The sequence below is a fragment of the Streptomyces sp. NPDC001135 genome (assembly GCF_053598395.1).
This window is the reverse complement of the sequence record NZ_JBSFKD010000023.1, coordinates 57,672-155,985: the sequence shown is the minus strand read 5'-3', so window position 1 is coordinate 155,985 and position 98,314 is coordinate 57,672. Positions and strand designations below refer to the sequence as shown.

At 72.6% G+C, this 98,314-nt stretch carries 54 protein-coding genes (1 of these 54 running past the window's edge); 17 read left to right on the top strand and 37 right to left on the bottom strand.

The annotated features are described in order from the left end of the window. Window positions 1-346 precede the first annotated feature (346 nt). A complete protein-coding gene (locus tag ACWC94_RS26385; protein WP_450799528.1) occupies window positions 347-3,142 on the bottom strand; it encodes an aconitate hydratase in 2,796 nt (931 codons plus the stop codon). Between the two features lie 222 nt (window positions 3,143-3,364). After that, window positions 3,365-4,066, bottom strand: a complete 702-nt coding sequence (locus ACWC94_RS26380; protein WP_450799527.1) for a hypothetical protein — start codon at window positions 4,064-4,066, stop codon at window positions 3,365-3,367. A 219-nt stretch (window positions 4,067-4,285) separates the two neighbouring features. On the opposite strand from ACWC94_RS26380, the gene ACWC94_RS26375 reads away from it, so the two are divergent. Beyond that, entirely contained in the window at window positions 4,286-5,815 is a 1,530-nt protein-coding gene (locus ACWC94_RS26375) for a helix-turn-helix domain-containing protein (protein WP_450799526.1), read from the top strand. Between the two features lie 157 nt (window positions 5,816-5,972). Further along, window positions 5,973-6,878 carry a CPBP family glutamic-type intramembrane protease gene (locus ACWC94_RS26370; protein WP_450799525.1) on the top strand — a complete coding sequence of 302 codons (906 nt, stop codon included), beginning with the start codon at window positions 5,973-5,975 and terminating at the stop codon, window positions 6,876-6,878. Between the two features lie 10 nt (window positions 6,879-6,888). On the opposite strand, the gene ACWC94_RS26365 is transcribed toward ACWC94_RS26370, so the two are convergent. From ACWC94_RS26365 to ACWC94_RS26285, 17 genes are all read right to left on the bottom strand, one after another. Continuing rightward, window positions 6,889-7,116 (bottom strand): MbtH family protein, encoded by a 228-nt coding sequence (locus ACWC94_RS26365; RefSeq protein WP_450799524.1) that lies wholly within the window; start codon window positions 7,114-7,116, stop codon window positions 6,889-6,891. Between the two features lie 468 nt (window positions 7,117-7,584). Continuing rightward, complete coding sequence (locus tag ACWC94_RS26360; RefSeq protein ID WP_450799523.1) at window positions 7,585-9,480, bottom strand: HAD-IIIC family phosphatase; 1,896 nt, start codon at window positions 9,478-9,480, stop codon at window positions 7,585-7,587. Then, entirely contained in the window at window positions 9,477-10,634 is a 1,158-nt protein-coding gene (locus tag ACWC94_RS26355; protein ID WP_450799522.1) for an acyl-CoA dehydrogenase family protein, read from the bottom strand. The genes ACWC94_RS26360 and ACWC94_RS26355 overlap by 4 nt, the downstream gene beginning before the upstream one ends. Beyond that, a complete protein-coding gene (locus ACWC94_RS26350) occupies window positions 10,631-10,912 on the bottom strand; it encodes an acyl carrier protein (RefSeq protein WP_450799521.1) in 282 nt (93 codons plus the stop codon). The genes ACWC94_RS26355 and ACWC94_RS26350 overlap by 4 nt, the downstream gene beginning before the upstream one ends. Further along, on the bottom strand, window positions 10,909-11,913 hold the full coding sequence (locus ACWC94_RS26345) for a 3-oxoacyl-ACP synthase (RefSeq protein WP_450799520.1): 1,005 nt from the start codon (window positions 11,911-11,913) through the stop codon (window positions 10,909-10,911). Before ACWC94_RS26345 ends, ACWC94_RS26350 begins: the two co-directional genes overlap by 4 nt. A gap of 1 nt (window position 11,914) precedes the next feature. Further along, the gene (locus ACWC94_RS26340) at window positions 11,915-18,943 is read right to left on the bottom strand and encodes an amino acid adenylation domain-containing protein (RefSeq protein ID WP_450799519.1); all 7,029 of its coding nucleotides are present in this window, start codon (window positions 18,941-18,943) and stop codon (window positions 11,915-11,917) included. Between the two features lie 14 nt (window positions 18,944-18,957). Beyond that, window positions 18,958-27,060: an amino acid adenylation domain-containing protein gene (locus ACWC94_RS26335; protein WP_450799518.1), complete on the bottom strand. Its 8,103-nt coding sequence runs from the start codon at window positions 27,058-27,060 to the stop codon at window positions 18,958-18,960. Window positions 27,061-27,257: 197 nt separating this feature from the next. Continuing rightward, window positions 27,258-28,118, bottom strand: coding sequence for a dimethylargininase (ddaH, locus tag ACWC94_RS26330; protein ID WP_450799517.1), 861 nt, complete (start codon window positions 28,116-28,118; stop codon window positions 27,258-27,260). Window positions 28,119-28,424: 306 nt separating this feature from the next. Beyond that, entirely contained in the window at window positions 28,425-28,790 is a 366-nt protein-coding gene (locus tag ACWC94_RS26325) for a hypothetical protein (protein WP_450799516.1), read from the bottom strand. A 177-nt stretch (window positions 28,791-28,967) separates the two neighbouring features. Next, the gene (locus tag ACWC94_RS26320; protein ID WP_450799515.1) at window positions 28,968-29,981 is read right to left on the bottom strand and encodes a TauD/TfdA family dioxygenase; all 1,014 of its coding nucleotides are present in this window, start codon (window positions 29,979-29,981) and stop codon (window positions 28,968-28,970) included. A 98-nt stretch (window positions 29,982-30,079) separates the two neighbouring features. Beyond that, window positions 30,080-30,925, bottom strand: coding sequence for a dimethylargininase (gene ddaH / locus ACWC94_RS26315; RefSeq protein ID WP_450799514.1), 846 nt, complete (start codon window positions 30,923-30,925; stop codon window positions 30,080-30,082). An 80-nt stretch (window positions 30,926-31,005) separates the two neighbouring features. After that, on the bottom strand, window positions 31,006-35,598 hold the full coding sequence (locus ACWC94_RS26310; RefSeq protein WP_450799513.1) for an amino acid adenylation domain-containing protein: 4,593 nt from the start codon (window positions 35,596-35,598) through the stop codon (window positions 31,006-31,008). Window positions 35,599-35,601: 3 nt separating this feature from the next. Continuing rightward, window positions 35,602-48,093 carry an amino acid adenylation domain-containing protein gene (locus ACWC94_RS26305; protein ID WP_450799512.1) on the bottom strand — a complete coding sequence of 4,164 codons (12,492 nt, stop codon included), beginning with the start codon at window positions 48,091-48,093 and terminating at the stop codon, window positions 35,602-35,604. 1 nt (window position 48,094) lies between these two features. Next, complete coding sequence (locus tag ACWC94_RS26300; protein ID WP_450799511.1) at window positions 48,095-54,502, bottom strand: amino acid adenylation domain-containing protein; 6,408 nt, start codon at window positions 54,500-54,502, stop codon at window positions 48,095-48,097. A 94-nt stretch (window positions 54,503-54,596) separates the two neighbouring features. Next, a complete protein-coding gene (locus ACWC94_RS26295) occupies window positions 54,597-55,871 on the bottom strand; it encodes a serine hydrolase domain-containing protein (RefSeq protein ID WP_450799510.1) in 1,275 nt (424 codons plus the stop codon). Window positions 55,872-56,193: 322 nt separating this feature from the next. Next, complete coding sequence (locus ACWC94_RS26290; RefSeq protein WP_450799509.1) at window positions 56,194-58,764, bottom strand: FtsX-like permease family protein; 2,571 nt, start codon at window positions 58,762-58,764, stop codon at window positions 56,194-56,196. Between the two features lie 4 nt (window positions 58,765-58,768). Next, window positions 58,769-59,587, bottom strand: coding sequence for an ABC transporter ATP-binding protein (locus ACWC94_RS26285; RefSeq protein WP_450799508.1), 819 nt, complete (start codon window positions 59,585-59,587; stop codon window positions 58,769-58,771). A gap of 280 nt (window positions 59,588-59,867) precedes the next feature. Between ACWC94_RS26285 and ACWC94_RS26280 the strand changes: the two genes are divergently transcribed. Further along, entirely contained in the window at window positions 59,868-61,079 is a 1,212-nt protein-coding gene (locus tag ACWC94_RS26280; protein ID WP_450799507.1) for a sensor histidine kinase, read from the top strand. Continuing rightward, the gene (locus ACWC94_RS26275) at window positions 61,067-61,729 is read left to right on the top strand and encodes a LuxR C-terminal-related transcriptional regulator (protein WP_450799506.1); all 663 of its coding nucleotides are present in this window, start codon (window positions 61,067-61,069) and stop codon (window positions 61,727-61,729) included. The genes ACWC94_RS26280 and ACWC94_RS26275 overlap by 13 nt, the downstream gene beginning before the upstream one ends. A gap of 60 nt (window positions 61,730-61,789) precedes the next feature. Here ACWC94_RS26275 and ACWC94_RS26270 read toward each other — a convergent pair whose 3' ends face one another. The 8 genes from ACWC94_RS26270 to ACWC94_RS26235 form a co-directional block, all read right to left on the bottom strand. Further along, window positions 61,790-63,076: an MFS transporter gene (locus ACWC94_RS26270; protein WP_450799505.1), complete on the bottom strand. Its 1,287-nt coding sequence runs from the start codon at window positions 63,074-63,076 to the stop codon at window positions 61,790-61,792. Continuing rightward, entirely contained in the window at window positions 63,073-64,098 is a 1,026-nt protein-coding gene (locus ACWC94_RS26265; protein ID WP_450799504.1) for a TauD/TfdA family dioxygenase, read from the bottom strand. Before ACWC94_RS26265 ends, ACWC94_RS26270 begins: the two co-directional genes overlap by 4 nt. 81 nt (window positions 64,099-64,179) lie before the next feature. Continuing rightward, the gene (locus ACWC94_RS26260; RefSeq protein ID WP_450799503.1) at window positions 64,180-65,208 is read right to left on the bottom strand and encodes an isocitrate/isopropylmalate dehydrogenase family protein; all 1,029 of its coding nucleotides are present in this window, start codon (window positions 65,206-65,208) and stop codon (window positions 64,180-64,182) included. A 9-nt stretch (window positions 65,209-65,217) separates the two neighbouring features. Beyond that, complete coding sequence (locus ACWC94_RS26255) at window positions 65,218-66,396, bottom strand: pyridoxal phosphate-dependent aminotransferase (protein ID WP_450799502.1); 1,179 nt, start codon at window positions 66,394-66,396, stop codon at window positions 65,218-65,220. Then, a complete protein-coding gene (gene leuD, locus ACWC94_RS26250) occupies window positions 66,393-67,019 on the bottom strand; it encodes a 3-isopropylmalate dehydratase small subunit (RefSeq protein ID WP_450799501.1) in 627 nt (208 codons plus the stop codon). The genes ACWC94_RS26255 and leuD overlap by 4 nt, the downstream gene beginning before the upstream one ends. 9 nt (window positions 67,020-67,028) lie before the next feature. Beyond that, complete coding sequence (gene leuC / locus ACWC94_RS26245; RefSeq protein WP_450799500.1) at window positions 67,029-68,432, bottom strand: 3-isopropylmalate dehydratase large subunit; 1,404 nt, start codon at window positions 68,430-68,432, stop codon at window positions 67,029-67,031. Then, complete coding sequence (locus ACWC94_RS26240) at window positions 68,429-69,616, bottom strand: LeuA family protein (protein ID WP_450799499.1); 1,188 nt, start codon at window positions 69,614-69,616, stop codon at window positions 68,429-68,431. Before ACWC94_RS26240 ends, leuC begins: the two co-directional genes overlap by 4 nt. Window positions 69,617-70,319: 703 nt before the next feature. Beyond that, window positions 70,320-71,210 carry an ArsR/SmtB family transcription factor gene (locus ACWC94_RS26235; RefSeq protein ID WP_450799498.1) on the bottom strand — a complete coding sequence of 297 codons (891 nt, stop codon included), beginning with the start codon at window positions 71,208-71,210 and terminating at the stop codon, window positions 70,320-70,322. A 305-nt stretch (window positions 71,211-71,515) separates the two neighbouring features. Between ACWC94_RS26235 and ACWC94_RS26230 the strand changes: the two genes are divergently transcribed. From ACWC94_RS26230 to sbnA, 8 genes are all read left to right on the top strand, one after another. After that, window positions 71,516-71,941 (top strand): helix-turn-helix domain-containing protein, encoded by a 426-nt coding sequence (locus ACWC94_RS26230; RefSeq protein WP_450799497.1) that lies wholly within the window; start codon window positions 71,516-71,518, stop codon window positions 71,939-71,941. 93 nt (window positions 71,942-72,034) lie between these two features. Further along, entirely contained in the window at window positions 72,035-72,664 is a 630-nt protein-coding gene (locus ACWC94_RS26225; protein WP_450799496.1) for a toxin, read from the top strand. Further along, window positions 72,658-73,836: an MAB_1171c family putative transporter gene (locus tag ACWC94_RS26220; RefSeq protein ID WP_450799495.1), complete on the top strand. Its 1,179-nt coding sequence runs from the start codon at window positions 72,658-72,660 to the stop codon at window positions 73,834-73,836. The genes ACWC94_RS26225 and ACWC94_RS26220 overlap by 7 nt, the downstream gene beginning before the upstream one ends. Window positions 73,837-74,123: 287 nt before the next feature. Beyond that, complete coding sequence (locus tag ACWC94_RS26215; protein WP_450799494.1) at window positions 74,124-76,685, top strand: Pls/PosA family non-ribosomal peptide synthetase; 2,562 nt, start codon at window positions 74,124-74,126, stop codon at window positions 76,683-76,685. A 13-nt stretch (window positions 76,686-76,698) separates the two neighbouring features. Further along, complete coding sequence (locus tag ACWC94_RS26210; protein WP_450799493.1) at window positions 76,699-79,962, top strand: non-ribosomal peptide synthetase; 3,264 nt, start codon at window positions 76,699-76,701, stop codon at window positions 79,960-79,962. A 41-nt stretch (window positions 79,963-80,003) separates the two neighbouring features. Then, on the top strand, window positions 80,004-81,008 hold the full coding sequence (locus ACWC94_RS26205) for a TauD/TfdA family dioxygenase (protein ID WP_450799492.1): 1,005 nt from the start codon (window positions 80,004-80,006) through the stop codon (window positions 81,006-81,008). Beyond that, window positions 81,005-82,075 carry a 2,3-diaminopropionate biosynthesis protein SbnB gene (gene sbnB, locus ACWC94_RS26200; RefSeq protein ID WP_450799491.1) on the top strand — a complete coding sequence of 357 codons (1,071 nt, stop codon included), beginning with the start codon at window positions 81,005-81,007 and terminating at the stop codon, window positions 82,073-82,075. The genes ACWC94_RS26205 and sbnB overlap by 4 nt, the downstream gene beginning before the upstream one ends. 36 nt (window positions 82,076-82,111) lie before the next feature. Then, a complete protein-coding gene (gene sbnA, locus ACWC94_RS26195; protein WP_450799490.1) occupies window positions 82,112-83,149 on the top strand; it encodes a 2,3-diaminopropionate biosynthesis protein SbnA in 1,038 nt (345 codons plus the stop codon). A 34-nt stretch (window positions 83,150-83,183) separates the two neighbouring features. Here sbnA and ACWC94_RS26190 read toward each other — a convergent pair whose 3' ends face one another. The 4 genes from ACWC94_RS26190 to ACWC94_RS26175 all read right to left on the bottom strand — a co-directional run bounded on the left by ACWC94_RS26190 (window position 83,184) and on the right by ACWC94_RS26175 (window position 87,906). Beyond that, window positions 83,184-84,695: a glycoside hydrolase family 3 protein gene (locus ACWC94_RS26190; protein WP_450799489.1), complete on the bottom strand. Its 1,512-nt coding sequence runs from the start codon at window positions 84,693-84,695 to the stop codon at window positions 83,184-83,186. Window positions 84,696-84,703: 8 nt separating this feature from the next. Then, window positions 84,704-85,534, bottom strand: coding sequence for a carbohydrate ABC transporter permease (locus ACWC94_RS26185; RefSeq protein ID WP_450799488.1), 831 nt, complete (start codon window positions 85,532-85,534; stop codon window positions 84,704-84,706). Next, complete coding sequence (locus tag ACWC94_RS26180) at window positions 85,531-86,526, bottom strand: carbohydrate ABC transporter permease (protein WP_450799487.1); 996 nt, start codon at window positions 86,524-86,526, stop codon at window positions 85,531-85,533. Before ACWC94_RS26180 ends, ACWC94_RS26185 begins: the two co-directional genes overlap by 4 nt. 99 nt (window positions 86,527-86,625) lie before the next feature. Continuing rightward, the gene (locus ACWC94_RS26175; RefSeq protein WP_450799486.1) at window positions 86,626-87,906 is read right to left on the bottom strand and encodes an extracellular solute-binding protein; all 1,281 of its coding nucleotides are present in this window, start codon (window positions 87,904-87,906) and stop codon (window positions 86,626-86,628) included. Window positions 87,907-88,199: 293 nt separating this feature from the next. Here ACWC94_RS26175 and ACWC94_RS26170 point away from each other — a divergent pair, with 293 nt between their 5' ends. Continuing rightward, entirely contained in the window at window positions 88,200-88,961 is a 762-nt protein-coding gene (locus ACWC94_RS26170; RefSeq protein ID WP_450799485.1) for a GntR family transcriptional regulator, read from the top strand. A gap of 130 nt (window positions 88,962-89,091) precedes the next feature. On the opposite strand, the gene ACWC94_RS26165 is transcribed toward ACWC94_RS26170, so the two are convergent. After that, window positions 89,092-89,526 (bottom strand): DUF6299 family protein, encoded by a 435-nt coding sequence (locus ACWC94_RS26165; RefSeq protein WP_450799484.1) that lies wholly within the window; start codon window positions 89,524-89,526, stop codon window positions 89,092-89,094. Between the two features lie 233 nt (window positions 89,527-89,759). On the opposite strand from ACWC94_RS26165, the gene ACWC94_RS26160 reads away from it, so the two are divergent. Continuing rightward, window positions 89,760-89,963, top strand: coding sequence for a DUF5999 family protein (locus tag ACWC94_RS26160; protein WP_450799483.1), 204 nt, complete (start codon window positions 89,760-89,762; stop codon window positions 89,961-89,963). Between the two features lie 42 nt (window positions 89,964-90,005). Here the strand turns inward: ACWC94_RS26160 and ACWC94_RS26155 are convergent, their stop codons facing one another. Together ACWC94_RS26155 and ACWC94_RS26150 are read right to left on the bottom strand one after the other, a co-directional pair. Continuing rightward, a complete protein-coding gene (locus ACWC94_RS26155; RefSeq protein WP_450799482.1) occupies window positions 90,006-90,404 on the bottom strand; it encodes a RidA family protein in 399 nt (132 codons plus the stop codon). Next, window positions 90,401-91,534 carry an acyl-CoA dehydrogenase family protein gene (locus ACWC94_RS26150; protein WP_450799481.1) on the bottom strand — a complete coding sequence of 378 codons (1,134 nt, stop codon included), beginning with the start codon at window positions 91,532-91,534 and terminating at the stop codon, window positions 90,401-90,403. The genes ACWC94_RS26155 and ACWC94_RS26150 overlap by 4 nt, the downstream gene beginning before the upstream one ends. 189 nt (window positions 91,535-91,723) lie before the next feature. On the opposite strand from ACWC94_RS26150, the gene ACWC94_RS26145 reads away from it, so the two are divergent. After that, a complete protein-coding gene (locus tag ACWC94_RS26145) occupies window positions 91,724-93,316 on the top strand; it encodes an AMP-binding protein (protein WP_450799480.1) in 1,593 nt (530 codons plus the stop codon). 15 nt (window positions 93,317-93,331) lie between these two features. Next, complete coding sequence (locus tag ACWC94_RS26140; RefSeq protein ID WP_450799479.1) at window positions 93,332-94,144, top strand: PaaX family transcriptional regulator; 813 nt, start codon at window positions 93,332-93,334, stop codon at window positions 94,142-94,144. Between the two features lie 21 nt (window positions 94,145-94,165). Here ACWC94_RS26140 and ACWC94_RS26135 read toward each other — a convergent pair whose 3' ends face one another. Then, window positions 94,166-96,547 carry a bifunctional salicylyl-CoA 5-hydroxylase/oxidoreductase gene (locus ACWC94_RS26135; protein ID WP_450799478.1) on the bottom strand — a complete coding sequence of 794 codons (2,382 nt, stop codon included), beginning with the start codon at window positions 96,545-96,547 and terminating at the stop codon, window positions 94,166-94,168. A gap of 7 nt (window positions 96,548-96,554) precedes the next feature. Then, complete coding sequence (locus tag ACWC94_RS26130) at window positions 96,555-97,382, bottom strand: enoyl-CoA hydratase family protein (RefSeq protein ID WP_450799477.1); 828 nt, start codon at window positions 97,380-97,382, stop codon at window positions 96,555-96,557. Between the two features lie 296 nt (window positions 97,383-97,678). Here ACWC94_RS26130 and ACWC94_RS26125 point away from each other — a divergent pair, with 296 nt between their 5' ends. Next, window positions 97,679-98,134, top strand: coding sequence for an ATP-binding protein (locus ACWC94_RS26125; RefSeq protein WP_450799476.1), 456 nt, complete (start codon window positions 97,679-97,681; stop codon window positions 98,132-98,134). On the opposite strand, the gene ACWC94_RS26120 is transcribed toward ACWC94_RS26125, so the two are convergent. Further along, window positions 98,091-98,314 carry the end of an amino acid permease gene (locus tag ACWC94_RS26120; RefSeq protein WP_450799474.1) on the bottom strand. The gene runs 1,228 nt beyond the window's last position, so 224 of the gene's 1,452 nt are visible here — the last part of the coding sequence; the start codon falls outside the window, past its right edge; its stop codon occupies window positions 98,091-98,093. The two genes, ACWC94_RS26125 and ACWC94_RS26120, sit on opposite strands and share 44 nt — an antisense overlap.

The following is a 98,314-nucleotide window of genomic DNA, read 5'->3' as shown; positions in this document are numbered from 1 at the left end:
GCTCGAAGCTGTTCCGTCGCGGTATAGCCGCGCTCGCCGCACTCCCCCTGCTGACCCTGGCAGCCTGCGGCTACGGGCTCCCGTCGTCGCCCGGAGGGCAGACGGGAGTGTGACGACAGGGCCTAGGGGGTTTCGTGTCGGTCATGTGCGGAGCCGGATGACCGGCGCGGCAGCGGGGGGTGGCCGGGTAGCCGTGGCGCGCCGCGCGGGTGTCCTGATGGGGGTCGGTTGGTTCCCTTGCGGCGTTCGCGCACACGGTGGTTCGGGCCGGCGCGGGTGCCGTCGTACGGCGGAGGGCCGCATCCCCGGTTCCGGGGATGCGGCCCTCGACTGCCTGTGCCGGCGCTTACTTGCGGATCAGGTTGCGCAGCACGTACTGCATGATGCCGCCGTTGCGGTAGTAGTCGGCCTCACCGGGGGTGTCGATGCGGACGACGGCGTCGAACTCGACACCGGTGTCGGTGGTGACCTTGACCGTGCGCGGCGTGGTGCCGTTGTTGAGCTCCTCGACGCCCGCGAAGGAGAAGGTCTCCTCGCCGGTCAGTCCGAGGGACTCGGCCGTGGCACCCTCCGGGAACTGCAGCGGCAGGACGCCCATGCCGATGAGGTTCGAGCGGTGGATGCGCTCGTAGGACTCGGCGATGACGGCCTTGACGCCGAGGAGCGCGGTGCCCTTGGCGGCCCAGTCGCGGGACGAGCCGGAGCCGTACTCCTTGCCGGCCAGGACGACCAGCGGGATGCCGGCGGCCTGGTAGTTCTGCGAGGCGTCGTAGATGAAGGAGACCGGGCCGCCGTCCTGGGTGAAGTCGCGGGTGTAGCCGCCCTCGGTGCCCGGCGCGATCTGGTTGCGCAGGCGGATGTTGGCGAACGTGCCGCGGATCATGACCTCGTGGTTGCCTCGGCGGGAGCCGTAGCTGTTGAAGTCGCGGCGCTCGACGCCGTGCTCGGTGAGGTACTTGCCGGCCGGGGTGTCGGCCTTGATGGCGCCGGCCGGGGAGATGTGGTCGGTGGTGACCGAGTCGCCGAGCTTGGCGAGGACGCGGGCGCCGGTGATGTCCTCGACCGGGGCCGGCTCCATGCCCATGCCCTCGAAGTACGGGGGCTTGCGGACGTAGGTGGACTCGGTGTCCCACTCGAAGGTGTTGCCGGTGGGGACCGGGAGGGACTGCCACTGGGCGTCGCCGGCGAAGACGTCCTGGTAGGACTTGGCGAACATGTCCTCGCCGATGGCGTTGGCGACGACGTCGTTGACCTCGGCCTCGGAGGGCCAGATGTCCTTCAGGTAGACCGGGTTGCCGTCCTGGTCGGTGCCCAGGGCGTCACGGGTGATGTCCACCTTCATGGAGCCCGCGATGGCGTAGGCGACGACCAGCGGCGGGGACGCCAGGTAGTTCATCTTGACGTCGGGGTTGATCCGGCCCTCGAAGTTCCGGTTGCCGGACAGGACCGAGGTGACGGCGAGGTCGTGGTCGTTGACGGCCTTGGAGACCTCCTCCGGCAGCGGGCCGGAGTTGCCGATGCAGGTGGTGCAGCCGTAGCCGACGAGGTTGAAGCCCAGCTTGTCCAGGTACGGGGTGAGGCCGGCCTTCTCGAAGTAGTCGGTGACGACCTTCGAGCCCGGGGCGAGGGTGGACTTGACCCACGGCTTGCGGGTCAGGCCCTTCTCGACGGCCTTCTTGGCGACGAGGGCGGCGCCGATCATGACGTACGGGTTGGAGGTGTTGGTGCAGGAGGTGATGGCCGCGACCGTCACCGCACCGTGGTCCAGCTCGTAGGTCGTGCCGTCGGGGGCGGTGACCTGGACCGGGTTGGACGGTACGGCACCGGTGCCCTGGCCGTGCTGCGGGGCGCCGGCCCCGTTCTCCTCGTGGCCGTAGGCCGGGGCGTCGGAGGCCGGGAAGGACTCGGCGCTGGCCTCGTCGACCACGGACGCGGCGGCGGCCGGGGTCTGGGCGACGGGGGCCTCGACGTAGTTGAGGACGTCCTTGGCGAACTGCTGGGCGGCCTCGGCGAGGACGATGCGGTCCTGCGGGCGCTTGGGGCCGGCGATGGAGGGGACGACCGTGGAGAGGTCCAGCTCGAGCTTCTCGGAGAAGTCCGGCTCGGCCTTCGGGTCCAGCCAGAGGCCCTGCTGCTTGGCGTAGGCCTCGACGAGGGCGACCTGCTGGGCGGAGCGGCCGGTCAGGCGCAGGTAGTTCAGGGTCTCGTCGTCGATCGGGAAGATCGCGGCGGTGGAGCCGAACTCGGGGGACATGTTGCCGATGGTGGCGCGGTTGGCGAGGCTCGTGGCGGCGACGCCCTCGCCGTAGAACTCGACGAACTTGCCGACCACACCGTGCTTGCGGAGCATCTCGGTGATGGTGAGCACGAGGTCGGTGGCGGTGGTGCCGGGCTGCAGCTCGCCGGTGAGCTTGAAGCCGACGACGCGCGGGATGAGCATGGAGACCGGCTGGCCGAGCATGGCGGCCTCGGCCTCGATGCCGCCGACGCCCCAGCCGAGGACGCCGAGGCCGTTGACCATGGTGGTGTGCGAGTCGGTGCCGACCAGGGTGTCCGGGTAGGCCTTGCCGTCGCGGACCATCACGACACGGGCCAGGTGCTCGATGTTCACCTGGTGGACGATGCCGGTGCCCGGGGGGACGACCTTGAACTCGTCGAAGGCGGTCTGGCCCCAGCGCAGGAACTGGTAGCGCTCCTTGTTGCGGCCGTACTCCAGCTCGACGTTCTGCTTGAAGGCGTCGTTGGTGCCGAACTTGTCGGCGATGACGGAGTGGTCGATGACCAGCTCGGCCGGGGCCAGGGGGTTGATCTTGGCGGGGTCGCCGCCGAGCTCCTTCACGGCCTCACGCATGGTCGCGAGGTCCACGACGCAGGGCACGCCGGTGAAGTCCTGCATGATCACGCGGGCCGGCGTGAACTGGATCTCCTGGCTGGGCTGGGCCTGGGAGTCCCAGGTGCCGAGCGCGCGGATGTGGTCGGCGGTGATGTTCGCGCCGTCCTCCGTGCGGAGCAGGTTCTCCAGCAGGACCTTGAGGCTGTACGGCAGGCGGGCCGAGCCCTCCACCTTGTCCAGCCGGAAGATCTCGTACGACTCGTCGCCCACCTGCAGCGTGCTGCGGGCGTCGAAGCTGTTCGCCGACACGACAGTCTCCTTCATTGATGTGCGCGTACCACCGTCAATCGTGCCGCCACGCCAGGTTGGCCGATCCGGTGAGGTCAGGCTAAGTTAGGCAAGCCTTACTGGAGTGGCGGCTACGGTGCGCCTCGGCAGATATCTCGATGTCGAGATAACTCTAGTACATGGGCGCTGGATGGTCATGCCCAACCCGGCCCGGCGCGCACCGCGGGCCGGCTTCAGCGGCGGCTACCAGCTCAGATCGGTGGTCATCTTGGCCGGGGCCAGGGCGGTCACGTGACCGTGGTCGCCGTACACAGACCGACGCCAGTGGGCGAACGCCTTGGCGGCGTTGCGCAGCTCTACGTCCTGCCACACGCCGTAGTCGACCCACACATCGGCCTCCGTGCGACCGCTGTCGTCGGGTGTGCGGACGCAGACCCTTGTGACATGGGCGGCGATGGCGGCGTCCGCCTTCGGGGCGCTCGTCGTCAGGTACGTGCGGAATTCGCGCGCCATCGGGAACCAGCGGTGCGGACCGGCCCCCGGCACGCCCGCGCCGTCCTCCGTGGTGTCGTCCACGGGCGGCCCCTGGTCGTCGCTGGTGGTGTCGGGGAGGTCCTGGCCGCCCTGGTCGTCGGTGGTGGTGTCCGGGAGGTCCTGGCCGCCCTGGTCGTCGGTGGTGGTGTCCGGGAGCCCCTGGTCGTCCTGGTCGTCGGACGTCACGTCGGGCAGCCCCTGGTCGTCGGACGTCGTGTCCGGAAGCCCCTGGTCGTCGTCCGTGGTCTGCGGATCCTGTTCCTCGATGTCACAGGTCCTGTCGGCCACGGTCGCCCGCGGTGCCGGTGAACCGCCCCGCGCCGCGTCCGCGTGCCGCGTACCGCAGGAGACGAGCGAGCAGCAGCCGACGAGCAGCGCGGCGACGAGGCGGCGGCGCATCCTGGTCCTCATGTGTATCCCCATGTGTATCCCCCTTCGCGGACTGAGAGGGACACGCGTGGGCCGGGGTTGCGCGGGTAACCGAGCGTCATGCGACATCGACCGATTTGCCCAGAACTTTCCGGATGGCGGGCTGCCGCCGCGCCAGGCGGCGATGACGGACCGTCACGCGTGTCACCCGAACGGACCCCCCAACAGGCGCCATCTCATATCTGAGATAACCTCAACCCCATGGCAGACGACTACCTCGTACGCATCGGCAAGCTCATCCGTGACGCCCGGCAACACCGAGGCTGGACACAGACGCAGCTGGCGGAGGCGCTCGGCACCAGCCAGAGCGCGGTCAACCGCATCGAGCGCGGGAACCAGAACATCAGCCTTGAGATGATCGCCCGAATCGGTGAAGCCCTGGACAGCGAGATCGTGTCGCTGGGGTACGCGGGTCCGATGCACCTGCGCGTCGTCGGCGGCCGCCGGCTGTCCGGTGCCATCGACGTGAAGACCAGCAAGAACGCCTGTGTGGCGCTGCTGTGCGCCTCGCTGCTCAACAAGGGCCGCACGGTGCTGCGCCGGGTCGCGCGGATCGAGGAGGTGTACCGCCTTCTGGAGGTGCTGAACTCCATCGGTGTGCGCACCCGCTGGATCAACGACGGCGTCGACCTGGAGCTGGTGCCGCCCGCCGAGCTGGAGATGGCGGCGATCGACGCGGACGCCGCCGTGCGCACCCGCTCCATCATCATGTTCCTCGGCCCGCTGCTGCACCGCATGGACCACTTCAAGCTGCCGTACGCGGGCGGCTGCGACCTGGGGACGCGGACCATCGAGCCGCACATGATCGCGCTGCGCCGGTTCGGCCTGGACATCGCGGCCACCGAGGGCCAGTACCACGCCCGGGTCGACCGCACGGTCCGCCCCGACCGCCCGATCGTGCTGACCGAGCGCGGCGACACCGTGACCGAGAACGCGCTGCTGGCCGCCGCCCGGCACGACGGCGTGACGGTCATCCGCAACGCCTCCTCCAACTACATGGTCCAGGACCTGTGCTTCTTCCTGGAGGCCCTCGGTGTCAAGGTCGAGGGCATCGGCACCACCACGCTCACCGTGCACGGCGTGCCGAACATCGACGTCGACGTCGACTACTCCCCCTCCGAGGACCCGGTCGAGGCGATGAGCCTGCTGGCCGCCGCCGTGGTGACCGAGTCGGAGCTGACGGTGCGCCGGGTGCCGATCGAGTTCCTGGAGATCGAGCTGGCGGTCCTGGAGGAGATGGGCCTCGACCACGACCGCAGCCCCGAGTACTTCGCGGACAACGGCCGTACGCGGCTGGTGGACCTGACCGTGCGGCCCTCCAAGCTGGAGGCACCGATCGACAAGATCCACCCGATGCCGTTCCCGGGCCTGAACATCGACAACGTCCCGTTCTTCGCGGCCATCGCGGCGGTCGCGCAGGGCCAGAGCCTCATCCACGACTGGGTCTACGACAACCGCGCCATCTACCTCACGGACCTCAACCGCCTCGGCGGCCGGCTCCAACTCCTCGACCCGCACCGGGTGCTGGTCGAGGGGCCGACCCGCTGGCGTGCGGCCGAGATGATGTGCCCGCCCGCCCTGCGTCCCGCCGTGGTCGTCCTGCTGGCGATGATGGCGGCGGAGGGCACCTCGGTCCTGCGCAACGTGTACGTCATCAACCGGGGTTACGAGGATCTCGCCGAGCGGCTGAACTCGGTCGGGGCGCAGATCGAGACCTTCCGGGACATCTGACCCCCGGATGCCGCCGCCCCCTGTCCGAGGCGAGTGGACGCGGGTCGCGACGGGGTGCGGCGGCATGCGGGCCGGTGCGGGAGTGCAGACCACTCCACCTCCCAAAGGGGAGTGGGCCGGATTCACCCGCGGCCGTGCGGGCCCTAGTGTCGCCGGCATGAGAGCTCATTCCGCGTACGGCCGCCCGGCTCACGGCTCCGGCCCGTTCGTCTTCCTGGCGATCGCCTACGCGGGGATGTGGGCGGCCATGTCCCCGCTGCTGGCCAGAGGCTACGAGCGCAGCGACGGCCGATCCGGACCGGACGGGCTCGCCCAGGCGTGCATCGGCGTCGCCATGTTCGCGCCCGCCCTGGCCGCCGTCCTCGTCATCCGGTACGTCGAGCCTTCCCGCCCGCTGCGGCAGGCCCTGGCCCTGCGTCTGCCGCGCCCCCTGGGCCGGGCACTGCGGGCCTGTCTGACGGCCCTCGCCGTACCGGCGGGGCTGACCCTCGCGGCCCTCGGCCTGGGCACGGTCACCGGGACCTACCCCTTCGGTGAGCTCGACGGGGACCGCTTGGGCGCGTGGGCGGCCCGGGTCACGGTGACCCTGCTCGTCTCCCTCCCCCAGTTCGCCGGCGAGGAACTGGGCTGGCAGGGGTACCTCTTCCCCCGCCTGGCCCGCTCCGGTGAACCCCGGAACCTGGTGAGGGCGTACGCCGCTACCGGCGCCGCCTTCGCGCTCTGGCACGTGCCCACGCTGCTGATGGGCGGGCAGTACCCCGGCCGCCCCTGGTACGTGGCCGTGCCCGCCATGGTGATCAGCTGCGTGCTGGGGGTGCCGGTCTTCGCGTGGCTCCGGATCCGCTCGGGCTCGATCCTGCCATCCGTCCTCGGCCATGCCTTCGTGAGCACGGTCAGCGTGGGCATGGTCGGTGTCCTCGCCGCGCCGGATGCCGAACCGGACCCGCTGACCATGGGCTTGTTCGGCTGGCCGGGGTGGGTGGTCATGGGGGGGTTCGTCGCGTTCCTCGCCGTGACAGGGCGGCTCGGATTCGGGGACCGCCCGGCCGGTGACCGGAAGTGAGACCAGCCCGTCAGGAACGGGCCCGCGGCTGCCCCTCCATCGCCTCCACCAGGCTCCTCGGGCGCATGTCGGTCCAGTGTTCCTCGACGTAGTCGAGACAGCGCTGGTGGGTGTCCTCGGGGTGGGCGACCTGCCAGCCCGCGGGCACCTCCGCGAACGAGGGCCACAGGGAGTGCTGGTTCTCGTCATTGACGAGGACCAGGAAGCGGCCGTCGGGATCGTCGAAGGGGTTCTGCACGAGGGAGTCCTTTCGTTCCGGGGCCGAAACGCGGCAGGGCCGGGCGCCCGCCGCCTCTTGTCCGAGGAGGTCTGACCTCAGACTGCCGTCCGCCGAGGCCGGCCACCATGCCTTTAAGCCGGGGCGAAACAACGCAGGCGGGCCGGAGCCCGGGCCGCCGGGAAGGAGCACCGCGCCCATCGCGGGGGACGCCCGGGGGGCAGTCTTCTGCACCCGAAGACTGCAGTTGGCTCTCCTGCCCCGGGGGACCGGCGGAGTTAGGTTCGCTGGGCGGGCCGCGGGAACGCGTCCGCTCACAGTGGTTCACCTCGCAAGGAACGGGAATCGACATGTCTCAAACCCCCAGCTGGAAGCCTTCGAAGGAGCGCCCCCTGTGGCCCTGGGTGGTCGGCCTCATCATCATCGTGGGCATTTGCATCAACGTGGCACTCACTGTCTGAGCGGCCGGGCGGGAGCGGGAGGCGCCCGTCACCGGACGTAGGAATGGAAGCCACGCCCGCCCTTCCGTCCCACATGGCCTTGCCGTACCAGGTCCGCCAGAAGGGTGCAGGGCGTATACCGTTGGTCCTTCGTGCACTCGAGCAGCACGTGCAGGGAGTCCAGCACGGTGTCGAGTCCGATCAGGTCCGCGGTGCGCAGTGGTCCCATCGCGTGCCCGAAACACTCCTGGAAGACGCGGTCCACCGTCTCGGCGTCCGCCGTGCCCTCCTGAAGGACGGTCGCCGCGTCGTTGATCGTGGCCATCAGGACCCGGTTGGAGACGAAACCGGGTGCGTCCTGCACCACGATCGCCTTCTTGCCCAGGGCGGAGAGCAGGTCCAGGGTCCGGCGGAGGGTGTCCTCGGCGGTCTGCGCGCCCCTGATCACCTCGACCGTGTCCTTGATGTGCGCCGGGTTCATGAAGTGCGTGCCGATGACACGGCCGGGACGGCGGGTGACGGCGGCCAGCCGGGCCACGGGGACGGCGGAGGTGCAGGTGGCGAAGACGGTCCCGGGCGGGCAGATGCCGTCGAGCTCACGGAACAGGGCCTCCTTGACGGGAATGTTCTCCCGTACGCACTCGATGACGACATCGGCGCCGGACAGTTCGTCGAGGGCCTCGCTCCAGCGCACCGGTCCGGGCTCCGGACCGTCCGCCCTGCGGGGGCCGCGCAGCAGGCGGGCCAGGCGGACGCCGTCGCGTATCCGCTGCGGGCCGGCGGTCAGCGCCTGCGGGTCGCGGTCCACGACCACGACGCCGAATCCCGCCTCGGAGGCGCACTGAGCGATCCCGGTGCCCATCGTGCCCGCTCCGACGACGCCCACCGTGAGGCGCCGGGCCTCTTCGACGACGACCCGCACCGGCCCGTCCCCGGCGGCCGGCGGCTCCTGGCCCGCGTAGCGCAGCAGGAGCCGCCCGTCCGTCTGCTCGGCCACCTCGAACCCCCCGAACCGGAGGTTCACCAGCATCACGCGGTTGACGTCGGTGGGGACGAACTCCGCGGCGGGACGGCGCCCGGCGGCGAGCGTCTCACGGACCACATGCCCGAGGAAGGCGGGACCGACCCCGCGTGACATCACCCGGCAGGACAGCAGCAGGAGCTTGAGCACACTGGTGTCCCCCTCGTGCTCCACGAGGGCGAGCCCGATGGTGCCGTAGGAGCCGAAACGATCCTCCAGGTCGGCGACCAGCACCTCGTGCCGGGACGACCCGCACAGGGTCCGCAGTTCCTCCAGGTCGTAGGTGCGCCCGGTGGTGTTGAGCTGGTGCGTGCGGACCGTCAGCTCGCGGGCGCGGTGCAGGTCGGCCTCCGCGGCGCGGCGGACGGTGAGCACGAGGCCCAGGGAGGCCAGGAACGCGGCGGGGGCGCCGGTGTGTTCCTGCTGGGCGCGCCGGCGCAGCCACTCGCTGCGGTACAGCAGACGGCGCTCCCCGGCCTCCCGGGTGGGGAAGGCCACCTGGAACTCCGGCAGTCCGGTGAGCCGGCCGGCGTCCTGCGCCGCGTAGCACCGCACCAGGGGCAGTGCCGCGGCCACCTCCGCCCGTTCGACGGGGTCGTTGTCGATGAACGCCACGGTGTCGAGTGCGATGCCGAGGGTGTCGGCGATGCGGCGCACCGCTTCCGACTTGTCGCCCCAGCCGATGTCGAGGACGGTGAACAGTTCCTCCAGGCCGTGCCGGGCCAGGTGAGCGCGGGCGGTGTCATGGTCACCCCGGCTGGCGACGGCGTGCAGGACGCCCCGCCGGTCCAGGGTGCGCAGGGCCTCAACGGCGGCGGGGCGGGGGTCCGCTCCGTCGCCCTCCAGCACCGTACCGTCCCACAGGGTGTCGTCGAGGTCCCACACCAGGCACTTGACGGTGGGAGCCGGCTGCTCGGCGGTCATCGGGTGTCCTCCTCTGTCTGGTTCCCCGGTGCGGCCCCGGGGCGGAAGCCGTACCGGCGCAGGAGCCTGTCGGCGATGTGCAGTTCGGCCACGTGAGCGGAGCCCTCGATGATCTCCATCACCTTGGCGTCCCGGAAGAACCGCCCGGCGGTGCTGTCCGGGGCGCACCCCGCCGAGCCCAGGGTGCTGACCGCTCCCTGACCGGCCGAGCCCGCGGCCCGCGCCGCCGCGTACTTGGCGACGATGGTGGCGGCCACCGCCTCCGGCGACCGCTCCTCGCGCAACCGGGCGGCGCGCAGGCACAGCTGCCGGGCCGCCTCGGTCTCCACGGCGCAGCGGGCCAGTTGCGCGCGGATCAGCTCGTGCTCGGCGAGGCGTACACCGCCCTGACGGCGTGCGACCGCATGGGTGGCGGTGGTCTCCAGGCAGGTCTCGGCCATGCCGACGCATCCCCAGGCGACGGTGAAGCGCCCGTGGTCGAGGGCGGTGGCCACGACGTGCGACAGGCCGAGCCCGGGGCGGGCGACGACGTTGTCGCGGGGCACCCGGACCCCGTCGAAGCGCAGGTGGGCGATGTGGGCCGCGCGCATGCCCAGTTGCCCGGTCACGGGTTCGCGGGTCAGGCCGGGACGGTCCCCGTCGACCAGCACGGCGGTCGGGCGGCCCCCCGTCGTGCCGAGGACCAGGACGTCGTCCGCGCTCTGCCCGAAGGTGACCCACCTCTTGCGGCCGGTCACGACCACGTGGTCGCCGTCCTCGTCGACGGTCGTGCGCACGTGGCCCAGTTCGGTGCCCGCCTCCTCCTCGGTGGCGGCGAACGCGGCGAACCGCTCGCCGGTGGCCAGCCGGGGCACCCAGCGGTCCCGCTGCTGCCGGGTGCCCCAGCGCAGCAGGGCCGCGGCGACCATGTCCTGGACGGTGAGCAGTCCGCGCAGCGCGCTGCACACGCCGCCGATCCGTGCCGCCACCTCGCCCACGTCCTCGGGGGTGCCGCCGAGGCCGCCGTGGGAGGCGGGGATGCCGACGCCCAGCAGCCCGGTGGCGGCCAGTTCCCCGCGGACGTCCGCGGGAAGGGAGCCCCGTGCGTCCCAGTCGGCCGCCCGGTCGCGCACGGACCGGGCGAACGAGGCGGCGGCCCGGGCGGCGGCCGTCACGCGGTCACCCGCGTTCCCCCCGGCGAGGTCTTGCGCCCGACGTACCCGGCGATGCTCGCGGCGGTCCGGAAATTGTCCAGGTGCAGGTCCTCGACCTCGACGACGACGCCGAACCTCTGCTCGACGAAGGTCACGAGCTCCAGGGCGAAGAGCGAATCCACCAGTCCGCGGGCGAAGTAGTCGTCGTCGGGGCCGACTTCCTCCCCCGTGGCGGAGCCGAGGAATTCCAGTATCTCGTCCGTCACCGTCGTCACGGTCTTCTTCTCCTGTGGGGTCATAGGTAGTCGGTCCCGTCTTCCTCGCCGGCCCGCACCAGCAGCAGGCTCCATGCCGCCACCGGGCTCACATTGATCAGTACGACGTGGTCGCCGTCGGAGATCTCCTTGCTCTCCAGGGCGGAATACAGGTTGAGGAGGATGTCGTTGGGGCCCAGGTGGCCGTACTTCCTGAGGTTCTGCCGGCAGGAGGGCAGGATTTCCAGGTCCAGCGCGTCCTCGATGAAGGCGAATCCGCCGGACGAGAGGTTCTGGCTGGCGAACCCGGCCACGTCCCCGCGTCCCAGCCCGTTGCGTTCCAGGAGCCGGCCCAGCAGGTCCCGCAGCCGGTTCCGGGACTCGACGGCCAGCCGGAACGAGTAGGCGGCCGGGTCCCGGCACTCCTCGCGCCACTGGTCGTCGGGCCGGTCCCGGTAGACGACGTGGAAGAGGTCCCAGTAGGCGCCGTTGGACTCCTGCACCATGTCGACGACCGTGACCGGGCCGGTGCGGGACAGCACCAGGGCCTGGCCGCTGTCCCCGTTGACCGTCACGGGGTGGCGGTAGCGCACCGGTGTGGCCGGTTTGCTGGCGTGCGCCACCAGGACGTGCCGCACGTCCTCGTCGGCGGCGAGCAGCCCACGCGCCGCGAACAGCGCGGGGGACACGGACACGCAGCCCAGCCCGCCCACCCCGAAGGTGAGCGCGTGCCGTACCCCCAGCCGCTCCTGGAGCCTGGTCGTCTCGGAGGCGACGAGTCTGCCGGGAGCCCGGGGCTCCACCACGATCAGCGCGTCGACGTCGTCGGGCCCGAGCCCGGCGCCGTCCAGGGCCGTGTGGGAGGCCGCGACGGCCAGAGAGGTGCCGTCCGACTCGTCGTCGACGCACACCGCCTCCACGCCCAGGCCGAGGAGGGACGCGCGTTGCCCCGGGGAGAGGGCCGCGAGTTCGGGGAGGTCCCGTATGGCGGTCCGGGTCGTGGGCAGATGCCAGGCGGCGGAGCGGACGGCCAGCGGCGCACCCATCTCAGCGCTCCCCCGCGAGTTCGGTGAACGCGTCGACGAGGTGATCGGCCAGCTCCTCCACCCGCTGTGCGGGGGTCGTTCCGTCGTGCACGAGGTGGATCACCAGCTCTTCGCCGATCATCATGCTGGACAGTGCGAACGGCACGTACGCCAGCAGCGAGCGGTGCTGGACGACCAGCGGTTCGGAGCGGATCCACACCGGCCCGTCACCGACCTTCAGGGCGTCGCCTCCGGTCGCCGTGTGCTCGACGAGGACCTGCGGCTCGGGCAGGGCACGCAGCCGGTCGGTGACCGGCCCCGCGGGGCTCAGCCGGCGCAGGATCCCGTAGCCGACGCCGTCGTTGGGCACCGCCCGCAGCCGCAGGGCGGCCTCGGGCAGGACCTCGCCGGCGTGCCGCGCGCCGGCCGGGAGGAGGACAGGGAAGGCGTGGGTGAACCAGCCGACCGAACGCGACCGTGGGGCCGGCCGCAGGGTGTTCGGCGTCCCTTCGCCCACCGTCATCAGGTAGGCGTCGGAGCAGCCGGTCCAGCGGCTCCACGCGCAGGCGGCCGCCGTCAGCGCCGCCTCGCGCCCCTCGGCACCGCTCTCCCGCAGCGCCTGCGCCACCCGGTCCCCGCTGAGGGCCCGGCGCACCAGCAGCGGGCCGCCGGGGCGCGGTGCCGGGGCGCCGGGGCGGGCTTGCGGGCCGCCGGCGGCCCGGCCGCCCTGCAGTACCGCGGTCCAGTACGCGGCCTCGCCCGCCACCTCGTCGGAGTCCGCCACGGCGGTCAGGTGCCGGCTCCACGCCCGCCAGGCGCGGCGGTCGCGGGGGTCGCGGGGGTCGGCGGGCGCCCCGGCCCGCTCGCGGAGCGCGGCGTTGAGGTCCTCCAGGAGGGGGACCGCCGAGATGTGGTCGTAGGCGAAGTGGTGGACGACCAGGGTGAGCAGACCGGTGCGGCCGGGGCCTCGGTCGTAGAACCGGGCCCGCAGCATCGAGCCCCGGAAGGGGTCGATGTCGGCGATGAGTTCCTCCTTGTCGGCCTCCAGCACGGGGAGTTCGGCGCCCTCGTCCAGTACCGGCAGCACCTTGACGTCCAGGGGGGCCGGCAGCGACGTCGCGTCGAGGGACTCGATCCGGCGGCCGATGGCGTTGCGGCGGAACCGGAAGCGCAGGGGTTCGTGCAGCTCCAGCAGGCGGTCGAAGGCGGCCCGCAGCGCTTCAGCGCCGACGGCCGGGTCGGTCTCGAGGACCTCGGCGACGACGAAGTCGCGGGCGCCGTCGCGGGCGTTGTCCAGCAGGCCGTGCATCAGCGGCGTCAGCGGCAGCGGCCCGTCGTCCGCCGCGGCCGGCGGCGCGGGGACGGGCGCGGCGGCGTCGGGGCCGGCGGCCGGGGCGCCGGCCGCCAGGTCGCGCAGCACGGGCCGGCTGATGACGTCGTGGGGGGTCAGGGACAGGCCCGCGGCCTCCGCCCGCGCGGCGACGGCCACGCTCAGCACGGAGTCACCGCCGATCGCGAAGAAGTCGTCGTACGGGCCGACGGCGTCGCGGCGCAGGACGTCCGCCCAGATCCCGGCGAGGATCCGCTCGGCCTGCGCGCTGCTCCCCGCGGGCCCCGCCGCCTTCGAGTGGTCCTCTCCCGCCGGTCCGGTGCGGTTCTGCATGCTCATCATCCCCTTGCGATCGGTCTTTCCGCCGGTTGTCCTCGGGAGCCGTCCGTCGTGGGCGACGACGCGAGCGGGCACCATGGGGGCCGGCAGCCGGGCCGCCGCCCAGGCGGTCACCTCCGCGTCCGCCGGGAGGCGGTCACCCGCGACGTGTGCCGTCAGGCGCACGGTCCCGCCGTCGTGCTCCGGGAGGCCGGGGAGGACGACGGCCTCGCGTACGGCCGGGTGTTCGAGCAGGACGCGTTCGATCTCCGCGGGTTCGACGCGGTGTCCGCGGAGCTCCAGCTGGTCGTCGGCGCGGCCGTGGAACCGGAGCGTCCCGTCCGCGGCCAGGCTCGCGAGGTCGCCGGTGCGGTACATGCGCGCGCCCGGACGGGCCGTGAAGGGGTCCGGCAGGAAGCGTGCCGCGGTCCGGGCCGGCAGGCGGTGGTAGCCACGGCCGACGCCCGCACCGCCCAGGTACAGCTCCCCCACCTCGCCGCGCGCGCAGGGGCGTCCGTCCGGTCCGAGCACGTAGGCGGCGGTGTTGTCGATCGGCACGCCGATGCCGGGCGGGTCGGTGTCCGGTCCCGGCAGCACCTCGGACCAGGTCGCCACCACGGCGCACTCCGTGGGTCCGTAGAGATTGAGGACGCGGAAGGGCACGTGCTCCGGCGGGCGGGTGCGCAGCCGGTCCCCGCCGGTGGCCAGGACCCGCAGCGCCAGGTCCGGTACGACGGGGTACTCGCGCAGCACCACGTCGGTGAGGGCGGTGGGCAGACAGGTCACCGTGATCCGGTGTTCCGCCATCCATCGCAGCAGCGCGGCGGGACTGAGCAGGGCGTCGTGCAGGACATGGAGCGTCGCGCCGTGCAGCAGGGCCGCGAGGGTCTCCAGGACGCTGCCGTCGAAGCTGGGGGGCAGTGTCTGCGCGACCTGGTCGGCGGGGCCCAGCCCGGTTCGGGTGCCGTACCACGTCAGCAGGTTGAGCAGGGAGCGGTGTGTGACCTCGCAGCCGTGCGGCCGGCCCGTGGAGCCGGAGGTGAAGGCGACGTAGGCGGGCTCGTCGGGCCCCGGGTCGGCGGGCGGGTCGGCTCGCCCGGACCGCCCGCCGGGCTCGCGCGGCCCGGTCGGCACCTCCCGGGCGCCCGGGCAGGGGGACGCGAGGCCCTCGCCCAGGACGACGACCGGGCAGTCCAGCGGGCCCAGCATGTCCGCGACCCGCGCCTGCGGCAGTGCGGGGTCCACCGGGACGAAGGCGGCGCCGGCCCTGAGGACGCCCAGCCAGCCCACCAGGAGCTCGGCGCCGCGGGCGGCCTTGACCGGGACCGTGCTCCCGGGCCGGGTGCCGGCGGCGTGGAGCCGCCGGGCGAGCCGGCCGGCCCGGGCGTCGATCTCCGCGTAGGTGTGGGTCTCGCCCGTGAGGTCGTCGACGATCGCGGGTCGGTCGGGATCCTCGGCGGCCCGGCGCGCGACGGCCGCGTGCACGGGCTCCGCCGGCAGCGGCCGTTCGGCTCCCCGCAGCACCGCGGTGGCCGGGGCCGCCGGCGCCGCGGGAGCCAGGTCGGCCACCTTCCGGTCGGGGTCGGCCATGGCCGCGCCGACCAGGTCCTGGAAGGAGCGTGCCAGTTCCTGCATCGTCGAGCGGTCGAACAGGTCGACGGCGTACTCCAGGTAGCCGACCATCGGGCCGCCGTCCTCGTCGTTCACGCCGATGGTCAGGTCGACCTTGGAGGTGCCGGGGGCGATGCCGCCGAAGGTGCCGCTGCCCGGGGAGGCGGTGAGCCCGTCCAGCGCCTCGGAATGGGCGGCGGTGTTCTGGTGGGTGTAGGCGACGGTGTACAGCGGGTGCCGGGCGGGGTCCCGCTTCGGCCGGAGGTCGGAAACAATCTTGCCGAAGGGAACCTCCTCGTGGTCGAGCACACCGGTGACGGTCCGCGCGCAGCGGTGGACGAGTTCACGGAACGTCAGTGCGCCCTCGACCCGGGTGCGGAACGGCAGCACGTTGTTGAAGTAGCCGATCAGGTCGTGGGTGTCCGGGTGGTAGCGGCCCGAGGTGGCCGCGCCGACCACCACGTCCTCCTGGCCGGCCCACAGGTGCAGCAGGGCGTCGACCACGGCGAGCAGGGTGACGAAGGTCGTCACGCCCTCCCGCCCGCTGAAGTCGCGCAGCCGTCGGCCCTGTTCCGGCGGGAGCTCGAAGCGCAGCAGGTCACCGGCGTGGGACTGGACCGCCGGCCGGGGCCGGTCGAGGGGGAGTTCGGCGGGCCGCAGGCCGGCCAGCTGACCGCGCCACCAGCGCAGGCCGTTCTCCAGCCGGTCGCCGTCGAGCCGGGACCGCTGCCAGGCGGCGAAGTCGCCGTACCCCACGCGCAGTTCCGGCAGGCTCGGGGTTCCTCCGGTCCTGCGCGCGGCGTAACAGGCGGCGAGGTCACGGAAGAAGACCACGGGCGACCAGCCGTCGAAGACGATGTGGTGCCAGGTGACGAGGAAGACGTGGTCCTCCTCGGCCTGTTTGACCAGCGTGGTGCGCAGCAGCGGTCCGGTCGCGAGGTCGAAGTGCGCCCGGGCCTGCGCCCGTACGAGGCCGCGGACCTCGTGTTCCGGATCGGGCAGGGCGCTGACGTCGATGACGTCCAGGTCGGGGTACGGGGCGTCGTGGCGTACGGACGGAACGCCGCGCTCCTCCTCGATCCGGGTGCGCAGCACGGCGTGCCGTGCCACCACGTCGTGCAGGGCCGCGCGCAGGGCGGCCACGTCCAGGGGGCCGGAGTAGCGGATGTCACCGGGGATGTTGTAGAGCGGGCCGGGCGGCGCGAGCTTGTCCAGGTACCACAGCTGTTCCTGGTTGTACGACAGCGGGATCCGGGTCCCGGCGGGCAGGACGGGGACGGGCCCGTCCGCCCAGGCCCCTTCCTCCGCGCGCCGACGGCCGATCAGCGCGGCCATCTCACGGACGGTGCGGTGCCGGTAGAGGTCGTCGAAGGTGAGCCGGACCCCGAAGCGCGCCCCGGCCTCCCTGAAGAGGGTGATGCCCGCCAGGGAGTTGCCCCCGAGGTCGAAGTAGTCCGATCCCGGTCCCACGCCCGGGTCCTTCAGGACGCGGGACCACAGGTCGGCGACGGCCCGTTCGAGATCGGCGGGGTCCTCCGCCGCCGGCCGGGGGGAGACGGCCGGCGCGGGGGCCTGTCGGGCGGGCCGGGTGGCGGCCGGCGCCGCGTGCCAGCAGGAGACGGACTCGAAGGGGTAGGTGGGGAGTTCGGCGCGCGGGATCCGGCGCCCCGCGTAGTACCGCTCCCAGTCGATCCCGGCGCCCCGCTCGTACAGCCCGGCGAGCGCCGTCAGCACGCCGTCGCGACCGGTGCCGCCGATCAGCGGCACGACGGTCAGCTCGGGGGCCAGGTCCCGGATCCTTCGGGTCAGGGCCCCGTCCCGCCCCAGTTCGACGAGGAGCGCCCCGTCGCGGACGAAGTCCTTGACCGCACGGCGCAGCCCCCGGTCGTCGACGTGGTCGCTGAGCTGGGTGCCGGCCGCCTCCCGCAGGGCGTCCGCGGCGGCCGTCCGGCCCCGGGCCACCCGTACGGCGAGGTTGCCCGGGCCGGCCCCCACGAGTCGACCGGTGTCCAGGCCGAGCGACTCGGCCAGCCGGTACAGGGCGAGCTGACGCACCATCAGTTCTGTGGCCCCGGCGGGACGGTCCGCCCGTGCGCCGAAGGAGTCCTCCGCCGTCGCCAGTGGGGGGAGTTCGTCCCGCAGCCGGTGCCAGAACGCCTGGTCCTGGCCCGGGGCCGCCCCGACGTCGCCGTCACCGGAGAACAGCAGGACCACCGGTGCGGCGGATGCCGGGTGTTCCGGACCGGCCGGGGTGCGCAGCGCGGCCAGCAGGGCGGGCACGTCGGGCACGGTGAACGCGCGTCGGTGCGGATGGTCGTCACGCCCCCGGTTGAGCGCGTGGGCGACCGTGGCCAGGTCCAGGTCGGTGCCGGCCAGGAAGCCGGCGAGGAGCTCCGCCCGGCGGTCCAGGGCAGCGGCCGAGGCGGCGGACACCGTGACGAGTTCGGTGCCCCGGGGCCTCGGTCCGTCGTCCCCCCGGCGGTCGGGTGCCTCCTCGACGACCACGTGCACGTTGGTCCCGGTCAGGCCGAACGAGCTCAGCCCGGCCCGGCGCGGCAGGCCGTCGCCCGGCGGGTCCCAGGGCCGTGGCTCGGTGGCCACGCGGAGCGGCCCCTGCGGACCGAGCGCGGCGTTGGGGGTGCGGAAGCCGGCGGTCGGGTAGATCGTGGCGTGGCGCAGGCCGGCGAGCACCTTGCACAGGCCCGCCATACCGGAGGCGTGGTCCAGGTGCCCGACGTTGCCCTTGACGGCCCCGATCCAGCGCTGTCCGGACGGCCCGCGGGGTGCGCCGGCGGCCTCCAGGGCCATCCGCAAGCCCCCCGCCTCGATCATGTCGCCGAGCGGCGTGCCCGAGCCGTGGCACTCGAAGTACCCCGCGGTGCCGAGGGGGACGCCCGCGTCCTGCCAGGCGGCGCCGATCACCTCGGCCTGCGCCTCCTTGCTGGGGGCGCTCATGCTGGCGGCGCGGTAGCCGTTGTGGTTGACGGCGACACCGCGCACCACGGCGTGGATCACGTCGTGGTCGGCGACGGCCTGGGACAACCGCTTGAGGACGACGATCCCGCCGCCCTCTCCCCCGGCCGTGCCGTCGGCCTCCGCGTCGAAGGGGCGGCACACTCCGCCGGGCGACTCGATGCCCGGCAGCGGGTCGTGCCCGGCCCGCGGTCGCAGCAGCGTCTGGACGCTCACGCCGCCGGCCACGGCCAGGTCGGCCCGGCCCTCGCGGAGTTCGGTGACGGCGCCGGCGAGGGCGGCCAGGCTGCCGCTGCACGCGGTGTCCACGACGAGGACCGGGCCGGTCAGGTCGAGGAGGTAGGCGACGCGGGCGGAGATCGCGGACGGCAGGGTGCCGAGGATCTGCCGGGGGTCGTCGTCGTGCAGGAGGTCCGCGTAGCGCGGGTCGGGTGCGCTGAGCACCACCGCCGTCCGGGTGCCCCGCAGGGCACCCGGGGCGTAACAGGCGTGCTCGACGGCCTGGTGCACCAGGTGGAGGACGAGGCGCTGGTGCGGGTCCATCAGGTCCGCCTCGCGCCGTGACAGTCCGAAGAAGTGGTGGTCGAAGAGGTCGATCCGGTCGAGGTAGGCGGAGGGCGCGTAGGCCACGGCGGGGTCGCCGCCCGCGTGGCGCACCCGCTCCGGCCCGGGGTCGCCGAAGGCGACCTGCCCGGTGCGCAGGTTCTCGTGCAGCGCGCCGAGGTCTTCGGCCCCGGGCAGGGCGAAGGCCACCCCGATGATCGCGACCGCTTCCCGCCGTGTCCCGCCCGTGCCGGTCCCGTCGGCCCTGTCGCCCATGTCGTCGCCTCGCCTCACAGTACGTAGTCGTTTCCGTCGTCGTCGGCCGGGCCCCCGGTGCGTTCCGCCAGGAGGCGGGCCATCGCCTCGACCGTCGGACGGTCCAGAAGGGCGGCCACCGGGATCTCGGTCCCGCCGAGGGCGCCCAGCCGTCCCGCGAGTTCCAGCAGCGTCAGTGAGGAGCCGCCGGCCTCGAAGAACTTCTCGCGCGCCCCGATCTCCTGCGGGCCGCGGTCCAGGAGGTCGGCCCAGAGCGCGGCCACGGCCCGTTCGGCGGCGGTGCGCGGGGCCGGGCCGGTGTCCTCGCGCGGCACCGGGGCGGCTGCCAGCGCCTGCCGGTCGACCTTGCCGCGGGAGGTGAGCGGCAGGGCCTCGACGAGCCCGATGGCGGAGGGCACCAGGTGTGCGGGCAGCCGGTCCGTCAGATGGGCGCGGATCGCCGCCGCCGTGGGCACGGGCCCGCCGGGCGCGGGCACGATGCGGGCCGTGAGCCGCCGTCGCTGCTGCGTCCCGACGGCGACCACGGCGGCCTGCGCCACACCGGGGTGCGCCCGGAGCACCGCCTCCACCTCTCCGGGCTCGACGCGGAACCCCCTCACCTTGACCTGGTCGTCACTGCGGCCGAGGAAGCGCAGAGCGCCGTCGGGCTCCCGGACGACCACGTCGCCGGTGCGGTACATGCGGCTGCCGGGCGGCCCGTACGGACAGGCGACGAACCGGCCGGCGGTCAGTGCGGGGCGGCCCGGGTAGCCACGGGCCAGGCCGGGTCCGGCCAGGTGGAGTTCGCCGGGGACGCCGGGCGGCACCCGGCGCAGCCGGCGGTCCAGCACCAGGGCGCGCATGCCGGGGACCGGGGAGCCGATCGGGGGCTCCCGGTCGCCGTCGAGGCGGCTGCTGACGGTGGCGCACACGGTGGCCTCGGTCGGCCCGTAGGCGTTGAACATCCGCCGGCCGGCGGCCCAGCGGCCGGCGACCTCCGCCGGGCAGCGCTCCCCCGCCACGTGGAGCACGAGGCCGGTGGGCAGGCCGTCCGGGGGCAGGACGGCGAGCACGGCCGGGGGCAGCGTGACGTGGGTGACGCCGTACTCGGTGACGGTACGGACCAGTTCCGGCCCGGGCAGCAGCCGCTCGGCCGGCACGGTGACCAGCGCCGCCCCGGTGAACAGGGCCATGGACAGCTCCCAGAACGCCGCGTCGAAACTCACCGAGGCGAACTGCAGGACCCGGTCGCCGGGGCCTGGGCCGGCCGCGCCGCACGCTCCGGCGAGCATCCCGGTCAGGCCCTGGTGGGTCACGGCCGTGGCCTTCGGCCGTCCCGTCGAACCCGACGTGTAGATCACGTACGCCGCGTTGCCGGGCCGGATCCGGGGCCGGGGGGCTGTTCGGCCGGGCTCCTGGTGCGGTTGCCCGTCCACGGCCACGACCGGGAGTCCCGCGGGGCACCACGCCGGGACGGTGGCGTCACCGGTGACCAGGACCGCCGCGCCCGCGTCGACCAGCATCCAGGCCAGGCGCGCGGCCGGCAGGGCCGGGTCCAGCGGCAGGCACACGCCGCCGGCCTTGAGGACCGCCAGGACCGCGACGGCCAGGCCGGGGCCGCGGGGCACCGCGACACCGACGACGGTCTCGGCCCCCACCCCGTGCTGCCGCAGGAGACGGGCCAGCCCGTCGGTGCGCGCGTCCAGTTCCGCGTAGGTGACCTCGCCCCCGGTGCCGACGACGGCCGTCGCGGCGGAGGTCCGCGCCACCTGCTCCGCGAACAGCTCGTGGGCGCACCGGGGTTCGGGCGCACCGGGCGTCGCGGCGCCGTCCGGTCCGGGAGGCAGGGCCACGTCGCACACCGGGCCGTCGGGTACGGCGGCCAGGGCGGTGAGCAGCCCGCGCAACTGGCCGGCCAGCCGCAGCGTGTCCTCCTCGTCGTACAGCCCGGGGTCGTACCGCATCTCGAAGACCAGGTCAGTGGTGGTGTAGACGAGGAGGGACAGGGGGTAGTGGGTGGAGTTGCCGGTCTCCAGGGCGGTGACCCGCAGTCCGTCCGACGCGACGGAGCCGGGCTCGACGGGGACGTTGTCGAAGGCGACCGCGGTGTGGAACAGGCTGGTCCCCGGGGGCAGGCCGGCGTTGGCCGCCTGGTTCGGCAGCGGGAACGCGTCGTGCTGCCGGGCCCGCGCCTGCTCGGCCTGCAGGGTGCGCAGCCAGTCCAGGACCCGGGCGTCCTCGTCGACGCGCACCCGCACCGGGAGGGTGTTGATCAGCAGCCCGATGACGGACTCCGCGCCGGCCAGCTCCGGGCTCCGGTGGGAGACGGTGGCGCCGAAGACCACGTCGTCGGTGTCGCCGTGCCGGGCCAGCAGCAGCGCCCACGCCGCCTGGACGAAGGTGTTGACGGTCAGGCCGTGGCGGCGCGCGGCGTCGCGCAGCCGGCGGTGTCCGGGCCCTGAGAGGGTGACCGTGCGGGCGGCGGAGGGCCGTGGGCGGTGGCCGACCGCGGGCGTCCGCCCGTACGGCAGCGGCGTCGGGCCGGGGAAGCCCTCCAGGGCGGCCCGCCAGAAGGCACGGTCACCGGCGTCGTCGCGGGCGGCCAGCCAGTGGACGTAGTCCCCGAAGGGCCGGCGCGGCGGCAGGACGGGCTCGCGGTCGCGGGCCAGTGCCGCGTACGCGGTGAAGACGTCGGACAGCACCTCGGCGATGCTCCAGCCGTCGACGAACAGGTGGTGGCAGCTCCACACCACCTGGACCTCGTCGTCGGTCAGGCGGGCGACGGCCAGCCGCAGCGGGACGTCGCGGCGGGGGTCGCACTCCTCGGCCCGGACCTCCTCCAGCAGACGCTCCAGCAGCGCGCCCCGCGCCCCGGTGGGGACGTGCCGCCAGTCGCGGTGGGCCACGGGAACGGTGAAGGCCGGGCGGACGGTCTGGACGTGCCGCCCGGTGCCGTCCCTGCCGACCAGGCTGCGCAGGGCGGGCGTACGGTCGACGACCTCCTGCCAGGCACGGGCCAGGGTGTACGGATCGGTGACTCCGGTGATCGTCACGACCACCCGCCGGGCGTAGACGTCGCTGCCGTCACCGGCCAGGGAGTGGAACAGCAGCCCGGCCTGCAGCGCGGTGAGGGGGTATGTCGCGGCGGCCGGCTCGGCCGGGCCGGTGTCCGGCCGCGCGCAGGTCGCGGGCCGGGCGGGCGGACGGCCGGTGTACGTCCGGGCCAGCGCACGGACGGTGCGGCGCAGGAAGACGTCCTCGGGGGTGCAGGCGAACCCCTCCGCGCGGGCCCGGGCGACGAGCCGCACGCTGGTGATCGAGTCGCCGCCGAGGGCAAAGAAGTCGTCCTCGACGCCCACGCGTTCGGTCTCCAGGACCTCCTGCCACACAGCGGCGAGCGCCTCCTCCTGCGGTGTCCCCGGCGGGACGTACGCGGTTTCCGCGTCCCGCCGCCCGTCAGGGGCCGGCAGGGCCCCGCCGTCCACCTTCCCGCTGGCGTTCAGCGGGAGGGCGTCGAGCGGCACGAACGCCGAGGGGATCAGGTAGGGCGGCAGCAGGCCGGCCAGGAAGCGGCGCAGCCCGGCGCCGTCCGGGGCACGGGTGCCCGGGCGGGCGACGATGTGGGCGACCAGCCGTGGGCCGTCCCCCGGTCCGTCGTCGCGCGTGGTCACGACGGCCTCGGCGACGTCGGGGTGCCGGAGCAGGGCCGCGGTCGCCTCCGCGGGTTCCACGCGGTACCCGCGGATCTTCACCTGGTGGTCCGCGCGGCCGAGGAACTCCAACGTGCCGTCGGACCGCCGGCGCACCAGGTCGCCGGTGCGGTACATGCGGTCGCCGGGGCGGCCCCAGGGGTCGGCCACGAACCGTGCGGCGGTGTCCGCGGGGCGCCCGTGGTAGCCGCGGGCCAGTCCGGCGCCGGCGATGTGCAGTTCGCCCGTCACCCCGGTCGGCACCGGGCGCAGTCTCGCGTCCAGGACGTAGTGCCGCACGCCGCGCACGGGTGCGCCGATGGGCAGCGGGCGGCGGGGCCCGGGGACGTGGCCGCGCGGCATCAGGTGGGCCGTCGAGCACATGGTCGTCTCGGTCGGCCCGTAGAGGTTGGCGAAGGGGTGGGTGGCCAGCCAGGCGGCGGCGGTCCCGGGGGGACACACGTCCGCGGCGGAGCAGACGCGTTCGAGTCCCGGCAGGTCGGCGGGGTCGAGGAGGCCGAGGAGCGCGGGCGGGAGCATGAGCACGGTGACCCGGTCCTGCCGGATCCGCTCGGTCAGCCGGGCCGGGTCGGCGGCCGCGCCCGGCGGGGTCATGCAGACGGTCGCGCCGTTCATCAGGGGCATGAGCACCTGCCAGATGCCGCCGTCGAAGCCGAAGGAGAGGTGCTGTGCCATGCGGGCGCCCGGGCGCAGCCCCAGGGAGTGCCGGCTGTCGGCGGCCAGGTTGCACAGCGCCGCGTGCCGCACCGCCACGCCTTTGGGGCGGCCGGTGGATCCCGAGGTGTAGACCACGTAGGCGAGGTTGTCGGGGTGCACCGGCACGTCGGGCGGGGTGGGCGGGCAGCGGTCGACGGCCGCCTTGTCGGGCTCGCGGTCCACGCACACCACGACGACGGCGGCGTCTTCGGGGAGCAGGGGGAGGTGGCGCTCGTGGGCGAGTACCACCCGCGGCGCGGCGTCGGCGACCATGCGGCCCAGCCGTTCCGCGGGCTGGGCCGGGTCCAGGGGGACGAACGCCGCGCCGGTCCTGAGGACGGCGAGCGCGGCGACGACGAGGTCGGCGCCTCGGTCCAGGCACAGCCCGACGAGGTCCTCGGGGCCGGCGCCGCACGCGGCCAGGTGGTGGGCGAGCCGGTTGGCCCGGCTGTCCAGCCCGGCATAGTCGATCGCGGTTCCGTCGCCGGTCAGGGCCGTGGCGTGGGGGGCGCGCCGGGCGTGCGCGGCGATCGTCTCGTGGACGAGGCCGTCGGTGACGGGGTCCCCGGTGGCGTTCCAGTCCGTCAGCAGCCGGTCGCGTTCGGCGCCGGGCAGCAGTTCGAGCCGCGCCAGGCGGAGTCCGGGGTCCTCGGACACGGCGGCCAGCAGGGTGGTCAGCCGGGCGGCCATCGCCTCGGCGGTTGCCCGGTCGAACAGGTCCGTGGCGTAGCGGAGTTCGGTGTCCAGGCCGTCGCCGGTGTCCTGGAACTCGACGGTGAGCTCGAAGGCGGCGCCGACGGCGGGGAAGCCGGTCTCGGTGACGGACAGCCCGTGGAAGTGCCGTTCTCGTGCGGGTGCGTTGCGCATCAGCACCAGGGCCGGGACCAGCGGGGTGCGGCCCGCCTCGCGTACCGGTGCCAGGTCCTCCACGAGCCGGTCGAACGGCAGCTCGTCGTGGGCCACCGCGTCCAGCACCGCCTCGCGGACCCGGCCGAGCAGCGCGGTGAAGGGCAGGTCCTCGTCCACGGTCGCCCGTATCACGACGGTGTTGACGAAGAAGCCGACGAGGTCGTCGAGGGCGGCGTGGTCCCGGCCCGAGGTCACGGTGCCCAGGGCGACGTCCCGTTGCCCGGTGTGCCGGGCGAAGAAGGTGTGGCAGGCGGCGAGGAGGGTGGTGAACAGGGTGGTGCCGTGTGCGTGGCCGATCCGTCGCAGCCGTTCGGCCACGTCGCCCGGGACGCGGGTGCGGACCACGTCGGCGGCGCCCGCGGCGGTCGTGGTCCTCGTCCGGTCCGCCGGCAGCGCCAGGGGGATCACTCCGGCGAGCCGCTCGCGCCAGTGCTCGCGCAGCTCGCGGTCACGGCCGCCGGCGAGTCCCCGCCGTCGCCAGACGCTGTAGTCGGCGTAGCGGACGGGCAGGGCCGGGAGGTCCGCCGGGGTGCCGGTCGCCACGGCCGTGTAGTGCGCGCCCAGTTCGGCGGCCATCACCTCGTACGACCAGTCGTCGGTGACGATGTGGTGGGCGGCCAGGACGAGTACGTGCTCGGTGTCGGACAGCCGGACCAGCCGGGCCCGCAGCAGCGGTCCCCGCTCCAGGTCGAAGAGGCGCCCCGCCTCTTCGCGCAGCAGCCGCTGCACCTCCTGCTCGCGGCCCGGCTCCGGCAGGGCCGCGAGGTCGGTGTGCTCGGCGGCCATGGGGAACGGCGGGTGCACGACCTGCAGGGCGCGGCCGTCGGCGGTCTCGAAGGTCGTGCGCAGCGCTTCCTGGCGGGCCACGAGCCGGGTGAGGGCCTCGTCGAGGGCGCCGGGGTCCAGGTCGCCGGTGAGGCGCAGGGCGCAGCCGGTGGTGTACTGCGGCCCGGGGGCGTAGGCGTGCAGGAACCAGAGCCGGTGCTGGGTGGGGGCCAGGGGCAGGGTGCGGCGTCCCGCCGCGGCTCCCGCCATCCCGTGGTCCGGCCCGCCGGTGCCCAGGGGCGGGAAGTCCTCGGCGGCCCGGGCCAGGGCGGCCACGGTGCGGTGGTCGAACAGGGCCCGTACGGGCAGGTCGGCGCCCAGGGCGGTGCGTGCCCGGACGACGGCCTGCATGGCGAGCACCGAGTCGCCGCCCAGCGCGATGAAGTCGTCGTGCACGCCGACGCCGGGCACGCCGAGGACGTCCGCCCAGATGGCGGCGAGCAGGCGTTCGGCGTCGGTGCGCGGTGTGCCGTGCCCGCTGTCCGCCGGGTCGGGGCGCGACGGCCCGGGCAGGGCCGCGCGGTCCACCTTGCCGCCCGGCAGCACCGGCAGCCGGTCGAGGGGAACGAGCACCGAGGGCACCATGTGGTCCGGGAGCTGCCGGGCGAGGACGGCGCGCACCTCGGCGAGGTCGGGCAGTCCCGGCCCGGCCGGCACCACATGGCCCACGAGGCGGCCGGCCCGCACGGTCACCGCGGCGGCGGCCACGCCGGGATGACGCACCAGCGCGTTCTCGACCTCTCCGGTCTCCACCCGGAAGCCCCGGACCTTGACCTGCTCGTCCCGGCGGCCGAGGAACTCCAGCACGCCGTCCGGCCGTCGGCGGGCCAGGTCCCCGGTGCGGTAGAGGCGGCGGCCGGGCGTGTCCGGGTCCGGCACGAAGCGCTCCGCGGTGGTGCGGGGGCGCCGGTGGTAGCCGCGGACCACGCCGTCGCCGCCGACCCACAGTTCGCCCGGCCGCCCGTCGGGGACCGGCCTCATACGGTCGTCGAGGACGTGCACGGCGGCTCCGGGTACCGGGGTGCCCAGGGGCACGAGGGGGCCGTCCGGCACCTGGCCGGCGCGCAGCACGTACGCGCAGGTGTCGATGGTCGTCTCGGTGGCCCCGTAGGCGTTGACCACGGTGGTGTCCGGGTGCACCAGGGACAGCAGCTCCCGGCAGTCCTCGGCGAGCCACGCCTCCGAGCCGACCGACAGGAGGCGGAGCGGCGGCAGGGTACGGTGGCGGGCCGCCGCCTCCCGGGCCAGGGCCTTGGCGAGGCTCGGCACCAGCTCCATGGCGTCGCCGCCCGTCTCGTCCAGGAGGCGCAACAGCAGCGCCGGGTCGGTGACGGCCTCCCGGGGCGCGATGACGATCGAGCCGCCGGCGAAGACCGAACGCAGCAGGTCGGCCATGAACAGGTCGACCGAGAGGCTGCTGACCGACAGGAAGCGCAGCCGGGCCCTGCTCAGTCCGTGGAGTTCCTCCCAGGCCGTCTGGACGGCGCTCAGGTTGCGGTGCTCCACCACGACGCCCTTGGGGGTGCCCGTCGAGCCGGAGGTGTACATCAGGTAGGCGGCGGTGTCCGGGCCGATCGCCACGGTGCCGCGGTCGAAGCCGTCCTGCTCGCCCGGTTCCCCGGACGCCTCCTCGACACAAAGCACGTCGGGCCCGCCGCTGAACAGCCGTCGTGCGAGGGGAGCGGTGGTGAGGACGAGCGGCACGCCGGAGTCGGCGGTCATCCATGCCAGCCGATCGTGCGGGTAGGCCGGGTCGAGAGGGACGAACGCCCCGCCGGAGCGCAGTACGGCGAGGACACCGACGGCCATGTGCACGCCGCGGTCCACACACAGCCCCACCAGTGTCTCCGGCCCGACGCCTCGCCCGGTCAGACGCCGCGCGAGCCGGGCCGAACGGCGGTCCAGCTCGGCGAAGGTGAGCCGCTGGGCGCCGGAGACGACGGCGGTCGCCTCCGGGGTACGGGCGACCTGTGCGGCGAAGAGGTCGAGAACGGTCATGCCCGCCCCCGGTCCCGCCGCGTCGTCCCGGCGTCGAGGAAGGCGGCGAGGAAGGTCGGATCGGGCGACTGGCCGCGACGGAGCCGGGCGGTGGTTTCGTCGAGCACGTTCATCCGGTACCTGGATCTCCTGGGACGGGGCGTGGTCGGACGGTCGGGGCCGGAGCCCCACCGCTGATCCGCCGGTGGCTGCCGGCTCTAGGCGGTGGGCTCACGCAGTTCGAGCGTGCAGCACTTGACGCTGCCGCCGCCCTTGAGCAGTTCGGACAGGTCGGCTCCGACCGGCCGGAAGCCGCGTTCCCGCAGTTGGGCCGCGAGGCCCGTGGCGGACTCGGGCAGTACGACGTTCAGGCCGTCGCTCACCGCGTTGAGCCCGAAGACGGCGGCGTCCTGGGGGCCGGCCAGCACCGCGTCGGGGAAGAGTTCCTCCAGAACCGCGAGGCTGCCCGGGCTGAACGCGGCCGGGTTGTAGGCGATCTCGTCCGTGTCCAGGACCGTGAGGGCCGTGTCCAGGTGGTAGTAGGAGGGGTCCGTCAACTGGAGGCTGACGACGGGGCGTCCGAAGAATTCCTGGGCCTCCGCGTGGCCGGCCGGGGAACTCCTGAAGCCGGTGCCCGCCAGAATCCAGCTGCCCGTGCAGAGGAAGTCTCCCTCGCCCTCGTTGACGTGTTCGGGATAGTGCAGCTCCGTGAATCCGTTCGAACGGAACCAGTCCAGGTATGCCGGGCCTTCCGGAACCCGCTCGGCGTTACGGAAGTGCGCGCCGAGCACTTTGCCGTCGACCACCGTGGCGCCGTTGGCCGCGTACACCATGTCCGGCAGCCCCGGCAGAGGATCGATGAGGTCCACACGGTGTCCGAGGTCCAGGTACAGCCGCCGCAGTCTCTCCCACTGGGCGACGGCCAACTCGGTGTCCACGGGCTTGTCCGGGTCCATCCACGGGTTGATCGAGTACGTGACCTCGAAGAAGGAGGGACGGCACATCAGGTACCGGCGCGGACGTGCCTGCCGGCCGGGTCGGGACGCCGGGCCTGCGGAAGACGGGATCGGTGCGGTCATGTCCTACAGACTGCCGCCGCGGAACAACGCCCACCATGTCTTTAAGGCGACGTGAAATGAGCCTGATCAGCAGCGCCCGAAGCGTCACCGGGAAATACCGGGGGCGGCTTCTTTCGTTTTCGGCGGGCGGGGACGGCCGGGCACGGCAAAGGGCGCCTCAAGACCGGGGGATTGTCCTGAGGCGCCCTGTCAGCCGGGCGCGGGGATGCAACGGGGAATGTGCCATTCCCGGCGACCGGCCGGGTGTGCGGTGAGCGTTTCACTCGCCCCGCGCCACCCGGGCTTTGCGACCCGTGATTCCAGGGGTCAGTATTTCTTGGAGTCGGTGCAGGTCTTCCGTAATTCCCTGAGCCGGTCGTTCTGTTCGGTGAGGTAGCCCAGCACGGTTCGGGCCCCGCTGTCCTTCGGCTCGGCCCGGCGCAGTGATCGGGCGGTGGACTCGATGGCCTTGCGCAGGTCGCCGTCCGGAGCCTGCCTCGCAAGCTCGTCGAGCTTGTCCGCACGCTCACGTACGTCCTTGCGGGCCTTGGCGGCGTCGTCGGGGAACGGGTTGAAGAAGGACAGTCCCAGCACCTTGGCGCACACCTCGACCCGGTCCGCCGTCTTGGCCTCGGGCTTGCACGCGGTCACTCCAAGGGACAGCGAACAGACGGCGGCCAGGGACAGCGCCACCCATGGACCCGGACGTCGACGCGCTCGGGCCGTACTCCCTCGTGCTGCCAACGTTTCCACCGCGGCGGCTCCTCTGCTCTGCGTCTTCGGACGGGCTTCATCGTCCCTCGCGGGGGCCGCGTCGCACACGGGTGCGGATGCCCAGAACGGAGGTGCAGTGCGCTGCACCATCACGCCTCAGAGGTCCTGGCTCACATGGAGGTCGGACATGGCCACCAGGATGCGACGGTCGCCGGTGAACGGCTCCCGGGCGTGGGTGGCCAGGAAGTTGTCGACCACGAGGACGTCCCCACGCTGCCAGGGCAGCGACACCGCGGCTTCCTTGTACAGGTTGCCGATCAGTTCCACGGCCTCGTCCTCGATGGGGGTGCCGTCGCCGTAGAACGCGTTGCGGGGCACCCCCTGCGGGCCGTACTCGTCCAGGAGGTAGTCCGCCACCTCGTCGGGGAGGGTGGAGACGTGCCACATGTGCGCGTGGTTGAACCACACCGTCTCGCCCGTGTGCGGATGCCGGGCCACGGCCTGGCGGACCGAGCGGGTGCGCAGCCCGTCGTCGCCGACCCAGGTGAACTCGGTGTGCGAGGCGCGGCAGTACGCCTCCACCTCCGCCCGGTCGGTGGTCTGGAAGACGTCCTGCCAGGGGATGTCCAGCCCGGGGCTGTAGTTGCGCACGTAGCTGACGCCGTGGCGCTGGAAGCGCTCGCGTATCTCCGCGGGGATCTTCGGGAAGACCGCGCGTTCGCTGGCCACGGGGGTGGCGCCGCCGTGCGGGGACGGGCGGTCTCCGTAGAAGTACAGGACGCTCGGCCAGTTGTGGGAGTACGACATCTCGTGGTGGAAGGCGATCCACAGGTCGGCGGCCAGCTCGGTGGAGGTGAAGACCTTGTCGGCGATCTCGGTGCGCGGCGCCGCCCGTTCCAGATAGTCGAGCAGGTCGGGCGAGTACGCACGGGCGGCGCTCCCGAAGTCCTCGGGGTCCTCGACCGCGAAGCCGCGGAACAACAGGGCGCCGTGGCGCCGGAGTTCCTCGCCCAGACGCGCGCGGTTGGTGCTGATCCACTGGTCCAGGCGCACCCCCGGCTCGGTGGCCTCGATGCGCAGGAGGAAGGGCTCGGGGTCCACGGGGGCGGTCACCACCCGGCCGCCGGCGAAGGACGTTCCCGGGTCGGACGTGGTGTTCTGCTGGGTCACGAAGGGTCTCCAGTCGGTGGAAGGTGAAGGCACGGAGGCCGGGGTGAGGGCGGGAAGGGCGCGGCGGGTCCGGCGGTCCCGCCCTCGGCGCCACGGCGTCAGGCAGCGGGCTCGCGCACCTCCAAGGTGCAGCACTTCACGCTGCCGCCGCCCTTGAGGAGCTCGCTCAGGTCGATGCCGATCGGCTCGAAGCCGCGCTCGCGCAGCTGCCGCGCCAGGCCGGTGGCCGCCTCGGGCAGCACCACGTACCGTCCGTCGCTGACGGCGTTCAGCCCGAAGACCGCCGCGTCCTCCGGGGAGGCCTGCACCGCGGCGGGGAACAGCCGCTCCAGCACGGCGCGGCTGCCCGGGGAGAACGCCCGCGGGTTGTACATCACCTCGTCGTCGGACAGCACCGCGAGCGCGGTGTCCAGGTGGTAGTAGCGCTCGTCGGTCAGCACCAGGCCGATGACGGGACGGCCGAAGAACTCCTGGGCCTCGGCGTGCGACTCGGGCGCGCTGCGAAAGCCGGTGCCGGCCAGTATCCGGCTCCCGGCCACCAGGAAGTCGCCCTCGCCCTCGTTGATGTGGGCGGGGTCGTGCAGTTCGGTGAAGCCGTGGTCCCCGAACCAGGCGAGGTGGGCCGGCCCCTCGGCGGACCGCTCGGCGTTGCGGAAACGGGCACCGAGGACCTTGCCGTCGACCACCGTGGCGCCGTTGGCCGCGTAGACCATGTCGGGGTATCCCGGGAGCGGGTCGATCAGCTCCACCTCGTGCCCCAGCTCCAGATACAGCGCCCGCAGCTTCTCCCACTGGGCGACGGCCAGGCCGGTGTCCACCGGCTTGGCCGGGTCCATCCACGGATTGATGCGGTAGGTGACGTCGAAGTACGTGGGACGGCACATGAGGTAGCGGCGCCGACGGGCCTCACGGGCGGGCGCGGTGGACTGCGCTCGGTGCGTCATGTCTCTCCTGAACAGGCGTGGGTGGACTGGCGATGGTGGGGCAGGCAGGAGCACACGGTGTGTGCCGCGCGCGACGGTGTTCAGGCGGTCTCGCGCACCAGCTCGCGCAGGCCGTCCACCATGCCCCTCAGCAGCCCGGCGACGGATTCCCCGGTGTACCGGCCGACGGGATAGGCGCAGCTGAACTCCATCCGCCCGTCCTCCACCGAACCCACCACGTCCAGCGGGTACACCCGTCGCTCCGCGGGCTCGTGCTCCGCGCCGCCGTGCGGGACGGGGCGCACCACCAGCTCGTCGCCCGTGAACGCGGAGCCGAACTGCCCCAGATAGTTGAAGCCGACGAGCGCCCGCACCGGCTCCAGCGGTGTGCGGCCGGGGGCGAGATGGCGCAGTGCGCCGTAACCGATGCCGTGCTGTGGCACCGCGCGCAGCTGCCGCTTGACCGTGCGGACCGCCACGGGCATCGGTGCGTCGGCCGGCACGGCCAGGTGCACCGGATGGGCGGCGGTGAACCAGCCGACCGTCCGGGACAGGTCGACACCCTCCAGGATGTCCTCCCGGCCGTGGCCCTCCAGCTCGATCAGTGTGCGCTCCTGACCGGTCCAGGCGGTCAGTGCCCGCCCGAGCGCGGCCAGCAGCACCTCGTTGATGCGCGCGCGGTACCTCCCGGGAACCCGGCGCAACAGCGCGTCGGTCTCCTCCGCGCCGAGCCGCTCCCGCACCGCCCCGGCGTCGGCGACCCGTCCCGGATCGGGGGTCCCGGGGGCGTTCGCCGTGGTGGCCCGCCAGTGCTCGGCCTCGGCGTCGAAGCCGCCCGCCGCCGTGAACTCGCCCAGGCGTCGCGCCCACTGCCCGAAGGATGTGCTGCGCGGGCCGAGGTCGGCGTCCTTGCCGGCCGACAGCTGCCCGTACGCGATCCGCAGGTCGTCCAGCAGGACGCGCCAGGAGACACCGTCCACGGCCAGGTGGTGCACCGTGAGGAAGAGCCGGGGTGCCCGGCCGCTGCCCAGGTCGAACAGCACCGCGCGCAGCAGCGGCCCCTCGGTGATGTCCAGGCCCGTCTGGGCGGCCAGCACCGCCTCGTCCACGCGGCCGGACACCTCCTCGTCCGGGATGCCGGACAGGTCGAGCCGTGCGAAGTGCCAGCGGCCCTCGGCGTGCTCGGTGACCTCCTGCCGCCACCGGCCGTCGGCGCGGGTGAAGCGCAGCCGCAGCGCGTCGTGGCGGCCGACGAGGGCCTCGAGCGCGGCACGCAGGGCGGCGGCGTCGGTGTCCGACGCGAGTTCGAGCATGACGGACTGGTTGAAGTGGTGCGGATTGACGGTATGGGTGTCGAAGAACCAGTGCTGCACGGGGGTCAGCGGCACCGGCCCGGTGTCCGGCTGCTCGTCCTGCGGCGCTCCGGCGGTGTCGGCGGTGCGCATCACTTCGGCGAGCCGGGCCACTGTCCTGAGCTGGAAGAGTTCCTTGACCGTGAGCTCCCATCCGGCCTGCCGGGCACGGGAGACCACCTGTGTGGACAGGATGGAGTCTCCGCCGAGGTCGAAGAAGCCGTCATGCACGCCGACCCGCTCCACGCCCAGGACGGTGCGGAAGATCTCCGCCAGGGACTCCTCCCGTCCGGTGCGCGGTGCCACGTGCTCCTGCCGCGCGGTCACCGGCATGCCGGCCAGCGCACGCCTGTCCACCTTGCCGTGCGCGGTCAGCGGCAGCCGGTCCAGCACGGCGAAGGCCGACGGGACCATGAACTCCGGGAGCAGCGCGGTCAGTTCGTCGTACAGCCGTCCGGGGTCGAGTTCGCTGCCCGCGGCCGGCACCACATAGCCGACCAGTTGCTTGCGCCCGCCGTGCGCCAGTGCCAGGACACACGCCTGGTCCACGCCGGGCAGCCGCGCCAACACGGTCTCGATCTCGCCCAGTTCGATCCTGAACCCGCGGATCTTGACCTGGTCGTCGGTGCGTCCCCGGAAGTCGATGTCCCCGCCGGGGAGCCAGGCGCCCAGGTCACCGGTGCGGTACAGCCTGGCGCGGGGGTTGTCGCTGAAGGGATGGCGTACGAAGCGCTCCTCGGTCAGGCCGGGGCGGTCGAGGTAGCCCTTGGCCACCCCCCGTCCGCCGATGTAGAGCTCGCCGGTCACGCCGACGGGCACCGGCCGCAGCTCCTCGTCCAGGACGTAGACCTCCACTCCCGGGATCGGTTTCCCGATGGGCAGCCGGGCCGCCGCCGCGGGGATCTCGCCCTCGAACAGGGTCGCGCCGACGGTGGTCTCGGTGGGCCCGTAACCGTTGACGAAGCGGTGCCGGCCCGACCAGGCGCGGGCCAGTTCGATCGGACAGCGGTCACCGACCGCCAGCACGGTGGAGCCGGCGGCGAGGTCGGCCGGGTCCAGTGCCGCGAGTGCCGCGGGCGGCAGACTCAGCAGCACCGGGCCGCCCTTGGCCAGACGGGTGACCAGTTCGGGGCCGATGGCGTCGGCTCCGCGTTCGGGCAGGCACAGCGTGGCGCCGGAGGTGAGCGCGACGAAGGTCTCCCACACGGCGCCGTCGAAGCTGTGCGAGGACAGCTGGAGCACCCTGCTGCCCGCACCGAGCCCGAACCGGCGGGAGGTGGCCGTGACCATGTTGACCAGTCCGCGATGGCGGAGCAGCACACCCTTGGGGGTACCGGTGGATCCGGAGGTGTAGATGACGTACGCCAGCGCCTCCGGCTCCACCCACGGCTCGGCGATGGCGGGCGCGGCCGTGCCGGTGCCGGGCCAGGGCTCGTCCACGGCGACCGCGCGGGTGGCCGAGCCCGCGAAGTCGTCCAGCAGGGAGCGCTGGGTCAGCACGACCGGCGCCTTGGTCTCCGAGATCATCAGTGCCCGTCTGGCGGGTGGGAAGGCGGCGTTCAGCGGGAGGAAGGCGGAACCCGTCTTCAGGGCGGCGAGGGTGGCCACCACCAGGTCCGGGCCGCGCTCGAGGCAGATGCCCACCACAGAGCCGGCCGCAACTCCCGACGCGGTCAGCCGCCGGGCCAGCTCCGCGGCCCTCTCCTCCAGTTCGCCGTAGGTCAGCCGGTGGTCACCGCACTCCACGGCGACCACCCCGGGGTGCTCGGCCGCGCGCCGGGCGATCAGTTCGTGCACGCACACGTCGTCGGTGTCCGGTGCGGGGGTACGGGCCCAGTCGGCGGTCAGCCGCCGGTGCTCGTCATCGGTGAGCAGCGTCAGCTCCGCCAGCGGCCGGTCGGGGGTGGCCGCGATCGAGCCGAGCAGCGTCACGAGGTGCCCGCACAGCCGCCGCACCGTGGCGGCGTCGAACAGGTCGCCGCTGTACTCCACGTCCACGCCCAGCGAGCCGTCGGACCGCTCCTCGAAGCCCAGGACCAGGTCGAAGCCCGTGCTGGCCTGGGGAAGCCGGTACTGCTCGACCTCCAGTCCGCTGAGCTCCAGGCGCGCTTCCGGGGCGTTCTGCAGGACGATCAGCACCTGCGCCAACGGCATCCGCCCCGCGTCCCGCTCGGGCTGCACCGCGTCCACCACCTGCTCGAAGGGCACGTCCTCGTGCTGGAAGGCGTCCAGCACGGACTCGCGGGTGGACGCCAGAAGGGCGGCGAACGGCATGCCGGGCTCGACCTGGGCACGGAGCACCAGGGTGTTCAGGAAGAAGCCGATGACCTCCTCCAGGCCGGGGTGCTTGCGCCCGGCCACAGGCGTGCCGACGGCGATGTCGGACTGCCCCGTCCAGCGGGCCAGCAGCACCTGGGTGGCCGCGGTCAGCGTCATGAACAGCGTGGCCCCGCACCGCCGGGACAGCGCGCGCAGCCCGTCGGCCACCCCGGCCGGTACGTCGACGGACTCCACGTCCCCCGCCGAGGTCCGTACGGCGGGCCGGGGCCGGTCGGCGGGCAGTTCCAGCGGCGTCAGACCGGTCAGCCGGCCCTTCCAGTAGTCCAGCGACCGTGCCAGCGAGGCCTGCGACAGCTGGGCGCGCTGCCACACCGCGAAGTCGGCGTACTGCAGCGGCACCGGAGCCAGGGCGGCGGCCCGGCCCTCTCGTCCGGCCCGGTACAGCTCGCCGAGCTCCCGGGTGAAGATGCTCAGCGACCAGCCGTCGTGGTTGATGTGGTGCAGGGTCAGTACGAGGATGTGCTCCCGCTCCGCCAGGCGGACCAGCAGGGCCCGCAGCAGGGGGCCGGTGCGCAGGTCGAAGGGCCGGGCCAGGTCCCGCGACACCGCGCGGTCCAGCTCGGCCTGCCGGCCGGGATCCACGAGATGGCTCAGGTCGAGCTGCTCGCAGGGGACTTCGGACGCGTCGTGCGGGATCTGCACCGGCCTTCCGTCGACCGAGTCGAAGGTGGTGCGCAGGGCCTCGTGCCGCCGCACCACACCGGTGAGGGCGCTCCGCAGTGCCCCGGCGTCGAGCTCACCGGTCAGCCGCAGTCCGAAGCAGGAGTTGTAGCCGACCGCGTCGGGCTCCAACTCGCTCAGGAACCACAGGCGTTGCTGGGAGAAGGACATCGGCAGCGGTCCGGTTCGCGGCACCGGCGCGATGGCCGGTTCGCCGGCCGTGCCGTCCGCGGTGACCCCGCCGTCATCGCCCTGCCCGGGCGCTCCGGCCAAGCGGCGCTGCAGTTGCTCGCGCAGGTGCGCGGGCAGTGCCGCGATCCTGTCTTCGCGCGATGTGGACACGTCTCACGCCCTCCGTTCCGCGTCGGCAGCGGCGTCCGCTGCGGTTTCCTCGGCGGCGGCCCGCTCCAGCTCCCGCAGCAGCGCCTCCTCGATCAGCTCGGCGAATCCGGCGAGCGTGGGGGTGTCGAGCAGTTCCCGGAACGTGGGCCGGACACCGAAGGCCCGCTTGATCTGGGAGAGGGTCTTCAGGCTGAGGATGGAGTGCCCGCCGAGGGTGAAGAAGTTGTCGTGGGCGCCGACCCGGTCCACCTCCAGGACATCGGCCCAGATCTTCGCCAGCGCCTTCTCCGTGTCGGTGCGCGGCTCCACGAACCCGCAGTCGGCGGCCTGCGGTGCCTCCGCCCGGAGCAGTGCCTCGCGGTCCACCTTGCCGTTGGGGGTGAGCGGGAACTCCGCCAGCGGCACCAGCACGGGCGGCACCATGTAGTCCGGCAGCCGCTCGGCGAGGTGGCCGGTCACCGCCTCGGCGTCGAAGGACGCCGGGTCGGCCACGCGGACGTATCCGGCCAGGCGCGCCGCCTCCGCTTCGCCGCGTACCGCGACCACCGCCTCCGTGACGGCCGGGTGGCCGGTCAGCGCGTGCTCGATCTCGCCGGGCTCGATGCGGTAGCCGCGCAGCTTGATCTGGTGGTCGAGGCGGCCCAGGAACTCCAGCGTCCCGTCGGGCAGCCGGCGCACCCGGTCGCCGGTGCGGTAGAGGCGCTCACCGGATCCGAAGGGGGCCCGTACGAAGGAACCGGCGGTCAGCTCGGGCCGGCCGAGGTACTCCCGGGCCAGCCCGGCACCGGCCAGGCACAGTTCTCCGGGGGCGCCCACCGGCAGTACGTTGAGGTCCTCGTCCAGGACGTAGGCCCGGGTGTTCTGCACCGGGCGGCCCATCACCGGGCGCTCGCTGTCGGCCAGCCGCGCGGTCACGGCGTCCACCGTGCACTCGGTCGGGCCGTAGAAGTTGAAGCTCACGAGCTCCGGGTGGGCGCGCAGCCGGTCCCACAGCTCCTGGCCGACCGGCTCACCGCCCAGGGCCAGCCCGCGCAGCCGCAGCCCGGGCCGCTCCAGCAGACCGGTGCCGGCCAGCTGCTGGACGTAGGACGGCGTGGTCTGCAGGAACTCGATGCCGTGGTCGACGACGTAGTCGGCCAGTGCCTGGACGTCCCGGCGGGTGGTGTCGTCGACGATGTACAGCTCGTTGCCGTCGGCCATCCACAGCACGGGGTTCCACGAGGCGTCGAAGGACGCCGGGGCCAGGTGTGCCACCCGCAGTGCCCCGCCGGCCGCGGTCGCCCGGACGGGACCGAACACCGTACGCCGGTGGCTGTCGAACAGGTTGGACAGGCTCCGGTGCTCGACCACCACGCCCTTGGGGCGGCCGGTCGAGCCGGACGTGTGGATGATGTACGCCGCCGCGTCCGGGGAGACGGCGGTCTCGGGTGCGGTGCCGGGCCGCGCCGCGATCCCCTCCCGCTCCTCGTCCAGGCTCACCACGGTGGCCCGGCCCTGGGGCAGCCGCTCGCGCAGCCGGCCGTGGGTCACCACGACGGGGGCCGCGGTGTCCTCCAGCAGCATGGACAACCGCTCGGCGGGCACCGACGGGTCGACGGGGGTGTAGGTGCCGCCCGCCTTGAGCACGGCCAGGAGCGTCGTGATCAGGTCCGTGCCGCGCTCCAGGAGCACCGCCACCGGGGTCTGGGAGCCGACGCCCCGCTCGGTCAGGTGGTGCGCCAGCCGGTTGGCGGCGGCGTCGAGTTCGGCGAAGGTGAGCCGGCTGTTCCCGTCCACCAGGGCGACGGCGTCCGGGGTGCGCGCCGCCTGCTCGGCGAACAGCTGGTGCACCGGGCGGTCGTCGAACTCGACCCGCGGGCCCTGGTGGGCGGTGAGCACCTCCCGCCGGTGCTCGGCGCTGAGCTCACCGAGCTGGGCGACCGTGCGCTCCGGGGCCTCGGCGATCTCTTCCAGCAGGGCGCGCAGGTCGGACATGACGCGCTCGGCGGTCTCCGGTTCGAACAGCACGGGATCGTAGGCGAGCCGGAAGGCCAGTCGTCCGGCCGGGAACACGGCCAGCACCATCGGGAAGTTGGTGAACTCCAGCGCCTGCGGGTCGCGCAGGCTCACCCCGTACTCGGCGCCCATCTCGCCCTCGTACGGATAGTTCTCGACCACGATGTAGCTGTCGTACAGGCTGGTGCCGGCCGGTACCTGCGCCCAGCCGCGGATCTGCGACAGCGACACGAACTCGTAGCTGCGTGCCTCGGTCTGCTCCTGCTGCAGGCCGGCCAGCCAGTCCAGCAGCCGCCTTCCGCCCTCCACGCGGGTGCGTACGGGGATGTTGTTGATGAAGATGCCGGCGATCGACTCGACGCCGGGCAGATCGGCGGGCCGCCCGGACACCGCCGAGCCGAAGCACACGTCGGTACGCCCCGCATAGCGGGACAGCAGCAGCGCCCAGGCGCCCTGCGCGAGCGTGTTGACCGTGAGCCGGTGGCGCTTGACCAGCTCGCCGAGCCGGTCGGAGGTCTCCTGGGGAAGCTGGAAGGAGACCCGGGCCCGCGAGCCGGTCCACTCGGTGCCCGGCAGGTCGTGGTCGACGGGCAGCGGGGTCGGCTCGGTGTGGCCCTCCAGCACCCGGCGCCAGTGCCGCTCGGCCGCCCGCGGGTCCTGGCGGTCCAGCCAGGCCACGTAGTCGCGGAAGGGCCGCCGGGCCGGCAGCGGGCCCTGCTTGAGGCCGCGCACCCGCAGGTAGTGCTCCAGCAGCTCGGCCAGGAGATCCGCGCTGCTCCAGCCGTCCAGCAGCACATGGTGCGAGGTCCACACGGTACGGACGCTGCGCTCCGTCTCGGCGATCAGGGTGACCCGGGACAGCGGCGCGACCGTCAGGTCCATGCTGCGGGCCCGCTCCTCGTCCAGCAGCTTCTCGAAGCGCTCGGCGCGTTCGGTCCCGGTGAGGCCGGTCCAGTCCCTGACCTCCACCGGCATCCGTACGCCGTGGTGCACCACCTGCAGCGGGTCGTCCACGTTCTCCCAGACGACGGCGGTGCGCAGGATCGGGTTGCGGTCGGTCAGCCGCTGCCAGGCCTCGGCCAGGGCGGGCAGGTCGTCGACGCCGTCCAGGACGAAGGACAGGTGGCCCAGGTAGATGCCCTCGCCCTCGCCCTCGGTGAGGCTGTGGAACAGCAGCCCGCTCTGCATGGGCGTCAGCGGGTACAGGTCGTCGATGCGGCCGCCGTGCTCGGCGAGCTGGTCCAGCGTCCGCTGGTCCACCCGTGCCAGCGGGAAGTCCGAGGGCGTGGCGCCGCCCGTCCCGGCCTGGGCACAGTGCGCGACGATGCCGCGCAGGGCGTCCGCGAACCGCTCGCCGAACCGCTCGACGGTCGCGGTGTCGTGCACGTCCGCGGAGTGGAACAGGGTGATCTCCAGCCGGCCGGCCCGGACCTGGGCGACGATGTCGAGGAGGTACTCCAGGGTCTCCTCGGGTGCCTGCTCCGTGCCGAAGCCCAGCCGGACGTCGTGGACCAGTGCTCCGCCGGCCGCCGGCTCGTCGGCCTGGCCGAGGTAGTTGAAGCAGATCTGCGCGCGGGGGGCCTCGGCAAGGATCTCGGCGGGCGAGCCGGCCGGGCTCAGGTGGCGCAGCGCGCCGTAGCCGATGCCGCGCCGCGGCACCGCGCGCAGCTGTTCCTTGACCGACTTCAGCCGCTCACCCCAGTCCTCGCCCGACGGGGTCAGAGCCACGGGGAAGCCGCTGGTGAACCAGCCGGCCGTACGGCTGGTGTCGACGTCGTCGAAGAGGTCCTCGCGGCCGTGGCCCTCCAGGTCGAACAGCACGCTCCGCCTGCCGGTCCAGTCGGCCAGCGCGGTGCCGAGCGCGGTGAGCAGGACGTCGTTGACCTGGGTGCGGTAGGTGGCCGGGACGTCGTGCAGCAGCGCCCGGGTGTCCTCCTCACCGACGGACACCCGCACCTCTCCCGCGGAGGCGACCGTCGCCCGGCCGCGGCGGTCGACCGGCAGGTCCGGTTCGGCCCGGCGGCCGGTGGCCACCCAGTGGTCGAGCTCGTCGTCGAAGCCTCCCGCCGCGGTGTGTTCGGACAGCCGCAGCGCCCAGTCGCGGAAGGACGTGGTCTTCTCCCCCAGGTCCACCGCCTCGCCCGCTGCCGCCTGCGCGTAGGCGGTCTCCAGGTCGGTGAGCAGCAGCTGCCAGGACACCGCGTCGACGACGAGGTGGTGGGCCGTCAGGAAAAGCCGGGAAGCGCGGCCTTGGCCCAGGTGGAAGAGGGCCGCGCCGACCGGGCGGCCGGCGGCGAGGTCGAAGCCGGCCTGGAGGCGTGCCGCGGCCTGGTGCATGGCCTCCTCGGGCGCGTCGTGCCCGGACAGGTCCAGTTCCTCCAGCGGCCAGCCGGTGCCCGCCGGTGTCACCTCCTGCTGCCAGCGTCCGTACGAGGAGCTGTAGCGGGCCCGCAGTTGGTCGTGGTGGTCCAGCAGGGCGTCGAGGGCGCGGCGCAGCGCGGCACCGTCCGGTGTCCCGGACAGCGTGACGAGCACCGACAGGGCGCTGTGGTGGGGTGCGGCCGAGTGGCGGTCGAAGAAGGTGCGCTGGATCGGGGTCAGCGGCACCCGGCCCACCACGGGCTCGGCGCGCGTGGTGCCGGCGGCTTCCCCCGCCGCCTGGACGGCGGTCGTCGCGAACGCCAGCTCGGCGACCGTCTGGTGGGCGAACAAGTCCTTGGACGACAACGTAATCCCCTTCTGCCGTGCTCGGGTCACGACTTGGATGCTCAAGATGGAGTCGCCTCCGAGGTCGAAGAAGTTGTCCTCGACCCCCACCCGGTCGACGCGCAGGACCTCGGCCCACACCTCGGCGAGGGCCTCCTCCACCGGGTCGCGTGGCGCCACGTGCCCGGTGCCGCGTGCCGCCTCCGCGTCGGGGGCCGGCAGGGCGCGACGGTCGACCTTGCCGTTCGCGTTCAGGGGCAGCGCGGCCATTTCGACGAACACCGCGGGCACCATGTACCTCGGCAGTGTGTCCTCGAGGTGGGCGCGCAGCTCCGCCGGGGCGAACGACTGCCCGGGCGCGGGCACGGCATAGCCGGCCAGGCGGGCCGGGGTTCCGCCGTCGGTCCGTGCGGCGACCACCGCGTCGGCCACCGCGGGATGCCGCCGCATGGCGGCCTCGACCTCGGCCAGTTCGATCCGGAAGCCCCTGATCTTGACCTGGTCGTCGGCCCGGCCGGCGAACTCGATGTCGCCGTCGGCCCGTCGGCGGACCAGGTCGCCCGTGCGGTACAGCCGGGCTCCGGGGTCGGGGGAGAACGGGTCGGGCACGAACCGTTCCTCCGTCAGCTCGGGCCGGTTCAGATAGCCCCGGGCCACGCCGGGGCCGCCGAGGTACAGCTCGCCCACGACACCTGCCGGGACGGGCTGCCGCGCCTCGTCGAGCACATAGGTGCGGGCACCGGGAATCGCCTGCCCGACCGGCACACCGGGGCCGTCCGGCAGCCGGTCGGCACGCACGCGGTACGCACAGGACTCGACGGTGGCCTCGGTGACGCCGTAGGAGTTGAGGACCTCGGTGCCCTCGGCGACCTGCGCCAGGAGCCGTCGGCAGTCCTGTGTCCGCCAGTTGTCGGAGCCGACGGCGAGCACGCGCAGCGGCGGCAGCCCGGTGCCCCGGCGCTCGGCCTCCTCGACCAGCGCGTTGGCCAGCGACGGCACGGTCTCCATGTGGGTGACGCGGGCCCCGCGCATCAGGTCCAGTAGCTGCCCGGGGTCGGTGGTGGCCTCGGCGGGCGCGATGACCAGCGTGCCGCCGTGGCACAGGGCGTGCACCAGGTCGGAGACGAACACGTCGAAGGACATGCTGGCGACGTTGAGCTGGCGGGCGGGCGGCGCGTCCGCGAGCCGGTACACCCGCTTCCAGGACTCGGCGGCGCACACGACACCGCGGTGCTCGACCATGACGCCCTTGGGCCGCCCGGTGGAACCGGAGGTGTAGATGACGTACGCGAGGTGGTCGGGGGTGACCGCGGACCGCGGGGTTTGTGCGGGGAGCCGGGCGATCCGCGGCCACTCCTCGTCCAGCCGGAGCACCGGCACGTCACCCGGCAGCCGGCCGGCCACCGCGGACTGGGTGAGGACCAGCTCGGCGGCGCTGTCGGTCAGCACGTACTCCAGCCGCTCGGCGGGGTGCGCCGGGTCCAGTGGCAGATAGGCGCCGCCGGCCTTGAGCACCCCCAGCAGGGCCACGACCATGTGCAGCCCGCGCTCCACGCAGATGGCGACCACCGAGTCCGGGCCCACGCCGCGCGCCGCCAGCTCCTGCGCCAGCCGGTCGGCCGTCTCGTCCAGTTCGGCGTAGGTGAGCGAGGCCGCGCCGTAGACCACCGCCTCGGACTGCGGGGTGCGCCGGGCCTGCCGGGCGATCAGGTCGTGCAGGCAGCTGTCCTCGTCGAAGGCGAGGGGGGAGCCGCTCAGGTCGCCGAGCAGCCGGCTCCGCTCCCGTTCGGAGAGCATGGGCAGCTCCGCCACGGGCCGGTCCGGGCCGTGGGCCATGCCGCGCAGCAGTCCTGCCAGGTGCTCGGCCATCCGTGTCACGCGGTCCTGGTCGAACAGGGCGGGGTCGTAGGCGAGTTGCAGGGCGAGCCGGTCCCCGTCGAGGTAGGCGGTCAGGTCCAGCGGGTAGCTGGTGGTGTCCACCGCGGTGACGCCGGTGACCGCCAGGCCGTGCGCGGCCGCCGCCCCCTCGTTGCCCGGGTAGTTCTCGAAGACGACGATGCTGTCGAAGAGCCGGGTGCCGCGCGGCAATTCCGAGGCGGCCTGTATCTGAGGGAGCGAGGCGTACTCGTAGCGCCGGGACTCGACCTGCTCCTCCTGCAGCCGCCGCAGCCAGGCCAGCAGGTTGTCGTCCTTGGCCACCCGGGTGCGTACGGGCAGGGTGTTGAGGAAGTTGCCGACCATCTCCGCCACGCCCGGGAGGTCGGCCGGGCGCCCGGAGACGGTGGCGCCGAAGCAGACGTCCTCCTCGCCGCTGTAGCGGGACAGCAGCAGCGCCCAGGCTCCCTGGACCACGGTGTTGAGGGTGAGCCGGTGGCGGCGGGCGCACTCGGTGAGTGCGGCGGAGTGCTCGGGTGCGAGCTCCACACGGACCCGCTCGGCGGCCTCGGACTGGTGGCCCGGAGCGGGGCGGCGGTCGTAGGGCAGCGGGGTGGGCGAGTGCAGCCCGGCCAGCGCGCGGTGCCAGTGCTCCTCGGCGCGGGCGGTGTCCTGGCCACCGAGCCACCGCACATAGTCGCGGAACGGGGGCCGGGTCCGGACGGCCTCAGGCGGTGCCGTGCCGTCGACGAGGGCGCGGTAGCGGGCGAAGACGTCGCCGAGGATCCGGGACGTGCTCCAGCCGTCGAGGACGATGTGGTGGAAGGTCCACACGACGCGTACGGCGCTGTCGCTCTCCCGGGCCAGTACCACCCGGGTCAGCGGACCGCGGGACAGGTCCATGCCGGCGCGCCGCTCCTCGGCCGTCAACGCGCCGAGCAGCCGGGTCCGTTCGTCCTGTCCGTGGCCGCGCCAATCCAGGATGCGGACGTCCAGCCGGGTGTCGCGCCGTACGACCTGCAGGGGGCGTTCGACACCTTCCCACACCAGGTGGGTGCGGAGGGCCTCGGTCTCCTCGGCCACCCGCTGCCAGGCCGTCTTCAGCGCGTCGGCGTCGCCGGCGCCTTCGAGGAGGAAGGAGACATGGTCGAGGTAGGCGCCGTCCGGTTCGGTGAGCGCGTGGAAGAGCATGCCGCTCTGCATGGGCGTGAGCGGGTAGATGTCCTCGGTCTGGGTGCCGGCCCCTGCCAGCAGATCCACCGTGGCCTGGTCGAGGCCGGCCAGCGGGAAGTCGGACGGGGTGGCGCCGCCGGTGTCCGGGCGCAGACAGTGCTCGATCAGGGTGCGCACCGCGCCGACCAGGCCGTCGGCAAGGGCCCGCACGGTCGCCTCGTCGTGCACGTCACGCGAGTAGTAGAGGGTGAACTCCAGTTCGCCGCCGCGTACTTCGCCGACGATGTCCAGCAGGTGCGGGCGCTCCTCCAGCGGGCTGTGGTCGCGGCCGAAGTCGAAGGCGAGGGCCGCGTACAGTCCGTCGCCGCCGGTGTCCTGCCACTGCCCCAGGTAGTTGAAGCTGACGGCGGGGGAACACCCGGGCAGGGCGGCCCGGCCGTCGGTCAGGTAACGCAGCGCCCCGTAGCCGACGCCGCGCTGCGGAACCGCCCGCAGGCTCTCCTTCGTCGATTTGATCAGCTCGCCCGCCCCGGTTCCGCCGGGGACGGTCAGCAGGACGGGGAAGATCGACGTGAACCATCCCACGGTCCGCGAGACGTCCACGCCGTCGAGGATCTCCTCGCGACCGTGCCCCTCCAGGTCGACGACCACCCGCTCGTCGCCGGTCCACCGGCACAGGGTCTGGCCGAGCGCGGTGAGCAGGATGTCGTTGACCTGGGTGCGGTAGACCGACGGGACCTTGTGCAACAGGGCGTCGGTCGCCTCGGCGTCCAGCCCGGCGCGCACCTGGCGCACCGAGGCCATGGTGTTGCCGCCGTCGCGGTCGACCGGCAACGGCGCGGCCGGGTGGGCGGCCACCTCCCGCCAGTGTTCCAGCTCGGCGTCGAAGCCGCCCGCCGCGGTGTGGGCGGCCAGGCGGCGGGCCCAGTCGCGGAAGGAGACGGTCTTGGCGCCCAGATCCACCGGCCGGCCGGCCGCCGTCCGGGTGAAGGCCCGTTCCAGGTCCTCCAGCAGGATCCGCCAGGACACCCCGTCGACGACCAGGTGGTGGACGGTCAGGAACAGGTGGCACGGCTCGTCCGGTGCCCCGGCGAACAGCAGGGCACGCAGCAGCGGGCCGTCCTCGATGCTGAGCCCGGCCTGGGCCCGTTCGGCCAGCGTGGCCCTGGCGCGGGGCCTTTCTTCGGCGTCCAGGTGGCTCAGGTCGACCCGTTCCAGGGCGATGTCCTCGCCGACGGGCAGGTTGACCTGCCGGAGGCCGGCCCCCTGGCCGGGGAAGCGCATCCGCAGCGCGTCGTGGTGAGCGACCACGGCGCGCAGCGCCGCCGCCAGTGCCCGTTCGTCGGCGTCCGGGGCGAGGGTGAGCAGCACGGACTGGTTGAAGTGGTGGGGGGCGCGGGTGTGGTGGGCGAAGAACCAGTGCTGGACGGGGGTGAGCGGGGCGTCCCCGGTGACCGGGGCGGCGTCGGCGGCGGCGGTGACCGGCACGGCCGCCCGCGCCAGCTCCGCCACGGTCTGCCGGGCGAAGACGTCCTTGGAGGTGAGCTCCCAGCCGGCCTGGCGGGCCTTGGCGACGACCTGGATGCTGAGGATGGAGTCGCCGCCGAGGTCGAAGAAGTTGTCGCGGGTGCCCACGTCCTCGATGCCGAGCACCTCGGACCACACCCGGGCCAGGGCCCGTTCGGCCTCGTCGGCGGGGGCGGTGTGGCCGGTGCCGGGGGTGTGCTGCGCGACGGGTTCGGGCAGGGCGCGCCGGTCCAGTTTGCCGCTGGCGGTGAGGGGGAACTCCGCGAGCACCACGAAGGCGGAGGGCACCAGGTAACCGGGCAGGCGTGCCTCGGCGAAGGCGCGCAGCTCGGCCGGCTCGGGGCCCTCTTCACCGGACCGCCGTACGTAGCCGACCAGTTGCTTGCGGTCGCCGTCCTGGCGCACCAGCGCCACGGCCGCGGCGATCTCCGGGTGCTGTTCGAGCACGGACTCGATCTCGCCCGGCTCGATGCGGTAGCCGCGCACCTTGACCTGGTGGTCGGTGCGGCCCAGGAACTCCAGGGTGCCGTCGGCCCGCCAGCGCACCAGGTCGCCGGTGCGGTACAGGCGGGCTCCGGGGGTGTCGGAGAAGGGGTCGGCGGTGAAGCGTTCCTGCGTCAGCTCGGGAAGGTTGAGATAGCCGCGGGCGACGCCGGGGCCGCCGACGTACAGCTCGCCGGGGACTCCCACGGGAACGGGCGACCGGCGCTCGTCCAGGACGTACACCGAGGTGTTGACGATGGGCCGGCCGATGGGGATCGGGGTGGTCCCGTCGGCCTCGCGGACGTGGTGCCAGGTCGCGAAGGTCGTGGTCTCGGTGGGGCCGTAGCCGTTGACCAGGCGGCCGGGCGGTGCGGTCGCGAGGACCTGGGCCGCCCGGCGCGGGTTGACGGCGTCCCCGCCGAACAGCAGGTTCCGCAGCTTGCCGAACGCGGCCGGGTCGACGGCCGCCACCTGGTCGAACACCCCGGCGGTCAGCCACATGGTGGTGATGCCCAGCCGGTCGACGGCCTCGGTCAGCGCCCGCGCGTCCAGCAGGGTCTCCCGGTCCAGCGGCACCACCCGCGCGCCGGCGGTCAGGGCACCCCAGATCTCGAAGGTGGCGGCGTCGAAGGTGACGTCCGCGGCCTGGGCCACGACATCGTCCGGGTGCAGCGGCGCGTAGTCGGCGCCGCTGACCAGACGGACGATCGACCGGTGCTCGACGACGACGCCCTTGGGGGTGCCGGTGGAGCCGGAGGTGTACAGCACGTACGCCATGTCGCCCGGGCCGACCGCCACCTCGGGGGTGTCCTGCGGTTGGGCGGCGATCGCGTCGGCCTCCGCGTCCAGCAGGACGGTACGGGTCCGGCCGGCGGGCAGCCGGCCGGCCAGGGTCCGGTCGGTCAGGCATACCGGCGCCCGGGTGTCGTCCAGCATGTACGCCAGCCGTTCGGCCGGATGGTCCGGGTCCAGCGGCACATAGGCGCATCCCGCCTTGAGCACGGCCAGCAGGGCCAGGTAGAAGTCCGCGCCGCGCGGCAGACAGACCGCGACATGGGCGCCGGGCCGGGCGCCCTGGGCGATGAGATGGTGGGCGAGCCGGTTGGCGCGCTCCTCCAGTTCGCGGTAGGTGAGCCCGGCCGTCCCGCCGACCGCGATCGCGTCCGGGCTGCGCCGGGCCTGGGCGGCGACCAGGCCGTGCACGGTGGCGTCGGCCGGGTACGGGACGCGGTTGTCGCCCCACTCGCGGGTGAGGGTGCGCAGTTCACCGGCGGTCAGCAGGGGGAGGTCGCCGACCGGGCGGTGCGGGTCGGCCACGATGCCGGCGAGCAGCACGCCCAGGTGCCCGGTGAAGCGGGCCATGGTCCCGGCGTCGAACAGGTCGGTGTTGTACTCGACGGTGCCGGTCAGTTCCCCGGACGCCGTCTCGGCGAACTCCAGTGTCAGGTCGAAGATCGAGGACACGGAGGGCGGGCGGAACTCCGTCACCTCCAGTCCCGGCAGCAGGATCTCCCCGGCGGGGGTGTTCTGCAGGACGACCGCGGCCTGCACCAGCGGGGTGCGGCTGGGGTCCCGCTCGATGCGCAGCGCGTCCACCAGCCGGTCGAAGGGGATGTCCTGGTGGGCCAGGGCGTCCCAGACGGTGTCGGTGACCCGTCCGAGGAAGTCGGTGAAGGGCACGTCGGTGTCCACGTCCGAGCGCAGGACGAGGGTGTTGACGAAGAAGCCGACCAGCGGCTCCAGTTCGCTGCGGTCCCGGCCCATGGTCACGGTGCCCACCGCGATGTCCCGCTGCCGGGAGTAGCGCGCCAGCAGCACCTGCGAGGCGGCCACCAGCACCGAGAACAGCGTGCCGCCGTGCGACTGCCCCAGCTCGGCCAGGCCCCGGGCCACCTCGGCCGGGACGCTGAAGGGGGCCAGTGCCCCGTTGGTGGTGCGTACGGCGGGCCGGGGCCGGTCGGTGGGCAGTTCCAGCGGCTCCACACCGGCCAACGCGTCTTTCCAGAAGGCGAGTTGGGAATCGCGCCGGGCGTCGGTCAGCTGCTCGCGCTGCCAGACGGCGAAGTCGCGGTAGCGCACCGGCAGCTCGGGCAGCCGGTGCTCGCGGCCCTCCAGCGCGACCGCGTAGAGCTCACCCAGTTCGCGGGCGATCACGCCCTTGGACCAGCCGTCGGCCGCTATGTGGTGCATGGTGAGCAGCAGGGTGTGCTCGGCGGCACCCAGCCGCAGCAGCACGGCTCGCAGCAGCGGCCCCTCGACGAGGTCGAAGGGGCGGCTCAGTTCGGCCCGCAACAGCTCGTCCACCCGCGCCTGCCGGGCCTGTGCCGGCAGGCCGCTGAGGTCCTGTGTCTCCGGTTCCACCGGGGCCGCGGGGCGTACGACCTGGTGAGGCCGGCCCTCGACGGCGGCGAAGGTGGTGCGCAGCGGCTCGTGGCGGGCGACGAGCCCGCCGAGTGCGGTGGCGAGTGCCTCGGTGTCCAACTCGCCGCGCAGGCAGAGCCCGACGGACGAGGTGTACTCGATGCCTCCGGACTCGTACCGGTCGAGGAACCACAGCCGCTCCTGGCCGAACGACAGGGGGGCGGGCAGGCTGTCGTCGACGGGCCGGATGGCGGCGGCTTCCGTCTCCGTCCCGGTCCGGTCGTTGAGCCGCTGCTCCAGCAGCGCGTCGAGGGCGTCGTCGTCCCAGTGGTCGAAGTCGTCCGGCTCGGGTGCGCCGGCGTTCCGGTCGTGCATGTCATTCCCCTCGTGCGCTGGTGCGAGTAGTGGCGTCCGGCTCAGGGCGGCGCAGCTGTGCGCGGGCCTTGGCACGGACCACGCCGGCCAGTTCGGAGACGGTCCGCGCGGTGAAGACCTCGCGCACCGAGACGGTGACACCGAAGTCCTCGCGGATCCGGGAGACGGTCTGCAGGGTGAGGACGGAGCTGGCCCCCAGAGCCGCCAGGTCGTCGAGGACGCCGATCCGCTCGGTGTCCAGCACCTGCTCCCAGATGCGGGCCAGGGCCCGTTCCACCGCGTTGCGGGGCGCGGTGTACGCGTGCCGGCCCTCCGGCCGGGCCGAGGGCCTCGGCAGGGCGTTGCGGTCGATCTTGCCGCTGGTGGTTTCCGGGAAGGCGGCCAGCACCAGGATGTGCGACGGGACCATGTACTCGGGCAGGTCGGCACCGAGCCTGTCCCGCAGTTCTTCCGGGTCGGGTGCCCCGCCGGGGTCCGGCACCACGTATCCCGTCAGCACGGCGGACCCGGAGCCGCCCGCGTCGGCGACCACCGCGGCCTTGGCCACGCCGGGCAGACGCACCAGGGCGTTTTCCACCTCGCCCGGTTCGATGCGGTAGCCGCGGACCTTGACCTGGGCGTCCAGCCGCCCCAGGAAGTCGAGTTCGCCGTCGGGCAGCCACCGTACGAGGTCGCCCGTACGGTACAGCCGCTCCTGCGGGGCGAAGGGGTCGGGGACGAAGCGCTCGGCGGTCAGCTCCGGGCGGTTGAGATAGCCGCGGGCCACCCCCGGGCCCCCGACGTACAGCTCTCCGGGCACGCCGACGGGGACCGGACGGCGGTCCTCGTCGAGCACGTAGGTCCGGGTCCCGGCGATGGCCGAGCCGATGGACGGGAGCCGTTCGTCGGAGGCGTCCCCGCGCTCGCGCAGCACGGCCGCCGTGGTCAGCACCGTGGTCTCGGTCGGACCGTAGTGGTTGACCAGCGTGAAGGGGGCGTCCGCGGGCAGCCTGCGGCGGACCACGTCGGCGCCGGTGAGCATGCAGCGCAGTTCGCCCTTGTAGACGCCGGGCTGATCCAGCACGGACTCCAGCCGCGGCGCCGGGACGACGGCGAGGGTGATGCGGTTGGCCGCGATCCATTCGGTGAGCAGGTAGGGGTCGTCGAGCTGCTCGTCGGGGACGAACCACAGGCTCGCCCCGGCGGCGAGGTTGCCCCACTGCTCCAGCAGGGTCGGGTCGAAGCCCGGCGCCACCAGCTGCGAGGCGCGGTCCTTGGGGCCCACGCGGTAGTAGTCGCGGTACCACTGCAGGAGGTGCAGCACGTTGCCGTGCTCGATCTGCACGCCCTTGGGCCGGCCCGTGGAGCCCGAGGTGTAGAACACGTACGCCAGGTCCCGCGGACCGGTCTCGACGCCGGGCGGGCCGTCCACCGCGTGCCCCTCGGCGTCCTCCACGTACAGCACCCGGCCCTCCCCGGGTGCCGGGCCGTCGGCCAGGTGCCGCTGGGTGACCACGACGGACACCTCGGCGTCCCGGAGGATGTAGGCGGCCCGTTCCGCCGGCAGCGCCGGGTCCAGGGGCAGCGCGGCTCCGCCCGCCTTGAGGACGGCCAGCTGCCCGACGGTCATCTGCGGGCCGCGGCCGGTGCGTACGGCGACGACGCTGCCGGGGCGCACCCCGCACGCCACGAGGCGGTGCGCGAGCGAGTCGGCCCACGCGTGCAGTTCGCCGAAGGTGAGCTGTCGGCCGGCGGACACCACGGCGAGCTCCCGCGGCCGCAGGCGGGCCTGCTCCGCGAGTGCCGCTGGCACGTTCCGGTGGCCGGGGCGGCCGGTGTGCGGGGCGGGGCAGCTCCACTGCTCGGTGACCAGCCGCCGTTCCGCGTCCGTCATCAGCGGCAGTTCGCCCAGGGTGCGGTGCGCGCCCGAGGAGAGTGCCGCCAGCACCACCAGCACATGCCCGGACATCCGTTCGATGGTGAGGTGGTCGAACAGGTCGGTGTTGTACTCCACCCGGCAGGACAACTCGCCGTCCCGGTCCTCGAACTCGAAGCCCAGGTCGAACATCGCGCTGGTCCTGGGAACCCGGACCTCCTCGGCCCGCAGGCCCGGGGACTCGACGGTCTGCACCCGCTTGAGGGTCACCGCCGCCTGGAACAGCGGGGTGCGGCTCGCGTCCCGCTCCGGCTGCAACTCCTCGACGAGGCGGTCGAAGGGCAGTTCCTGGTGGGTGAGCGCCTCCAGGACGGTGCGGCGGGTCCCGGCCAGGAACTCCCCGACCGTCGCCTCCGGACGGACGTCGCCGCGCAGGACAAGGGTGTTGACGAAATAGCCCAGCACGTTCTCCAGCTCGACCCGGTCGCGCCCGGAGACGATCGTGCCCACGGCCACGTCCTGCTGACGGCTGTAGCGGGACAGCAGCAGCTGCACCGCCGCCACCAGGGCGCCGAACAGCGTGATCTGCTGGTCCCGGCACAACCGGGCCACCTCCCGGCCCAGTTCGGCGGGAACGGAGAAGACGTGCTGGTCGCCCGGCGAGGTGCGGACCGGCGGGCGTGGCCGGTCGGTCGGCAGCTCCAGCGGACCGACGCCGGCCAGCTTGCCCCGCCAGTACTCGAGGTCCTCGCGTGGCCCGGCGCCGCTGCGCCGCTCCTCCTCCGCGCGCTGCCACACGGCGTAGTCCGCGTACTGCACGGGCAGCGGCGCCAGGTTCGCCGCGGTGCCCGTCGTGGCCTGCTCGTACAGGGCGCAGAACTCCCGCGCCAGCACGTCCTTGGACCAGCCGTCGGTGATGATGTGGTGCATGTCCAGCAGCAGGACGTGCTCCCGCTCGGACAGGCGCACCAGCACCACCCGCAGCAGCGGTCCGCGCCGCAGGTCGAAGGGACGGGCCGCGTACTCGCGCAGCAGCCGGTCCAGCTCCCGGTCGCGCTCGGACACCGGGCGCGCGGAGAGGTCCAGGCACCGCACCGGCACCGGCGCGGCGTCGTGCACCCGTTGCCTTCCCTGGCCGTCGACGACGTCGAAGGTGGTGCGCAGCGCCTCGTGGCGGGCGACCAGCGCCCGCAGCGCGTCCTCGGCGGCCCCGGCATCCAGTGCGCCGGTCAGCCGCAGCGCGAGCGGCGAGTTGTACTCGACGCCCCCGGGCTCGTACTCGTGCAGGAACCACAGCCGTTGCTGTCCGTACGACAGCGGCAGCGGCCCGCCGCGTCCGGCCCGCCCGGGGCCGGGTCCGGCGTGGGAGCCGCCGAGGCGCTGGGCGAGCGCGGCCACCGTCGGGGCCTCGAACAGGGTGCGGACGGACACCTCGCTGTCCAGCTCGGCCCGGATACGGCTGACCAGCCGGGTGGCGAGCAGGGAGTGGCCGCCCAGGTCGAAGAAGCTGTCGTCGATGCCGATCCCGTCGACGCCCAGCACCTCGCAGAACAGGGTGTGCAGCTGTTCCTCGCGGGCGACGCGGGGCGCGCGCCGGGTGGCGGCCGGTTCCAGGACGGGTGCCGGCAGTGCGGCGCGGTCGGCCTTGCCGTTGGGGGTCAGCGGCAGCTCCGCCAGGGGGACGACCGCGGCCGGTGTCATGTAGTCGGGCAGCGCGGACGCCACGTGCTCCCGCAGCCGGGCGGGATCCGGGTGCCGGCCTGCGGCCGGAACGGTGTAGGCCAGCAGCCGCACGTCGCCCGGACGGAGTTCCCTGGCCACGACGACCGCCTTGGACACGTCGGCGTGCCGCTCCAGTACCGCCTCGACCTCGCCGGGTTCGATACGGAAGCCGCGGACCTTGACCTGGTGGTCACTGCGGCCGAGGAACTCCAGGTTGCCGTCCGCGGCCCAGCGGGCCACGTCGCCCGTGCGGTACAGCCGCGCGCCCGGCTCACCGGAGAAGGGGTCGGCCACGAAGCGCTCCGCGGTGAGGCCGGGTCGCCCCTGGTAGCCGTGGGCGACGCCGGCCCCGCCGATGTACAGGTCGCCGGGCACTCCGGTGGGCACCGGCCGCAGCGTGGCGTCCAGCACGTAGACGCGGGTGTTGGCGATGGGCCGGCCGATGGCCGGGGCGCCGGGGCGGTCGTCGAGCCGGGCGGCGGTGGACCAGATCGTGGTCTCCGTCGGACCGTAGAGGTTGACGGCCTCGGCACCCAGCTCCCGCATGAACCGCGCGAGGGCGACGGGCAGCGCCTCGCCGCCGACGGCCATCCGCAGTCCCCGCACGGCCTGGGGCTGCTGGTCGCACAGCGCCTGCCACAGACTGGGGGTGGCCTGCATGACCGTGGTGCCGGTGGCGGTGATCAGGGACGCCAGGGCCTGCGGGTCGAGGACGGTCTCGCGGTCGGCCAGCACCAGGGTGGCCCCGCTGGTCAGCGGCAGATACAGCTCCAGGGCCGCGATGTCGAAGGCGACGGTGGTGACCGCCGTCCACACGTCGGCGGGGGTGAGGGGCAGCAGCGCGGCCATCGAGGACAGGAAGTTGGCCAGCGCCCGTCGCCCGACGACCACGCCCTTGGGCCTGCCGGTCGAGCCGGAGGTGTAGATGACGTACGCGGCCTGGTCGGCGCCGGGCACGGTGCGCCGGCCCGCCTCGACCGGCGGGGTGTCCGGCAACGCCGCCAGCTCGCGCACGGTGTCCGCCTCGTCCAGTACGAGGAGGCGGGCGCCGGTGGCGGACAGCCGCCCGGCGGTGCGGCGGTCGGTGACGACGGTGACGGGTCCGGTGTCGGACAGTGCGTAGGCGATGCGCTCGGCCGGGTACTCCGGGTCGACGGGCAGATACGCCGCGCCGGTCTTGGCGACCGCGAGCAGGGACGCCACCAGGCCGGTGCCGCGAGGGAGCGCGAGGGCGACGAAGGCACCGGGGCACGCGCCTCGGTCAACCAGGGCCCGTGCGATCCGGTTGGCGTCGGCCTCCAGCTCCGCGTAGCTGGTGGTCCGGCCCGCGTGGACCAGGGCCGGGGCCTCGGGGCAGGCGCGTACCCGGGCCTCGAAGAGGTCGGCGACCGTGCCGTCCGGCACCGGCCGCGCCGTGGCGTTCCACTGGCGCAGCAGGCGGTCGCGCTCGGCGCCGTCCAGGACGTCGAACGTGTCGAGCGCCCGCTCGGGGGCGTCGGTGGCGTCGGCCAGCAGCCGCAGGGCGGCCTCGGCGAGGCGGCGTACGGTCGGCTCGTCGAACAGCTCACGGCTGTAGCCGACCAGGATGTCCATGCCGCGGGGGGCGCCGTCCTCGTGCTCCGGCACCGCCCGCACGTGCAGGTCGTAGGGCGAGCTGGTGGCGGGCACCTGCCAGGTTCGCGCCGCCAGGTCGCCGAAGGCGTCCGGGGCGGGCACCGGCCGGGCGAGGTCGAGGACGACCTGGCACAGCGGGTGCCGGTTCAGCGCCCGGTCCGGCCGCACCGCCTCGACCAGCCACGGGAAAGGGAGTCCGCCGTGGGCGCGGGCGGCGGCGGCCGTGGCCGCACAGGCGCGCACCAGCTCCGTGAAGCTCACACCGTCCGGTACGGCGGTGCGCAGCACCACGGTGTTCACCAGCGGGCCCACCACGGCCGACTCGGTGCGTCCGCGGCTGCTGACGGTGGTGCCCAGCGGCAGGTCGCGGTCCGCGCCGAAGCGGTGGAGAGTGGCGGCGATCGCGGCGTGCAGCACGGCGAAGACGTCGGTGCCGGTGTGTGCGGCCAGTGCCTCGACGGCTCGGTGGCGACGGGCGTCCAGGCGCAGGGTGAGCTCGGCGCTGGCGTACGTGGCGACGGCCGGACGTGTGCGGTCCGCGGGGAGCTGGAGCTGTTCGGGCGCTCCCGCCAGCGCGCCGCGCCAGAACTCCAGTTCGGTCACGGTCGGCGGAGACGGCCGGTCCAGGGTGCCGAGGGCTTCGGCCTGCCGCGCCGCCAGCTGTGCGTACTGCGCGGGCCGGCCGTCGTTCGCCGGGCGCTCGCCGCGGGCACGGGCGGCGTAGGCGCCGGCCAGGTCGTCCAGCAGGGGCTGCCAGGACGCCTCGTCCCCGGCGATGCGGTGCAGCACCAGCAGGAGGACATGGTCGTCGGGGGCGAGCCGGAACACCTCGGCACGCAGCGGGATGTCACGGGTCAGGTCGAAGGGGAGGGCCGCCGCCTCGGCCAGCCGCCGGTCGAGCCCGCCCGCGTCGGCGGGGCGCACGGCCAGGCCGGCGAACGGCTCCCGCGCGGGCCGGAGTTCGGGCCGGCAGCGGCCGTCGTGCTCGGCGTGGACGGTGCGCAGCAGGTCGTGCCGGGCCAGCAGGTCGCCCAACGCCTCCCTGAGCGCCGCCGGATCGAGGGCGCCGGTCAGCCGTGTGGCGCGGGCCAGAGTCTCTCCGGCACCGGATTCCTGGAGCCGGTTCAAGAACCACAGCCGCCGCTGGACGGGTGACAATCCGCCGTCTTCGGCGGCCGTTTCCGGGGAAACGCACCGAGTACCGTTCGTTGCTGTCACTTCTCATACTCCAGCGAAAAGTCGTCCAAGAAGGCAGAGCCTTGCTTCGGGTAATTCAGCGGCCGGTCGCGGTGAGGCCACCGGCTCGTTCCCGCTACGGCATTTCCTTGCGCAGCACGCGTCCGGCGAACTGCATGAGGCAGCCGTGCCCGATTTCCGGGTGCGGCAGGAAGCGGCCCGCGTAGGGGGCTTCGGGGACATCGACGCGGTGGGCGGAAAAGGCGCCGTGGTCATCGAGGTCGAGTCGGTAGCGCGCTCCGGTGTCGTCCTCGAGATGCGGGGGTGCGCCCGCGCCGCCGGTGATGCGGTACTTCATGGTGCCGTTGGTCCAGGTGCCCGCCCGGTCGGCGGCGGGCGCGGAGACCGGGGCCCGGTGCGGCCGGGACCGTCCGGCCGGGGCGGCGCCGACGTCCGTGCCCCGCGTGCGCAGCCAGTCGGTGAGGCCGCGCCACAGGGCCAGCCCCGCCGTGGAGTCGGTGAGCAGGGCCAGGGCGGTGCCGTCCTGCGGGTGCACCCGCAGGTTGCAGGTGGTGCCGCCGCCCATGGCGTCCAGACCGAGCCAGGGCCGCTCCGCGGATCCGTACCGGGCCCAGCCCAGGCCCCAGCCGTCGGCGAGCCCGTAGGGCTCGGCTCCCGGCGCCGGCCGCCGCATCGCCGTGACGCCGTCGTCGTCGAGCAGCGCGCCGTGCGCCGCGTCACGCGCGTCGAGGTGCAGCCGCGCGAAGGCCACCAGGTCCTCGGCGGTACCGGCCAGTGCCGCCGCCGGTGCCAGGGCCGCGGGGACCCGGACCTGCACGGGTACGGCGCCCGCCGCGGTGACGGCGTGGCCCTGGGCGACGGCCGGGCCGGGGACCGACGGTCCCGGACCCGGCAGGTGGGCGGGGGTGATGCCGAGCGGATGCAGCAGGAAGGTCTCCACGGCCTCGCGCCAGGCCATGCCGGTCGCGGACTCGATCAGCCTGCCGACGAGCGCGAAGCCCGCGTTGGAGTAGGAGAAGGCGCCGCCCGGCGGGAACAGCAGGTCCCTCTCGCCGGCGGCGGCCACGAATCCGCGCACGCTCCGGTCCTCGTCGTCCAGGTCGCAGACCAGGCCGCTGGTGTGGCTCAGCAGGTGCCGCAGGGTCACCGCCGTCCCCAGGCCGTTGGGGGCTGCCGCGAACTCGTCGCCGTACCGCCCCAGAGCCGCGTCCAGTGCGAGATCACCGTCGCCCACGAGTTGCAGCGCCACGGTGGCGGTGAACAGCTTGGTGACGGAGGCGAAGGGAAAGCGCAGCGCCGCCGCCTCGGGCCCGCCGGTGTGGGCCACCTCCACCGCGGTGCCGTCGAGCAGTGCGAGCTGGGCGCGTGGAATCCCGAACTCCGCGGTCATTCGGTGGAATTGGGCCACAAGTTCTTGTGACACCAGTGAACCCCCTCTACTCTGCTTTCTGTGACGGGCAGCAGACAGCCTGGAACGGCCGCGAATTCCTTACGTACTGTGGATCGCGGCTCGGGAAGATCGACTTGTTTCCTGAAGGCTAGCACCGGCGTTTTCCGCCGGTCAGCGTCCTTAAGTCAACTGTGAAAAACGCTGGTTGACATCCGCGTGCGCCGGGAAGAGGGGATTCGCCGCGGGCGGCGCGGCCGGCGCACGCGAAAAGCCCGTGGTGCGTCCGGGACGCACCACGGGCCCACGCCGTGGAGGCGGGTGGCTATTCGCGCAGACCGATGCCCTCCACCGGGCGGGTACGCAGCGCGAGCCGGGTGGGAAGGAGGATCGCGGTCAGCCCGATGAGGGCGGTCACGGCGACGATTCCCAGATACATCAGCACAGGGATGCGCGGCACCGGCGACCCCGTGAGCCCCAGGCTCACCGTGACCAGCGGCAGCAGCGGCACCGCCGTTCCCACCACCACCGCGATGGCCACCACCATCCCGGCTTCGACCCGCATCATCCGCACCACCTGCCCCGTGGGTGCCCCCACCAGCCGCAGCAGCGAGAACTCCCGCACGCGGCCCAGAGTCGCCAACACCAGGGTGTTGGCCACCGAGATGGCGAGGTAGCCGAAGACCAGCGCCAGCGGAAGAGCACTGGTCAGCACCGACGACGTGGCCTGTTCCTGCTGCGCCGCCGAGAGGCCGCCCTTGTCCAGCACCTCCAGGCCCGGGTACCGGCCGGCCAGGTCACGCAGCGCCTTGGCCACCTTCCCCTTGTCGGCGCCCGCGACGGTCCTGACGAACACCGCGTCCTCCACCTGGCGGACGCTGTGCGCCAGCACCGTGTCCTGGGGCAGGGTCACGTCGCCGAAGCCCAGGCCCCGTTTGTAGACCGCGACGACCACGGGCCGGGCCTCGGAACCGTCCGGGAGGTTCAACCGGACGCGGTCGCCCACGTGCGCGCCGAGGGTGCTGGCCGCGCCGCCGCTGATGGCCGCCACGTCACCGCGCAGCTTCGTCAGGCTGCCCTCGGTGACGTCCAGGTCCATGGTCTTGTCCACGTGGCCGGGGGTGACACCCTGGGCCTGGTACTTGAAGATCTCCGGTGAGCCCAGCACCTTGCGGGACGCGTGCACTTCGACCCGTACGACACCGGTGGTCGCGGCGACCCCCGGCACCGAGGCGGCGTCCTGGACCACGCCCAGGGGCGGTCCGCCGGGCCCGCCCTGCAGCGTGAAGTCGGCGACGATGCCCGCCTCGGCCTGGTCCTGGGCCGCCGCCGCGGTCGTCGTCGGAATGCACAGCTGCACCAGCGCGAAGCCGATCGCCAGGGTCAGCGGCCCGATACCGGCCGCCAGCCGCCGGGCGTTGGCACGGGTGTTGGCCACCGCCAGATAGCCGTGCGGTCCGGTGCGCCTGCGGACCGGGCCGGCCATCAGCCGGCTCGCCACACTCACCACCGGCGGGGCCAGCAGCAGCAGAGCGATGATCATGACGAGCCCGCCGGTGCCCGCGCCGGCCACCGCGAAGACGCTGCCGAAGAACAGGGGCAGCAGCGACGCCGCGACGCCGAGCAGGAACAGCAGCACCCCGAAGAAGGCGCGGCCGCGCCCCAGCTTCGCCTGTTCGATCTGGGCCTCGCCCATGGCCTCCACCGGCCGGATCGCCACGGCCTTGCGGGCGACCCCGACCGCGGCCACCTCGGCGGCGAGCACGGACGCGAAGACGGCGACCAGCATCGGGAGCGGGCCGTAGGAGAACGCGAAGTCCTTGGGCACCATGCCGATCAGACTGAGCGCGCCCCGCATGATCTTGGCCACCACGATGCCCGGCAGACATCCGATCACCGACGCCACGAGGGACACCAGGAGGACCTCGGCCGCCATCATCTTGTACACCTGACGCGGGGTGGCCGCGACGGCCCGCAGCAGGGCCAGTTCACGGCGTCGCTGGTGCACGTTGAGGGCCAGGGTGCTGGCCACCACGATCATCGCGATCAGCACGACCGTCGCGCCGAGCGAGGCCGCCAGCTCCGTCAGGTCGGAGCGGGCCGAGGCCACGTCGTGGAACTCCACCTGACTGCGGTCGTCGCCCAGGTACGTCTGGGCGCCGGATCCGTCCAGCCGGCCGTCGATCCGGTCCGCCAGCTCATCCGGGTCGGTACCCGGCGCGGCCAGTACCCCGACGGCGTCGATCCGGCCGGGGTGGCCGTAGAGTGCCGTGGCCTCGGCGTCGCTGAAGAACACCGCCGCCGAGCGCAACGGCCCGTCCGCGCCCCGCAGCGAGGCCACACCGGTGACCAGGAACTCCCGCGCCTTCTGGGTGGTCGCCAGCTTCACCCGCTGCCCGGGGGACACCCCCGCGCGCTCGGCCAGTCCCGCGTCCAGCACCACTTCGCCGGCCTGCCGCGGTGCCCGCCCCCGCTCCAGCGTGAAGGGGCCCAGCACGGCGCTGGACCAGCTGTGGCCGGTCGACGGCTGCTCGCCGCCGCCGGAGTCCAGCCCGCCGTCCTCGTCCACCACCTGGGCGGGGAAGCTGACGTCCGGCACCGCCCGCCCGACACCCTTGACCGCGGCCACCTCGTCGGTCACCTTGCTGTTCAGCGGCGCGGGCTGGGACAGCGGCTTCTTCTTGGTCTTGCCCTCGGTGACCTTGAACGACTGCTTGCCGCCGACCACCACCTGGGCCCCGGCGTAGCGCTGGGTGGGGACCCCCGAGCCGAGGCCCGACTGCAGCAGGATGCCGAACGCGGTGATCAGCATCGACGCCCCGACCAGAGCCACGAACGCCCCGACGAGTCCCGCCTTGCGTTCCCGCAACGTCATGCGGACGAGCTTGAACACCATCGGCTCACCACTCCTCGAGGCGAGTCATCCGCGCGGCCACCCGCTCGGGGGTCGGGGACTCCATCACCTCGGCGAAGGCGCCGTCCGCCAGGAACACCACACGCTGCGCGAAGGAGGCGGCGACCGGGTCGTGGGTCACCATGACGACGGTGTTGCCGTCCCGGTCCACGATCTCCCGCAGCAGGGCGAGCACCTGGCGCCCCGTACGGCTGTCGAGCGCCCCGGTCGGCTCGTCGGCGAAGATCACCTCGGGCCGGGTGACCAGCGCCCGGGCGATGGCCACCCGCTGCTGCTGACCGCCGGAGAGCTGCGCCGGCCTGTGCCGCATCCGGTCGGACAGCCCGACCCGCCGTGCGACGTGCTCCAGCCAGGCCGGTTCGACCGATTGCCCGGCGAGCAGCAGCGGCAGGGTGATGTTCTCCGCCACGGTCAGGGACCCCAGCAGGTTGTACGCCTGGAAGATGAAGCCGACCCGCTCGCGGCGCAGCATGGTCAGCTGTGCCTCGTCCAGTGCCGCCAGGTCGTTGCCGCCCAGCCGCACCGAGCCGGACGTCGGCCGGTCCAGTCCCGCCGCACAGTGCAGAAAGGTGCTCTTGCCGGCGCCCGACGGGCCCATGACCGCGGTGAACGACCCGCGTTCGAAGGTGATGCTGAGTTCGCGCAGCGCGGCGACTTCCGCCGCTCCCCGGCCGTACGTTTTGCTGACCGACCGTAACTCCACCGCCCAGGGGCTCCGGGGCCCCGGCCCCGCGGCCCCGTCTGCGGCCGCAGTCCCCGGTGTCCCGCCGTCGAACTGCCGCCTGGTGGCCTCGCCGTGCGCCACAGCGCGTCTCCCTTCCCCACCTCACATGACATGCGGAACCCACGCTAGGCGCCCGGAGTCCGGCAGGGCCATGATGTTTGCTGCAGTTCAAAAGGTGCAGCTGACTGCCCCCCTGCCATGGGGCCACGACGCCTGGCGATCACCGGGATCCGCAGTGGTAGCGTGGCGAAACACAGGAAGCGTGGGAGGCCGGGCGGAGATGGATGGCGTTCCCCGGCGGCCGGTGCGCCGCGGGTTGACCCGAGCGACCACACGGCAGGACTTCGTGCAGCGCTTCGTCATGGCCGTGAGATACCTCGTGGCCATCGGCGGCACCGCAGTCGTGGCCTTCGTCAGCTTATATGCCCTGATCGCGGTGTTCGTTCTGAGCCTCGTGGGCCCCGGGCTGCGCCTGCTGCCGTTCTCACTGGCCCGGCTGCGGCGGGGGGCCGACGCCCACCGTCGGCGCGCGGGGCAGTGGCTGGGCTGTGACATCCCGTCGTCCTACCGTGAGGCCGAGGGCAAGGTACTGGTCCGTGCCCAGGTGATGCTCACCGACAAGGCCACCTACACCGACTTGCTGTGGCTGCTGTCGCACGCCCTGCTCGGCACGCTCGGCGGCACCCTGGCCGTCGGACTGTGCCTGGGGTCCCTCAGCTGGCTGACCATCCCCCTGTGGTGGCAGGTGGTTCCCCGGCCCGCGCAGCTGATGATCTGGAACATCGACTCGTGGGGGGCGGCGCTGGGGGCCTCCTTCGCCGGTCTCGCCTACGGCCTGCTCGCCGGCTATGTGCTGCCCTGGTGCGCCCAGCTGCACGCCCTGATGACCTGGGCCCTGCTCAAACCGCGCAAGCGCAGGGCGTCTCTCGCCAAGCGCGTCGAGGAGCTGACCATCTCCCGCGCCGAGGCCCTGGAGGCGCATGCGGCGGAACTGCGCCGCATCGAACGGGACTTGCACGACGGGGCACAGGCCGGGCTGGTGTCGGTCTCACTGCGGCTGGCGCTGATGAAGCAGGCGCTCAAGGACAACCCGGAGCGGCTGCCCGAAATGATCGACCAGGCACGTGACCTGACCGATCAGGCCGTGCAGTCGCTGCGCGTCGCGGTCCGCTCCATCTATCCGCCGGTACTCGTCGACCACGGCCTGGCCGAGGCGGCCCGCGCGCTGGTGGCGGCCTGCCAGATCCCCACCGAGCTGGACCTCGAGTACGAGACCAGGGGGGCACGGGCACCCGCCGCGGTGGAGGCCGCGGCGTACTTCGTCATCTCGGAGGCGCTGACGAACGTGGCCAAGCACAGCGGGGCCGAGAGCAGTCAGGTGCGGCTGCGCACCACCGAGAGCAGGATTCATATCTCCGTGTGGGACAACGGGCGGGGCGGAGCGACGACCGGCTCCGGCAGCGGGATCCGTGGCATCAGGCGCCGCGTCGCGGCCTTCGACGGCGTCACCGAGCTGCACAGCCCTCCCGGAGGACCGACAGTACTTCGAGTGGAGCTGCCGTGCGGATCGTGATCGCCGAGGACAACGCCCTGCTGCGGGAGGGCTTGTCACTGTTGCTGACGGGTGTGGGCCATGAGATCTGCGCGGCGGTGGAGGACGGCGACAGCCTGCTGCCCTCACTCCTGCACCACCGGCCGGACATCGCCGTCCTGGACGTACGGCTGCCCCCGACCTACCGGGACGAGGGACTGCGAGCCGCGGTCACCGCCCGGGAGAAGCTGCCGGACCTGCCGGTCCTGGTGCTGTCCCAGTACGTCGAGCACGCGTACGCCGCGCAGCTGCTGGCCCACGGCGCCTCCGGTGTGGGGTATCTCCTCAAGGACCGCGTGGGGCGGGTGGAGGAGTTCCTGCAGGCGCTGGAGCGGGTCGCGGGCGGCGGGGTGGCCATGGACCCCGAGGTGATCTCCCAGCTGATGGTGCGCAGGGTGCGCAACGACCCGCTGGACGCGCTCAGTTCGCGCGAGCGCGAGGTGCTCTCCCTCATGGCGGAGGGCCACGGCAACACCACCATCGCCAAGCTGCTGTTCATCGCGGAGACCTCGGTGAACAAGCACATCGGGAACATCTTCAGCAAGCTCGGGTTGCCGGCCACGGACGGCGGCCACCGGCGGGTACGCGCCGTGCTCGCCTACCTCAACTCCATCGACTCCCGCGACAGCTGAGCCAACGCCCGCTCGGGCGGACGGGAAACGGCCGGGCACCGTGAGGACGGGCCCGGCCGCTCATTCCGCTTCCGGTTCAGGTGTGCCGCGCGCGGCGAGTTCACGGATGGCGCCGCTGACCGTGGCCAGGAGGGCCAGCAGCACCAGGGCCGCCGTGGCCCCGAGCACCGTGACCACCGTCCCGGAGAACTGCAGCAGCGCCCCGCCGGCGAGCGAGCCCAGGGCGGAGGCCGCTCCCAGGCTCACCCCGATCGCACCGGCCAGCCTGCCGCGCATCGAGTCCGGTGTGATCTGCATCTGGTGCGTGGCGATGATCGCGGTCGCGGTCGGCGCGAGGAAGGCGACACAGCCGAGCACCGCCCCGTAGGCGTACCCGGCGGGCAGCACCGTCAGCAGCGGCACCAGCGCGCTCGCCCCCCACGTCAGCAGCATCACCGCGGAGTACGGCGTCAGCCGCGGTCGCAGCCTGGGCGCGGCGAGGGCGCCCAGGACGCCCCCGGCGCCCATCAGCGTCCCGATCGCCCCGACCTGGGCCTCGGCCCCCGCCTGCTGCGCCATGCCGATGACCACCAGGAGCAGCCCGCTGAAGACCGCGTTGAAGCCCATGGTGAGGCCCACGGTGACCCGCAGCAGGCGGTGCCGGCACAGCCAGCGCAGACCCGTCATCGTGTGGTGCAGCAGGCCCCCGGACTCGGCGGACTCGGCCCGCTTGCCTTCCTGGGGGGCCCGCAGGAACAGCAGGGTGCAGAAGGCGGCCAGGGAGGCCCCGGCCTGGCCGGCGAACGGCAGCACGTGCATCGCGTTGTACAGGACCCCGCCGACACCGGGCCCCGTGATCGTGGCGACGTAGTAGCGCGCGGTGTTGCGCGCCACCGCGGACGACCACTGGGACCGGGGCACGACCTGCGGCAACAACGCCTGGTCGGCGGCGCTGAACAGGGCGGTGCTCACACCCTCGACCACGGCCACGCCCAGGATCAGGGCGAGCGGCGCCCACCCGGCGGCGATGGCGGCGGCCAGCGCCCCCAGCGCCAGGGCCCGCACGGCCTCGGACGCCAGCAGCACGTGCTTGCGTGGCATCCGGTCCGCCACCGTGCCGGCGGGCAGCCCGGCCACCATGCGGGAGGCGGCCACGGCGAACTCCACCAGCGACGCCTGGAACACCGACCCCGTCATGGCCAGCACCAGCAGCGGATAGGCGAACAGGGTCGCCTGGGAGCCCAGTTGGGAGAGTACGTTGCTGCTCCACAGCAGGTTGTACTCACGGTTGCGGCTCAGCGGGCGCGGTGAAACCGTCTCCGTCCGCCTGCCGTCCGGCGCCGTGGCCGGCTCGGTCCGCTCCCTCACCCCGTGTGTCCCGCCGGGCCGCCACCGGGCAGCGCGGTCCGCTCCACCGGGCGCAGCCGCGCCCAGGACAGCGCGTCGGCCATGCTCACGAACAGCTTGCGGGGCGGCACGAACGGAGCCCGGCCGTGCGCCACGCTCAGGTTGTCCACGATCAGCACGTCGCCGGTGCGGCAGTGCACGTCGAGCTGGTGCCCGCGGTAGCCCGCGTGCAGTGCCTCGACGATGTCCTGGGAGATCTCCGAACCGTCGGCGTGGAACGTGTTGGTCGGGATGCCCCAGGGCCCGTATTCCTCCAGCAGCAGCTCGGCCAGGTCCTTCTTCAGCGCGCTGGAGTGGAAGAACGTCATGTGGTTGAACCAGGTCTTCACACCGGTCTCCGGGTGGGTGGCCACGGCCCAGCGCACCTGCCGGGTCTGGACGTGGTCCTCGGCCAGCCACTCGACCTCGATGGCGTTGTCGGCGCAGTAGCGGCGCACCTGGTCCGGGTCCTCGGTGCCGAACGCCTGCTGCCAGGTCAGGCCCAGCCCCGGCAGGAAGTTGCGCACCAGGAGGTAGCCTTCCTCGTCGAACCGCTCGACGATCCCGCGCGGCAGGGTGTCGTGGACGGCCCGGCAGTCGGCGAGAAGGCTCGCCCCGCCCTCGGGGGCGTCCCGCTCGCAGAAGAAGAACAGGTAGCGCGGCACCGTGAGGTTGTAGGACTGCTCGGTGTGGAGGAAGATCTCCTCGGTCGGCGGGTGGTCCGTCGCCGTGAAGACACCGGGGTGCAGCTCGGTCCGCGGCGAGGAGCGCTCGGTGTAGTCCAGCGGCGTGCCCACGATGTGCTTGACGAAGGCGTCCAGATCGTCCCAGCCGGCCCACTGGTACCCGCTCAGCAGCGCGGCCCCGTGCTCGACGACCCGTTCGCGGACGAACGGCCCGTGCTGGACGCCGAGTTCGGTCAGCGCGGGACGGCCCGGGCTGGTCATCCCGCATACCAGTCCGCCGAGCCGGGACTCCGTGTCCAAGGTGATCGCTGCGGTCATAGGAACGTGCTCCTCTTGTTCTCCGGATCGTGCCGGATGCCTTCGGTCCGTTGGGGCGAGACGTCTGCGTGGTGACGGGTGTCAGCTCAGGGCCGCCCGGATGGCCTGGCCGGCCTGGCGGGTGCTCAGGGTGCCGCCGAGGTCCGGGGTGCAGCGGCGCCGGGCGAGGGTGTGGCGCACCGCCCGCTCCAGGGCCTCCGCCTCGCTCTTCAGTCCCCGGTCGCGCAGCAGCAGGGCGGCGCTCAGGACGGCGCCCACGGGGTTGGCCAGCCCTTTGCCGACGATGTCGGGAGCGCTGCCGTGCACCGGTTCGTACAGGCCCGCTCCGGTCTGCGGGTTGATGTTCGCCGAGGCGGCGGTGCCCATCCCGCCGGCGAGTTCGGCGGTCAGGTCGCTGAGGATGTCGCCGTAGGAGTTGTTGGTGACGATCACGTCGAAGGACGGGGCGTCGGTGATCAGTTTCATCGCCGCGGCGTCCACGTACAGATGGGACGAGGTCACTTCGGGGTGGCGTTCCCTGGCCGCATGCCACACCCGCTGCCACAGCCGGCCCCCGAACGGTACCGCGTTGGACTTGTCGACCATGCACACCGAACGGCGGGCGATGCCGTAGGCGTACTCGATGACCCGCGACACCCCCAGGTACGTGCTCATCTCCTGGTCGACGGCGACCTCGTCGGGGGTGCCGGCGCGCAGGCTGCCGCCGACCCCGCTGTAGAGGCCCTCGGTGTTCTCGCGCACCACCACGCAGTCGATGCCGCGGCGGGACTCCTCACGCAGCGGGCTGAGCCGCTCGTCCAGCAGCAGCGCCGGTCGGTAGTTGACGAACAGGTCCAGTTCCGTACGGAGCCTGAGGAGTACGCCGCGGGCGTAGTCGGGGGTGGTCACGCGCGGGTCGCCGACGGCGCCGAACAGCACGGTGCCACCGGTGCGGATCAGCTCCAGCTCGGTGTCGGTGAGGGCCACACCGTCACGGAGATAGCGGTCGGCGTTGATCTGGTCGAGAAAGGTGAACTCCAGGCCGGCGCCGAGTGCCTGGAGCGTGGTGACGGCCTCCTCGGTCACTTCGGGGCCGATGCCGTCACCGGGTACCACGATGATCTTCTGCACAGGATCGTCCTAAGGTCTGCCGGTCAGGCGCCGGTGGGCTTCGAGGAGGGTGGACTCGGGACGGTTGAAGGCCACGCGCACATACCGGGCGCCGCGCCGCGGGTCGGCGAAGAACGGGGTGGCCGGGGCCAGCAGCACTCCGGTCCGCTCGGCCAGGGTGCGCGCGAACCGGGGGCTGGGCTCCTCGGTGAGGCCGTGGGTCCCGGCCATCACATAGACCCCGCCCTGGGGCGCGGCGCAGTCGAAACCCGCCGCGGTGAGCATCCGGACGGCGCGGTCGCGCAGGGCGCCCATCGGCCCGGCCGGGTCCCAGCCGTCCGGCAGGGCCGGCGCCCCGTGTGCGACGGCGTGCTGCAGGGGCGCCGCGGCCCCGCCGGTGGTGGCGATGTGCACGGGGCGCAGCAGCCGCGTCCAGGGCGCGGGGGCCCGGAGATACCCGAGGCGCCACCCGCTGACGGCGTGGCTCTTGGAGAAGCTGCCCAGCACGATGCTCCGGTCGGCCAGGCCGGGAACCTCGGCGGCCGACCGGTGCCGTGCGCCGTCGTAGACGTACGCGGCGTACACCTCGTCGGAGACGGCGACCACGTCCCACGTCGCGCACAACTCGGCGATCAGGCGCAGTTCGTCGTCGGTCAACAGCCGTCCGGTCGGGTTGGCCGGGCTGTTGAGGACGATCGCCCTGGTGCGCGGGCCGAAGGCGGCGGCCAGCGCGTCCGGGTCCACGGCCCAGTCGGGGCCGGCGGCCGGCACGAAGCGCGGGACACCGCCGGCCAGCGCGACGGCGCTGAGGAAGTTCTCGTAGAAGGGCTCCAGGAGGACGACCTCGTCGCCGGGGTCGACACAGGCCAGCAGGGCCACACCGAGCGCCTCGCTGGCGCCCGCGGTGACCGTCAGCTCCGTGACGGGGTCGGGGCCGCCCGGCAGGGAGCGCGCGATCCACTCACGCAGCCGCATGTTCCCGGCCGGGTCCTCGTACTGGTGGACGCCCTCCTGGAGGGCCTGGACCGCGTGCCGGACGAACTCGGGCGGGGTGACGGGCCACCCGGGGGTGCCGGCGGCGAGGTTCACCACATCGGCGCCGGCCGCCGTGAGCAGGGCGACCAGGCCGCCGTCGGGCAGTTGGCGCACGCGCTCCGCGCCGAGCGGGTGGCTCGCCGGGCCGGCGAAGGGGGACGGAGCCCGGGTCACCGCGCTCCCCCCGCGGCGAACTCGGCGCCCGATCCCCGGGGAACCGTCGGAAGCCATGACGGGCGGCTCCGTTCGTACGCGTCGATCAGCGTGCCGCGCCGCAGGGTCAGCTCGATGGTGTCCAGGCCCTGCAGCAGCAGCTCGCGGGCCCGCTGCTCGACCTCGAAGTCCCAACCGCGCCCGCCGGCGCGCAGCCGGAGTTCCCGGAGGTCGACGGTGACCGTGAAGGAGGGGTCGCGCTCGGCCTCGGCCATCAGCTCCTGGACGACCTCCAGGGGCTGGTCCACCGGGACGAGGCCGTTGTTCATGGCGTTGCGGCGGAAGATGTCACCGAAGCCGGAGGCCACGACCGCGACGAAGCCGCCGTCCTTCAGGGCCCACACCGCGTGCTCCCGGGAGCTGCCGATGCCGAAGTTGCGGCCGGCGAGCAGGACGGTCGCGCCGGAGTGCGCCGGGCGGTTGAGGACGAAGTCGGGTTCCTCGCGCCAGCGGGCGAAGAGGGCGTCCCCGTAGCCGCTCTTGACGACGCGCTTGCAGTACTCGCTCGGGACGATCTGGTCGGTGTCGACGTCGTCGCGGCGCAGGGCCACCGCCCGCCCGGTGTGCGTGATCAGGGGTTCCATGGGCCTCTCTCATCCCAGGTCGGCGGGGGCCGACAGGTGGCCGGCCACCGCGGTCGCGGCGGCGACCACCGGCGACACCAGGTGGGTGCGGGCGGTGGCGCCCTGCCGGCCCTCGTAGTTGCGGTTGGAGGTGGAAGCCGAGCGCTGCGGCCCGGTGAGACGGTCGGTGTTCATGCCCAGGCACATCGAGCAGCCGGGCAGCCGCCATTCGGCGCCCGCGTCCAGGAACACCGTGTCCAGGCCTTCCTGTTCGGCCTGTTCACGCACCTGCATGGAGCCGGGGACCACGAGCAGCCGGGTGGAGCCGGCCACCTTACGGCCGCGCAGCACTTCGGCGGCGGCCCGCAGGTCCTCGATACGGCCGTTCGTGCACGACCCGAGGAAGACCACGTCGATGGGGACGTCGCGCAGCGGGGTGCCCGGCTTGAGGTCCATGTAGACAAGGGCCCGCTCGGCCGCCGCCCGCTCGAGCTGGTCGGTGAAGGTCTCGGGCGCCGGCACCCGCTCGCTCAGCGGCACCGCCTGGCTGGGGTTGGTGCCCCAGGTCACCAGCGGGCTCAGACCCGACACGTCCAGTTCGACGGTCCGGTCGAAGCCGGCGCCCTCGTCGGTGCGCAGCGTCCGCCAGTGGGCCACGGCCGCGTCCCAGTCGGCGCCGCGCGGCGCGTGCGGGCGCCCTTGGAGGTAGGCGAAGGTGGTCTCGTCGGGGGCGATCAGACCGGCCCGGGCGCCCGCCTCGATGCTCATGTTGCACAGCGTCATGCGGGCTTCCATGGACAGTGCCCGGACCGCGGCGCCGCGGTACTCGATGATGTGCCCCTGCGCACCGTTGGCGCCGATCTGTGCGATCAGGGCGAGGATCAGGTCCTTGGCGCCCACGCCCGGGGGCAGGTCACCGGTGAACTCCACCGCCATGGTCCTGGGCCGGCCGATGGCCAGACACTGGGTGGCCAGTACGTGCTCGACGTCGCTCGTGCCGATACCGAAGGCGAGCGCCCCGAAGGCGCCGTGGGTGGAGGTGTGGCTGTCGCCGCAGACGATCGCCATGCCGGGCTGCACGAGCCCGAGCTGCGGGCCGACCACGTGCACGATGCCCTGTCGGCGGTGGCCGAGCTGGTACAGCTCCACACCGTAGGTCTCGCAGTTGCGCCGCAGGGTGTCGATCTGGGTGCGGCTGACCGGGTCCTCGATGACCGTCGAGTCCGTGGGGACGTTGTGGTCCTCCAGCGCGACGGTCAGCTCCGGGCGCCGCACGGTGCGCTCCGCCAGCCGAAGGCCGTCGAACGCCTGCGGGGAGGTGGCCTCGTGGGTCAGGTGCAGGTCGATGTAGAGCAGGTCGGGCTCGCCGTCGGCCCGGTGCACGACGTGGCTGTCCCACAGCTTCTCGGCGAGCGTGGCAGGGGTGGCGGTCATCGCGTGGCGGCCCCGGTCGACTGGGCGAACCGCTCGGCCAGGCTCGCGCGGACGACGTGCAGCTCGTCGCACTCGCCGCCGGTGCGGCTGGCGATGTAGTCGTGGTACAGCTCGTCCAGCAGCTCGGGGGTGGCGGGCACGTCGAGCTGCTCGAGCAGGTGTGCCAGGATGCCGCGGCCGGAGTGGCGGCCGACGAGCAGGGAACGCTCACGACCCACCCGGGAGGGCTCGAGGTATTCGTAGGTCTCCGGGCGCGCCAGCATCCCGGCCTGGTGGATGCCGGCCTGGGTGGCGAAGGAGTACTGGCCGAAGATGGCCTTGTTGCGCGGCGTCTCCATCGAGATGGCCCGGGTCAGCACCTGGTAGGCCGCGTGCAGCCGCTCGGTCCTGATCGTGGTGGTGAAGCCGTAGTGCTCCGCCTTGTACAGCAGGACGGCGGCGAGCTCCTCCAGGGCGGCGTTGCCGGCGCGCTCGCCGATCCCGCCGAGCGTCACCTGCATCTCGTCGGCACCGGCGGCAAGGCCCGCGAGGGTGTTGGCCACGGCGAGGCCGAAGTCGTCGTGGCAGTGCACGGACAGCACGGTGCCGGCGGGAAGCCACTGGCGCACGGCATGGGTGAGGTCGGCGAATTCGCCGGGGACCAGGCAGCCGGAGGTCTCGCCGAGGGCGACCGTCGTGGCACCGGCCTCGGTGACGATCTCGCAGTAGCCGCGCAGCAGGTCGTGTTCGCCCCGGCTGGCGTCCTCGACCCCGATGGAGATGTCGGTGACGCCGAGGTCCTTGGCGGCCCTGATGGCGGCGCGGACCTCGGAGTACGCCTGCTCACGGGTGATGCCGCGCTTGTGCTCCAGGTGCAGGTCGCTGCCGGTGACCAGGAGCTGGATCTGATGCCGCTCGGTGCCGCCGGCCTCCACCGCTGTCTCCACGTCCCTGGGCACCGCCCGGCAGAACGAGGCGAGCCGGACGTCGTTCAGTTGCTCGGACATCAGGCGGGTTGCCTTGAAGTCCGTCGGTGAGGATGCCGGGAATCCCGTCTCGATGACATCGACACCCAGGCTCTGAATCGCCAGTGCCACGTCGAGTTTCTGCTCGGCCGTCATGGCGTTTCCGGGTGCCTGCTCGCCGTCGCGGAGCGTGGTGTCGAACACGGATATCCGGCGGGGCTCTGCAGTTTTGGTGACCACCTGTTAGACCTTCCCCCATTACCGCCAGCGCGGCTCTTCGTTTTCGCCTCGGCGACAACGGTGATCTCAGGAAATGCCGGAGCCGCAATGCGGGAACCGGCATGCCGACTTGTCCGGGAATACTCAGGGGAACTCCCCGTCACCCTGAGCACTGCTTGATTTAAGATCACCCCGCCGGGCCTCGCCAGGTCTTTTCACAGTGACCAAATAGCGCTGGTCGAATGATGTTCGAGGAGTCGGGCGAGGCCTCCGGACCGCCGGCCGGCCGGGCGCCCGCCCGGGCCCCGCCGTCGCGGGCCGCACAGCCCGGTGGGTGAGGGCAGGGCGGGCGCAGGGTGCAGAGAACTGCACCCACGGACGGCAGGGAGCCCGACTGCCGGGCGGGTCCCCCGACGGTTAGCCTCGCTGTGCGGCGGGCAGCCAACCGCTGAACCCGTCGGCCCTTCACTCCTCACGCGAACAGGAAATGCGATGTCTGCATGGCAGCCCCAGAAGGAACGTCCGCTGTGGCCATGGGTGTTGCTGGTCATCCTGGCCGTGGGCGTCTGCATCAACGTGACGCTCAGCCTGGCGTAGCCCCGCACGGCGGCCCGGGCCGGCGGACTCCCCAGCCGGCCCCGGACCCCGCCTCCGGGCTGCATACCGCAGCCGGGGGCGACGGCACTCCCCCAGTCGTTGCCCCCGGCCACGCGCGCCGGACCGCTCAGGCGGTGAGTTCCTCGTAGAGGAGAGCATTGCCGAGCGGGGTGAGGGTGTGGGTCACGGTATTGAACGACCTGACGGTGGTGACCAGCCCGGCACTTCGCAGTATGCCCGCGTGCTGACTGGCCGCCGCCACGGAGATGCCGACCCGGGCACCCAGCTCCGTGGTGCTGCAGCTGTCGGTGAGGGCCCGCAGCACCGCGGCCCGGGTACGGCCCAGCAGTGCGCCGAGCGCGTTGTCCCGGGCCGGGCCGTCGTTCCACATGGCGGCCATCCACTTCCACTTCACCGGAATCGGGTAGATGAGCACCGGCGCGCCGAGTCCCGGCACTTCGTTCAGGAGGATGGGAGGCCGCGAGTGAAGAAAGAGTGAGGGCGCCAGCAGCAGCCCGTCGTCGCCGACCTTCAGCTCGACGTCGGCACCGGGAACGTCGAGGACCGGGGACTCCCAGTGGACGGCGGAGTGCAGCGTGCTGAGCACTTTCTCCATACCGCCGCTGAGCATGATCTGACCACGCGCCGCCCGGTCGATGGCGAGCCTGCCGGCGATACGCTGCCAGTACGGGGCGATCGCGTGCCGGTGGAATTCCCTGACTTCCTTGACGATGCGCCAACCGGAATCCTTCGGCTGGCCCTCGACAGCGCCTTCCGGTCCGTTCACGCGACGGACGACGTCATGGAGTTCTAAGAGAGGGCGTACCGACGGTGCCAGCTTGAACAGAGACCGGGCGCTGGGTGTGGCGATGGCCTGCGCCCGCCACGGGGCGAATTCAGGACTGCCCCTGCCGGCACTCAGCAATTCCAGAGCGAGAAGTGTCTCCACCAGCTCTTCCGGCTCATCCAGTATTCGTGTTTTCGCGAGACTGGCAGACGACAATACAAGACGTGTCACACCTACACCCCCGTGCATGAAAAACGCAATCCCGCAATCGGTCTTGATTTCCGCGAATTGACGCTACTGCTACGTAAACGAGAAGCGGCACCCCTGCCGACGGGCGAAGCGGCGCCGTACCAACGGTCCACTCAATCTCCGCACTCAACCAGCAGTTGAGTACGGAGGCTTGATTCGTCTACCAGTTGACCATCGAATAGTTCCACGTCACCACAGGATCGTCAACTAGTGGACGATGCGCCGTAGTAAGCTTCAACCATCCGTTACACCAGGGAAAATGGGGCAATACGGCCGCAGGGGGATGCATGGCTGGCGGACCAGCGGAGTCGACTCTCGCCGAGCGACTGGACAGCCTGTTCTGCAGGAGCCGTCCCGGGGGGCGGCGGTGGACCAACAACGAGGTCGCCGGCAAGATCAAGGAGAAGCACCCTCACATCCGCGTCAGCGGCGCCTACCTGTCCGCACTGCGCAACGGCTCCCGCACCCGCCCCTCGCAGGAGCTGATGGCGGCACTTGCGGAGTTCTTCGGCGTCTCACCGGCCTACTTCGTCGACCCCGACCACGCCGAACGGGTCAACGCCCAGCTCGCGGGTCTGGAGGCGCTGAGCCAGGCGGGAGTCAGGGCGGTCGCCCTGCGAGCCGTGGGCGTGCAGCAGGACAGCCTCAACGCCATCACGGCCATGCTCGATCAGGTGAGGAAGCTCCAGGGGCTGCCCCCCGTGGAGGAGTGACGGCGCGCGCCCGTGCGGTCCGAGGGGGAGGCAGGCACGTCGCCGAACCGGCAAGCAAGATCTGCGCCCTGATTCAAGAAGAGAAGCCCGGACATGGAAATCTCTTTAGCAGCACTGCAACTTGACTTCTTCGCATTTTCACACGGCCTGTTTCCCATACTCTCCGCGGAGCTGTGTCCAGTGTCACGTCGCACGAAAAGCGGCCGGCGTCGCGGCCTCGCCCAGTTACGCCGCAGCTGTGAGGCCCGCCTGGCCGCGCTGATGCTCCCCAAGCCGTACGACATCGCCACGCTGTGCGCTCGTCTGAGCAGGCGGCGCAGCCGTCCTCTTCATCTCATCCCCATCGCCATGCAGGCCGCACAACCATGCGGTCTGTGGATGGCCTCGGACTCGGCCGACTTCGTCCTGTTCGAAGCCAGGACGACGCGCCCCCATCAGGACCACATCATCGCGCACGAGCTGGCTCACATCATCTGCGACCACCGCAGCAGCTCGTCCCTGGACGATACGACTGCCCAGTTGATGTTTCCCGACCTGGAACCGGAACTCGTGCGGGACATGCTGGGGCGCACGAACTACTCCGACACCCAGGAAAGGGAAGCCGAAATGATGGCCAGTCTGATCCTGACCGCGAGAAACAATCGAATACCGGAGCCCCAAACCCCTGCACTCGGGGCGCTCAGCGGGGCATTGGGAATCCAGCGGGAACGCCACCCATGGTGATCAGCGACCTGCGGGAATTAGGGGTCGGCTTGGAGACGGCCGGCGTCGTCAGCATGTGGTTGGCAGTGGCGCTGCGAGCTCCGGCCGCCGTGCGGTCGAGCGAGCAACGGCCCCTGTGGCTGGCGGTCCTGGGCGCGGCAGCCGCAGTGACGCTGCATCTGCCCTGGGTCAACGACCTAGTCTACCAAGCCATGGGACCCACGCACCTGACCGCGCTGGCCCGGAACCTGTTCGGCATTCTCACCTCCGCCCTCGTGCTGGACTTCCTGTCCCTCGCGGTTCGCGGTCGTCACACCTACCTGCTGTACGGGGTGGCCGGGCTCGTGATGACCACGCTCGTCTGGCTGGACGTGATCGCGAGGCCACACCTGCAGCACGCGATTCCGCCCCATGGCCAGCCCACGCCCTCCACGGCGTACTGGGCGGTCCTCATCACCGCCAACCTCGGTACGAACGTGGTGTGCGCGACGGCCTGCCTGTGGTACAGCCGTGCCAGCCAAGACCGCACCCTCCGCGTCGGATTGCGGCTCTTCGCCCTCAGCGCGGCCTTCTCCGGGGCCTACTGGCTCCTCAGCGCCACATACGTCGCGGAACGGTACGCATGGATTCCGTCGATTTCCCGCGTCCTGCTGGCCTGTTACGCCTTCTCCCGGGCGAGCGTCATCTGTGTGCCCCTCGGGGCGGCGGCGGCGTTGACCCTCAGGCGCTTGCACACCGTGCGGAAACTCTGGCCGCTCTGGCGTGACCTGGTCGACGCGGTGCCCGACGTCCGGCTGGCGCAGACTCGCGAACGCAGGCTCGGCTTCCTCCGGTACGTCAACTCGCTCGACCTGCTGCTCTATCGGACACTGATCGAGATCCGGGACGCGATTCTCCACCTGCGGGCCTACGTCCCCCAAGCGGTGGTCGACGAGATCCGGGCCCGGCTCGAACACGAGGACCCACGCCCCACCGAGGCCGATGCCCGCCTCACCGCCTGCTGGTTGCGCGTGGCGCGACACGCCAAGGCAAGCGGTGCCCCGCCCCTGCACGGTGATCTGACCGTCCCGGTCCTCGGAGGAACGGATCTGCCCGGCGAGATCGAATTCCTGTGCGAAGTCGCCGAAGCGGACACCTCGCCCCGGATCCGCGAACTCACCGCCCGCCTGGACCACCGGGTGGCAGCACAGTGAGATCCGAAGCGGACGGATGAGCATTCCGTCCGGCGCCGCCGCACCCCCCGGTCCGCATCTGCAGGGACCGGGGGGTGCGGCGTTCCACGGGACCGCCGTTCGGGTGATTCGCGGTGTGCCCCATTCGTGCACGGCACCAAGGAATACGCACCCCCCGGGCATTCTTCGCACGCAGGGCGATCGATCAGGAGTGGCAGCCTCCCGTCTGCCTGGCCACACTGAATCTGCCGGTTCGTGATCAGGAAAGAACCAGCCACTGGCCTTTCACACGTTCTCCGGGAGATCGCATGGTGGAGCAGTCCTCCGAGGTCCATATAGCGGAGACCGAGCGCAGGCTCGCGGAGGCACTGGCCGACGTCACGGGCGCCGAGCGGGTTCCGGTCGACAGTCATTTCTTCACCGACCTCGGGGCCAATTCCCTGGTCATGGCCCAGTTCTGCGCGCGCATACGGAAAAGAGCCGATCTGCCGTCCCCGTCCATGAAGGACATCTACCGGCATCCGACCATCCGCAGCCTGACGGCGGCCCTCGGGGAGGCCGTTCCCGCGGCGCCCGTCGAAACCGCTCCCGTCGCAGCGGCCCCCGTCGATGCGGCGACCTCCCCGGCGCCCAGGCCCTCACCGGTTCTGACGGAGCGCGGAAAACGGCTGTGCCATATGCTCTGCGGCACCGTCCAGTTGCTGCTCTTCCTCGGATACTCCCTGGTCTCCGGGTTCGTCACCGCCGCGGGATACGAGTGGATCGCCACCGGTAGGGGCCTGGCCGACATCTATCTGCGGTCACTGGTCTTCGGAGGCACCGGGTTCCTCGTTCTGTGCGCCTTCCCGGTCGCCGCGAAATGGCTTCTCGTCGGCCGCTGGAAACCGGGGGAGTTTTCCGTCTGGGGCCTGACCTATCTGCGCTTCTGGCTCGTCAAGGTACTGCTCCACGCGAATCCGATGATCTTCCTCGCCGGAACTCCGCTGTACGTCCTGTATCTGCGGGCCCTCGGCGCACGGATCGGCAAGGGAGTCACGATCCTCTCCCACTCCGTCCCCGTCTGCACCGACCTGCTGACCATCGGCGCCGGCACGGTGATCCGCAAGGACTCGTTCCTCCTCTGCTACCGGGCCCACGCGGGGCGCGTCCAGACCGGCCGGATCACGCTCGGCCGGGACGTGTACGTCGGTGAGAAGACCGTCCTGGACATCGACACCGCGATGGGCGACGGCGCACAGCTCGGTCATGCCTCCGCCCTGCACCGCGGCCAGGCGGTCCCGGACGGGGAGCACTGGCACGGCTCGCCGGCGGAACCCACGCGGACCGACTACCTGCGGGTCGCTCCCGCCGACTGCGGGACGGCCCGCCGGGCCTGGTTCAGCTTCGGGACGCTGGTTCAGCTGTTCCTCGTGTACATACCGCTGACCGTCGGCGGGGTGTACATGGTGTTCACCGAGGTACCGGCGATCGGCAACCGCCTCGATCCGCAGACGGCCCCGCTGCAGCGGTCGGAGCTGATCCCGGACGCGCTGGAACTCTCGCTCGTGCTGTTCTGCGGCTTCCTCCTCCTGGGCCTGGCCGCGCTGTGCACCGTTCCACGGCTGCTGGCTCTGGCCGTCAAGCCGGACCGGGTCTATCCGCTCTACGGATTCCACTACGCGGTCCACCGGGCGACGGCCCGCATGACGAACATCAAGTTCTTCGCCTGGCTGTTCGGAGACAGCTCCTACATCGTCCACTACCTCCAGGGAATCGGATACGACCTGTCGCGGGTCGAGCAGACCGGGTCGAACTTCGGCACCGAAGTGCAGCACGAGACCCCGTTCCTCGTCTCGGTCGGCAGCGGAACGATGGTGGCCGACGGGCTGTCCGTCCTCAACGCCGACTACTCCAGTACGTCCTTCCGGCTGGCCTCCGCCTCGATCGGGCCGCGCAACTTCCTCGGCAACAACATCGCCTATCCCGCCGGCGGCAGGACGGGCGCCAACTGCCTCCTCGCGACGAAGGTGATGGTCCCCCTCGACGGCGAGGTCCGGGAGAACGTGGGGCTCCTGGGCTCCCCGTGCTTCGAGATTCCCCGGTCGGTGGAACGGGACGCGCGGTTCGACGACCTGCGGACCGGCGACGCACTGCGCCGCAGCCTCACCGCGAAGAACCGCTACAACCTCCTCTCGATGGCCGTCATGCTGGGCGCGCGCTGGCTGCACACCTTCGCCCTCACGCTGTTCGGACTCGCGTCCGTGGATCTGTACGGGGTCCTCGGACACGTGGTGATCGCCGGATACCTGGCCTTCACGCTCGCGTTCAGCACCCTCTACTTCGTCCTGGTGGAGCGGTGCATCACGTCGTTCCGCGCGCTGCGGCCCCGGTTGTGCTCCATCTACGACCCGTACTTCTGGTGGCACGAGCGCCTGTGGAAGGTGCCGGACCACTACCTCAACATCTTCAACGGCACGCCCTTCAAGGCCCTGGTCTGGCGGCTGCTGGGCGTGCGCATCGGCCGCAGGGTGTTCGACGACGGCTGCTACCTGACCGAGCGGACCCTGACCACCATCGGCGACGAGTGCACCCTCAACGCCGGCAGCAAGATCCAGTGCCACTCGCAGGAGGACGGCACCTTCAAGTCCGACCGCTCCACGCTCGGCACCGGCTGCACGCTGGGCGTCGGGGCCCATGTGCACTACGGCGTGACGATGGGCGACGGTGCGGTACTGGCCCCCGATTCGTTCCTCATGAAGGGCGAGGAAGTCCCCCCGAACGCCCAGTGGGGTGGCAATCCCGCCGTGGACATGCCGGAGACCAAAAGCCGGTCCCGTGCCGGCGGCCGGACCACGCCGACAACCAACGCCTCCGCGGCGACCGCGAGTTGAGGAAGGACGTGCGATGGGAACGCGCGTGCAGACGGACCGGTCGGACCGGGAGTTCTGGAGCCGTGTACTGACCGCCGGCGGTGCCACCGCCGTGCCCCGCTGGGCACGGGAGCGGACTGCCCGAATGGCCGAGCAGGAGACGGCGGTCCCGGACGACCTGGCGGACGCGGTGCGCGCACTGGTACGGCGGTCGGGTGTGCCGATCAGCGCGCTGCTGCTGGCGGCACACGCCAAGGTGCTGGCCGCGCTGTCCGGCGAGCAGGAGGTGGTGACCGGGTACACCGCCGGAGTGCACGGCGAGCCGCTGCCCTGCCGCCTGACCGTCTCCCCCGGGTCCTGGCGGGACCTGGTGGCGGCCACCGAGCACACCGAGGCGGAGGTCCTGGCCGCCCGGGAGTTCCCGGTGGCGGAACTGCGCCGGGAGCTGGGGCTGACGGAGCCGTCGTACGAGGTCGTGTTCGGGCCGATGGGGGACGACGAGGCCCATGTCGACGACGGTGTGCTGCACGTGCGCTGGTCCGACCGGGGCGGACGGCTGATGCTGCGCCTGGGGTACCGCACGGACGTGCTGGACGCCACGGCCGCGGCGCGGATCGGCGGCTACCATCTGGCGGCGCTGCGGTCGATGGCGGCGGACGTGCACGCCGACCACACGCGGCAGAGCCTGCTGTCGGCGGACGAGGTGCGGGAACAGCTGGAAGGCCTGGCCGGTCCCCGCCGGCCGCTGCCGGACGCGCGGGCACACGAACTGTTCGAGCAGCGGGTACGGGCCCATCCGCAGGCGGTCGCGGCCGTGCACGGCGGGCGGGAGTGGACGTACGGGGAACTCAACCGGCGGGCGAACAGGCTGGCGCGCGCGCTCAGGGCGAGGGGGCTCGGCCCGGAGGACGTGGTCGCCGTCGTCACCGAGCGCGACCTCGACTGGCTGGCGGCGACACTGGCGGTGTTCAAGGCGGGCGGGACGTACCTGCCGATCGAGCCGCACTTCCCGGCCGGCCGGATCACGGCAACGTTGTCGCGGGCGGGGTGCCGGCTGGTCCTGACCGAAGCCGGCAGCACCCACACCCTCGACCAGGCGCTGGCCGGCCTGCCCGGATGCGAGAAGCTGCTGATCGACGCGGCGTACGCGGAACCGCACGACGACGGCGACCTCGGCCTCGCCATCGACGCCGGCCGGCTGGCCTACATCTACTTCACCTCCGGCTCCACCGGCGAGCCGAAGGGGGCGATGTGCGAGCACGCGGGCATGCTCAACCATCTCCACGCCAAGATCGACGACCTGGGCATCGGCGAGGGAAGCGTCGTGGCGCAGACGGCGCCGCAGTGCTTCGACATCTCCCTGTGGCAGCTGATCTCGGCGCTGCTGGTCGGCGGCCGGACACTGCTGGTCGAGCAGGACGTGATCACGGACGTGGAGCGGTTCGTCGACACCCTCGAGCGCGGCCGGGTCGGCGTGGCGCAGGTCGTGCCCTCCTATCTGGAGGTCGTGGTCTCCTACCTGGAGCAGCACCCCCGCACCCTGCCGGACCTGCGGTGCGTGTCGGTGACCGGGGAGGCGCTGAAGCGGGAGCTGGTGCAGCGCTGGTTCGCGGTCCAGCCGGGCATCAAACTGCTCAACGCCTATGGGCTGACGGAGACTTCGGACGACACCAACCACGAGCTCCTGGACGCCGTGCCGGACCGGGTGCTGCTGGGTCGTGCGGTGGGCAACGTGCGCGTCTACGTCGTGGACGAGCAGCTGTCGCTGGTGCCGCTGGGCGCCCCGGGCCTGATCGCGTTCTCCGGTGTCTGCGTGGGGCGGGGGTACGTCAACGATCCGGAGCGCACCCGTGAGGCGTACCGGGCGGACCCGTACCGGCCCGGTGAGCGGCTCTACCTGGGCGGTGACTGGGGGCGCTGGCACCCCGGCGGCAAGCTGGAGTTCCTGGGCCGGCGGGACAACCAGGTCAAGATCCGGGGCTTCCGCATCGAGATCGGCGAGATCGAGAACTGTCTGCTGCGGGTGGACGGTGTCCGGGACGGCGCGGTGGTCGTCGCCGAGCGGGCCGGCGGGAGCAAGCAGCTGATCGCCTTCTACACCGGCGCGCGGCGGGAGCCGGAAGTGCTGCGCGAGGCACTCGGCGCGGCCCTGCCCGCCTACATGGTCCCCTCGGCGTTTCACTGGCAAGACAGCCTTCCGCTGACCGCCAACGGCAAGACCGACCGCAAGGCCCTGACCCGGTCGGCGCAACAGGCGGCGCCGGCCCCCGAAGCGGACGCGGCGGGAAGGGACGTGCTCAGCCCGGCGGAGCGGAGGCTGGCGGCGGCCTGGGCGGAGCTGCTGGGGGTGCCCGAGCGGCAGATCGGCCGGACGGACCACTTCTTCGACTCCGGGGGCACCTCCCTGACCGCGGTCAAGCTCAGCATCGCGCTCGACCGCGCGGTGTCCCTGAAGGACATCACCCGCCACCCGGTCCTCGCCGACCTGGCCGCCCTCCTGGACGGCACGGCCCGGCGGCGCCCGGAGCTGCTGCAGCCGCTGACGACGGCGGACGGTGCGCCGGAGTGCGCCCTGGTGTGCTTCCCCTACGCGGGCGGCAACGCGGTCAACTACCAGCCGATGGCGAGCGCGTTGGCGGGCAGCGGCATCACCGTCCTCGCGGTGGAGCTGCCCGGTCACCACCTGGCCGCGCACCCCGAGCCGTTCGCGTCGATCGAGGAGGTGGCCGAGCAGGTCACCGCCGAGATCACGGCGCGCGGCCTGACCCGGGTCATGCTGTGGGGCCACTCCTCGGGCACCGCGCCGGCCGTCGAGACGGCCAGGAGGCTCCAGGAGCGCGGTGTCCGGGTGACGCGGTTGTTCCTCGGGGCGCACCTGCTCGGCACGGCCGCCGACCGGAACACCGCCATCGCCGAACTGGCGGGGCGCAGCGACGCCGGGATCGCGGAACAGCTGACCGCGGACGGCGGCTACGCCGAACTCGCGGAACTGAACGAGCAGCACGCCCGGCACATCGGCGCCGCCTACCGGCACGACTGTGTGTCCGCACACACCTATTTCCGCGCCGCCCTGGAGAGCCCGCCGCCGGTGAGGCTGACCGCTCCGGTCCTGGCGGTCGTCGCCGCCGACGACCCGTACACGCCCGGATACGCCCGGCACCACCGCGACTGGCTGGTCCTGGCCGAACACGTCGATCTGTACGAACTGGCCGACGGGGGCCACTACTTCCTCCGCACCCGTCCGGCCGAGGCGGCGCAGGCCGTCCTGAGCGCCGCCGTCCCCCTCGCCTCCTCCTGAACCCGTCGGACTCCAGGCGGTCGACCGAAAGGAAACCCGAGATGCCGTCCTCATCCCTGGCATCCCCCCTCGATGTGGAGCTGCGGCCGGACCGGCCCGCGCTGCTGCGCGTCGACCCCCCGGGCGATGCCCGGCGCTGGGCAGCCGAGCACCGCGAGGCGCTGCGCGCGCAGGTCACCGAGCACGGGGCGCTGGTCGTCCGCGGCCTCGGGCTCCGGGACACGGACACCGCCGGTGCCGTCCTCACGTCCGTGGCCGGTGACCTCGTCACGGAGCGGGAGGCGTTCGCCCCCCGTGAGGCCCACGGGCCGGGGCTGTACTCCTCGACCCCCTGGCCCGCCAACCAGCCGATGTGCATGCACCACGAGCTCAGTTACCGGCTCGAGGTGCCCGGCCTGATGCTGTTCGCGTGCCTGACCGCGCCCGAGCAGGGCGGGGCGACCGCGGTGGCCGACGCCGAACAGGTCCTCGCGGCGCTGCCGACCGGACTGACGGAACGGTTCGAGCGGGAGGGCTGGCTGCTGACCCGCTCCTACAACGACGAGATCGGGGCGTCGCTCGCGGAGTCGTTCGGTACCACCGACCGCGCCGGGATCGAGCGCTACTGCCGGGCCAACGCCATCGACTTCACCTGGCTGGCCGACGGGTCGCTGCACACCGAGCAACGCCGCGCGGCGGTCGTACGGCACCCGGTCACGGGCCGGCGCTGCTGGTTCAACCAGATCGCCTTCCTCAACGAGTGGACGCTGGCCCCGGAGGTGCGCGAGTACCTGGTGGACGTCTACGGCCCGGACGGTCTGCCGTTCAACACCCGCTACGGCGACGGCAGTCCGATCGGCGAGGACGTCGTCCAGCTGCTCAACGACACCTACGAGGCACACACCCGGCGCGAGCCCTGGCAGGCCGGTGATCTGCTGCTCGTGGACAACATCCGCACCGCGCACAGCCGAGAGCCCTTCACCGGGGAACGCCAGGTCCTGGTCGGCATGGGTGCGCCCCTTCACCTGGCCGACGCCTGCCCGATCCCGGAGGCGAGTGAGCGATGACCGACGTACTGTCGAGCGCTGCCCAGCGACCCGTGCCCGGCCGGCCTTCCGTGCCGTCCTTCGCGGTGATCTCCGGTGAGGAGGTGCAGGGCGCGCTGAGCGGGCGCGAGAAGCAGCTCGTGGAGCTGGTCGAGACCGCCTACCGGCTGCACGGCGCGGGCGACTCGGTGAACCCGCCGTCGTACTTCCTGCGTTTCCCCGACCGCCCCACCGCGCGGATCATCGCGCTGCCGGCCTCCATCGGCGGGCCGGTCCGGGTGGACGGTCTGAAGTGGATCTCCAGCTTCCCGGAGAACGTGAGCGCCGGGCTGCCGCGGGCCTCGGCGGTGCTCATCCTCAACGACCACGACACGGGCTACCCGTTCGCCTGTCTGGAGAGCTCGATCATCAGCGCCACCCGTACGGCGGCGTCCGCGGCGCTGGCGGCCGACTGGCTCAGCCGCGGCCGGCCCCGCCCCACCCGGGTGGGCTTCTTCGGCACCGGCCTGATCGCCCGTTACATCCACACCTTCCTGGACGGCACGGGCTGGGACTTCGAGACGGTCGGCGTGCACGACGTGTCCCGCGACAGCGCCGACGGCTTCTGCGGCTACCTGCGGCAGTCCGGCACCGGCGGGCGGATCACCGTCCACGACCGCGCCGAGGACCTCGTGCGCACCAGCGACCTCGTGGTCTTCGCCACCGTCGCGGGCGAGCCGCACGTCACCGACCCGGCCTGGTTCACCCACAACCCGCTGGTCCTGCACGTGTCCCTGCGCGACCTCGCCCCCGAGATCCTGCTCGGCTCGGCCAACTTCGTGGACGACGTCGAGCACTGCCTGAAGGCCGACACGTCCCCCCACCTGGTCGAACAGCGCACCGGAAACCGGGACTTCCTGAACGGAACCCTCAACGACGTGATGCTCGGACGGGCCGCGCCGCCGGCCGACCGGCCGGTGGTCTTCTCACCCTTCGGGCTCGGCGTCCTCGACCTCGTCGTCGGCAAGTACGTCTACGACGAAGTAGCCCGGGCGGGAAGCCTCCGCCTCATCGACGACTTCTTCCACGACCTGCGCCGACACGGCTGAGGACCCTGTCCTCGGCCTGGCACCAGGAGGCCCGCCGTGCCTGTCATATCCGCTCCCTACGCCTTCAACGAGGGCCATCTCTTCGTCGACCTGAAGTCGATCTGCGGATACCCCCTCTACCTGAAGTGCGAGGGTTTCAACTTCGCCGGCTCCATCAAGCTGAAGGCCGCGAACGAGATGGTGGAGAGCGCCGAGCGTGACGGACTCCTGACGCCGGATTCCATCCTCGTCGAGTCCTCGTCCGGGAACCTCGGTGTCGCGCTCAGCATGATCGCCGCCAGCAAGGGCTACCGGTTTCTGTGTGTGACGGACTCGCGGTGCAACCTGTCGACCAGACTGCTGATGGAGGCGCTCGGCAGCGACGTGCACATCGTGTCCGACAAGGACGCCAACGGTGGCTTCCTGGGCATGCGCATCGAATACGTCCGTGCGCTGTGCGCGTCCGACGACCGGTACGTCTGGCTCAGCCAGTACACCAACGCGGGCAACTGGCTGGCGCACTACCGCACCACCGCCCCGGAGATCGCCTCCCAGTTCCCGGAACTGGACGTCCTGTTCGTCGGGGCGGGCACCACGGGAACCCTGATGGGCTGCGCCCGCTGGTTCCGGCAGTGGCACCGGCCGGTGCGGATCGTCGCCGTGGACGCCGTGGGCTCGGTGGCGTTCGGCGGCGAGCCCGGCCGCCGGATGATCCCGGGCCTCGGCATGAGCATGCGTCCGCCGCTGCTCGACGAGTCCTACGTGGACGAGGTGCTCCGCGTCGAGGAGACCGACACCATCCGGACGTGCCACCGCATGGCCAGACGCGGCTTCCTGTTCGGCGGCTCCACCGGGACGGTGGTCAGCGGCGCGACGGACTGGCTGGCCCGGCACGACACCCGGGGCCTCACCGCGGTGGCCGTCGCGCCGGACCTCGGCGAGCGCTACCTCGACACCGTCTACCAGAGCAACTGGCTGCAGGACCTGTACGGCGACCAGGTGCTCGACGGCGACCTCGGCACCGAAGAGGTGCGCGGCGTGCCCCGGGAGCCCAAGTCCGCGTCACGGGCGACGGGCCGCCGGCGCAGACCGTAGGCCGCGACGAACGGCGTCCGGGTGGGCCTCGGGGTCAGCCCGCGACGACGGCCTCCGCCGCCGCCGCACCACACACCCGGGCGGCGCCGTGCGTGGCGATGTGCAGGGCGCCGCGCGGGGCGGCCCGGGGCAGGCCCATCTCCACGACGACGGTGTCGGGGCGGGCGGCGAGCAGGGTGTCGAGGGCGGAGCGCATCCAGTCGTGCCGGTGTTCGTCGCGGACCACGGCGACGACCCGTCGGCCGTCGGCGGCGGCGAGGGCCGCGGTGCCCGCGCCGTCGCCGGTGAAGGAGCCGGAGGCGGTGCCGGGCAGCAGCCGCTCCAGCTCGGTGGCCACGCCCCACGGGGTCTGGTCGCCGACGGCGATGTTGGGGACGGGGTCGAACCGGGCGACGTACACCGGCTCGGTGACCGGTGCGGCGGCGCCGGTACGGGTCACGGTCAGCGCGCGGCGGGCCGCGACCAGGCCGATCCCGGGGTCGGGCACGGTCCCGGCCGCGTCGCCGCGGGCCGCGGCGGTCCATGCGGCGAGGTCGCGGACCCGGCCGGCCGCGTCCGCGAGCCGTTCCTCGGACAGTTCACCGGAGCGTACGGCGGTCACGAGCGCGTCCCGCAGCTTCAGTACGGTGCCCTCGTCGCACAGCCCGCCGCCGACACAGATGGCGTCGGCGCCGGCCGCGATCGCGAGGACCACACCTTGTGCCAGGCCGTAGGTGCCGGATATCGCGCGCATCTCCATGCCGTCGGTGACGATCAGGCCCTGGTAGCCGAGTTCCTCGCGCAGCAGCTCGGTGAGGACGCGGCGGGAGAGGGTGCCGGGGCGGTCGGGGTCGAGGGCGGGCACGAGGATGTGGGCGCTCATGACGGCGCGGGTGCCGGCGGCGATCGCCGCGCGGAACGGGGGCAGTTCGCGCGCGTAGAGGGTGTCGGTGCCGACGTCGATGCGGGGCAGGGCGTGGTGGGAGTCGACGTTGGTGTCGCCGTGGCCCGGGAAGTGCTTGGTGCAGGCGGCGACTCCGGTGGACTGCAGGCCCTCGACCCAGGCGGCCGTGTGCCGGGCGGCCAGGTCGGTGCTCGCGCCGAAGGAGCGGACGCCGATGACGGGGTTGTCGGGGTTGGCGTTGACGTCGGCGGAGGGCGCCCAGTCGAAGGTGACGCCGCAGGCGGCCAGGCGCCGGCCCAGCTCGCGGGAGACGGCCCGGGTGAGGTCCGGGTCGTCGACGGCGCCGAGGGCGTGGTTGCCGGGGAAGGAGGAGCCGGTGCGCACGTCGAGGCGGGTGACGTCGCCGCTCTCCTCGTCGATGGCGACCAGCAGGTCGTCCCGCTCGGCGCGCAACTGGGCGGTGAGGGCGGTGACCTGCTCCTCGCTGACGACGTTGCGGCCGAACAGGGCGACGGAGGCGAGGCCCTCACCGAGGCGGCGGCGCACCCAGTCGGGGGCGGTGGTGCCGTCGAACCCCGGCTGCAGCACGGCGAGGGCGTCGCGGGTCAGGGTGTCGCCCGCGGCGGAGCCGCTGCCGGACGTGGTGGTGGCGAGTGTGGTCATCGGCCGGTTCATCCCTTCACGGCGCCGTCGGTCAGACCGCTGACAGCCTTGCGTTGCAGGAAGATGAAGAGGATCAGGATGGGCAGCGCGAACAGGGACGAGGCGGCCATCGTGGCGCCCCAGTCGTCGCCGAAGGCGGTCTGGAACTGCGACAGCCACAGCGGCAGCGTCTGCTTCTCGACGTCCTTGTTGAGGATCAGGACGAGCGGGAACTCGTTCCAGGCGGTGATGAACCCGAACAGCGAGGTCGCCATCAGTCCGGGTGCGAGCAGCGGGAGGATGACCCGGACGAACGCCTGGGCGCGGGTGCAGCCGTCGACCATGGCCGCCTCTTCCAGGTCCTTCGGTACGGCGGCCACATAGCCGCGCAGCGTCAGGATGGTCAGCGGGAGCACCATCATGGTGTAGAAGACGGTGAGCGGGACCAGGCTGTCCAGCATGTCGTTGTCGCGGACGATCATGTAGATAGCGATGATCATGACCTCCCAGGGGGCCATCTGCGCCAGCATGAACGTCACGATGAGCCCGCGCCGGCCCTTGAACCGCATCCGGGCGAGGGCGAAGGCCGCGACCAGGGCGATGACGAGCGAGAAGAGCACCGACAGGACCGTGACGGTGACGGAGTTGGCGACCAGGGTCCAGAAGTGGTCGGCGTCGATGGCCTTCTCGAAGTGGCCGAGGGTGACGTGCGTCGGGAACCACACCGGGTCGTCGGCGATGATGTCGCCGGTCGGTTTGAAGGCCGTCGCGAACATCCAGTAGACGGGGAACACGAAGCCGGCGAAGAGAACGGCGGCGGTCGCGTTGGGCCAGATACGGCCGAAGAGCGAGCGCTTCACAGCTCGTCCTCCTCTTGCTTGAGCACCATGCGCAGGTAGTACGAGGTGATGACGAGCAGGGCAAGGATGGTCAGGAAGGAGATCGCCGCGCCGACCCCGAAGTGCTGGTTGCCGACGCCCTCGACGTAGGCGTAGATCGGCAGGGTCTCGGTGAGGTGGTCCGGGCCGCCCGCGTTCATCGCGAAGAGCTGTGTGAACGACTTGAAGACCCAGATGACCTCCAGGAAGGTCGTGGCGTACAGGAACGGCCGCAGGAAGGGCAGGGTGACCGAGGTGAAACTCTGCCAGGCACCGGCGCCGTCCAGGGACGCGGCCTCGTACAGCTCCTTGGGGATCGTGGTGGTGGCGGCGTACAGGTTGATCGCCACGAACGGGACCGACTGCCACACGATCAGCAGGATGACCACGGAGAACGTGGAGAACTGGCTGCCCATCCAGTTGTAGTCGGCCATGGAGTGCCAGCCGAGCCTGTCCAGGACCCAGTTGACGACGCCGAAGCGCTGGGCGAACAGCCACTGGTAGACGGTGGTGGCGGCGACGTAGGGCATGGCCCAGGCCAGGACGAGGCCGATCATGAGGAGCAGCCGCATCCTCTTGCCGAGCCGGGCCAGCAGCAGGCCGATCAGGGTGCCGAGCCCCATGATGAGGACGACGTTGGCGGCCGTGAAGAAGACGGAGCGCTCGGCGACGTGCCAGAACTCCGGCTCGGACAGTACCTGCCGGTAGTTCTCGACGCCGTTCCACTCGGTGAGGTGCTGGATGAGCTGCCGCGGGTTGAGGTTCTGGAACGACAGCATGCCGTTCTTGACCAGGGGCCAGCCGAGCAGGACCACCGTGGCCAGCAGCGCGGGCAGCAGCAGGAGGTAGGGGGCGGCGCCGCGGTGGGCCGGGGACCGGGAGCCGCGGTCCCCACCCCCCGGCGGAGCGGGTGTCCGGGCCTTGCGGACAGCGGGCTGACCGGCCGTGTCCGTGCCTTCGGTCTGCACTGACATGAATTGCCATCTCTTCCGTGGCCGTACGAACTCCATGGCCGTGCGTGCGTACGGCGCGTGGAGCCGGGGGCGCCTGCCGCGGCGCCCCCGGCGGGGTCATCAGTTCTGCTGGGCCAGGCGCTTGTTGATCTCGGCCTCGACCTGTGCCGCGGCGTCCGCCGGGGACTTACCGTTCAGCACGGAGGTCATGTAGGACTTGATCGGGTTCGGGGTGTTCTCCACCGCGGCCCACTCCGGGATCAGCGGGGTGGTGCCACCGCCCGCGGCGGCGGGCGCGGCGGCCTCGGCGGCGGGGTTGCCCTTGACGTTGCCCGTCAGGGACGCCTTGTTCGGGACGATGCCGCTGAGCTTGGCGAGTTCGCCCTCGTACTGGTCGGACAGGGCGACCTTCAGGAACTCCTCGGCCAGGGACTGCTTCTTGCTGTTCTGGGCGACGGCGAAGTTGGAGCCGCCGAGGAAGACGCCCTCGGGCTTGTCGGCGCTCGCGCCGGGGATGGTGAAGTAGCCGAGGTCCTTCTCGATGGCCTTGTTGGCCTGGATCGCGGTCGCGGCCTCCCAGCCCATGCCGATGAACGCACCGGTCCTGCCCTTGGCGAAGACGGTGGCCTGCTGCGGGGTGGCCTCGTCCTTGTCCTTGGGGGCCTTGGAGTAGGAGGCGTACTTCTTGTAGATCTCCATGGCCGCGGTGACCTTCGGGTCGGCGAGGTTGGAGACGTACGTGTCGCCCTTCTTCTTCACCAGGTCGGCGCCCTGGCCGATGGTCAGGCCGTCGAAGAAGTACCAGTTCTGGCCGGGCAGGTAGAGCGGCTCGGCGTCGGTCTTCTTGCCGATGGTGTCCAGGTCCTTGAAGAACTCGTCCCGGGTCTTCGGGGTGTCCTTGATACCGGCCTTGGCCCAGATCTTCTTGTTGTAGATGACGACGCGGTTGGCGAAGTACCAGGGGGCGGCGTACTGCTTGCCCTCGTACACGGAGGACTGGGAGACCGACGGCGTCCAGTCGGCGCCGATCTCCTTCTTGAGGTCGCCGAGGTCGGCGAGACCGCCGGTGGCCGCGTAGGCGGGGGTCTGGGTGTTGCCGACCTCCAGGACGTCCGGCGGGTTGTCCTCGGAAAGGGCGGTGGTGATCTTCTGCTGGATCCCGTCCCACTTCTGGATCTCGAACTTCAGCTTCGCGCCGGTCTTCTTCTCGAACGCGGCCTGGACGTCCTTGGTCCACTGCGGCGGGGCGGAGCCGTCCATGGTCCAGACCGTCAGCGTCTGGCCCTTCCAGCTGTCCGGTCCCGCGTCCTTGCCGCTGTCCTTGCCGTCGTTTCCGCCACACGCCGCAACGGAGACCATCATGCCCGCGATCACGATCGCGGCAGCGAGCTTGCGCTTCACGCCACCCTCCTCAGGGATGCCACTAACCCCCCACGCCCTCGGCGGTGACCTGCGTACGACGCTGTTGCACGTAGGGCTCGGGACCTGGCCGCTAATGGTGTAGACCAGTACGGTGGAGCTTGGCCTAGACCTTTCGGGGTGTCAAGGGTGGTCCGGAAAGCCGATTCCGGCCGTTACGAGAACGTCACCGGAGTACATCCGTCCCCTTTTTTCGGGCCTGGCGAGCTGGACTAGACCAATAGGTGACGGGTCGCTATAACGGGAGGTCATTTCATTCAGCCGGGAAGGCAGGCATGACCACCGACGTCAGCAGCGCGCGCGTGCCGAAGTACTACCGGATCAAACAGCGACTGCTCGCCATGGCCGAGGAGTTGCAGCCCGGCTCGGCGATGCCGGCCGAGCGCCTGCTCGCCGTCCGGTTCGACACGTCCCGGACCACGGTCCGGCAGGCGCTCACCGAACTCGTGGGCGAGGGCCGTCTGGACCGGATCCAGGGGAAGGGGACCTTCGTCGCCCAGCCCAAGCTGTACCGCACGCTCCAGCTCACCTCGCACACCGAGGACATGCGCGCGCAGGGGCTGACGCCCGCCTCGCAGATGCTGGACATCGGGGAGGTGCCGGCGGACGACAGACTCTCCGGCCTGCTCGGCACCGGGATCGGCGAGCGGGTGCTGCGCATCGAGCGGCTGCGGCTGGCCGGCGGCGAGCCCATGGCGATCGAGACGACCCACCTGTCCGCGCGCCGGTTCCCCGGCCTGCGCGCGTCCCTGGCCACGCACCCGTCTCTGTACACGGCGCTCGCCGAGGTGTACGGCGTCCGTCTCGCGGAGGCCGACGAGACCATCGAGACCTCGCTGTCGACCCCGCGCGAGGCGCTGTTGCTCGCCACCGACGTGGGCCTGCCGATGCTGCTGCTGTCCCGCCACTCACGGGACGCGGAGGGCAGACCGGTGGAATGGGTGCGCTCGGTGTACCGGGGTTCCCGCTACAAGTTCGTGGCCGCCCTCCGCAGACCCCCGGCCCCACCGTCCGGTGCCTCCCGCAGCCCGGCCTGACCCGCAGGACGACCCCCGGCCGGGCAGCCGGGGCGCCCCCGCCCGGCACCGGCCCCCTCCTCCCCGCGGCCCGGCCCGGAGGGCCCCGTACCGGCCGCCGTGTGCCGGGCGGCGGCGTGCGGGGCCTTGGTCAGGACCGGGTCAGTGTCACGTCCTTCTCCTGGACGGCGTGGAAGGACGGCAGCAACAGGAGGAGGCCGCCGGAGCGCAGTTCCGTCACCGTGGCCTGGACGTGGGCCTTGCCGGCCTTGAGGGAGCCCGGCGAGACCTTGCCGGTGTTCTCCCACCGGTGCTCGGCGCCGTCGCACTCGGCGGTGCTGCCGCCGATGCCGTACACGACCTTGCGGCTCTTGTCGCCCTGGCTGATCGCGGAGCTGACGAAGGCGACACCCTTGGCCCCGGTGCACCGGTAGGTGCCGGAGAGGGTGACGGTGCCGTCCTCGGCGATGTGGCCGGTCTTGTCGACGGTCACCTTCTCGGACGTGTCGGCGGCGGCCGGGGCGACGGCGGCGCACAGCAGGGCCGCGGTGCCGAGTGCCGCGGCGAGGACGGGGCGTGCCGGCATGGGATACCTCCCGGTGTTCGTGGGCTCAGGGCTCCACTGGTACCGGGCGGCCGGGCCGCGAGGCGTGACCGTCACTCCTTCGGTGGCGCGTCATGGAACCGTCCGGGAGTTGTCCGCATGTTGTCACGCTTCACGGCGGGCGGTTCCGGTGCGTTCACGACGGGAGGATGGTCTGTGCATGCGGGCGGTGGCCGAACCCGCCGCCCACCCCACCGCCGTTGTGGAGGTGCGCCATGTGCTCCTGTCCGTCCTCCCTCCCCGGGTGCCCCGCGTCCCGCACCGACCCGCCGCACCCGGTGGCCGCCCGCCCCGAACAGGGCTGGACCCTGCTGTGCGACGGCTCCATCGTCTTCGACGACAGCGGAGAACTGCACCCCGACGGCAGCGTGGTCCCGCCCCGCCGGGTCCCGGCCGAGCGGCTCGCGGTGGCCGCGTGAACCGCTGACGGGGACCCCCGGCCCGTCCGGTCCGAGGGCCCCCTACGGCAGTACGGCGAACCCGTCCAGCTCCACCAGCGCCTGCTCGTCCCACAGCCGTACGACCTGCACGACGGCCATCGCGGGATAGTCCCGGCCCGCCGACTCCCTCCAGATCCGGCCCAGTTGCCGGGCGTGGGCGCGGTAGGCGGCCACGTCCGTGGCGTAGACGGTGACGCGGGCGAGGTCGGCGGGGGTGCCGCCGGCGGCCCGCAGGGCGGTGAGGAGGTTGGTCAGGGCCCGCTCGAACTGCTCGGGGAGCGTCCCGCCGGTGATCTTTCCTTCGGAGTCGAGGGCGGTCTGGCCGGCGAGGAACACCACGCGGGAGCCGGTCGCGACGACGGCGTGCGAGAAGCCCGTGGCCGGGGACAGTCCGGGCGGGTTGACGCGCTCGGCCGTCACCGGGTCTCCTCCTGCGCCGCGGCGTACAACTCCCTGGCGATGATGCCCCGTTGGACCTCACTCGCGCCCTCGTAGATGCGCGGGGCGCGCACCTCGCGGTAGAGGCGTTCGAGGAGGTGGCCGCGGCGCAGGGCGCGGGCTCCGTGCAACTGGACGGCCGTGTCGACCACGTACTGCGCGGTCTCGGTGGCGAGCAGTTTGGCCATCGCGGCGCGCCTCGGAACATCGGCGGCGCCCTCGTCGTACGCGGTCGCCGCCGCGTACACCATCAGCCGGGCCGCCTCGGTGCGCAGTGCCATCTCGGCGACCTGGTGGGAGACCGCCTGCAGATCCTTCAGCGTCCCCTGGAAGGCGTGCCGTTGCCGGGTGTGCGCGAGGGTCGCGTCCAGGGCCGCCTGGGCCATGCCGACCGCGAAGGCGCCGACACTGGGCCGGAAGAGGTTGAGGGTGCCCATGGCGACGGCGAACCCGCGGTCGGCCTCGCCGAGCACGTCGTCGGCGCCGACGGGCACCGCGTCGAAGTCGAGGGCGCCGATGGGGTGCGGCGAGAGCATCTCCAGCGCGCCGCCGGTGAGTCCGGGCCGGTCGGCCGGGACGAGGAACGCGGTCACACCGCGCGCTCCGGCGCCGGGTGTGGTGCGGGCGAAGACGGTGTAGAAGTCGGCTTCGGGGGCGTTGGAGATCCAGCACTTGGCGCCCGTGAGCCGCCAGCCGGTGCCGCGGTCGGGCTCGGCCGCCAGGGACAGCGCGGCGGCGTCCGAACCGGCCCCCGGCTCGCTCAGCGCGAAGGCGGCGACCGCGCTGCCGTCGGCGACCCGGGGCAGCCAGCGCGCGCGCTGGGCGGGGCTGCCGTGGGCGTGCACCGGATGGGCGCCGAGGCCCTGCAGGGCGAGGGCGGTCTCGGCCTCGGTGCAGGCCTGGGCGAGGGACTCGCGCATCAGGCACAGGTCAAGCGCGCCGGACGTGAACAGGCGCCCCAGGAGCCCGAGTCGGCCGAGTTCCGCGAGGAGCGGCCGGTTGACGTGTTCCGGTTCGCCCTTGTCGGCGAGCGGGCGCAGCCGTTCGGCGGCCAGCGTGCGCAGTTCGGCACACCAGGCGATCTGCTCCGGTTCGAGCGAGAATGCGGGCACGTGGGGTCCTCCCTCCGGGGGCGGGCCGCCAGGACCGTACCCCGTCTCCCTTTCCTCTCACCGCGACGTTATCGCGCAAGGTTGACTGCCGTCACCAACACGATACGCTCGGATCGCGAGCCCACCAGGACGCCGGTGCCCACCACGACGCCCGTCTCGACGCCAGCCACGGCAAGGGGGCGAACCGCCATGCATCGCTCGGCCCACGTCGACACCTTCGCGCGCGACCATCTGCCGCCGCCGGACGAGTGGCCCGAACTGCGGTTCGACCTGCCGGAGCTGCACTACCCCGATCGGCTGAACTGCGCCGCCGCGCTCCTGGAGCACGCCGACGCGGCCCGCCCGGTCTTCCACACCCCGGACGGCCCCAGCTGGACGTACGGCGAACTGCGTCGGCACGTCGACCGGATCGCGCACGTGCTCACCGGCGACCTGGGCGTGGTGCCCGGCAACCGGGTCCTGCTGCGCGGCCCCACCACGCCCTGGCTCGCCGCCTGCTGGCTCGCCGTGCTGAAGGCGGGCGCGATAGCGGTCACCGTGCTGGCCCAGCAGCGCCCGCACGAGCTGGCCACCCTGTGCGACATCGCCCTGGTGCGGCACGCGCTGTGCGACATCCGGTCGGTGGACGACCTGGCCAAGGCCGACATACCCGGGCTGAGGATCACGACGTACGGCGGTGACGGCCCCGACGACCTCCTCAACCGCCCGGGGCCCGGCACGCCGTACCCGGCGGTCGACACCGCGGCCGACGACGTCGCCCTGATCGCGTTCACCTCGGGCACCACCGGCCGCCCCAAGGGGTGCATGCACTTCCACCGGGACGTGCTGGCCATCGCGGACACCTTCTCGCGGCACGTGCTGCGCCCCCGGGCGGACGACGTCTTCACCGGCAGTCCCCCGCTCGGCTTCACCTTCGGCCTGGGCGGGCTGGTCGTCTTCCCGATGCGGGCCGGGGCCAGTGCCCTGCTCCTGGAGGAGGCGGGCCCGCGCCGGCTGCTGCCCGCGATCGCCGAGCACCGCGTCTCGGTCCTCTTCACCGCCCCGACCGCCTACCGCGCCATGCTGGAGCTGCTGGACGGGTACGACCTGACCTCGCTGCGGCGCTGTGTGTCGGCCGGTGAGAACCTTCCCGCGGCCACCTGGCGGGCCTGGCACGAGCGCACCGGCCTGCGCGTCATCAACGGCATCGGCGCGACCGAGCTGCTGCACATCTTCGTCTCCGCCGCGGACGCGCACATCCGGCCGGGCACCACGGGCGTTCCGGTGCCGGGCTGGCAGGCGCGGGTGCAGGACGCGCAAGGCACCGCGGTGCCCGACGGCGAGCCCGGCCTGCTCGCCGTGCGCGGCCCGGTCGGCTGCCGCTACCTCGCCGACCCACGGCAACGGGAGTACGTGCGCGGGGGCTGGAACGTCACCGGTGACACCTACGTCCGGGAACCCGACGGCTACTTCCGTTATGTGGCCCGCGCCGACGACATGATCATCTCCGCCGGGTACAACATCGCCGGACCGGAGGTGGAGGACGCGCTGCTGCGGCACCCCGACGTGGTGGAGACGGCGGTCGTGGGCCGGCCCGACGAGGCCCGCGGACAGGTGGTGGTGGCGTACACGGTGCTGCGCGACGGGGCCGCGCGCGACCCGGAGGCCCTGCGCGCCTTCCTCAAGTCCGAGCTGGCACCCTACAAGTGCCCACGCCACTTCGTCTTTCTGGACGCCCTGCCCCGCACGGCCACCGGAAAGCTCCAGCGGTTCCGGCTGCGCACCGAAGGTGACCGGCAGTGATGCCGACGACCTAAAATGATCAACGTGTCCGAGCAGCACGCCCCCAGGTCCCTCATCGTCACGCTCTACGGCGCGTACGGCCGTTTCATGCCCGGCCCGGTGCCCGTCGCCGAGCTGATCCGGCTCCTGGCCGCGGTCGGCGTGGACGCGCCCTCCGTCCGCTCCTCGGTGTCCCGGCTCAAACGGCGCGGCCTGCTGCTGCCGGCCCGCACGGAAGCGGGCGCGGCCGGTTACGAGCTCTCCCCGGAAGCGCGCCAGTTGCTGGAGGACGGCGACCGGCGCATCTACGCGACCACACCGGTCGAGGACGCGGGCTGGGTGCTCGCGGTGTTCTCGGTGCCCGAGTCGGAGCGGCAGAAGCGGCATGTGCTGCGCTCCCGGCTGGCGGGCCTCGGCTTCGGCACGGCGGCCCCCGGGGTGTGGATCGCCCCGGCCCGGTTGTACGAGGAGACCCGGCACACCCTGCGCCGGCTGCGGCTGGATCCGTACGTGGACTTCTTCCGCGGCGAGCACCTGGGCTTCGCCCCCACGGCCGAGGCGGTGGCCCGCTGGTGGGACCTGGCCGCGATCGCCAAGGAGCACGAGCGTTTCCTGGACGCGCACGCCCCGGTCCTGCACGCCTGGGAACGCCGGCCGGACACCCCGCCCGAGGAGGCCTACCGCGACTACCTCCTCGCCCTGGACTCCTGGCGCCACCTCCCCTACACCGACCCCGGCCTGCCCACCCGGCTGCTGCCCACGGGCTGGCCGGGCGTGCGCTCGGCGGAGGTCTTCCGGGCACTGCACACCCGCCTGCGGGACGCGGGGGCCGGGTTCGCGGGGGTGTGAACGGCCCCCGCCCCCGGGTCGTCAGGTCAGCGACAGCCGCGGTTTCGGGGCGTCCGTGCGGCCGGTCTGGGGGCGTCTGCTGCCGGCGCGGTAGGGCGCGGGCCAGCCGGCGCCGGGACCGTCGTAGCCCTGCTCGGCCGCCGCGTGCAGGGTCCAGTGCGGGTCGTACAGGTGCGGACGGCCCAGCGCGCACAGGTCCGCACGCCCGGCCAGGATGAGGGAGTTGACGTCGTCCCAGGACGAGATCGCGCCGACCGCGATGACCGGGACCCCTGCCGAGTTCCGGATCCGGTCGGCGAACGGCGTCTGGTACGACCGCCCGAACTCCGGCCGCTCCTCGGCCACCACCTGCCCGGTGGACACGTCGATCGCGTCGGCGCCGTGCGCGGCGAAGGCGCGGGCGATCTCCACGGCGTCCTCGGCCGTGGTGCCGCCCTCGGCCCAGTCCGTGGCCGAGATGCGGACCGTCATGGGCCGCTCCGCCGGCCATACCGCGCGTACGGCGTCGAAGACCTCCAGCGGGAACCTCAGCCGCCGCTCCGGTGAGCCGCCGTAGGCGTCGGTGCGGTGGTTGGTGAGCGGGGAGAGGAAGCCGGAGAGCAGATAACCGTGGGCGCAGTGCAGTTCCAGCAGGTCGAAGCCGGCGCGGGCGGCCCGCCACGCGGCGGCGGTGAACTGCTCGCGGATGTCGGTCAGTTGGGCCCGCGAGAGCTGCCTGGGGGTCTGGCTGTCCGGCTTGTACGGCAGCGGGGAGGCGGCGACGAGCGGCCAGTTGCCGCGCGGCAGCTGCTCGTCCATGCCCTCCCACATCACCTTCGTGGAGCCCTTGCGGCCGGAGTGGCCCAGCTGGACGCCGATCGCGGAGCCGGGTGCCTGGGTGTGCACGAAGTCGGTGACGCGCCGCCATGCCTCGGCCTGCCGGCCGGTGTAGAGGCCGGTGCAGCCCGGCGTGATCCGGCCTTCCTCGCTGACGCACACCATCTCGGTCATGACGAGGCCGGCCCCGCCGAGGGCGCGGGCGCCGAGGTGGACGAGGTGGAAGTCGCCGGGGACGCCGTCGGTGGCGGAGTACATGTCCATCGGTGACACGACGACCCGGTTGCGCAGGGTCAGACCGCGCAGCCGGAACGGGGTGAACATCGGGGGTGTCCCCGGCGGACAGCCGAACTCGCGCTCGACGGCCTCGGTGAAGCGGGCGTCGCGCAGCCGGAGGTTGTCGTGGGTGACGCGGCGGCTGCGGGTGAGCAGGTTGAAGGCGAACTGGCGGGGCGGCCGGCCGAGGTACAGGTCCAGGTTCTCGAACCACTCCAGGCTCGCCCGGGCGGCCCGCTGGGTGGAGGCGACGACGGGTTTGCGCTCCTGCTCGTACGCCGCCAGGGCCCGCGGTACATCGGGGTGTTCCTCCAGGCAGGCGGCCAGGGCCAGGGCGTCCTCCACGGCGAGCTTGGTGCCGGAGCCGATCGAGAAGTGCGCGGTGTGCGCGGCGTCGCCGAGGAGGACGACGTTGGCGTGGGACCAACGGTCGTTGACCACCGTACGGAAGGTGGTCCAGGCCGAGTTGTTGGAGTGCAGGGGGCGGCCGCGGAGCGCGTCCGTGAAGATCTTGGCGCAGCGCTCGATGGATTCGCGTGGGGGGACTTCGTCGAATCCCGCCGCCTTCCAGACCTCCTCGCGCATCTCGATGATCACGGTGGAGGCGTCGGCCGCGTAGGGGTAGCCGTGCAGCTGCATCACGCCGTGTTCGGTCTCGGCGATCTCGAACCGGAAGGCGTCGAAGGGGAAGTCGGCGGCGAGCCAGATGTAGCGGCAGCGGTGTGTCGTCACCTGAGGGGCGAAGACGTCGGCGTGGGTCTCGCGGGTGGCGCTGTTGACTCCGTCGGCGGCGATCACGAGGTCGTACTCGGCGCGGAGGACGTCCGCGGGCGGGGCCTCGGTGGAGAACCTCAGGTCCACGCCGAGGGAGCGGCAGCGCTCGTGCAGGATCCGCAGCAGGCGGCGCCTGCCGAGGGCGGCGAATCCATGACCGCCGGAGGGGTGCGTGACACCCCGGTGGACGATGTCGATGTCGTCCCAGCGGACGAAGTGCCGTCGCAGCGCCTCGTAGACGTCGGGGTCGGCGTGTTCGATGCCGCCGAGGGTCTCGTCGGAGAGGACGACTCCAAATCCGAAGGTCTGGTCCGGGGCGTTGCGTTCCCAGACCGTTATGTCGCGGGTGGGGTCGAGGCGTTTCAGCAGTGCCGCCGCGTACAGTCCGCCCGGGCCCCCGCCGGTGATCGCCACCCGAAGGGGGTGGCCGGGCATCTCCGGCGGCTGCGGGTGCGTCGTGGTTTCCCGCGCCCCGCGGCGCAGCCGCATGTCGGTACCGCCCCGCGCCCCTGCGGCAGATGCGCCTGACGTCGGCATCACAAGCTCACCTCCCCCGCCACTTCGGCGGGCGCTTCTCCGTGAAGGCCGCGTGGAACTCGGCGTAGTCCTCGCCGTTCATCAGGAGGGCCTGGGTGGAGGCGTCCAGCTCGACGGAGGCCGCCAGGGGCATGTCCAGCTCGGCCGTCAGGAGGGCCTTCGTCTGGGCGAGGGCCAGGGCCGGGCCGTCGGCGAGGCGGCGGGCCAGTTCCCGGGCCGCCTCGTCGGCCCCGCCCTCCTGCGTCAGTTCGCTGATCAGGCCGATCCGCTCGGCCTCGGGTGCCCGGACCGGTTCGCCCAGCATGAGCAGGCGGGTGGCGTGGCCGAGGCCGACGACCCGGGGCAGCAGATAGGCCGCGCCCATGTCACCGCCGGACAGGCCGACGCGGGTGAAGAGGAAGGCGAACCGGGCGGACGGATCGGCCACCCGGAAGTCGGCCGCCAGCGCCAGGACCGCGCCCGCGCCCGCCGCGACCCCGTGCACCGCGGCGATCACCGGGAACGGGCACTCGCGGATCGCCCGCACCACCTGCCCGGTCATCCGGTTGAAGTCGAGCAGCCGGGCGGTGTCCATGGCGAGGGTGGCGCCGATGATCTCGTCGACGTCGCCGCCGGAGCAGAAACCCCGCCCCTCGCCGGCCAGCACCAGGGCGCGTACGGCACGCTCCCGGGACAGCTCGGCCAGCAGGTCGCGCAGATCGGCGTAGGCGCCGAAGGTGAGGGCGTTGAGTTTCTCCGGACGGCTGAGGGTGACGGTGGCGACCCCGTCGGCGAGCCGGAGCCGCAGGTGCTCCCAGTCGGAGGTGCGGGCGGCGGAGCCGGTGAAGGGACTCATGACGTGCGGCCTCCTAGGGGGGCGGTGCCGTACGTTGCGCTGTCCCTCGAAGCTATCACTTGTTTGTGACTGTCGTCACGAGGGCGCGACAGATGACCGGCCGATCGGCCGAGTCCCGTCACATGCGTCACCGGTCCTCGACAGCGCCGTAACAGTGGGCGCCGACGGGCGAGGCGGGACGTTCACCGGGGTAGGCCGCCGGTACCGGGGCCGACGGTCCCGGGCGGGGCCCGACGACGGTCTGCGGTGGCCGGGCCCGTACCCTTTCTACAGTTGAAAGCAGGACAGCCTGCTCCATGAACGGACTCGCCTTGCACGAACGCCCCACCGAACCGGCCTCCTGGCGCATCGCGCTGCCGCACACCGCCGCGGCGGTGCCCGTCGCGCGCGCCCTGGTGCGCACGGCCCTCACCGAGGTGGAGCACCCGGCCGACTGCGACACCGCGGAACTGCTCACGGCGGAGCTGGTGGCCAACGCGGTGGAGCACACCGCCGGGCGCGGCCCGATCGAGCTGGTGGTGGAGCTGCTGCCGACCGGCTGCCAGGTCGAGGTGCACGACCCGGACCCGGCGCCGCCCGGCCATCTGACCCGGCCGGTGATCGAGGAGCCCGACGTCTGGCAGGAGGGCGGGCGCGGGCTGCTGCTGATCCGCGCCCTCAGCTCGTCCTGCGGTCACCGCCCCACCCCGTCGGGCAAGGCGGTGTGGTTCAGACTGCCTGCGGTTCCCGCTCAGCGGCGGCGCTCGGCGTGACCCCGGGATCGGCCGCCCGCGCCAGCGTGGAGTGCCGGCGGCCGTAGACGGCGTAGACGGCGAGGCCCACCGCGAGGAACACGGCGAACTGGATCCAGGTCTGCCAGCCGGTCTCGTACATCAGGTACAGGCAGAAGGCGACCCCGAGCAGCGGGCCCACCGGGTAGAGCGGGACGCGGA

Bases quoted from the DNA above. Each gene is read 5' to 3' on its own strand.
- ddaH (WP_450799514.1), bottom strand. From the start codon at position 30,925: ATGACGCACCGAGCGCAGTCCACCGCGCCCGCCCGTGAGGCCCGTCGG.
- ACWC94_RS26180 (WP_450799487.1), bottom strand. From the start codon at position 86,526: ATGTCAGTGCAGACCGAAGGCACGGACACGGCCGGTCAGCCCGCTGTC.
- ACWC94_RS26340 (WP_450799519.1), bottom strand. From the start codon at position 18,943: ATGGGCGACAGGGCCGACGGGACCGGCACGGGCGGGACACGGCGGGAA.
- ACWC94_RS26375 (WP_450799526.1), top strand. From the start codon at position 4,286: ATGGCAGACGACTACCTCGTACGCATCGGCAAGCTCATCCGTGACGCC.
- ACWC94_RS26165 (WP_450799484.1), bottom strand. From the start codon at position 89,526: ATGCCGGCACGCCCCGTCCTCGCCGCGGCACTCGGCACCGCGGCCCTG.
- ACWC94_RS26215 (WP_450799494.1), top strand. From the start codon at position 74,124: ATGGTGGAGCAGTCCTCCGAGGTCCATATAGCGGAGACCGAGCGCAGG.
- ACWC94_RS26265 (WP_450799504.1), bottom strand. From the start codon at position 64,098: ATGACCGCAGCGATCACCTTGGACACGGAGTCCCGGCTCGGCGGACTG.
- ACWC94_RS26210 (WP_450799493.1), top strand. From the start codon at position 76,699: ATGGGAACGCGCGTGCAGACGGACCGGTCGGACCGGGAGTTCTGGAGC.
- ACWC94_RS26295 (WP_450799510.1), bottom strand. From the start codon at position 55,871: ATGACCGCGGAGTTCGGGATTCCACGCGCCCAGCTCGCACTGCTCGAC.
- ddaH (WP_450799517.1), bottom strand. From the start codon at position 28,118: ATGACCGCACCGATCCCGTCTTCCGCAGGCCCGGCGTCCCGACCCGGC.
- leuD (WP_450799501.1), bottom strand. From the start codon at position 67,019: ATGGAACCCCTGATCACGCACACCGGGCGGGCGGTGGCCCTGCGCCGC.
- ACWC94_RS26135 (WP_450799478.1), bottom strand. From the start codon at position 96,547: ATGCCGACGTCAGGCGCATCTGCCGCAGGGGCGCGGGGCGGTACCGAC.
- sbnB (WP_450799491.1), top strand. From the start codon at position 81,005: ATGACCGACGTACTGTCGAGCGCTGCCCAGCGACCCGTGCCCGGCCGG.
- ACWC94_RS26360 (WP_450799523.1), bottom strand. From the start codon at position 9,480: ATGACCGCCGAGCAGCCGGCTCCCACCGTCAAGTGCCTGGTGTGGGAC.
- ACWC94_RS26125 (WP_450799476.1), top strand. From the start codon at position 97,679: ATGAACGGACTCGCCTTGCACGAACGCCCCACCGAACCGGCCTCCTGG.
- ACWC94_RS26345 (WP_450799520.1), bottom strand. From the start codon at position 11,913: ATGGGTGCGCCGCTGGCCGTCCGCTCCGCCGCCTGGCATCTGCCCACG.
- ACWC94_RS26230 (WP_450799497.1), top strand. From the start codon at position 71,516: ATGGCTGGCGGACCAGCGGAGTCGACTCTCGCCGAGCGACTGGACAGC.
- ACWC94_RS26305 (WP_450799512.1), bottom strand. From the start codon at position 48,093: ATGCACGACCGGAACGCCGGCGCACCCGAGCCGGACGACTTCGACCAC.
- ACWC94_RS26290 (WP_450799509.1), bottom strand. From the start codon at position 58,764: ATGGTGTTCAAGCTCGTCCGCATGACGTTGCGGGAACGCAAGGCGGGA.
- ACWC94_RS26225 (WP_450799496.1), top strand. From the start codon at position 72,035: ATGGAAATCTCTTTAGCAGCACTGCAACTTGACTTCTTCGCATTTTCA.
- ACWC94_RS26380 (WP_450799527.1), bottom strand. From the start codon at position 4,066: ATGAGGACCAGGATGCGCCGCCGCCTCGTCGCCGCGCTGCTCGTCGGC.
- ACWC94_RS26140 (WP_450799479.1), top strand. From the start codon at position 93,332: ATGATCAACGTGTCCGAGCAGCACGCCCCCAGGTCCCTCATCGTCACG.
- ACWC94_RS26205 (WP_450799492.1), top strand. From the start codon at position 80,004: ATGCCGTCCTCATCCCTGGCATCCCCCCTCGATGTGGAGCTGCGGCCG.
- ACWC94_RS26350 (WP_450799521.1), bottom strand. From the start codon at position 10,912: ATGACCCCACAGGAGAAGAAGACCGTGACGACGGTGACGGACGAGATA.
- ACWC94_RS26160 (WP_450799483.1), top strand. From the start codon at position 89,760: ATGTGCTCCTGTCCGTCCTCCCTCCCCGGGTGCCCCGCGTCCCGCACC.
- leuC (WP_450799500.1), bottom strand. From the start codon at position 68,432: ATGACCGCCACCCCTGCCACGCTCGCCGAGAAGCTGTGGGACAGCCAC.
- ACWC94_RS26220 (WP_450799495.1), top strand. From the start codon at position 72,658: ATGGTGATCAGCGACCTGCGGGAATTAGGGGTCGGCTTGGAGACGGCC.
- ACWC94_RS26130 (WP_450799477.1), bottom strand. From the start codon at position 97,382: ATGAGTCCCTTCACCGGCTCCGCCGCCCGCACCTCCGACTGGGAGCAC.
- ACWC94_RS26190 (WP_450799489.1), bottom strand. From the start codon at position 84,695: ATGACCACACTCGCCACCACCACGTCCGGCAGCGGCTCCGCCGCGGGC.
- ACWC94_RS26280 (WP_450799507.1), top strand. From the start codon at position 59,868: ATGGCCGTGAGATACCTCGTGGCCATCGGCGGCACCGCAGTCGTGGCC.
- ACWC94_RS26335 (WP_450799518.1), bottom strand. From the start codon at position 27,060: ATGACCGTTCTCGACCTCTTCGCCGCACAGGTCGCCCGTACCCCGGAG.
- ACWC94_RS26145 (WP_450799480.1), top strand. From the start codon at position 91,724: ATGCATCGCTCGGCCCACGTCGACACCTTCGCGCGCGACCATCTGCCG.
- ACWC94_RS26370 (WP_450799525.1), top strand. From the start codon at position 5,973: ATGAGAGCTCATTCCGCGTACGGCCGCCCGGCTCACGGCTCCGGCCCG.
- ACWC94_RS26170 (WP_450799485.1), top strand. From the start codon at position 88,200: ATGACCACCGACGTCAGCAGCGCGCGCGTGCCGAAGTACTACCGGATC.